The sequence below is a fragment of the Nocardia sp. NPDC006982 genome (assembly GCF_042869435.1).
GTDB lineage: Bacteria > Actinomycetota > Actinomycetes > Mycobacteriales > Mycobacteriaceae > Nocardia.
The window spans coordinates 223794-337314 of record NZ_JBIAFV010000003.1; the positions used below are offsets into that span (position 1 = coordinate 223794).

Genomic DNA, 113521 nt, shown 5'->3' on the forward strand with positions numbered 1-113521 from the left:
TGCCAATTGCTCCGCCATCCCTCGCTCGAACGCAGGCAAATAGTGCTCCGTACCGATCTCGGCGAACGGAGGAAGCTCGTACGGCAGCGCACTTGGCTCGAAGAACGGGTTGCTCGTCATAGGTGAACCCTATGCTCCGATCGCGCTCCCCTGGCAGCGAAATCGCTGGCGAGCAAGACCCACAGCGCGGCGGACGGCGGCCACACGCCGTCCGCCGCGATCGGTAATGTCGAGCGAGTGAGTAGCTGGGTGCGGCGAAAGTTCCACAGAGTCGGACGATTCGATCGGGCGGTCGGCAGCGCGGTCGCCGAATTACCGGCCTCCATGGTCGACAACGGCCTGCTGCAGGTCACCAAGAGCGCCGATTTCAGCGCGCTGTGGCTGGTCTGCGCGGCGCTGCTCGCCACCCGCCAGGGCACACCGCGGCGCGCCGCGCTGCGTGGGGTCGTCTCCGTCGGGGGCGCGAGCCTGGCCGTCAACCTCGGACTCAAGACGCTCATTGCGCGGCGCCGACCAGCCGCCGAACTCTTGCCCGCATACCGGCGGCTGACGCCGGCCCCGAAGTCGTCCTCCTTCCCCTCCGGCCACAGCGCCTGCGCGGCGGCATTCGCCACGGCGGTCGCGCTCGAAAGTCCGCGCACCGCACTGGTTGTCGCCCCGCTGGCGGCCACCGTCGCCTATTCGCGGGTGCACACCGGCGTGCACTGGAGCTCCGATGTGCTGGTCGGGGCGGCCGTAGGTTCCGGTATCGCATTGGCCACCCGACGCTGGTGGCCGGTGCGTGAATCGGACGAGGCACAGGCCAGACTGGTCCGTGAGGCGCCCGCATTGGAGGACGGCAAGGGTCTTTTGGTTTTGGTGAATCCGGTTTCCGGCGATCCGAACTACGATCCCACCGCCGATATCATCGCGGCCCTGCCCGCCGCCACCGTCCTGCGCACCGAAGCCGACCTGGATGCCGCCGAACAACTCGAGCGGGCACTCGTCGAAAACGCCGAGCCAGTGCTGGCGTTGGGCATCGCCGGTGGCGACGGCACCGTGGCGGCCGCGGCCGCGGTGGCGCTGCGGCACGAGTTGCCGCTGGCCGTCATCCCCACCGGCACGCTCAACCATTTCGCGCGTGATCTCGGCGTCTACGATTTGCGCGAGGTGATCGATGCGACCGGTACCGGCGAGGCGGTCGCGGTGGATATCGCACGCGTCGAATACGGTGACGAAACCGGTTCGCACACCAGGCATTTGATCAATACCGCAAGCATCGGCGCCTATCCGGACCTGGTGCGGCTGCGCGAGCAATGGCAAGCGCGCTGGGGCAAGTGGCCCGCCTTCGCGGCCGCGCTGGTGGTCACCCTGCGCCGGGCCGAACCGATCGAGATCTATCTCGACGATCGCTGGCAGCGAGTGTGGTTCCTGTTCATCGGCAACGGCCCCTACCACCCGCACGGCGCCGTACCCGCCTTCCGCGACCGGCTCGACGCCGGACTACTCGACGTCCGCTGGCTGCGCGCCGATCTGCGCTGGTCGCGCACCCGCGCATTGGTGGCTCTACTGCTGGCCGCGATCGGCCACAGCAAGGTCTACGGCGAGCGCCGATTGCCCGAGCTGTATGTGCAATTGCCGAGGCCGGAGGCGCTGGCCACCGATGGTGAGGTGATCGGCAAGGCCACCCGCCTGCACTTCGCGATGGCGGGCCAGCTCGCTGCCTACCGCCGCGACGAATCGAACCCCCGCTGGGCCGACCGGTTCCGCCCGCACCACCGCCGGGCGCCCTGGCTCCGTGATGCCTTCCGCACGAACCGATGAGTTTGCGACGGGAGCGACGTCGATACCGGCATGACGACACACACGCTGGAAACCGCCGGAGCCGACATCGTCTACGACGTGCACGGGCCGCTGCCCACTGATGGAGGACGCCCGCCGCTGGTCATGATCGGGCAGCCCATGGATGCCGGTGGGTTCAGCACGTTGGCCTCGTACTTTCCGGATCGCACGGTGGTCACCTACGATCCGCGCGGACTCGGCCGCAGCACACGCAAGGACGGCCGGGTCGACAACACGCCGACAGTCCAGGCCGCGGACGTGCACGCCGTGATCGAGGCGCTCGGCGCGGGCCCGGTCGAACTGTTCGGGAGCAGCGGCGGCGCGGTCACCGCGCTCGCGCTGGTAGCGGCCTATCCGAACGATGTCAGCACGCTGGTGGCCCATGAGCCGCCGCTCATTCCAGTGCTGCCCGACGCGGCCGCCGCGGAGCGCGCCCGCGCGGGAGTTCGCGAGGCATACGAGGCCAAGGGCTTCGGTGCGGGCATGGCGACCTTCATCGCGATGACCTCGTGGCAGGGCGAATACACCGACGACTACTTCGCCCAGCCCGCCGCCGACCCCGCCATGTTCGGAATGCCGAGCGAGGACGACGGTTCCCGGGACGATCCGCTGCTGTCCGACCGGTCCTGGGCGATCAGCAGCTACCACCCCGATATCGCCGCGCTGTCGGCCGCGCCGACCCGGGTCGTGATCGCCGTCGGCGAGGAGTCCGCGGGTACCTTCACCGCACGCACATCGGTGGCCGCCGCCTCACTGCTCGGCCAGCAGGCAACTGTGTTCCCGAGCCATCACGGCGGCTTCCTCGGCGGCGACTACGGGTATCCGGGTCAGCCCGAAGCCTTCGCACGCACACTGCGCGAAGTCCTGGCCGGACAATAATGACGGAAGTATGACGCGCTGCTCGGCGGGGACTTTCCGGATCGGACCGCGGGTTGTACGTGGGGCCGATATGAGGAGGTCAGGTGGCAAAGGAATACAACCGGAACCCCGCCGCGGTGGACGCGCTGTCGCCCGAGCAGTACCAGGTCACCCAGCAGAACGGGACCGAGCGGGCGTTCACGGGCGAGTACTGGGACAATCACGAGCCGGGTATCTACGTGGATGTGGTCTCCGGTGAACCGTTGTTCGCTTCGGTCGACAAGTTCGACAGCGGTTCGGGATGGCCGAGTTTCACCAAGCCGATCGATAGCGAGAACGTCGTCGAGAAGCGGGATTTCAGTCATCTGATGGTCCGCACCGAGGTGCGTTCGACGCACGGTGACAGCCATCTCGGGCATGTGTTCACCGACGGACCACGCGCGGCGGGCGGTCTGCGGTATTGCATCAACTCGGCGGCCCTGCGGTTCATCCACCTCGATGACCTCGAGGCGGAAGGCTACGGTCGGTACAAGACCCTGTTCAGTAAGGAGGACGCGTGAGCGACACGCGAAAGGCGATTTTGGCCGGCGGATGCTTCTGGGGCATGCAGGACTTGATTCGTAAGCAGCCGGGGGTGATTTCGACGCGCGTCGGCTACTCCGGCGGGCAAAACGATCACCCCACCTACCGCAACCACCCGGGCCATGCCGAGGCCGTCGAGATCATCTACGACCCGGCGCAGACCGACTACCGGGCGCTGCTGGAGTTCTTCTTCCAGATCCACGATCCGACGACGAAGGACCGACAGGGCAACGATATCGGCTCCAGCTACCGTTCGGCGATCTTCTATCTCGACGACGAGCAGAAGCGCATCGCGCAGGAAACCATCGTCGATGTCGATGACTCGGGCCTGTGGCCGGGCAAGGTGGTCACCGAAGTGACCGCGGCGAGTGCGTTCTGGGACGCCGAGCCCGAGCACCAGGACTACCTGCTGCGCTACCCGGACGGCTATACCTGCCACTTCCCGCGACCGGGCTGGAAGCTGCCGAAGCGGCAGACCGCACAGTAGCTTGTGTGCCGCAATTGATTGCGGCACAAGGCATTCGACGCGCCGGGCACCCCTTGACACCACGGGGTGCCCGGCGGACGATCGGCGACTAGAAGAATTGCGCGGCAGCGAATCCCGTCAGCAGGACGCAGAATCCACCGATTTCGCCGACGATCAGCGCGACCAGCACCCAGCGCATGGCGGGCGGCGGGTTGTGCATCTGGTTGTCGGTGTCGCGGCGGATGCCGTGGTTGATGTAGTTGGCGATGGTGATGGCGAACATCAGGACCAGCACGGTTGCGGCAGTCGCGTTGACCGCGGTGGGCCAGCCGGATAATTCGACGAAGATCGCGATCATCGCGGTCGCGAACGAATAGAGCAGGGCCGAGCGGTGGGCGATATCGACGTACGGGTGCGCCCGTCCATCGGGTGCGCCGACCATCGCTATCCATTTCCACACCCCGAGGCCGAGGGCCGCCAGGAAGAGCAGGCCGGCGGCCAGCAATACCAGTGCGGTCAGCGTGCCGATGATCATGCCCGGACACCTTTCACCGACGTTGTCATGTCAAGCGTCGAGTATGTCTGGACGAGCGACCATCTGCCACCGGTGGCAACGATCATGAACTCCCGGTGAGGGATTCGAGTTCATTGCGCAACTCCGCGACCTCGGTGGCCAGCTCGTCGCGCAACTGTTCGCGTTCCCGGAGGCCGGCGCGCAGGTTGTCCACCGTGTCGTTCATCGCCGCCAATTTCCGGTCGGCGCCGGTCAGCCGCCACTCGACGACCGCGCGACGGTCGATCTCCGTGCTGGCGTACATCACCCAGCCCACAACGTAATCCAGCCACTCCGGCTGTTTGGGCATGCACTGATCCGCATCCCACCCGCGCCGCGCCGACGGCTTCGACGACAGCACCCGATCTGCGCTCGGTCCCGTCAGCTGCACGAGGTCGAACTTTCCGGCACTCGTCACCACCGCGGTGAGCCGGAAGCGCCCGGCGAGGTGCATCCGCAACTCCGCAGCACCCCGGCCATCGGTATCCATCGCACCGAGCCACGGCCCCTCCGCCGCATCGATGATCGACCCGAGCACCCCAAGTTGCCCGGCACTTCGACGCCCTCGCGTCACCCGCTCGCGGAGGTCATCGGGCGTTGCGGTCATCTGATCCCAGTGCATGGCGCCTCCCTGTCTCGCGTTCCGACAATCGACAGTTTCACCGCTCGGTGGCGGGTGTGAGGGCGCGGCGCGCCAGGGTCAGCCATCGGAGTTGTCCGGCTCGGGATACGGCGTCGTCGGGCGCGGTGGTCAGCAGCAGAATCACATCGTCGACGGTGATATCCGGATACACCGAACCGTCGCGGTGCGCGGCGGCGACAAGTTGTTCCACCGCGGCGCGGCCACGCTGCTGGATTTCGTGCAGTGCATCCTCGGCCAGTCTGGTGACCGCGAACCTGAGCAGTCGTTCCTGGCGCATATCGATCACGACGGCCCGCAGCAACGCGACGATCTCGTCGATCGCCGAACCGGTGCCGTCGGCGACCCGGGCCAGTGCCGCGTCCAGCGATCGGCCGATCACAGCCGCCAAGTCGGCGACGATGGCGTCGATGAGGTCCTTTTTGGCCGGGAAGTGCCGGTAGAGCGTCCCGACCGCAACACCCGCCGCCGCGGCGATCTCGTCCATGCCGATGCCGGGGCCACGGTCGATCACGAGGTCGCGGGCGGCCGTGCGAATTGCTTCCCGATTGCGCAGCGCATCGGCGCGCCGGGTGGGACGTTCGGTCATCGTTCTCCTTGCCCAGAACATGAACTACTGGTTCACTTTAATGGTGAACGCATCGTTCATGTTAGGAGGAACGCTGATGAGCAGATGGACCGACGCCGAAATTCCCGACCAGAGCGGACGCATCGCCGTGGTCACCGGGGCCAACACCGGACTCGGCTACGAGACGGCCCGGATGCTGGCCGAACACGGTGCCGTCGTCGTCCTGGCCTGCCGCAACACCGACAAGGCCAACGACGCGGCAGATCGGATCCGCACATTGGTACCCGAGGCCACTATCGACGTCACCGAACTCGACTTGGGTGCGTTGAAGTCGGTCCGTGACGCGGGCGCGGCGATCCGCGATCGCTACGACCGCATCGACCTCTTGATCAATAATGCCGGAGTGACCGGCTTGACCGGCACCACGGCGGATGGCTTCGAAATCCAATGGGGCATAAATCATCTCGGCCACTTCGCGTTGACCGGACTGCTGCTCGACCGGATCGCAGCGGCACCGGCCGGACGTATCGTCACGGTCAGCAGCATCGGTCATCGGTTCGGCCGCATCGACGCCGACGACCCGGCCGCGCCGACCGGAAATGCCTATGCCAAATCAAAACTCGCCAATCTGCTGTTCACCTATGAACTCGACCGCCGCCTCACCGATACGCATGCGATAGCCGTGGCCGCGCATCCCGGTGGCTCGAACACCGAGATCTTCCGCTACTCCCCCGCGGGCTTCCGGTTGCCGAATCTCGCCATCGCCCGCCTGCTTGGCCGAACTCCCGCCATGGGTGCGCTGCCTACCCTCCGCGCCGCCACCGACCCGGATGTCAAAGGCGGCGAATATTACGGCCCCTCAGGGCTATTCGAGATTCAGGGCTATCCCGTGCGGGTCGAATCCAGCGCACGGTCGCGCGATGTCCGGCGGCAGCGGCGGCTGTGGGAAGTGTCCGAGGAATTGACCGGTGTCAGCTTCGGATAAGGAACGGGACCGGGTGCCGCGATCCAGTCCCGTCACCACCCGATCAGCCCAGCTGATAGTCCTCGCGCGCGAGCGAGAACCAATGGCCGGTGCGGGTATTCGCGCACTTCATTTCGGACGTCCGGCTCTCGCAGATCACTTCGCCGGACCGGAAAGACTGACCGTAGTCGAGGATCGGCAGACTGCTGTCCCGAATCGTGTCACCGTGGCAGGTGAACCGCGCCGGATCCCCCTGGAACAGCACGATGCGGTCGCCGTACGCCTGATAGCAGTTGCTCGGCTCGACCGGCGTCGCATACGAATGGTCGCCGATCTCGCAGACCGCACCCTTATCGGCAACCACACAGGTCATGTTTCCGGACGGCGACCGAAACCCGTTCGACAGATCGGGCTGCTGCGCCCCCGCCACCCCGAAGGCCAACATCGACCCGGACACCGCCGCCAATGCCGCAATACCCACCCGATTCATCATCCGAACTACCCCCAATTCAGGATCCGTTGCGGCAGGCCACGCCCGCCGATCGACACCGGATCACACAGAGAAGTTCGCGGATCGGCCGAGAAGCGTATCGGTGCCACATGCCACCAGTTCCGCTGGCAGCGGACAACTAGCCCAGCTCAGCTGGTGCCGGAACCCCCGGTCTGACCAGGGGTCGCGCCGGTGCAGGTCAGGATCGTGCGCAAGACCAGCTCGGGGTCGTCGATCATCGGAACGTGCCCGACGCCCGGGAGCACCTCGAAGGTGACACCCGGCAGGCGCTGCCGGGCGATCGCGCCATTGATCGCCACCGGAAAGATGTGGTCGGCCTGCGACCAGGCCACAGTGATCGGACAAGGCAATCGCTCGAAATCCGCGATCGCATCTCGGGTGTTCAGTAGATCATCGGTGACCGTACAGCCGAGCAGATCGGCGACGATGCCCGCGGCCGCCGATGATTCGAGGCGATCGCCGTGTTCGGCGATGACCCGCAAGGCTAAGCGCCGCACCAGCGATGACCGCAGCGTCAGCGGTGCGAGCGGCCGGGTCAGCCGCGCGAAGGTAACGTTGCGCGCGATGGTCGCGGAGGAGTCCGCGTGCCCGGTGCCGCCCGCATCCCAGAATCCGGCCGGTGAAAGCGCACAGACCGTGCGTGCACGACCCCGGCGCGCCAACTCGATGGCAGTCCACCCGCCGAGCGAGTTTCCGACCAGATGTGCCCTCGCCCAACCTTTTTCGTCGAGCAGCCGTTCGACCTCGTCGACAAAGTCGGCAATCCGCGCGGGCCGCCGCGACACCGCCGCTCCACCCCGATGCCCCAGCGCGGTCGGCGCGAGTACCTGGTACCGGGCAGACAGCTGCGGAATCAACGGGTCCCACACCCGCGCCGACATCGTCACACCGTGCAACAACACAAGCGGCTCACCGCTCATCGGGCGCGTCCCGCATTGACGTTCATGGCCTGTCTCCTAGTCGATGTCGCCTCGGTACAGGTCTACATCAACGGGCCTGCGCGCGCCGAACGGCCGTGCGGAATCGCGGATTACATACGATAGCTCCTGGGAGGGTTGCGACGAGCGTTTGTTCCTTCCCTTGGGGCACTCCGTGTTTCAAGTTTGTGGGAGGGACGTGTGGGCATGCTGGGACTGCGCAGGACGAGTTCATCGCCGCCACTCGTGTCGAACTGGGTAACGGGAGTGCGCTCGTTCAATGAGCTCGAGTGACGGTCCGCAGGCGCTGCGACCATCCGATCATTCGCGGTTGGTGTGGGTGACGTGGACGGGGACGTCGTCGGCCCAGGGTTGACGGGTCACCATGTCGGCGACATTTACTGTGCCGCGCTCGAATTCGCCGGTGGCGGCGTCGACCAGGCGATAGGACTGGGTTTGTTTGTGGATGGGCTGGGCGTCCAGGATGACTACGCGGACTTCACCGGGTTCGAAATGGCAGCGCTCTTGCATGGCGGTGATGAGTTGTTCGTTATGCATGTGGCCGTCGCCGAAATTCCAGCCGAGGGCGGTGCTGCAGATGCGTTCGCCGTCGGTGAGGGTGTATTCGTCCTCGTGGCCGGATGGCATGGCTCGATGCACGAGGGTGAACAGGGCGCGGCCGTGGGTGTTCATGGCGCGGAAGGCATATCCCATGTACATCGGGATCTGGGCGCGGTCTTTGCCGTAGAACCGTTCCAGCTGGGCCTGTGGCATGCTGGCGATCGCGACGATGCCGCGCCCGATCTTTTCGGCGGCGGAGGGTTTGATGCACCACATTGTGGTGTCCCAGTTACCGGCGTAGTAGCGCATGCCCGGTAGGAACGAAATCTGATGCGGGAAAAGGTTTCCGGCGATCACGATGCCCGCGATGACCAGGAACAGCAGCACCACCGGCGCCGGGTGGTGCAGATCGGCGAGCCCGAGATCGGCGTGCGCGACGAATAATGCGAGCACACCGAAGATCATGAAGACGTTCCATTCCAGCGGGACACCCATCGGGATGGCGGTCAGGATCGCCAGATGGAAACACACCATCACGAATGCGGCGACCGCCGTCAGCCAGCCACCGTGGGAGAAGAACAGCACCAGCGGAATGCACATCTCGACGGCTGTACCGCCGTGAGCGAAGATGCGGGACAAGCGACCCGGCCGCAGGTCGCCGGGAAAGTCCTCGAAGAACTTGCGCTTCAGCGACTTTCGCCGGAACACGGGACTGTTGGACATCATCGTGGAAACCACGAACGGAAAGTGTTTGTTCAGCTTCGATGTCGCCGCACCCATCCAGATCACGACAAAGACCAGCTTCGCGGCGACGATCATATCGGCGGCGAAAAGGAAGGTGACGGCGAGCGTCGCATAGACCTCGCCGCGCGCCGCCAGGAATATCACCTTGTCGCGCAACCCGATCAACGCAAGCAGGCCGAGGATCACAGCGATCTGCCACACGGGAAGCAGTCCGACCGTCGTATCCAACTCCGGCACCGCTCCGGTTCCATCGGACAGCAAGGCGACAACGGTCATGACCAATAGCGCTGCGTACAGCCCGATATCCACCAGCGAACGGCTGTTCCCCTTGGTCAGCGGTACAACGCCCGGCCATGGCGGCAGCCGAATGGTCTTGGGCCGCAACCAATACAGAATCGACCCCATCGGCGGAAAGAACCTGTTGTTCAACGGACCGAACCCGCACCCGAGCCCGACCACCTCGAACAGCAGCGTGTACAGCACAACCTTTTCGAAGACGATCGGCTCCGACCACCACGCATCGGCATTCGCGAATCCATCGATCCCCTTGGTGGCCAACGCGATCAGCCAGCCACCGAGAATATAAAGACAGACCTTGCCGACATAGAACAAATGCAGCGCGACCGGCGTCCCGAATCCCACCTCGGCCCAGTGCCGCGCCATCGGCCGGATCCGCTCACTGCGGGTGCCCTTGCTCCACTCCGCCATATCGACCACAGGCAGGTCGGGTTCGAGAAACCCCATCAAGCACTCTCCGATTCGCCGACACCGGAGCACCAAGCCGAGTCACGGACCCCGATGTGCTCCGATACGTTGACAGCTCGACCATTTGCTGTCAATAACGGGTCCCGACGAACGAGATGATGGGCGTGGAGGGTTGGCGGGGTAGCTGCTTTGACGGCCGAGGCTATCGTCGTTAGTTTTGTGTCGTGTCTGGTACTCCGCGCTTTCCCGGGCTGAAGTCGGCCGATGCGGATTGGTTGGTGCAAACCGCGCTTGCGGTCGGTGCGGAGCGAGGGTTCCCGCCGCTGGCGGTGGCAGTTGTCGACCTTGCGGGTGAGGTGATCGCGCTGCGGCGAGGCGACGGCGGTATGCCCATGACCAGCCGAATCGCGGTGGCCAAGGCGCGCACCGCGCTGCTTGCACTGCGCCCCTCCGGCCAGATCGAACTGCCCGGCGGGATCGTAGACAGCATCCAGCACCTCTACGGCGGCGACTTCGTCCCATGGGCAGGCGGTGTTCTGATCACCGACGGTGACTTGATCCTCGGCGCCGCAGGCGCATCCGGAGCCCACGCTCTCGAAGACGAAGCAGCTGTGCAAACAGCGGTGCAGCGGTGGCAGGATAACCGTTCCGCTGAATAGGTGGGCGCCCGCGGCTCACACTCGGGTGTCAGCCGAGACAAACGGATGTCCAATTAGTTCTTCCTGAATTACGTTGCAGGGCAATAGATCCCCCTGCTGCACACTTACGTCCGCGTGTCGTCGGATGCGGTTGGCCTGGATTGCCGGACAACATTCGGGCGTGGGCAAGCGCTCACGAAGTCTTGTCGCTCCTCGGCAGGTCCTCCGTGTTGGTCAGTGCTGCCCAGTAGTCATCGCGAAGCGCGTCCCACAGGTCGGCATGCTTGGGAAGTAACTCGCGAGCGGTAACCAGATCGGGATACGGATCGAACACGATCGTTCCGGCTTGCGCTTCCGGAAGTGGCGTCTGTGCGGGCAGGCGATACGCAGTGAACGATTCAAAGGTGAATTGCGCGCGCAGGATGCGCGGAGCGCGTTCCACCAATTGCCACACTGCGGTCTTGCGGCCGTCCTGGGTTCGCGTGGTACGCAACCTATCTCGACGCATCATTCTCCCTCGTAGTTGGTGCGCCCGATGCCGGGGGACGCCACACCCCGGCACCGGGACGACTGAAGGGCTGGTCCGCCCATTCGCGGACCGCACATGCGAACCGTCCGATCACATCGGCCGGGACGCCGGTGTAGCTTGCCAGCGGTCCGACGAACGGATAGCGTTGCGGCAGTTTCGAATTGGTCATGGTTCCGCCCGTCGTGGTGTGGCCGCAACACCCGGTGTCGGGATGCATACAAACCATCGCTCCGGCTCCCGGGAGATTGAAGCCACACGACCGCTACGGAACCTCTACGCTGCGAGTACGGACCGACGATTACGGGTGGGCGAATCGCGATGATCGTGACCAGATGGACAGGGGTCGAGGTTAAAGCCATGCGGCTGGCGGCCCTGCGTATGACGCAAAAGGAGTTCGCCGAGAAAATCGGGTGCACCGAAGCGGTCATACGAAAATGGGAAAGCAGGGGTGCGACCATAACTCTGGCCGGAGAGTATGCGGCAGCGATGGATACGCTCCTGGGGCGCCTAGATGGACACCAGCGTGAGCGGTTCGAGGCGAGCATGCCGGATTTCCCCGGCAAGCCGACGGCTCCCCCAACCCCGCTTCAATCAGTCGACGCCGACGGCTTCGACACCGGCCTCGAGATTGCCGCACGAATACAGCGACTCGGAGACCTCCACGCCGATGACGACATAGCTGCGGTTTTGGCGCTCACCGTCGATGATCTGGTCGACCGTTACGAGTTCGAAGGCCCGCGTGTTCTCGCGCCGGAGGCGGTCGCGGCGCGCCGACGAGTTGACGAGTTGCTGCAGCAGCGGCGCCACCCGGCGCAGATCGCGCACCTCTACCGGCTTGCGGGACGGTTGTCCGGCATCCTCGGGTATATGGCGGTCAACCGAGGGATGTTCGGCCGCGCCAAGATGTATTGCCGAGAGGCATCTGCCATCGCGACACGTACGGAGGACCGCGATCTGCAAGCTTGGGTGCTCGGCACCGAGAGCTTCTGCGCCTATTACCAAGGACGCTTCATGGACTCGGTTGTGCTTGCACGCGAAGGGATCCGACTGTCGGGCCAGAGTCCTCAATCAATTCGTCTGTACTCGAATGGTCTTGCCCGTGCGCTCGGCAAGCTGGGTGACGCGACTGGAGTCGCGGAGGCGATCGACCGCGCGACCGACATAGCGACCCGGCACAAAACCGGGCTGGGGCTGACACCAGCCCTGACGTTTGCCCCATACGGCGAGGCTCGACTCATGGCCAACGCGGCGACTGCCTATCTGTCGGCTGGTGACTACGAGCAGGCGTTGCAGTTCGGTCAATATGTCGAAGATCGCGTCGACGAATCCGACTCGGTCTGGAGTCGGTCACTGGTCCGTCTGGATCTTGCGACCGCGCTCATTCAGCGACAGTCTGTAGATGTCGAGCAGGCTGCGCAGCTGGGGATGGAGGCGCTGGCTGCATCGAACGACCGGCCGATTCGGTCGGTATGGCAGCGTGCTCACGAATTGGGCGACGTAATCGGGGCGCTATCGACTTCGGCGTCGAGGGACTACTTGGAAGCTCTGCACGCTTGGTCTTCGTCTGCGCGATACTTCGCCGCGCCGGAGGGTAGCTAGCGGGCGAACGGGATGATCGCGTGGTCGCGCCAGACGTACTGTCTGCCATCACGTCGCAGTTCCACAAGGTGCACATCATCGACCCGAACCTTCACCGGTGCGAGGTCCCGCAACTGTTCGACGGCGTCGACGAGACCGTTGGCCGCCTGTTGTTCGTTGATGTAGGCGATTCCGAGATGTGGTCGGAATTCTGATGTTTCAGTCAATTGACTGCTCGGACGAACCGCGGCGGTGCATTCCCTGAGTGACCGGTGGAGCTCGAGCAAAGGATCCCATGGTGCAACCGAAAACCTGATGGCACTGCGAGATCCGGCGAGAGGCCCCACGCTCAGGTCGAATGAGTTGACCCCAGCAAGCCGCTGACGAGCGAGTTCGGTCAATCGCGTGAGCTCGGTATCGGATACCTGATCGGTGTTGCCGATGCTCAGCACGGTGACGTGCAAGCTGTCCAGGGGCACGTGGTCGAGGGTGTCGGTTCCGAGTTGAACCTGGCACTTCGAGGCCAGATCGGCCAGTGTCGGATCACTGAACGTCAGGTACCAGTAGAAGCCGGATCGGCCAGGTACCCACCCTTTCAACGTCCAGTGGTCATGGAGTTCGGCCAGCTGACGGAACGCCGACCAGTCGTTGCTTCGGATGACGCCGGGCTCTGACGTCGACGTCGGACGCAACGGGGGAAACGGGAGTTTCGATGTGCCGGTCACGGCCTCTCAGCCGATCCAATCGGCAAGCAGCTGATTGCTTCTGCCGGTGCGGATTTCGGATTCGAGCCAGGTGTTGACGACGGTGTTGAAGAGGGTGTCGCCCTTGGGCAGGAGGTAGGCCTTGGGGGCGGAGTCGAAGGGGGTGTCGGGGTGTAGGACCTGGAGGGTGGGGTGGGTGCGCTGGCGGTAGCGGCCCTCGACCGAGTCGGTGACGAAGACGTCGGCGTTGTGTTGTTCGAGCTGGTCGTAGATGGTGAGGTTATCGGGCCAGATGGTGAGTTGGGCTTCGGGGAAATTGGTGCGGGCGAAGGCTTCGTTGGTGCCGCCGCGGTTGACGATTACGCGGACCTCGGGGCGGTTGATCTGGTCGACGGTGGCGTAGTCGGCGGCGTCGGTACGGCGGACGACGGGGGTCTTGCCGTCGATGGAGGTGGGGATGGAGAAATCAGCGACGACGCGGCGGGCGGGGGTGTCGGAGATGCCGCCGACGGCGATATCGCAGCGTGCAAGGAAGTCGTCGGTCAGGGTGGACCAGGTGGTCGGAATCCATTGCGGGACAACATGCAAAGTGGCGGCGAGGTCGGTAGCGAGAGTGATGTCGACGCCGCGGTAGGTGCCGTCGTCTTCGCGCAGGGTGTAAGGCGGGTAGTCGCCGGTGGTGCAGACGCGCAGCACACCCGACTGCTGCACGGTGATCAAGTGCGATGCCTCCTGGGCGGTCGCGACCGGCCCGGTGGCGAGCAGCCAGGTCATGGTCGACAGGACGGCCAGCGGCAGATATCGGAGCGGTCGGCGCATCGGGACAGGCTAACCGACCTGATAGTCGGCTGAGAACCCGACGAACGGGACACTTCCCAGCCGGTGCCGACCGTTGATACTGATATTGGCCACCCACGAAGGAGTGCGACATGACCCTTATCGGCACCTTGCTCGGGTTAGCCCTGACGGTATTCATCCTGCTGCTACTCGCCCGGCTGGTACTCGATTGGGTAGGCGTGCTCGCCGACGGCAGGCACCCCCAGTGGGTGAACCGCGCTCGCGACCTGAGCCATTCCGCGACCGAACCGGTGATCGCCCCGGTGCGCCGGTACCTGCAGCCGGTACGGCTGGGCGGACTCTCCATCGATCTGGCGTTCACCGTGGTCTTCATCGTCGCATTGGTCCTGCGTCAGATCTTCTTCAGCCTGTAGGCGATGGAACCCATCGCCTACGGCCCGCACCGCGACCAAGTGGCCGACCTACACCTGCCCACCACGGACGGTCCGGCACCGCTCATCGTGGTGCTGCACGGCGGATTCTGGCGCGCGCGGTTCGACCGCGAGCATGCCCGGCCGGAGGCGCAGGCGCTGGCCGCCTTGGGTTATGCGGTTGCGAACCTCGAGTATCGCCGGGTCGGTGACGGCGGCGGTTGGCCGACAACCTTCGACGATGTCGCGCGGGCACTCGATGTTCTGCCCGGATTGATCGAAGATGCACGGCCGGGCCGCATCGACCACAAGCGCGTCCTCTACATCGGACATTCCGCAGGCGGGCATCTGGCGTTGTGGGCGGCACTACGGCATCGGCTGCCGAACGAAAGTGCTTGGCGCACTGCGGTTGCGCCGCGAGTGGCCGGTGTCGTGGCCTTGGCACCCGCAGCGAATCTGGTCGATGCCTATCACCGCGGCAATGGTCAGGGCGCGGTCGCCGAATTGCTCGGCGGCGGACCCCAAGAATTTCCCGAGCGCTACGCCGCCATCGACCCATCGGCACTCGGCACCGCCGACATCCCCATCGTTGTCGTACACGGCGATCGGGACGAACGCCTGCCGATCGAAATGGCGCGCGAGTACTGCGCGAAATCCGGCGCCGAACTCGTCGAACTGCCCGGCATCGGACATTTCGAACTCATCGATCCCGATTCCACCGCATGGCCTTTCGTCGTGCAGGCTCTGCATCGGTGCCTCCCCTGACCCGGTGCGCCGATAAGCGTGCCTGGGTAGTGCGCGGACGCGTCGCGCGGTAGAGGTCAGATCCTGCGGGCCACACCGTAAGCACCGGATTCCTCGGGCGCGGTACCGCCCATATTCTCGATCGCCCCCCACACCGGCGAAATCGCCGCCATCGTCTACCGGACGTCCCCACCACGCGCGCCGCCGAAGGTACTGGATCTGCCGGCGCGACCCTGGGTCAGAACTCGTCGAGCAGCGGCTTGCGGTCGAAATCGACGCGGTTGACGGTTATCGCGCCCGGCGTAGCACAGCAGCTGAATTCACTGCCCGATCGCGCATGTTCCGCGTCGCATGAGTAACACCGAAACCAGCGGTCACGCCGTACAAGTGTGAGTCGAAGACGCCCCGGAACGGCGGTGTCTCCCAACATCATCGGTCCGGAGAGCGCTGTAGGATCAGGTCTCATGGGTTGGGAAGCCGGGCCCGGTTCAGGAGACGGCTCGCGCGGCGAACTGACCGGACGCTGGACTGCCGCGCTGACAGGTGGGGCGCGTGATCATGTGGTACCGATGAGTGCGGGTGAGGCACGCATGCTGCTGACGCGGCTGGCTATGGAGTTCGAAACAGCAACGCAGACAACCGAATCCGCCGATCGGGTGGCCGAGTTGGGTGCGGAGTTGGCGCGGTCGCATTTCGTCGGCGACGAGGTGCTCGGGTGCAGCATCGCGGCGCTCAGCGCGCATTTCACCGAAGCGGGCACCATCGCGACGGATCGACTGCCCGAATTGCTGGCTGCCTTCACAAACGGGTATATCCGCGCATTCCGGGCGTGGCTGCTGGCCGAGCAGGAGAGTGTCCGCGCCGCGGAAATCGCCGCCCGCCGCGCCGTCGCCGAACAGTTGCGCACGAGTGAGGCGCGGCTGCGATACCGCGCCCACCACGATCATCTGACCGGCCTGCCGAATCGGACGAAATTCATCGACACGCTCGCCGCCGCCTTCGCCGATCCGAGCGCCGACTTCGGCCTCTGCTATATCGATCTCGACCATTTCAAACTCGTCAACGACACCTTCGGGCACACATTCGGCGACCAACTGCTCATCCAGGCCGCCACCCGCCTGCGCACCTGTGCCCGACCCGGCCAATTGGTGGCCCGCATGGGCGGCGACGAATTCGTCATCCTGGTCCCGCAATCCCGGGAAACCGTGGCCGTGGTCGCGAAGCAACTGCTCGACGCATTCACCAAACCCTTCGACATCGACGGCCACCACCTCACCGTCACCGCCAGCATCGGCGTCATGGAGGGACGCACCGAACACACCACCGCCGATGAACTGCTTCAGGCCGCCGACACCACCATGTACTGGGCCAAGGCCGCGGGTCGCGGCCGCTACGCGGTCTTCGATGCCGATCGCGGCCGCCGCGAACACACCCGCGCCGAACTCTCGGCGGCAATGCCCGCGGCCCTGCTCCGCGACGAACTGTTCCTGGACTACCAGCCCATTGTCGCGCTCGCCGACCAGCGGATCGTCGCGGTGGAGGCCCTCGTGCGCTGGCGGCATCCGCACCTCGGCGTGCTCGCCCCGGCGCAATTCGTGGATCTCGCCGAGGACAACGGCCATATCGGCGCATTGGGCGCGCAGGTGCTCGAACGGGCGTGTCGCGACAGCCGGGACTGGCACGACCGGTTTCCGGGCCGGACGCCGATCGTGAGCGTCAACGTTTCCGCCGCCGAGGTCGCCGACCCGACCTGGCTGGATCGGGTTCAGGACGTCATCGCCGAAACCGGCATCCCACCGGACCGGCTACAGCTCGAACTGACCGAGCGGGTGTTCATGCACACCACCGGTCGCCCGCTCCAGGCATTGCGCACGTTGTCCGAGGCCGGGGTTCACATCGCCATCGACGATTTCGGCACCGGCTACTCCAATCTCGCCTACTTGGGCCAACTTCCGCTCGATGTCGTCAAACTCGCGGGACCGTTCATCCGCTGCATCCGCACCCCGGAATCCCCCGGTGCCACCGATCTGCTGGTGCTCGAATCCATTATCGAACTCACCCATGCCCTCGGCTTCACCCTCACCGCCGAATGCGTCGAAACGCAATATCAGGCCGACCGGCTGGAATCGCTCGGCTGCGACAGCGCGCAGGGATGGCTTTTCCACCGCCCCATGCCCGTCGAACAGATTACCGAAATGCTGACCATGTGATTTCATCAGATTCGTTGTGTCGCATGAGCATTGACGAGTGCGAGCAGGAATTCCGTTGGCACGTCGGGCCATTCGGGATGCCAGCGTCCGGCGAGCTGATCTTCGTGCACGGCCGCGAGTGTGGCGACGACGTGTGGTCCCCCGTCCAGCAAATAGCGGACCGATCCGAGTTCGGCGCACTGGGCGGTTACCGTGGCCAGCAAGGTCTTTGCCGCATCGGTGCGGCCTGCGGCCGCGAGGCAGGCGATCAACATTCGGCGTGCTTTCAGCAATTCCCTCGGCCGCTTGACGGATTCGAGCAGATCAACCCATTCCTGGGCCCATGCGCAGGCGAGTTCGGTCTTCTCCGGTACTTCCGCAGCGAGCAGCAGCCGGATCGCGGTGAATTCCTCGTACAGAACGGTGAATTCATCGATCGCATCGATCGGCTCGCGACGGTTTCCGTATTCGACAACGGGCAGCGGACCGAATTCAGGATGCGGCGGCAATCCCAGTCGCAGCCGCTCGTTCTCGACCTCGGCGCCCAGCCGCGGCAATGACATCGAACGCGCGACGCGCGCACCCTCGTTCAATCGGCGAATAGCGGCCGCGCGATCGCCGCGCAGTGCTTTGATACGGGCTCCGACGACATAGCGCGCCAATTTGAAATCGACGACACCTGCCTCGGGACCGAGCTTGTAGCCCTCGTCGAGCAGTCGCTCCGCATCCGCGACTTCCCCACGCTCATAAAGCAATTCGCCCAGCAGGGATCCGGCCAACCGCGCGCCGTAGGAATGGCTGCCACCGGATTGCTTGGCCACCTTCATCGCCTTGCGGAAATACTGCTCGGCACTGGCGATATCGAGTTGCAGGCTCGCGGCCAGCCCGAGAAAGCACAGGCCGTGAATGTTGTTGTAGAAGCCCTTGTTCTGGCGCATATACGGTGCCGACCACTCCTGGATGCGCAGCGCCTCGTCGAAGTCGTAGCGATAACCCGCGGTGAAGGTCGCAACATTCGCGCCGATCGCGACCACATACGGTGACAGTTCCTCGGCCCGGAAAAAGCAGGGCGCAAGCATGTCGTCGACTCCGGCCAGCACATCCGCGCGCACCGCGACCACCGCATGCACCACACCTGCTTCGGCCCGCAGTAACGCGGCGCCGCCTTCGTCGAGTTCACCGTTGTCCAGCGTCGATTCCGCAAGGCGCAGTGCGCGTTCGGCCGGTGCGGCCCGGTGCAGCAGGATATTCGCCCAGGCCAGATCCAGTTGCAGCCGTGGATGCGTTTCGATGATGGTGGCGGGCAGCTTGTTGACCAGACCGATGAGACTGGCGAACTGCCCGTATTCCAGCAACGACATCCCGTCTCGCTCGACGATCTCGATGGCCCGCTGCTCATCCCCGGCCAGCAAGGCGTGATCGACCGCCTCGCTGACATGCCGATGCTCGGCCAACCACCGTGAAGCCAACCGGTGCAATTCGGTGATCCGTTCGGGCCGATCGCGTTCCAGCCGTTGCTGTAGGAAATCCTGGAACAGGTGGTGATAGCGGAACCAATTGCCGTCATCGAGCTTGCGCAGGAACAGATCCTGCAGTTCGATCTGCTCCAGCATCGCCTGCCCGTCCGGTACGCCGGTGAGCGCCGAGGCGAGTTCACCGCAGATCCGCGGCGTGATCGATGTCGCCACCATGAAGTCGAGTGTTCCTGGTTCGAGGGTGTCCAGGACGTTCTCGACCAGGAACTCGCTGATTGCGTGGTGGCGACCGGTCAGATGGCTGATCAGCTCGCCGGGATCGTCGCTGCCGCGCAATGACAGTGCCGCCAGTTGCAGTGCCGCGACCCAGCCTTCGGTGGATTCGGTGAGATCCTCGACATCGGCGCGATCCAGATCCAATCCGCCCAGCTCGACCAAGAAGGCATACGCCTCCGCGATGTCGAAACGCAATGCGGTGGGTCCGATTTCGACCAGTTCGTCGCGGGCCCGCATGGAACTCATCGGCAGTCCGGTCTGACTGCGGCTGGTGATCACCAGATGCAATGTGGGACTGCAGCCTTCGAGCAGAAAGCGCAGTGCGCGGGTGGTGGCGGGATCGGTGGCCCAGTGCCAGTCGTCGATGACGACCACGAGTTCCTCACCGCGCCGGTCGATATCGTTGATAAGCGATGTCAGCACAAAGCGTTCGGATTCGTCGCCGTGCTCCTCGAGCAGTTCGCCGAGTTCGCGCGCCAGCGAGGGCCGAGCGGCGCGAATGGCTTCGATCAGATGCGAGAGGAACCAGACGACGTTGTTGTCGTCGTGATCGACGGTCAGCCAGGCCACCGCAACGCCCTCAGCGGTCAGCGCCTCACACCATTGAGCTGCGAGGGTGGTTTTGCCGAATCCGGTAGGGCCGTGGATGACCGCAAGCCTGCGATTTCGTCCGACCCGCAGCAGTGCGATCAGGCGCTGACGATCGACCAGCGGACGGTTGGCCACCGGCGGCCGCAAGCGGGTGGCGGGTACGGGTGGGGTGATGGTCGATGACGTCGCCGAGGTGCGGCGGCGGCCGGAGGTCGGTGTCGGTGACGGCCGATGTCCGACGGGTTCGGCGGCGGGCAGCGGGACCGCCATATCGTCGGGCGGTAGGCCGTGCCGCTCCTGGATCTCGCGCAATTGTGCACCGAATTCGGCTGCGCTGGAGGGCCGTTCCGCGCGCTCGCGCGACATCGCGCCTTCGATCGCGGCGGTCACGTCCGGGGGCAGGCCCGCCTCACCGAGATCCGGTATCGGCTGTTTGGTGATGCGCAGGAACTGGGCGACCAACTGTTCGCCGTTGCGTCGCTCGAAGACCGCGTGACCGGTGCTGGCGCAGAACAGGGTCGAGGCCAGGCTGTAGATATCGGAGGTCACATCCGGCACATGGCCCTGCAGTACCTCGGGTGCGGTGAAGGCGGGTGAACCGGTGATCGTGCCCGCGGTCGTCTCGAAGCCGCCGACCAGCCGGGCGATACCGAAATCGGCCAGCTGCGGTTCACCGTATTCGGTGAGCAGGATATTGCCGGGTTTCACATCCCGGTGCAGCAGGCCGCGTCGGTGCGCGGTCTCCAGCGCGCCCGCGATTTTCACCCCGATATGCAGTGCGTCCTGCCAGCCGATCGGACCGTGCTCCTGGATGCGGGTGTCCAGTGAGCCATGCGGGTGGTACGGCATCACGATGTAGGGCCGTCCGGTCGCGGTGGAGCCGACCTCGAAAACGCTGACGATATTGGGATGACCCGACAGCTTGCCCATGGCGAGCTGTTCGCGGACAAAACGTTCGAGATTCTCCGATTCCAGATCGGCGGTGAGCACCTTGATCGCCACCATGCGTTCGAGGGCGGGCTGGGCACACCGATAGACAACACCGAATCCGCCACGTCCGATCTCGGCGGCATCGGTGAACCCGGCGGCGGCCAGCTCTGCCGCGAACCCTGAGGTGAGGTCGCGTTGCGTGGAAAGCGGATCGATATGCGACACGACGACCCCGATTACAACTACCAGCCAGCTACTTCGAGCATATTCCCGTCGCGACGATTCCGCGCGCGCTCGGTAGGATGCCGCCGCAATTGCCTGCGGGGCAGGCGATCCTGGTCGCCGAATGTCGGGCCACCGAAACTATTCGCGGCCCGCACACCGGAAGGCTACCGGTTGGCGAACTGTGTCACGCCCCGTCCTCGGTGAGCCAGAAGCCGGTTCGCTCGCGCCAGCGGTCGAGCAGTGCATGGTCGCCACTGATTTCGAGTGTGCCGAGCGCCGGGCGCTGGTAGACGAACCGCAGCAGATCCGCGACTCGGATCGGCATTCTCGACGAGTGATGCGAGCGGGCGAGTCTGCCTTGGGATTTCGGCACAGCGCCGGATAGCGGCCCAGACCGCGCGTGAGATCGTCGAGTGCATGGCGATCGAATGACCTGCCGTGCAGGACCTTGCCACCGATGGCCGACATATCGGCAAGGAACGCCCAGTACAACAGGAAGTCGTCGGCGAGGTGCGGCGGGAACGGGACGGCCATCGGCTCGACCTGATGCCCGAAGCGTTCGAGCAGCTTGGCCGCGAATTCGACCGCGCCGCGCGTCTCGGCATCGGGTTCGGCGCCGGTTCCGGCGGTGGTCAGCAATCCGATACGCAGGCGGCGGTCGGCCGGGCCGTGCACTTCGCCGATCGGCACGAGATCGGGATTTCGCCAATAACGTTCGGCGGCAGCGGTATACGCGGCGGTATCGCGCACCGTCCTGGTCAATACGCCCTCGGAGATGAGCCTTATCGGCAGATGCTTGTCGAGAACGTTGTCCAGGTGCCGATATCGACTCGGCTTCAATGCGACCAGTCCCGCGCATGCGGCCGGGATCCGCAACGATCCCCCGCCGTCATTGCCATGGGCGACCGGCACGACACCGGCCGCGACCATGGCGGCCGAACCTCCGGAGGATCCCCCCACCGAATACTCCGGATTCCACGGATTCCTGGTCGGCTCGGCGGCTTGGAATTCGGTCGTCGGGTTCAGACCGAACTCCGGCATCCGCGATTTGCCGAGTACCGTCACCCCGATGCTGAGGAACTGCGCGGTGTAGGCGTCGTCGCGGGCGGACGGACGGGCCACGAATGCGGCGCTGCCCTGGTTGGTCGGCATGCCCGCGACATCGGCATTGTCCTTGACGAAGGTCGGAACGCCATACCAGGCACCGGCACGCCCCGACGCGTATCGCGGCTGCTCGACACTCGAGTACGCGATGGCATTGAGCTGCGGCTCCACCAGCGCCGCGCGGTCGATCGCCGCCCGCGCCAATTCCTTCGGACTCACCGCCCCCGACCGGACCATGGCCGCCAAGGCGACGGCATCGTGGTCGGCCAGGACGTCATCGGAGAATGCGTGTATTCGATCGGCCATAACATCGCCCACAGCTGCGAATCACGGGTCCGGTCACGCAGAACCCTGCCTAATAGACATTCGTCCAGCTAGGGAAATTGTACGCGCCCGATCTCTGGCGAATCAGAAGTATCGACCTCCTCGTCGCCGCGCACGGATGCTATTCCGTTGCGGCTCCATCGACGGGTTCCCGCTCCACCGCAGCTACGACACCCGAGAGTGCGTCAGAAGACTTGCAGCGGAGGGGATTTGGGGAATGTGACGGGGAGGGCGACCACGGCACGGTGGAATGGCCCCGGTCGCCATTCCAGTTCTTCGACGGGGATGGCCAGCGTCATTTCCGGTAAGGCGTCCAGCAGTTGATCGATCGCGTCCTGTGCGATCAGGGTCGCGATCGAGCGGGCGGGGCAGGCGTGCGGGCCGACACTCCAGGCCAGGTGGGAGCTGTTGTCGGTATACGCGCCGGTGGTGATCGCGGGATCGTTATTGCTGCCGGTCATGCTGATGACGACCGGCTGGTGCGCAGGCAGCCACGAGCCCTCGATCAGGATCGGCTGCTTCGGGAAGGTAATGCAGTAGTTCGATAGCGGCGGATCGGTGAACAGCACCTCATCCAACGCGTCGCGCGTGGACATGGTGCCGCCGAGTATGCCGCCGCCGAACCGGTCGTCGGTCAGCATCAATCGCAGCGTATTGACGATCAAATTCTGAGTCGGTTCCATACCCGCGCCGAACAGGCTGAGCACCTGGTGGATCATCTCCGGATCATCGAGCTTCGCCGGGTGGGCGAGCAATCCGGAGACGATATCGTCGCCTGGCTGGTCGCGCTTGAGCTGGATCAGCTCGAACATCGCGTCCATGACCATCTTGTTGCCCTCGACGGCGGCGTCCCCGCCTTCCATCAATGCGGCCATACCGGCCGCAGCACGCTGGCTGATCTCCTGCGGGCAGCCGAGCATTGCGTTGATCACCGTGAATGCCAACGGCAATGCGTACTGCCCGACCAGATCCGCCGTGCCTTCCTGGCAGAAGGTGTTGATCAGCGGAATGGCGATCTGCTCGACGGTGGTATGTAGAGCGAACAGGTCGATCACACCGAGGCCGGCGACGGTCGCCTCCCGGTAGCGGGTGTGCTCGAGGCCGGCGGAACGAATTGCCGCCGGGCGCCATTCGAGCATCGGCCGCACCGGGCAGTCCTCGGGAACACCCTGCTGCCAAGTTCGTGAATCGTGCGGAAAATGGTCGGGATCATTGAGGATCTGCAGCGCGGTGTAGTAGCCGATCACTAGGGTCGCGGGTACACCGGGAGCCAACTCCACCGGTACCAGCGAACCGTATCTCTTCCGCATCTCGCGGTACGCCTCGTGCGGGTTCGCGGCGAATTCCGCTGAGTAGAGCGAGATTCGGGGGCCGTTGGTATCGATCGGCGATCCGTGCGCGACCGGGAACGGGCGGGTGGTGGTGGTTGCCGACTCTGGCGTGGTCAAGAGACGTGACTCCAGTCGTTGTGCAGAAGCGATGAGCATGGTGCGCGACCGCAGGCGCATCCGTGCCGCCTGCGCAGAGCGGAGTCAGCCTACGTCGGCTGCCCGGACCGCGCGTACCGAGCGCCCCACCGTTGGCCATACGACATGTGACCGGCATTACAGTAGGTGGGGACGACACGAAGGACAGCGATTGAGCACAGCAGCGCACGGCAACCCCTGGGTGGCCGTTCGACCGGAGGACGACCTCGCGCAATTGGCGCGACAGGTGTCCTGTGCGCACCGCTGCTTCATCGATGGCGACGAGCAGTTGCCGATCGATCCGGTGCGCCCGGTCGTGCTGGATTCCTGGCGGCGCAGCCGCAGCAACGGCGTCGATCCGGACCGCTTCGGCGCCGGTGTCGGCCTCGATGGTCTTGAACTGCAACGGTATCGGGCCACGCATCCGACCGCGCTGATCCGACCGGTGGTGCGCAAACTGCTGGTCGAGGATGCCGCCGAGGCCGGACTGCTGGTCGCGATCAGCGATGCCGAGGGCCGATTGCTGTGGGTGGAGGGCGATTCGAAGGTCAAGGACCGGGCGCTGGCCATGAATTTCGTCGAGGGTGCGGACTGGAGTGAGGAACGGGTCGGCACCAATGCACCCGGCACCGCACTCGCCCTCGATCACCATGTGCAGATCTTCGGGGCCGAACACTTCAGTCGCGTGGTGCACGAATGGAGTTGTTCGGCTGCGCCTGTGCATGATCCGCGCAGCGGCCGGATCATCGGCGCCATCGATATCACCGGCGGACCCCGCGTCGCGGCGCCGGAGGTATTGTCGCTGATCCGCGCGACGGTATCGGCCGCGGAATCCGAACTGCGGCTGCTCATGTTGGACGCACCGAAACCGCTCGCGTCGACGACGGCACGCCTCGAGACGCTCGGCCCGGCCCGGCCGACCCTGATCCGCGATGGTGAGCGTATCCGTCTGTCACAGCGCCACGCCGAAATCCTATTGCTGCTGGCCAATTACCCGGAGGGGCTGAGCGCCGACCATCTCGCCATGCTGCTCGACGAATCCGAGCTGGATCCGGTCACGGTACGCGCAGAGATGTCGCGGGTGCGAAAGATGTTGGGCGCCAATGGTCTCGGCTCCCGGCCGTATCGGCTGCTGATGGATCTGGATACCGATGTCGACGAGGTTCGCCGTGCACTCGCGCGCGGCGATACGTCGGCGGCCTTGCGCGCCTATCCCGGCCCGATCCTGCCCCGATCGCTCGCACCGGGCATCGCTGAATTGCGCGTCGAATTGCGCGGACGCCTGCGCGCGGCCCTGTTGACGGCCGGTGATCGCCGCCTGCTCGCCCGCTGGACCGGTTCGGCAGACGGGCGCGAGGACGTTGCGGCGTGGACCGCCTACCTCTCTTCGCTGGACCGTCAGTCCTCGCTGTATGCCCAGGTGAAGACACAATTGCGACTACTCGACCGCAAATTGGGCATCTGACCAGTCTCTTGCAACTGTCGTGCAACATGAACACTCTTAGTGTTCCGGATCACACCTGATGTGAAAAGTCAGCAGATCGAGGAGCATTCGATGACCGTCTTCGCCCGCCCAGGCACACCCGGCGCCGCCATGTCGTTCCAGACCCGATACGACAACTGGATCGGCGGCGAATGGGTCGCGCCCGTCAAGGGCCAGTACTTCGAAAACCCAACTCCCGTAACGGGTCAGCCGTTCTGCGAGGTCGCGCGCGGCACCGCCGAAGACATCGAACTCGCCCTCGATGCCGCGCACGCCGCCGCACCCGCCTGGGGCAAGACCTCGGTCGCCGAGCGCGCCCTCATCCTCAACAAGATCGCCGACCGCATCGAAGAGAACCTCGACGCGCTCGCCCTCGCGGAGGCCTGGGACAACGGCAAGCCGATCCGGGAAACCCTCGCCGCCGATATCCCGCTGGCCATCGACCACTTCCGCTACTTCGCCGGTGCCATTCGCGCACAAGAGGGTTCGCTGTCGCAGATCGATGCCGACACCGTCGCCTACCACTTCCACGAGCCGCTCGGTGTGGTCGGCCAGATCATTCCGTGGAACTTCCCGATCCTGATGGCCACCTGGAAGCTCGCGCCCGCGCTCGCCGCCGGCAATGCGGTCGTGCTCAAGCCCGCTGAGCAGACCCCGGCCTCGATCATGTTCCTGATCGGTCTCATCGGTGATCTGCTGCCGCCCGGTGTGGTCAATATCGTCAACGGCTTCGGTGTCGAGGCCGGTAAGCCGCTGGCCTCCAGCCCACGGATCAAGAAGATCGCCTTCACCGGTGAAACCACCACCGGCCGCCTGATCATGCAGTACGCGTCGCAGAATCTGATCCCGGTCACGCTGGAACTCGGTGGTAAGAGCCCGAATATCTTCTTCAGCGATGTCCTCGCCGCCAATGACGACTTCCAGGACAAGGCACTCGAGGGCTTCACCATGTTCGCGCTGAACCAGGGTGAGGTCTGCACCTGCCCGTCGCGCGCGCTCATCCAGGCCGATATCTACGACGAATTCCTGGCCGCGGCCGTGGTGCGCACCAAGGCGGTGCGGCAGGGCGATCCGCTCGATACCGAGACCATGATCGGCGCGCAGGCCAGCAACGATCAGCTCGAAAAGATCCTGTCCTACCTCGAAATCGGCAAGGGCGAAGGCGCGACGTTGCTGACCGGTGGTGAGCGCGCCGACCTCGGCGGCGATCTGTCCGGCGGATACTACGTGCAGCCAACGGTTTTCGCGGGCAGCAATTCGATGCGGATCTTCCAGGAGGAGATCTTCGGACCCGTTGTCTCGGTGACCTCGTTCGCGGATTACGACGAAGCCATCAAGATCGCCAACGACACCCTGTACGGACTCGGCGCGGGCGTATGGTCGCGCGACGGTTCGGTGGCCTACCGGGCCGGGCGCGATATCCAGGCCGGACGGGTGTGGACCAACACTTATCACCAGTACCCGGCGCATGCGGCCTTCGGCGGCTACAAGCAGTCCGGCATCGGCCGCGAGAACCATCGCATGATGCTCGACCACTATCAGCAGACGAAGAACCTCCTGGTCGGCTACGCATCGAAGGCGCAAGGCTTCTTCTGATGGCCGCAGTCCCACGGCGCGTGCGCGCCACCGCGGCGGCGATGGATCTGCTCCGTCGCCTCCGCGGGCTGCACGGCCCGCTGATGCTGCACCAGTCCGGTGGTTGCTGCGATGGATCGGCCCCGATGTGTTATCCCGCAGGCGAATTCATCATCGGCGATCACGATGTGCTGCTCGGATTGCTCGATCTGCGGTTGCGGGTCGACGAGTTGCCGGCAACCGCACCGGAGCCGGACGAACTCACTCCGGTGTGGATCTCGGGACCGCAGTTCGCCGCTTGGCAGCACACCCAGCTCGTCCTCGATGTCGTACCGGGTCGTGGTTCGGGTTTCAGCCTGGAATCGCCGGAAGGGTTTCGATTCCTCAGTCGCGGACGGGTTTTCGATGACGGCGAGCTGGCCGTTCTGGCCGCGACCGAACCGGTGACGGGCGCGGGCTGGGAGCGAGGAGAACGTCCTGTGGTCTCGCGCGAACCACAGGTTGTCGCCGAGGCAGCCGATGCATGCCCGGTCCCTGGTAGCGGCACGCGGCCGTCGCCTTGACAGCTAACTTTTACTGGGGCCCCGCCGTTTCCGGCTCAGACTCCGGTTCGCGGCTCGATCGCCACCAGGTCGAGCACCAGGTCCTGGAGCACCCGGCGCGTGGTGTGCGCCTGCGCGATCAACGGTTCGGATGATTCCGTCTCGGCTAGCTCTACCAGCTTGTTGACTACGTGGCAGACCGCAACGAGTCGTCGGATCGCTTGACGTCGCTCGGCGAGATTCATGGTGTCGGTGGCCATATTCACCAGATCGCCGCAACACCCTCGACCGTTTCGCTCGAGTTTGCTGGATCATCATGTGGCACTTCCGGCAATCGTGACGCAACCATCGATCATCCGGCGGACCGAAGGGCGGCGCGGGCGGCGGCGCGGGCGCTGTCCGGGTCGGAGGTCGACAGGACGGCGGCCGCGGCGCGGTGGCAGTCTTCGAGGGTGACGGCGGAGAGGGCGGCTCCGACGCCGGGTACCGCGACACCGGCGGCGGAGAGCGAACTGATGCCGAATCCGGTTAGGACGCAGGCCAATAGGGGGTCGGCGGCGGCTTCGCCGCAGACGCCGACGGGCTTGTGCGCGGTCGCGCCGGCAGCCGCGGCGCGGGCGACCAGCGCTAGGACGGCGGGTTGCCAGGGGTCGGTGAGTGCGGCGAGGTCGGCGGACATGCGATCGGCGGCCATGGTGTATTGGGCGAGGTCGTTGGTGCCGATCGAGAGGAAGTCGACGTGCTCCAGGATGGCCTCGGCCAGGAGGGCGGCCGCGGGGACCTCGATCATGACGCCGGGGACCAGTCCGCGCGCTCGCACCTTGGCGGCGAACGATTTGGCTTCGGCCGCAGTGGAAATCATCGGGGCCATGACCCACGGTGTGGGCGTGCGGTCGGTGGCGGCCTGGGCGATCGCGTCGAGTTGGCGGTCCAGGATTCCGCTGTCGCGGGCGGCGATGCGGATGCCGCGCACACCGAGCGCGGGGTTCGCTTCGTCGGCATGGTCGGCGAAGCGCAGTGGTTTATCCGAACCGGCGTCGAGGGTACGGATCACCACCTTCGATCCGGCATAGGCGTCGAAGACCTCGCGATAGATGCCCGCCTGTTCGGCGATGCCAGGCTCGGATTCGCGGTCCAGGAAACATAATTCGGTGCGGAACAGACCGATGCCCTCGGCCGGTTGGGAGAGTGTCGCGTGGGCTCCGGCCGCGTCTTGGACGTTGGCGAGAATCTCGACCCGGTGCCCATCCGCGGTCGCGCCCGGACCGGTCCAGGCCGCCGTGCGCGATTCCTGCGCGCGGTATTCGGCCACGGCGCGGGCGGTGGTTTCCGGGTCCGGGCCGACGGCGACCTGTCCGGCCGCCCCATCGATCAGCACCTGTACTCCGGCTGGCACATTGTCGAGTCCAGCGATCGCGACCACGCACGGGATGCCGAGCTGGCGGGCGATGATCGCGGTGTGGCTGGTTGGGCCGCCGCGCGAAGTGGCAAGGCCGACAATGAGATTCGGATCCAGTCCGGCGGTATCGGCCGGGGCCAGGTCGTCGGCGAGCAGGATTGACGGCCTGGCGGGCGTGGGAATTCCCGGCTCAGGCACACCGGCCAGCTCGGCGACCACCCGGTCGCAGACATCGCGAAGGTCGGTGACGCGCTCGGCCATCAGCCCACCTAGTTTGGTGAACACCTCTGCGAACTGATCGGTGGCCGCGGTGGCCGCGACGGCGGCGGGACTGCCTGCGGCGATCAATTTCTCGGCGGCATTGAGCCAGCCACGATCGGCCGCCATCGCGGCATTCGCGACGAGCACCTCGGCGGCCGCACCGCTCGCGCGGTTGGCGCGCTCGCGCAAGCGCCGCGCAACCACCGATGTCGCGGCAAGGAAGGCTTCGTGTTGTGATGCCCGATCGGACTCGGCGACCGGTTCGGCACGAAGGTCCACGCGAATCCGCGGCGCCGGACGCACGGTTGGCGCGGCGGCGATTCCGGGCACCGCCGGGGTGCCGCGCAATGTCATGGCGCTGCGCGCAACCTTCGCGGTGCCTGTGGCCTGCGGTGATCCGGACATTCGATTCCTCCTCCACGCCGATGTCGAGTGAGTGCGACCGATTACTCAGCTCGGCTCGTTGTGATCCAGACTACTCAAATCTCTTGACAAAGCAACACAGACGGGCATAAAACAACATAAACACACATTGCCAATCGGAGGACCGGATGTACGCAGAGGAGCGCCAGCAGGCCATCGCCGCCCTGGTCGGGCAACGCGGGCGCGTATCGGTCGCCGATCTGTCCGAGCAGTACGGAGTCACCACCGAAACTGTGCGCCGAGATCTGGCGGTCCTCGATCGGATGGGGCTGATCCGCAGGGTGCACGGGGGTGCGGTGCCCGCGGCGGCGCTCACCGCGATCGAACTCGGCACAACCGAGCGCGAACACACACACGCCGCCGAGAAGGACCGCATCGCCAAGGCGGCCCTCGACTATTTGCCGCCGACCGGCGGCAGCGTGCTGTTCGATGCCGGGACCACCACCGCGCGGGTGGCCGCCGCCCTGCCCGCGGACCGGGAGCTCGTCGCCGTGACGAACTCGGTGCCCATCGCGGCCCGGCTCAGTGGATTCGCCGGGGTGCGGCTGCATCTGATCGGCGGCCGAGTGCGGGGTGTCACGCAGGCCGCGGTCGGCGCGGAGGCCTTGCGAGTGCTCGGCGAGCTGCGGGTCGATGTGGCTTTCATCGGCACCAATGCCCTGACCATCGGCCACGGACTGTCCACCCCCGATCCCGACGAAGCGGCGGTGAAGCGCGCCATGATCGCCAGCGCCCACCGGGTCGTGGTGGTCGCCGACGCCACGAAGGTCGGGCGCGAGGATCTGCTGAGCTTCGGTTCGGTCGAGGATTTCGACGTGCTGGTCACCGACACCGGGCTGCTGCCTTCGGTACACAACGAACTCACCGAGTACGGCATCGAGGTGGTCACGGCATGATTGTCACGCTCACCGCGAATCCCAGTATCGACCGCACCGTCAGCCTGCGGGAACCGTTGCGGCGCGGTGCCGTACTCCGGGCCGAGACCGTGCTGTCACAGCCCGGCGGCAAGGGGGTCAACGTTTCCCGGGTGATCGCCGCCGCCGGGTGCCAGACCATTGCGGTGCTGCCCGGCAATGGCGGTGATCCGTTGCTGCGCATGCTCACCGATGCCGATATCGAGCACCGCGCGGTCCAGTGCGCTACCCCGGCGCGCACCAATCTCACCATCGCCGAACGCGACGGCACCACCACGAAGATCAATGAACCCGGATCATCGCTGTCCGCCGAATGCCTTGCCGCACTGGCGAATCAGCTCGACGAACTCGCCGATACGGCGAGCTGGGTCGTGCTGTCCGGATCCCTCCCGCCCGCCGTCCCCACCGACTGGTACGCGTATCTGCTGCACCGGCTGCGCGGCGTCCGGATCGCGGTCGATACCTCCGACGCTCCCCTGCTCGCACTGGCCGCCGAACTGGAATCGGCTGCGCCGCAACTACTCAAGCCGAATGCCGACGAACTGGCCCAGCTCACCCACGGCGACCCCGCCGAGTTGGAGGATCCGGTCGCCGCCGCGCGTGCGGCGAGCACACTGGTCGCTCGCGGCGTCGGTGCCGTGCTCGCGACGCTCGGCGCGGCCGGAGCCGTACTCGTCACCGCGGACGGTGCATGGCATGCCGCCGCACCCGCCATTACCCCGCGCAGCACCGTGGGAGCAGGCGATTCCGCGCTGGCCGGATACCTGCTCGCCGATCTCGACGGGCTGGACGCACCGGACCGGCTGCGCCGCGCCGTCGCCTACGGCAGCGCCGCCGCCGCGCTGCCGGGGACCGGGCTGCCCGGACCACACCACACCGACCCCCGCGCCGTGGCCGTCACGACGTTGGAATCCCTGCACAGTCGCTGAAGGACACTGCGATGGCCCACTCCCCTGATTCGATCATCACCACCGAGCTGATCAGCCTCGATACCGACCTCGGCACCGCCAAGGAAACGGTGATCGCGACACTCGCCCAGCGGCTCACCGACAATGGGCGGGCCACCTCCGCCGAGGCACTACGTGATGCGACGCTGGCGCGCGAATCACAGTCCGCGACAGGGCTTCCCGGCGGCATTGCGATTCCGCATTGCCGGAATGCCGCGGTGACCAGTGCGTCGCTCGGGTTCGCCCGGCTGGCGCCCGCGGTGGATTTCGGTGCTGCTGACGGGCCTGCGGATCTGGTGTTCCTCATTGCCGCGCCAGAGGGTGCCGGTGCGGAGCATATGAAGTTGTTGTCGAGTCTGGCTCGGGCGCTTGTTCGGCCGGAGTTCGTGGGGTCGTTGCGGGAGGCCGCGAACGCTGACGAGGTAGTTGCGCTGGTGACGGATGTTCTTGCGCAGAAGCCTGCGATGACGCCTAAAAAGGCTGCGGCCGAGTCTGTTTCGAGTGCCGCGGGTGCGTCTCCAGCTGCTTCGAACGGTACAGCTGTGACCGCGTCCGGCGGCGCACCCGCAGCCAAGGCGGCTTCGAACGGTACAGCTGCGTCCGGCGGCGTATCGGCGGCCCAGGCGGCTCCGAACGGTACGGCTGCATCCGGCGGCGTATCGGCAGCCCAGGCGGCTCCGAACGGTGCAGCCGCACCTGCTGTCACCGACGGTGTATCCGCGTCCGGGGCGACTTCGAACACCACTTCCGCGCCAGCAGCCGCTTCGATCGGCGCAACCACTGCGGCTGGAGTCAGCGCATCGCAGAGTGCGACCGACGGCGTGTCGGCTGACGAGTCGAGCGCGGTCGTCGGGCGAACAATCGTCGCGGTCACGGCTTGTCCGACCGGCATCGCCCACACCTACATGGCCGCCGACTCGCTCGTCGCCGCCGGTGACCGCGCAGGCGTCACAGTGCACGTCGAGACCCAGGGATCCAGCGGCAGCACGCCGCTGAGCGCCGAAACCATCGCGGCCGCAAGCGCGGTCATCTTCGCCACCGACGTCGGAGTGCGCGGCCGGGAACGGTTTGCGGGCAAGCCGGTTGTCGAGTCCGGGGTCAAGCGCGCGATCAACGAGCCCGACACCATGGTCGCCGACGCATTGCGCGCCGCCCTCGACCCCACAGCGGCAACGGTCGCCGGATCCGCACGCCCCGAAGGTGATTCGGCACCGGCAGCACTCGGCTGGGGCACTCGGCTGCGCCAGATCCTGCTCACCGGCGTCAGCTATATGATCCCGTTCGTCGCCGCGGGCGGCCTGCTCATCGCGCTCGGATTCCTGTTCGGCGGCTACGAAATCGCCGACCACGCCAAGAAGATCGTGCTCGACAACTCGCTGACCGCACTGCCCGACGGCGGCCTACCGACCTATCTCGGCGCGGTGCTGTTCCAACTGGGTTCGCTCGCATTCAGCTTCCTGGTACCGGCCCTGGCCGGATATATCGCCTTCGCCATCGCCGACCGGCCTGGCCTGGCACCGGGATTCACCGCTGGCGCGGTGGCCGTCTTCGTCGGCGCGGGGTTCCTCGGCGGTCTCGTCGGTGGTCTGATCGCCGGGTTCGCGGCCCTGTGGGTCGCGAAACTGCCTGCCCCGCAATGGGCGCGCGGACTTATGCCGGTGGTGGTCATCCCGCTGTTCGCCTCGCTGATCGTCGGCGCGCTGATGTTCATCTTCCTCGGCAAACCACTCGCCGCGATCACCAGCGGACTCACCAACTGGCTCAACAGCCTGACCGGCACCTCCGCGCTCGCCCTAGGCGCCATCCTCGGCCTCATGATGTGCTTCGATCTCGGCGGCCCGGTCAACAAGGCCGCGTATTCCTTCGCCGTAGCCGGACTATCGGTCACCGATCCCGCCTCGCTGCGCGTCATGGCGGCCGTCATGGCCGCCGGCATGGTCCCGCCGCTGGCCATGGCGTTGGCCACGGTTCTGCGGGCCCGGCTGTTCACCACGGCCGAACGTGAAAATGGCAAGGCCGCATGGCTTCTCGGTGCCTCCTTCATCTCCGAAGGCGCGATCCCCTTCGCCGCGGCCGACCCGCTGCGCGTGATCCCCTCGATGATGGCCGGTGGCGCGGTCACCGGTGCGCTGATCATGGCCACCGGAACCACCCTCAGCGCACCACACGGCGGCATCTTCGTCTTCTTCGCCGTCGGCCACATCGTCTGGTTCCTCGCCGCCCTCGTCGCGGGCACCGCCGTCGCCGCCCTGTGCGTCACCGCCGCAAAGGAATTCATCAAGCCACGCACCCCCGCCCTCGCAACCGCCTGAACCCCCTCTCACGCAAGGAGAATCAACCATGGCCAGCACCACTGTCACCGTCGCCTCCGCCATCGGCCTGCATGCCCGCCCCGCCAACATCATCGCCGAAACCGTCACCGACGCCGGCGCCGAAGTCACCCTTTCCCTCGTAGACGGCGAGCCTGTAGACGCGGGCTCCGCGCTAATGATCATGACTCTTGGCGCCGCCTACGGCACCGACGTAGTCGTCACCAGCGACGACCCCAACGCACTCGAGCTCGTAGCCAAACTCGTAGCCACCGACCTCGACGCCTGATGGGACCAGGGGTGTTCATTCCCGATCCCTTTGTCGGCTCGAATGGGCGGATCCGGCTGGTCGGCGTCCGTTCTCTCGTCGCCGGGTCCGGGCCACGCCATCGCGACCGCCGTTAGCGCGTCCAGAATCCGGCGGACCGCGGTTTCGGCGGCTGTTCCCAGGCCGTGGATCAGGAGCCGGGATTCCATTGGCAATGCGACGCGGTGGGGCCGGTCCAGCCATCGAGGAACTGAATGCGGTAGCTGGCCGCGTGGGCGCTCAGCGCTACATATTCAGTCGAGGACTGCGGTGGCTTCGATCTCGACCAGATGCTCGGGGACGTCCAGCGCCGCGACACCGATCAGCGTGGCCGGCGGCACCGGAGTGACCCCCAGCTTCGCGGTCGCCCGGGAGATTCCCTCCAGGAGCGCGGGCATCTTGTCGGCAGTCCAGTCGACGACATAGAAGCTCAGTTTCGCTACGTCGCCAAAAGAACCGCCGGCCTCGCCCAGCGCGGTGGCGATGTTGAGATAGCACTGCTCAACCTGCGCGGCGAGGTCGCCCTCGCCCACCGTGACCCCTTCCGCGTCCCAGGCGACCTGCCCGGCGATGAAGACCAGCTTCGAACCCGAGGCGATCGCCACCTGCCGGTAGACATCGATTTTCGGCAGGCTATCGGAGTTCTTCAGGGTGATGGCCATGCTGTCCGCCTCCTTGTCCGGGCTGCTGTAAGCCCGTGTTCGTCAAACGACCTTTGGTCCTGTTGTAGTTACTCAGACACTGCTAGGTACCGGTTCACGCTCCGAGATCGGCGGTGGCGCGGAAATCGCTGGGGCGGATACCTCGACGGCGCTTGAACGCCGCACTGAAACCGAAGGCGTCCGCATAACCGACAGCCTTCGCCACCTGCGCCACGGTGAGACTCCGGTCGGCCAATAGTTCCTCCGCCTCATCCATCCGGCATTCGGTGAGATACGCCAGGGGCGACTGCGCCATGACCTCGGAGAACCGCCGGGCGAACAGCGCCCGCGATACCCCCGCCTCGGCGGCCAGCGACGCGACCGTCCAACCGGCGGCCGGCCTTCCGTGCATGGCCTCCAATGCCGGCCCGACCACTGGATCGGCCGGCCCGCGATACCAACCCGGCGCGTCAGCGTCCAGCTCGTCGAACCAGTTGCGCAGCGTGCACACCAACGCCCAGTCGAGCAGCCGGTCCATCATCGCCTGCGCTCCGGCCGGACGCCGGGCCGCATCCGCGGCCATCGACTCCATCCACGCGCACACCTCCACATCGTCGGTCACGACCAGGACGGGCGGTAAAGCACGCAGCAGCCGTTCGTGGCGCCGGCTGGAGGCCCGATAGGCGCCGACGATTAGAGCGGTCTCACCGGCGGGGTCGTTCCCCCAGCGACCGCCGTCCAGCGCGGGATCGCATTTCGCGTCCGCCGCGAAGCAGGCGACCTCGTATTCCTCGTGCGGCAAGCCGACAGTCTCCGCGCGGTCGAGGAGGACGAACGTTTCCGGGCCGCGCACGATCGCGGTGTCTCCCACCGTGATCCGATGCTCGAGACCGCCGGGCAGCAGCAATGTTCCCCCACCGCGCAGCACGGTGACCATGGTCAGCGGTGCTTCGTCGGCGAACCGGATGCTCCACGGTGCTTCCAAGACCGCGTTGGTGAGCACAGCTCCCTCGGCCCGGATACCGCTCAGCAGTTTGCTCAATGGATCCACACCATCGACGGTAGACGAACTCCTATCGAATGTAGATCCTTACCCATAGATCGTCCATTGTCCGGGGTGTGGAATGAAATCCAGACCGCACAACCGATCGTCTGGAACTCCGGACCCACAGAGGAGGCCCCGTGCAGCACAACTCGACCGTGGACACCGCGACCACCCGCACCGCGCTGGTCGTCGTCGCTCATCCCCGGCCCGATTCGCTGACCGCCCATATCGCCGAACTGGCTACCCGGCCGTTCGCCGCGCTCGGCTACCGGATCGATCTGCTGGACCTGCACGCCGAGAACTTCGATCCCCGGATGACCGCGGCCGACCTCCCGGAATGGGGCAACCGGGAGAAGGCATACTCCCCCGAAGTCGAGAACCATATGCGGCGCATCCTCGCCGCCGACGTGATCGTCGCGGTGTTCCCGGTGTACTGGATGCAGGTCCCAGCGATTCTGAAGGGCTGGATCGATCGGGTGTGGAACTACGGATTCGCCTACGGCCGCAGCAAACTCCGGCTCGCGGGCAAGCGGATGCTGTGGCTGGGCCTGGCGGGCGTGGCAGACGACGACGCTGTCGTCGACCTCATGCACGATGCGCTGAGCGCGCAACTCAACGACGGTATCGCCTACTACTGCGGCCTCACACAGTCGTCGGTGGGGTTGTTGCCCGGCGCGGAAGAAAAGCGGCAGCGCCTGGATGCCGCGGGCAATCTCCTGCTCGATGAGGCCCTCACCGGCGCGGTCCGCGAAGCCCACTATGCGGGCTTGGAAGAGCGGGCGCTGGGCTTCGTCGACGATTTCCTTGCCGCCGAAAGGGTTCCGGCCTGACCACTGAAGGCCTCGCGTCAGCGGGGAGTTGCCCGGCGGCGAGTAGTTGTTCGACCAGGGCGCTCGGGTCTTCCACCTCGTAATGCAGGGCTGCGGCCCAGAAGTCGGCGAGGGCGGGCGCGTTCCTGGTGTCGATGACCAGTTTCCAGTTCAAAACCAGAAGCGGAACCTACCGCAACACCGGGCGCACATCCCGCGCATACAACTGGGACCGGCTGTCCACATCATGGCACCGCCCGCGAGATCATGCGAAGCACTGCGATCGGGCGGACGTTTCCGGGACGATGAACGTCATGGCAAGGACACTCGATCAACTCCGCGAGGATCTGCAAGAGTATGCGCGCCTGGCCGAGGCTCGCTACGACTCCACGATCGTGGATCCGGTACTGGAAACCCTCGCTGACCTGTGGACCAACTCCGTCGTCGGTGTGCGCACCACCACGCATCCGGTGGGTGAGCGCGAGGTCAACGCCCGAGTGATGCACCCGGGCGAGCCGACCGCGCTCATCGAGAAGTTGCGTGCCGCAGGACTTCTCACCTACACCGGCCATCCGATGGAGAAGTTGCTGGCCGAGATCGCGGCCGAGGTGCCGGTCAATTCGGGCGTCGATCTCGCACTTGCCGGTGGGGTACAGAAGATCTGGCTGGTCTTTCCCGAATTGCTCAGCGTGGAACGGGTTCTCGGCTTCGCCGGAATTCCCGAGTCGGCACGCGCGCACGCCGACCATCTATCCCGCTACGGCGGCCGAATCGGGATTCTCGCAGTAGATTTCGATGCCCGAACGATGAACCTCTATTCGAACGTCTTCGAGCCCGGCCATTTCGCGCCCGCGGATATCACCCGAATCCTGACCGAACTCGACTTCACCACACCCACCGACACCGAACTCGCCTTACTCGCCCGCACCTTCAACCTCTACCGCACCTTCTCTTGGACCTCATCGCACATGGAGCGAGTCTGCTTCCCGGTGCGCTGCGAACCGTCCAGCTTCCCAACCCACCTTGACCCGGTTCTGAACCGTTTCGTCGCCGAAGCACCATTCGCCGATCCCGAAACCCGCGGCTTCGTCTTCTACGCCGCCTATGGCCCAACCAACCGCTACTACAAGGTCCAGGCCGAGTACGCGGGTGTCCGCGTAGCCACCTTTCCAGGCGGAACCGCACCACGTACGACGTAAGCCGATCGTCAACTCGCGATCTCGGTGATCTCCCGGTGCGGGTGCAGGCTGCGGAACTTGCTGCCGTGGAAGATCAGTGGTTCGGCGTCGGTGCGGGCGGCGAGGCGGTTGATCCGCAGGATGACCACCGTATGGTCGCCCGCGGGGATGCGGGCTTCGACCACGCCCTCGATCCACGCCGTCGCACCGTCGATGAAGATCGCATCGGCCGCGCCGCGGTGCACGTCCACATTGTGGAAGCGGTTGCCGTTGCGGTTGCTCAGTGCCCGAGCCGCGTGCTCCTGGTCGGTGCCGAGCAGGCTCAGGCCGAGGTGCGTGGCGGTATCCAGTTTCGGCCAGGTCGCCGAGCTGTTCTGCACGCAGAACGACACCAGCGGCGGGTCCAGCGAGACCGGAACGAAGGTGCTCACCGCCAAACCGTGTGGCGTACCTTCGATTTCGGCGCATACCGCGACGACACCACTGGGAAAGCTGGCGAAGACACGCCGTAGGCCGGAGCCGTCGGACGGAAATTCGAAGAGCTCATGCATGATCGGCCACTTTCGAGGCGAGAGCCGCGGCGACCGGGCGCCAGCGTTCGGTGTAGCGCTCGATGGCGCCGTCTTCGGAAAATGTGCTGTCCGACAGGTAGAGGCCGGGCAGCGCCGCCGTCGCGCCGAGTTCGACCAGCACCGGCTTGAGCAGCAGATCCGGGGCGAGTGCGTGCGCAGGGCCCGCGCCGAGCATGAGCGGGACGGTTACCACATCGGCCAGTCCGGTGCCGCCGTCGAACTGTTCGAGGAACAGCTTCAACAGACCGGTGTAGGTGGCCTTGAAGGTGGGACTGGCGAAGACCACCAGCTCCGAATCAGCCACTGTGCGAACGGCGGCCGCGACCTCGGGATCACCCCAGGACAGCAGGCGCGCGCCGAAGGAGACCAGATCGATCACCTCCGGTTCCACGTCCGGACGTAACCCCGCGGCGACCAGTGTCGCCGCAGTCAGAGTACGAGAGGCTGGCTTCGGATTCCCGACGACGACCGTAACTGTCACTTCCGTATCCTCTTCTCGCTCGATCAGATCACGCCGTGCAACGGTGGCGCGGTGTCGTGCAGTAACGCCCGGCCGATGTGCTGATATTTCCACCGGATCGGGTCGTGCAACGTGTGGGTTCGGGCATTGCGCCAGAAGTGGTGCAGGTTCAGATCCGCTGCGGCACTGCGTGTTCCGCCGACCTCGAACAATGCGGCCGAAACCTCGTTGGCCGCACGATCGGCCAGCACCTTGGCGGTGGCCACGGCAAGCGATGCGGGAGCGACGGATTCGGCGTCACGAATTGCGGCGTCGACGGCCACACCGGCGGCGGTTAGCGTGGCCTCGGCGGAAGTCACGGCTACCGACAGCTCACCGAAACGCTGGATCAGCAGCGGATCATCGACAGCCCTTTCGACACCGGCTTCGAACCACGGCCGACTCGAGGTGCGCACGAATTCCGTTGCCGCACCGAGTGCACCACGAGCAATGCCGGTGTCGATCGCGGCATGCAGCAGTTGGGCGTAGGCGCCGTATCCCGTGGGCGCGTGCACTGCCGCCGAGCGGGCGATCAATTGATCTGGTTCGACGAGCACCTCGGCGAATTCGATGGTTCCGCTGCCGGTGGTGCGCTGGCCGATGCCGTCCCAGTCGTCGATGATTCGCACGCCCGGAGTGTCGGCCGGTAGATACGCGATGTATTCCCCCGCAGGCAGTCCACTGCGTCCCTCCGGATCGTCGAGCCGGGTGAGCACCGCCAGCAGATCCGCGAAAAGTGAACCCGTACAGTAGAACTTGACGCCATCGATGCGGAAGCGATCTCCCACCGGACGCACCGTAGTCGCGATATCGGCGACAGTTGCGGTGCCGCGTTCGGACTGGGCATTGGCAATGCGAGCGCCCGCGAGAACTTGCCCGAAATACCGCGCCTGCTGATCCGCGGTCCCCGCCAGGCGCAACAGGTTCAGGTACACGAAGTGGCTGTGTGGAATCTGCGCGATATTCGGATCGGCGGCCGCCAGAATCCGCACCACCTCCGCCACCGCGCTCGGCGGCAGATCCGCGCCTCCGAATTCCGCGGGCGCGGTGATCGCGAGCAACCCACTCGCCGCGAGTCGATCCACCTCGGCGAAGGGCAGCTCGCGGCCGAGATCACGCGCCGCCGCCCCGACGGCGAACTCCGAAGCGAGCTGTGCCGCAACAGAATACGCGTGTGCTGCGGATTCGATCCGGTCGGCGACGACGGCGGTCATCAGTGCCCCACAGTGGCGGGTGTGCGTGCGGCCTCCAGTTCGCGGACCAGCGGCAGCACCTTCGCGCCGAAGTACTCGACCTCCTCCTGGAAGTGCAGGAAACCGGCCAGAATCAGGTCGACACCGAGTTCCTTGTAGGCGACGATGCGCTCGGCGACCTGTTCGGGTGTGCCGATCAGCTTGGTGCGGAATCCGTCGTTGTACTGCACGAGATCGTCGAACGTCGAATCCGCCCACATCCCCTTGCGGTCCTTCGTGGACGCACCGGCCTGTTGCACCGCGTCCCGGAAGCCTTCCACCGCAGGCTTATTCGCCTTCTCGATGATTTCGCGCAGGGTATCGTGCGCTTCCTTCTCGGTATCGCGGGCAATGATGAAGCCGTTCAGACCGAATTTGACCTCGCGCTGGTTCGCTTGGGCGATAGTGCGCAGTTCATCCAATTGTTCGGTGACACCGTCGAAATCCTTGCCGTTGGAGAAGTACCAGTCGGCGTAGCGACCACCATTGCGGCGCGCCGCCGTCGAGTTCCCACCCTGGAACAGTTCGGGATTCGGCCGTTCCGGAGTGTTCAGCGGCTTGGGCTTCAGCGTGAAATCGCGGATACGGTAGAAGTCACCGCCGTAGTTGACATCATCCTCTGTCCAGATCTTGCGGATCACCTCGAGGAATTCGGCGCTGCGCCGGTACCGTTCGTCGTGCTCGAGCCATGGCTCGCCGAGTGCGGTGAATTCCCCTGCGAACCAACCGGATACGACGTTGATGGCGAAGCGGCCATTGGAGAGGTGATCGGCGGTGGCGCCGAATTTGGCCAGCACGGCCGGATGCCAGAGTCCGGGATGGATCGCGGCGATCACCTTCAGCCGCTCGGTCGCGCCGAGCAGCGCGAGGCTGAACGATGTCGACTCGTGCTGGTATTCCGCACCGTAGGAGGCGGTGTAGCGGACCTGGGACAATGCGTAATCGAAACCGTTGTTCTCCGCGGTTTGCGCCAACTTCTTGTTGTATTCGAAGTCCCAACTGGTGCGCTGTTCGATATCGCTGGTGACCAGCCCCCCACTGACATTCGGCACCCAGTACGCGAACCGGATCTGATCGGCGATGTGCTCTGTGGTCATACTTACTCCATTGCGTCGGGGAACCGTCTATCGCCAGGAAGGGGCGCACCATGCGCCCCTTCCACTCCAGCACCGCAAGCCCACGGGCAGGAGGGTTTGAATCTGTGCGATCGGATGGGTGTAGCGATCAGACGTTGGCGAGGCGGTAACCGGATCGGCTGAACTGACCGGCCGGCGCGAATCGTTCGAGCAGTGCCGCCGCATCCTCGCCGGTGACCCGAGTGATGAATTCGGCGGCCGCGTCGAGCGAATCGACACCGAGGAACGGCTGCGGGCGGTGCAGCAGCCCGACGAGCGCACTCGCGAAGCGCGGTTCGACCGCGGCGGCGGCGAAGAGCTGATTGCCGATATCCGCCAATTCCGGATCGCCGAGGAACAATCGGGTGACCTTATTCGCCGCATCACCACGTGCGGCCAGGAATGCCGCGTACTGCGCGCTGATCCAGTCCGCGTCGAACGGACCTTCGTGCACGGCTGCGGCCGCGACGAGTCGCTGCGCCTGGATCAGCCCGCTCTGCGCACCCTGCCCCGCGATCGGGTCATAGGCCGCCGAGGTGTCGCCGAGCGAGGCAACCACATGGCCACTGGCGGTGCGCCCGATACCCGATCGGACTACCGGTCGGACCGCACCCTTGAGCCAAGAATGCGGATCCTCAGCGATCACCTGGGTTTCGAGTACCTCGGGCAGATCCCAATCGATGAAATCGCGGTACAGGTCCTGCACGATCCGATGGGCCGATTCGGCCGAATCGGCTGCGGCGAAACGACTTTCCCATTCGCTGCCCGGCCGCGCCCAGCCGAGGAACGCCCAGCTCGGGCCCGCGTCCTTGTGCAGATACGGTCCCCACCAGCCCTCGCCCTGTTCGGCGAAGATGGAGAAGCCGCTGTGCGCGCCACCGGCTCGGCTGCGGTGCGCGAAAACGCTTTCGTCGTGGCCGATTCCGGTCACGGTGACGGTGAGCAGCGACCGCTGCGGTGCGTCGTAGGGAGTGCGCGCCTGGTCGATCGCGAACAGGTCGGACAGGCCGCCGCGTCCGGTGGCGACCAGCGTGAGATCGGCAGCCGCGGCAATGGCGTCGAGTTTGTCGGGGGTGACCTGCTCGACGACGAATCGTCCGCCGCGTTCCAGGAATGCGGTCAGCCGTTCGTCGGCCTTCAAACGGGTATCGACCGCAACCCCGACATATCCGTCGAAATGACCGTCGAATTGGATCAATTCCTCGCGCTCGGGTCCGGCGATGCGCACACTGAGCCCGGTATGCCGGGGCGCGCGACCGGTGTAGGTGTCCAGACCGAGTGCGGATTCGGCTTGTTGGGTCTCCCCGAATTCGAGTGCGGTACCGGTGGCCGGTACATCGTCGCGCAAAGCACGCTGATCGCGGTCGCTGTGGAGCGTGACGTCGAATCCGGCGTCGAGTAATCCTAGTGCCGCAGTGACGCCGGTTTGACCGGCGCCGATTACCGCGGCCGAACGTGTAGAGCGGGAATTCTGCGATGTCATGCCAATCATGGTCCGTCCAGAACCGCGCTGATCGCAGTGTTGCGATCATCGAGAATCAATGGGGTGACCTGGAATTCGCGATCGCGGGGCGCGCCACCGGTCGTGGCCGTTCTAGGATTCAGCCATGTCGTTCACTGTTTCCGAACTGACCGGTGACCGGTCCGAACAGTACCGTCAGCTCGTCGTGCAGGCCGAGGCGCTGGTCGCGGGCGAGACCGACCGGATCGCGAATGCCGCGAATCTGGCCGCGCTCGTCTTCCACGCGCTCACCGAGGTGAATTGGGTCGGATTCTATTTCTACGACGGACAGGAATTGGTCGTCGGACCTTTCCAGGGCAAACCGGCCTGCGTGCGCATCGCCATCGGCAAGGGTGTCTGCGGTACCGCCGCCGACACCCGGGAAACGCAACTGGTGCCCGACGTGCACGCATTCCCAGGCCATATAGCCTGCGATGCCGATACCCGCTCGGAAATCGTAGTTCCGCTGGTGCGTGACGATATCCTCGTCGGTGTCTTCGATCTCGACAGTCCGCAACCGAACCGCTTCGACGATATCGACAGGAAAGGCCTGGAGTCCATCGCCCAGGCCTTCCTGAATTCGCTCGATTAGGTGGCTGTGACGGTGGCGCCCGGCCGCGATACAGCATCGGGCAGCGCCGTCGACAATGACCCGCCGACGCGATACCGTGCACCGCGGTGCTCTTGCGGCAACCGATCTCCTCTGTCGAACAAGGCGTTTCGCAGAGTGCCCGGTGTGTATTCCGTGACGTAGGCGCCGCGTTCGGTGAGCACCGGAACCACATGGCGGACAATATCTTCGAAACTGCCCGGGGTGATGGCGTAGGCCAGGTTGAAGCCGTCCAGGTCGGTTCCCGCGACCCAGTCCTGCAGTTGGTCGGCCACCGTGACACCCGAGCCGACGAAAACCGGTCCCATACCGCCGATCCCGGCCCAGCGGCCGATATCGCGGACGGTCCATTCCCGGCCGTCGTCGTCGAATTCCTGGAAGGCGGCCACGGCGGACTGAATGGCATTGCTCTGCACCTGGCCGATGGGGTCGTCTAAGTCGTAGCTCGACAGATCGATGCCCATCCAGCCGGACATGCAGACCAGCCCGCCCTCGACGCTCGCGTAGGACAGGTATTCCTCGTGTTTGGCGTGCGCCGCCTCGTCGGTGGTGTCGGTGATGATCGTGGCCAGTGCGTAGACTCGGGCCGAATACCGATCCCGGCCCGCCGCCTCGAGTGCATCCCGGATGCGGGAAACAGTCTGTGCCAGAATCCGTTTCGAAGGCCCCGCGACGAATATCGCCTCCGCGTTCTCGGCGGCGAAGCGCACACCGCGCGGCGACGCACCGGCCTGGTAGATCACCGGCGTCCGCTGCGGCGACGGCTCCGAGAGATGGATGCCCGGCACCTGATAGTGCCTACCCCGATGCCCGATGTGATGCACCTTCGCCGGGTCGACGTAGATGCCTTGCGCGGCATCGCGAACCACCGCGCCGTCCTCCCAGGAGCCCTCCCACAGCTTGTACAGGACCTCCAGGTATTCGTCGGCCTGGTTGTAGCGCTCATCGTGGTCGAGCTGGTCGTCTGCCCCGAAATTCCGTGCGGCCGAAGGCAAATAACCGGTGACCACATTCCAGCCGATGCGCCCGTTGGTGAGGTGATCGAGGGTGGAGAGCCGACGCGCGAACGGATAGGGGTGCTCGAAACCGGTTCCGGTGGTGATGCCGAAGCCGAGATGTTCGGTCACCGCCGCCATTGCCGAGACCAGCAGCAGCGGATCGGCCACCGGAATCTGGGCGCCCTGACGCAGCGCGGCAATATCGTTGCCGCCGAATACGTCATAGGTGCCGAGCACGTCGGCGATGAAAATGCCGTCGAAACGCCCCTGCTCCAACAGCTTTGCCAATTCGGTCCAGTAACTCAGTTCCTTGTACCGATGCGATTGATCGTCGGGATGTCGCCACAGACCGGGTGATTGGTGGGCGACGCAGTTCATGTCGAAGGCATTGAAGCGAATGCGGCGCGTCACTGCTGGTCTCCCGTCGCCGGCTTGCGCTCACCCGCGCTCCACGCGAACGGCAGCTGCGTGCCGTTCAGCAGATAGTCACCGATCGCCCTCGCCTTTTGGATGGCCGGATTGTGCACCGAGATGGTGCGGGCGTTGCGCCAGTGCCGGTCCAGCCGCAGCTGCTCGGAGACGATCGATGCGCCGCCGACCTCGAACAGCAGTGTGGTGGCCGGCAATACGAGATCGATAACCGCGAGCTGCGCCTGTGCGGCGGCGAGTTCGGCTGCCACGATGGAATCTTCGTCCTGCGTACCGCCCGCCAGCACCTCATCGAGCACATCGGCGACAGCGAGCACGGCGGCCTCGGCGGCGAACGCGGCGGCGGAAAGTCGTCCGATCACCTGCTGCACCAACGGATCCTGGCGTGGCAGATCGGCGGCCGAATGAGTGTAGCCGCGGGTGCGTGCCGCCACCCACTCGCGGGCATCGCGCTCAGCTCGCTTCGCTATGCCTGCGAGCACTGACAGCTGCACCAGCTGCAGGTAAGAGGTAGCGTAAGTCGGTCCCGGCGCGCCGTAACCGGGCCCGAGAATGCGCTCCGGCTCGACCGCGACATCGGCGAATTCCGTTGTACCGCTTGCGGTCAGCCGCTGACCGAAGCCGTCCCAATCGTCGTGCTGGCGGACCCCGTCGGCATTCGCGTCGACCAGTACGCCCACCCGCTCACCGTCGCGATCGGCCGCCGCGAGGATGTAGTCCGCGTAGAGCGAGCCGGTGCTGTAGTACTTGGTGCCGTTGAGCAGCCACCGATCACCGTCCTTGGTCAACCGCGTGCGGTAGTGGTCGACCGCGCCGACGCCCGGCTCGGTGATCGCATTGCCGACCAGCGTGCCCCCGGCCGCGGCGCGCAGCCAATGCGCACGATGCTCCCCCGGTTCGGCGAGCAACTGGTCCTCGACAAAGGAGAAGTGCACCCGCAGCGCCTGCGGCAGATTCGATTCGGCGGCGGCCAATTCGATGAGCAGCCGGAACAGCTGTCGCACCGTGACGCCGTAGCCGCCGAATTCGACCGGGACCCGCAGCGCACCGAATTTGGCCTCGCGCAGCCAGCCCACCTCCTCGAAGGGCAGCCGACGATCGATCTCGCGCTCGACCGCGCCCTGCGCAATGCGTTCGAAGATCGGACCGAAGATCGCATCCAGGTCGGAGTCTGTGGTGGATTTCGCGTCGATGGATGTCATCACCCCACGATCGCGCGGACCTACCGTCAGCTCACCAGTTATCCGCACTGCGATCGAAACACGCTGGTAGGGGTAAGAACCACGCAGATTTCAACCGGTGACAGCACTCGGCGACGCTGGCAGCATCGCGGTCATCCGTGCCTGAAAACGGCATCCGAACCGGCGAGGAGCAGTTGTCGATGTCACTGTCGTTCCATTGGTTTCTGCCCACCTACGGCGATTCGCGTGGCCTGATCGCCGGTGGTCACGGCACGTCGATGTCCGGTGACCGGCCGGCCTCGCTGCGCTACCTCAACCAAATCGGCGCGGCCGCCGAGGACAACGGTTTCGAGGCGGTCCTCACCCCGACCGGCGCGTGGTGCGAGGATGCCTGGCTGACCACCGCCATGCTCGTCGAAACCACCGAGACACTGAAGTTCCTGGTGGCGTTTCGCCCCGGCCTGGTCAGCCCGACGCTGGCCGCGCAGATGGCCGGGACCTACCAGCGCCACTCCCGCGGCCGCCTGCTACTGAATGTGGTGACCGGCGGCGAACCACACGAACAACAGGCCTACGGCGATTTCCTCGATAAGGAACAGCGTTACGCCCGCACCGCCGAATTCCTGCACGTGGTGCGCGAACTGTGGGAGTCTCGCGAGCCGATCAGCTTCGAGGGCACCCACATTCAGATCCGCGACGCCCTGCTCAACAACCATCCGGACCCGATCCCACCCGTCTTCTTCGGCGGCTCGTCCGGACCCGCCGGCCCCGTGGCGGCCCGCTATGCCGACACCTACCTCACCTGGGGCGAACCACCCGCCGCGGTGGGCAAGAAACTCGATTGGATCCGTGGTCTCGCCGCCGCCGAAGGCCGAGAGCTCGGCTACGGCCTACGCATTCACGTCATCAGCCGCGATACCTCCGAAGAGGCCTGGTCCGTCGCCGATCGACTGCTGTCCGGTCTCGACCCCGCCGAAATCGCCCGCGTGCAAACCAGTCTCGCGCGCAGCGAATCCGAAGGCCAGCGCCGAATGCTGGATCTGCACGGCGGCCGCACCGATCGTCTGGAGATCGCGCCGAACCTGTGGGCGGGCGTCGGTCTGGTCCGCGGCGGGGCCGGCACCGCGCTGGTCGGCTCACACGAAGAGGTCGCCGACCGCCTGATCGAGTACGCCGACCTCGGTATCACCCACTTCATCCTCTCCGGCTACCCGCACATAGAAGAGGCCTACTGGTTCGGCGAGGGGGTACTGCCCATCCTGGAACGTCGCGGCCAATGGACGCACCCCCACCGCACCGAATCCGCCCCTGTAGCAACCCCTTTCGCAACCGCGACGCACTAATCGCCATTTCGCGATGCGTCCCTGAACTATTCGGGCAAGATCGCGCGGGTAATTGTGGTGAGGGCATCTTGCAGGGCTCCTCCTGGTGGGGCTGGATTTCTCCGCACAAGTCTGCGAGATCGCCATCTCACCGGAGTCTCAGCACTGATCCGAACTCACCGGCGCGGAGGGCATTCGCTCGGAGCGGGCTCGCCGCGCAAACGTCCATCGATCCACCCGATCTCCCCGGGAAAGCCGGTGACCAGGGCGATGACGTGCTCGCCGGGTTCGGTGCGGTGTACCGCGGGGACGCCGCGCGTGCATTGGTTGCGGTAGAGATCGTCGCCGTTTTGCTGCGGGATCCAGATGTCGCTGGCGGCGTGATAGATGTAGAGCGGCGCACCCGATTTACGGTCGGACAGACTGAGCCGCCCGAAGATCCGATCAGCGATATCGCTGGTCAGCGGGTTACTGATATTGGCAGCGGCATCGATGGGAACGCCGACAACGCCGAGCGGGCCATTGCTGTCACCGCAGGTGTCCTTGATGGGTGAGGTCGCCAACCACTGCGCCAGATGATTCATATAGCCGAGAATCGCCGGATGCTCCCGGCCCATCGCCAGCGCCACTATCAGCAGAATGCCGGATGCGGAGTTGCCGTTGAAGCGGCTGGCGACCATGCGATAGTCGGTCACGAGTCCACCCATGGCCGCCCCGACCACCGCACCGGACAGTTCCGGCGCGTACTCGTCGAGCAGCATCGCGGCCCCATACGACGCGATCGCGCCACCGGAATACCCGGTTATCGCGAAGCGGCTGCCCGTGAACTCCGTCGGCACCACATTGCGCACCGCGCGAATGGAATCCAGCACCAGGTGCCCGGCGACCTTCGGTTCGGCGTAGGCCATCCACGGCCCCTCGTGATCGGGAATCAGCACCGCATAGCCGCGGCTGAGGCCCCACGCTGTGTTCGGCGGAAACAGATCACCCGCATTGAACTTGCTGTGCAATCCGTGCGCCATCGCGTAGCTCGGCGTGCAGCTGAGCCCGAGCGAATTGATCGGCACTGCGTTCACCAACACCGGCCGATCCCCCGGACCCGTCCATGCGGCGGCGGGAATCACCAAGGTCGCGGTGCCGAAGGATGGCACACCGGAGGCGTCCGTCGTGCGGAACTTCAGCAGGATGGCCCGCTGAATCGGCACGATCGCCAGCAGCGCGGAAGTCGCTGTCACATCTCGCGCCTCGACGATATCGCCGGGAGCGAGACGATCGAGCCCATCCGGCCACTCGTCGAACATCCGATCCCCCGACGGCGCGGACCGTACCGCTTGCCACAGCGCCGCCAAGTCCGCGGGCAACACACCCGACGGCGGTGACGCGGCGGGCGGGAACGATGGCGCGGGGATATGGGCATCGATCCACCGCTGCAGGTCGGACGGACCGGGCGACACCGGCGCGACCGGGGCTTCGGTCGGGTCGGCATGCGCGGGCACCGGCCCCACCAGCAGCGAGCAACCCAGCATGCTCGCGACGACGACAGCTCGCAGACTCGACATCTGCCACCTCCCGAATTCGACACCGCCCGACGAAGGCCAGACTATGTCGCAGCGGAACAACACCTCGGATCTGTTTGGACTTGTCACGACTGCGCCGGCCCGACACGCTGGCCGCACCCAAATTTCCGAAAATCACTGGCGCACAGGCAACCTCGAACGAACACCGGCCCTGCGGCCGCATCTGGTCCCCGGCTGTTCTCACAAACGCGGGTCAGCCGCGTATCGTTCTTGGTGGAGTGGTCCGCGATGACCTATGCCCCGGCACTAGGAAGCTCATGGACATCGTAAGAGCGCCGCAGCCGCAATACCGGCAGGCACGCTTCGCCGATATCGAAGATATCGCGGCCATCGAGGCCGAGGTATTCGCCGAGCCGTATCTGTTTCTGATGCTGCGACAGCTGTACGACCTGCACGGATCCGACTGGCTGGTCGCCGAGCTGGACGGCAGGGTGATCGGCTACGCGCTGACACTCCACAAGGCGGGCCGGGCCCTCCTGTTCACATTCGCGGTGCTCCAGCAGTACCAGGGCAAAGGATACGGTCGCGCCCTGCTCGACCACGTGCTGCAGCAGTGTCGGGCGGATGGGGCCGACGTGGTCTACCTGACGGTGCGCCCCGACAACCAGCCCGCGGCGGCCTTGTTCAAGCAGGCCGGGTTCGAATTCGTCGAACATGACGACCAGTATTTCGGACCAGGTGAACCACGAGGCATATTCGAGTACCGGTTGCGGAGCCGACACCTGGACTCCTGAGCCGCGGAATCAGCTGTCGAGCCATTGTTCGGCGGCACTTCCGATGCCATCGGTGCTGTGCTCGAACTTCGTTGCACTCCAATGCCATTGAGCCAGCAATACGTCGGTGGAAATACTCCGTCCCGGTTTGACACATCAACATCAGAATTTGCTCAAATCTCAACTAGAACCTGTTACAGTCTGCCGACTCGAGGCACTCTCCTACGCCTCACATCGGAAGGTTTCGCTCATGTACGACCGACGCCCCTCGGCCAACACCGGCGTTCGCCAAGGGATGAATCGCCGGAAATTCTTGGCGGGCACCGCAATTGCGGCCGGGGCCATGACGCTCAGCCCAGCCGCGTGGACCGCCAAGGCCTCGGCGGCCCCCATCGGCAACGGGGATCACGTGCCGAATCTGATCATCGGCAGCGGCTACGGCGGCGCGGTCGCCGCGCTGCGCTTGTGTCAGGCGGGCAAGCAGGTCGCGATGATCGAGATGGGCCAGAACTGGACCACACCCGGTTCGGACGGAAAAGTCTTCTGCACCATGCTCGATCCGGACGAGCGCTCGTATTGGTTCCGGACCAGGACCGAGCAGCCGGTCAACCATTTCGTCGGGGCCGATATCAACCGAGACATCAGCCCGAGCGACGCCGGTGTGCTCGATTCGGAGCATTTCGCGGCGACGCGGGTGTATCAGGGCCGCGGGGTGGGCGGCGGCTCACTGGTCAACGGCGGTATGGCTCCACTGCCGAAACAGGACTACTTCCAACAGATTCTGCCATCGGTCGACGCGACGACGATGTACTCCACGTACTTTCCCCGGGCGCAGGCCGCACTCGGGGTCAACAATGTCGACTCGGCCTGGTTCGAATCCGCGGAATGCTACAAATACGCGCGGGTCAGTCGCACAACCGCCAATAACGCAGGCTACACAACGACATTCGTGCCCAATGTCTACGACTTCAGCTATATGCAGAAGGAGCAGGCGAATACCGTCACCCGCTCGGCGCTTGGCGGTGAGGTGATCTATGGAAACAACTACGGAAAGCGCTCACTCGACAAGACCTATCTGGCGGTGGCCGCCGCAACCGGCAACCTGAGCATCTCCCCACTGCACAAGGTCACCAGCGTGGCACCGGCCGCGAGCGGCTACACGGTGGTCATCACGCAGATCGACGTGCTCGGCAATACGGTGGCGACCAAGACCGTCACCGCGGACAAGGTCTTCTTCGCGGCGGGCAGCGTCGGCACCAGCAAGCTGCTCGTCACGTTGAAGGCGCTGGGCAAGCTGCCCAACCTCGCCGATTCGGTCGGCGCCGGCTGGGGCAATAACGGCAATGTGATGGTCGGCCGGGCCGGACTGGATCTGACCGGCGCGGTCCAATCCGCGATTCCCTGCATGGGCATCGACAACTGGGCCGACGCGAACGGTCCGGTATTCGCCGAAATCGCCCCGTTCCCAACGAGTACCGAGAACGGCGTGAACCTCTATCTGGCGATCACCAAGAACCCCAACCGCGCCAAGTTCACCTACAACTCGTCCACCGGCGGGGTGGATCTATCCTGGCAGGCGTCGTACACCCAACCCTCGATCGATGCGGCGAAACGCGTCTTCGATGCCATCAATTCCAAGGCGGGCACGATTTACCGGACCGATCTGTTCGGCGTCTACAAGGTCTGGGGCGACGACTTCGTCTACCACCCCCTCGGCGGCTGCGTACTTGGACAGGCCACCGATAACTACGGCCGCCTCAACGGATACTCCGGGCTCTACGTCATCGACGGATCGCTGATTCCGGGCAACACCGGCGTCAATCCCTTCCTGACGATTACCGGCCTCGCGGAACGCAATATCGAAAAGATCATCGCCACCGACCTGGCATGACACTCGGCCGGTCCGTGCGGGGTCGGTCAGCGTTCTTCCCTGTCCGGATCGGTCCATGCGTCATCGATCGGCCAGCCCGCCGCCTGCAAATGCGCTCGGACGCGGGCGATATCGGATTCCAGTGGCATCTCATTGGTCAGTTTGGTGATGAGCACGCCGACATCGACCCGATCGGCCGGTATGGCGCCCTGCTCGATCAGGGCGTCCGCGACCTGCCGCACATCCGCTTCGGGCAGGCGCCGCGAGAGCAGGGCCAGCAACGGCACATAGTCCGGATCCGGCACGCCGTGCGGATATCCGGCGCGCAGCCACGCGACGATTCTGGTGAGGAGATCGGATAGAGCCATAGGAGGTATCAGGCGTCGGAGGGGTGTGCCAGCGGCCACCCCACGGCGGCGAGCCGGGCCGCGACCCGATTCACATCATCCTCGCCCGGCTTCTCGTGCGCGAGTTTTCCGATTGCGTCCTGGACCTGCCCACGGTCGATCACGCCATCGGTATCCGCTGCGATCAACTGTTCGACAACCTCACCGACCTCGTCCTCGGTCAGCTTGCGGTGCAACACGGCGAACAATGCGACGTAGTCCTCGGGCGGGACGCCGTGCGGATACCCGGCACGCAGCCAGTTCAGAACCGATCCGAGGATGGATGCTTTGGATGTCATGAGTTCATTTCTTGGGAGGTTTGGCGCCGAACAGCTGGATGTCGAAGGTGTGGCTGATGAAATCCTTTGCGATATAAAGAATTCCGAGCACCACCGCAACGATGACAATCGCGAAGCAGAGGTACGCGACGACTTGCGCGACTTGGTTGCGCGCACCGGCGCCATCAGCGGTGGCGGGCTCCAACGACCAGAGCCGAATCCCGGTCGCGAAGATCACCGGTAATCCGGTCCCCAGCAGAACGGCGATCAGAGTCACCTCGCCCAGCGACTTGGCGATAGCGGTGAACGTATCCATGAATCCAACCTCCTCAGACCGACGCGCCGGCCTTGGCCTCGACGTTGGACGCAGGCGTGAGCCCACCCTCCCATTCGTCATTGACATTGCTGGTGTCGACCGGATCGCGCCGCGACCGCAGGTACATGTAGGCCGACATCGCGATCAGAATCGCGAAGTCGATGAGCACCCCGCCCAGGCCGCCGACCAGATCGGCGATCCACCAGCACACCGCGCCGACCAGACCCGCGAGCGGGAGCGTGAACAACCACGCGACAACCATCCGGCCCATAACACCCCAGCGCACCCCCGCGCCCGGCTTGCCGAGCCCGGTACCCAGGATCGAACCGGTCGCGGTCTGCGTCGTCGAGAGCGGAAGTCCGAACTGCGCCGACGTGAGAATAATCGCAGCCGAGGATGATTCAGCCGCGAATCCCTGCGGCGGATCGAGCTCGACCAAACCCTTGCCCAGGGTGCGGATAATGCGCCAGCCGCCCAGGTAGGTGCCCGCGGCGATCGCCACCGCACAACAGATCTTGACCCACAACGGAATCGAGTCGCTATTGGTGAACGTGCCGTGCGCGACGAGCGCCATGAAGATGACGCCCATCGTCTTCTGCGCGTCATTCGTACCGTGCGCGAGCGAGACGAGCGCGGCGGATCCGATCTGCCCCCAACGGAACCCGTCGTTGACCTTCTTCTCGACCGATCGACGCGTCAGCCGGTAGACCAGGAACGTGCCGAGCCCGGCCACGAGTGCGGCAACGAACGGCGCCAACAGCGCGGGCACCAGGATCTTGCTGATCAGACCCGTCTTCTCATTCCCGGTCCAGATCACGCCACTGGTGCCGAGCGCAGCCACCGCCGCACCGATGAGACCGCCGAACAGCGCATGCGAGGAACTCGACGGAATGCCGAACAGCCAGGTGAACAGATTCCAGAGAATCCCACCGACCAGACCGGCGAACACAATGTGCAGCAACTCCATGTGGTGCACATTGCCGATATTCAGCAGCCCACCCGACACCGTCTTGGCAACCTCGACCGACAGGAAGGCTCCGACCAGGTTGAGCACGGCCGACATACCGACCGCTACCCGCGGGCTGAGCGCACCGGTAGCGATCGAAGTCGCCATAGCATTGGCGGTATCGTGAAACCCGTTGGTGAAATCGAAGGCCAACGCGGTCACTATCACGATCAAAAGCACGATCAGTTCAGCGCTCACCCAGCCATTTTCATGCGCGCGCAGCCCACCTGCTACAACAGGGCGATCTGTTCACCCACTATTTAGCCGACCACAAGAAGCCGGACAGGTGCCACCACCGATCGGGCCGTCCGCGGGTGCGCGATAACGACGACGGGTTCACCTGCCTCGGCGTGCCGGACGGCAGGTGCCATGCGCCATCCTCGAAGCCACCGCTGTGCCGCTGCCCGAACAGGACTTGGCTGCGGCGGAGGGGCTGTCGTATACGACGCGGATCACGTTGCGGTGCGGACCTTTTGGACGGCGGAGTCGAAGAGGCTTTCGAAGGTTTCGTTGTCCGACTTTCCGGTCAGGTTCTCCGCGTGCATGGCGATCGTCATGTCACCGATGACGGCGTAGGCGGTGTAGGAGCTGGTCGTGACCGGGTTACCGATGACATCGGAACGGGAGGTCGTGTGGTAGGCGATGGCGCCGATTCCGTTGAGTTCACCTGGCAGCGGCAGAGTTTCGATGGTCACCGTGGTGTTGGTGAGCTGTTTGCCCACTACCGAGGTGGTCAGGGTCATCTGCTGGCATCGGTTGGTGATATCGGCGATCTTGCCGAGGTCGGCGGTGGTGTCGGAAATGAGGCCGAACGGAGCGCGCACATGCGGCTATCGTGTGACGTCGCCCCAGATCAGTTTGGCGAGTTGGTCGCGGTCGGCGGCGTCGAGTTTGGTGCAGGCCCGGTAGATGTGGCCTTCGACGGTGCGTACCGAGACGAACAGCCGCTCGGCGATCTGGCGATTGGACAGCCCGCGCGCGATGAGGGCGGTGATCTCGCGTTCGCGGTCGGTGATCGGCAAGGGGTGGGCCGCGGACGCGATGGCGGGGGTGGTCGCTCCGTCGCACCGGGCGGCGAGGTCAAGGGCGCGGGCCGCGGCTTGGGCGCTGAGCCGACGTTGGCCTGCGTGGTCATGAATCGGTACCGCTTGCGCGGCGGCGTCGGCGGCTGCCAGTAGCAGTCCGGCGCTTTCGAATTCGACACTTACCGCGGAAAGCGCGTGTGTGTCGGAGTTTTCGAAGGCGGCGGCGTGGCGGGCGTAGATCGCCACTACCGGCCCTTGCACGCGGTCGGCCAGGGCGGCCAGTCGTGCCGCGAGGGTTCGGTCGCCGAATCGGGTGGCGTGGTGCAGGGCTTCGGCTTCCAATGCGTACTGGCCCGCGGTGTGGGCGATGGCTGCTGCCTGGCGAGCGAGTTCGACCGCGGAATGCTGACTGCCGGAGCCCGCCGCCAGCCATGCGCGGGCGATCATGCGTTGCGGTTCATGCAGGGCCAGGTGCGGTCCGGTGTATTCTTCGGCCTCGCCGAGGACCCGTTCGGCTTGTTGGGAGTCGCCCAGCGCGGCATAGGCGCGGGCCAGAATCAGCTGCGCAGGCAGTTTCCAGGGTAGTGAGGTTTCGGCGTTGAGTGCGGCGAGGGCTTGTTCGAATGAGGTGATCGCCTCGCGGAAGCGGCCACGGTAGGTGGCTACGACACCGCCCGCGATTTTGGCGATTGCCCAACCGAGAAACTGTGCGGAGGAGGAGAACTCGCTGTATTCGGTGGCCCGCTGATCGGCGAGGTCGAGTTCGCCGATGATTGTCAGTGACAGTACGTCGCCGTAGCGCACCATGACCCGGATCATGCCGTCGGTGTTTTTCTGCTGTGCCCGGCTGCGGGCGGCAATCGGTGCGAAGTCGGCGCCGCGACCGGCGACCGGCATCGCCAGGCCGAGGGCGAACGCGGCCCAGTCGACAGCTTGTTTCGGGGAACTCGCATCGGCGAGAACAGATTCGGCGCCCTCGATGCCGACAGCGATCTTGTTCTCGTGTATCGCCATGGTCGCGTTCACGGCATCGATGATGAGGCGCAGCGCGGGATGCTCGACTCGGTCGCCGAGCAGATCCATAATTTCATGGCCGCGTTCGACATCACCCACACACCAGAACAGCAGACTGGCCCGCGGAACACCCCATTGGACGAGTTGAAGTTGATCGAGGCGGTCGGGATCGAAGTCGGCGAGGATCTTGTCGGCTTCCTGTGGTCGGCCCTGCCACAGCAGCGCGCGGGAGAGTACTTCGGCCGCGGGCAGCCCGCCGCCGCGCTCGCATGCGGCGGCCGCGAGTCGTTCGCCCAGCGGCAGATTGGACAGGGCGACAGCGTCTTTGGCGGCGGTGATCAACAGGTCGTTGTCGATGGGCTGGGCGCTGTCGATACACAGTTGTGCCAGTCTGATGCGATGGGCAGCGGTACTCAGATCCTGCTCGCGCAACCGCTCGACGATGCGGCCCCGCCGCTTGCGTGCAGCGGCGGTGCCGATTCGGCGGCGCACCACGTCACCGAGCAGCGGGTGGCTGAAGCAGGCGCTGACAGACCAGCCGTCGCGGCTGGTGCGTATCAGGCCGGAGATCTCGGCGGCATCCACGGCGTCCTCGCCCACGAGGTCGGTGAGGATGTCGATGTCGAGTGGCTCATAGAGGGCCAGCATCTTCAAGGTCTCCAGGACCGGCTCGCCCACGCGGGCGAGCCTGCCGTCGAGCAGATCCACCAGCCCGGCGGGCACCGCGGCGGGTCCGCGTAGTTGCCAGACCCCGTTGACTTCGGTCAGGGTGCCCGCCTCGACGGCACCTTCGACCATATTGCGCAGGAAGAGCGGGTTTCCGCCCGATGACTCCCACATGACGTCGGCGCTGAGGCCTTCCAGCGTGCCACTCAGGACGGTCTCGACGAGAGCGACGCACTGCCGTTTGGTCAGTGGTTCCAGCTCGACGCGTTCGAGGTAGCCGTCCTTCCACAGGGAAGTGACCGCATCGGGTACGGGTTCGCCGGAGCGGACGGTGGCCACGATAGGAGCGGCGCGGTCGACGGCGATCTGGTGCAGCAGGGTCGCGGAGAGCTGGTCGAGCAGGTACGCGTCGTCGACGCCGATCACGGTGTTTTGTTGGACGAGTAGGTTTTCCCTGGCCGAGCTGAGCAGCGCGATGGGATCGCGAGACGCGGTCGGGGCGACCCACGGCGCGAATACACCCAGGGGGATAGCTTGGGAAGACTCGGTACAAGCCGCCCACCGGACCGGAGTGCCCAGTGCCGAGGTCACGAGCCGGGCCAGGGTGGTCTTGCCGACCCCGGCGGCGCCGACGAGTACAACACCGCCGACATCGCCGCTCGTCAACGCCGTGCGAACGGCCTCGTATTCGACGGGACGATCGAGTAGTTGCCAGCGCTCCCCCATGAGCAACAATTCTAGATCTTGCCCGCCGGTGCTGCGACGGGTTTTCGCTGGCGAGCGCACTGCCTCGGTACCCGCCCGGACTCCTGCCGCCGATGGCGCGGGCGGCGCGGTGGTCATTGCGGAAGCTGGTCGGGGGTGGGTTCGAGGCGGGGGGCGTTGTTGACGTTGTGACGGTAGTTGCTGGATGCTTCGTACACGCGCTGCTTGAGCCGGTTGATCGATCCCAGTGGCCGGTGGGCATCCAGACCACGCCAGGAATTGAACGACAACACGTCGTCACCGAAGGCGCGCCGTTGCGGGGTATAGGGGTCCTGGCGGTCGAAGCGGATGGTCGCTACCGTCCGGTGTGGCGATTCGGCTTCGGGCCATTCGACGGTGGCGTCCTCGATCGGCATGGTATCGAGGTCGGTGCACAACTGCACGCGCAGCTCGTATTCGGCGCCGTGGCAGGCGAAGAAGTCGACGACCATCTCCTGGTGGGCGTTGATTCCGGCGTCGTGGCCCACCGGTTGACCCGTCAGGGCGCTGACTTCCGGCGAAACCGGGGTGTAGAGGATCTTGGCGATGTAGTCGCCGTAGCGCAGGGGCGCCGAGGAATAGAACGTTTCGCCCAGGATGTGGGTGTTGGGCCGGACGAACACGCCCAGGTTGGGTGGCAGGGGACGTCCGATACGTCGCAACACGTGCGCGTCGAGCGCGGAAAGGACGGTACTGCCCGTGTGCAGGACCGGATCGGGCAACCGGGCCAGCACCCACGCGGTGGGCATGCCCTGGGTGTAGTAGGCGTGGGCGTCGGCGAACAGGAATTCACGGTGGGTGACCATGATGAAGTCCTGGGTGGTGGCCTGGTCGCCGGGCAGTGCGCGCGGCCCGTTCACCCCGAGTACCTTGATTCCCAGCCCGCGCACGCCGCGCAACTGGTCGCTGCGGATTACGCCGGAGGTACTCGACAGCCGGGCAACGACCGGATAGGTGGCCGGAGTGGCGAACAAGCCCTGGGCCAGTTCGGGTGGCAGGCCGGGGTGAACGGTGAGTTCACCGCGCAGGATGCCGTGACTCTTGGCGTGCGCGTCGCGCAGTCCGTGCTTGTGCACGCGATAGGCGCGTTCGTTGTTGCTGCGCAGCACCGCGATGATCCGATCGATGTCGCGCTCTTCGTCGGGTCGCGGCCGTTCGAGGTCGTCGCGGTAGCGAAGATAGGAGCGGGTGGTCGTGGGTGGTGCGGTCAGGTCGGTCATCGCGGTCGTTTCCTTTCCTGCTCACGCAGCGGGGGCGATGCTGCGCCACGGAGCGAACGGGTTGGCGACACCGTCGAGCGCGGGCGCCAAAGTGGGAAAGTGACGCAGCAGGACGCTGCGCATGGTGTTGTCGCGTACCCACGCCATGCCTGCCTCGGTGTAGATCTCGGGACGGAAGTCGGTGGTGAAGAACCGGTCACCCGACAACCGCCGCGAGGCCATCAGTACGAACACGCGGAATGCGGTGTCGCTGAAACCGAATCCGGGTGGTTTGGGCTCGGCGTAGAGACCGACCATGAGATCGACATCTTCCACATCGCCGTAGACCTGCTCGAGTTCACGCGCCCATACCGCGTTGTCGGTCAACTCGTCGAACGAGGTGGCAGGTGGCAGGCGCAGTTGGCGGCGGAACTCGTTGTATCGCGGTACTCCTCGTTCTCGGACCCGCAGGATGTCCACGGTCGCGAGATCCATCAGCGGATGGCCCGGGCGGGCGAGCTTCTGCAGGTGGACCGGATAGTTGTGCAGGGTCAGCGCACCGGGGTTCGCGCGGCCGAACGAGTAGAACAATGCATCCATCGGTGTCTCGGCCAGACGCTCGCGGATGTGGGCGACCCCCAGATCGGGTAGCTGATGCTCGGCGACGACACTGTCGTCGGCCAGGCTGCGGACCACGAAGTCGTCGGGGATCAGGGGATGCATCCGGTACACGGCGACGAACTCCTCGGTCAGCGAATACGGGACGCCGTGGTCGTCGGTGGCGGATCCGGGTATGCCGCACAACACTTCGTTGCCGCTGATGCGACCGAACCGGCGAGCGATCCGCTCCCCGAGGACGCCGAACCAATTGGCGCGCATGGCGGCGACGGTGGTCGGGTGGGCGATGATGGCCGGTGTCCAGTCGATGGTGTGGATCTTGGCGATCAATGCCGAGTTGACCAGACGGGCGGTGTCATAAAGCTGCTCGTCGCTCATATCGGGGTAACGGCGGGCCAGGCGCTCGCAGATCGCGTTGTGTTCGCGCATGAACAGTGAATGCAACAGAGCGAGTCCGACCCAGGCGTTGGCCGCTGGGCCGGACAGATCCAGCAGACCTTCCACATCCAGCGGCGGTAGTCCCAATTCGTCGACCTGGAGTCGCCCCTTCTCCCTGGTCCGTAGCGCTGCGGCGAATTTCGGTGTGCTGCCGTAGATCTGGGAGGCATCCCACCAGTGGGATTCCTGGGTCGTGTAAGTCGGGGGGCCGCCGGATTCGGGGCTCGGGACCGTGGGGGTGCGCGGGATCGTCATGGGCGGCACCGGCCACGGATCCAGGTCGGTCAGCGGAATCGTCCAGGGCTCGGTATCGCTGTCGCCGTGGCTGAGCCAATCGTGGACCTCGAACTGAATCCAGGCCGCCGCCAGCAGATTCAACGTGGTCGCCAGCTGAAATCGGTCGCGGGTCAACAGATCTCGACTGATGAGCCGCGGGTTGGGTTCCATTATCCGGTCGGAATCTTCTGGGTAGGTGTACTCCAGCGGGATGTTGCGACCGAACCGGCAGCCGACCGACCCCGTGCGGGGCTCGGCGAGAGTGTTGTAGGTCCCGTCGACGGTTCGTGCGCGCAGGTGCTCGCCGACAGCAGACCCGTCGGCCGGCAACGGTCCGTCCGGATGAGGACCGGTATCGAAGAGATTCTGGGCGCGCAGGCGGCTGCGCAAGCCGACGAGGACGGCCAACCCCAGCGGCGTGGGCAATCTGAACCAGCCCACGCCGCGATCGAGCGCCTCGGCGGCCGCGACCAACAGCCGGGTGACGGGCGGCAGGCGACGCGACGACGGTGGATTGGTCACCGGCGGTGGAATTGTCGACTTTTCGCTGACCATGACGAACCTCCGCGTAGCTGGCGCGAGCTGCGACGCGCCAAGATCGAATTCGAATGCCAGTCTTCGGGGCGACCGGACACCAGTCGCGAGTAGTCGACTACGCCAAACCCGATCGCCGCAGCAGAAGTGCCGATCCTTCATGACCGCGACACTTTTCTGTAGCTACGCCTACCGCCGGGCGAGCCGTTCGGTTCCGAGCAATCCGGGCTCTTACTCCCCCGTACGCCGCCGACATCGCGCGGCAGCGAATGCCGACGCACGCAATCGGGTAGCGCGGTACGCGCGCCGACCGGCCCCGGTTGGACAACGCTGTCTTCGATGGTGCTGCCGGACAGCGGGAGGATCCGCGGCAACTGCGAGAAAGGGGCGCTCGAGTGATCACTCCGATCGAAATCAAGGTCAACCTCGACGGCGACGTCGCGGAGGCACTGAGCCGGCTGGAGTGCACGGGCCGGTCGGCGATCGAGCGTCGCATCTGGTTCGCCGAGCCCCGTCCCAACGGCTTCCACACTGCGCCGACACTGCTGTCGAGCCGAATCGTCATCCGGCTACGCAGCGGCGAGACCGACGACCTGACCGTCAAACTGCGTCCCTGCTTGCCATCGCAATTGGTCGGCAGATGGACCACCTCCTTCACCGACGATGCACTGCGGTACCGCATCGAAGAAGACTGGAACGCGCAACGCCGCGTCCTGTCCGCCTCGGCAGTCAGTGACCGACCGGCCGGATCACTGCGCGAAGCGACAGTGCTCGGCGCCGACGTCAACACCGTCCTGGACACCGCCCAGCGCCAACTCCTGGTGAGCTGCACACCTCCGGGGGTAGCAGTCGACTGCCTCCTGGCCATGGGCCCCATCGCGTCGACCAAATGGACGAAGGTGCGCGTGGGCGATCTGCACGTCGATGCCGAACGCTGGACCATCGCCGACCTCGACCTGCTCGAGCTGTCTCTGAGAGTCACTCCCGAACACGGTGAGTCACACGCCGAGGTGCGAAACCGGGCCCTTCACCGGCAACGCAAATTCGAGGCCGCAGTACGTCGATGTGGTCTGCACATCGCGACCGGCGAAACCAAGACCCAGCAGGTGCTCGCCGCATTGACAGCGCGATCGATCCGCCGGTGATCCCTTGGTCGGACAAACCTATCGGAGCCACCGCCACGTCCGCCGGGCTGTGGAACTGCGGCGGATCGAACTGGCGAAATAGGCTGCCCCAGTCCTCTGGGAGAACTGCGGTGTCCCAGCCTTGCCACTGGTGAGCTTCGGGAACAGGAATTCGGCGCACCGGCGCGATACCGGAACGTCGGCCGGACCCTGCTGAATCCGCTGTGCGAGTTGGAATAAAATTCGCGGGGATGGAGTAGCTGAATACCCTAGCCCGACATTGCAACTCAGCGGACGATGGCTTTGCGCAGGAACAGATTCACACTCACATAACGAAGCCCGACGGCGATCGGGCACCTTCCGGGAATTCGATGTGGCATTCCCATAATGTTCCGTGACCACGACAACGACGACGTGGCTGCTCCACTCCGCCCAACGCCCTTACCCACAGAATCCACACGACCGCGGTCTGCACCCGGCCGGACCGCCCAGCATCGACAATTGCGTATCGACTGCCGGAATTTTCGATACGAGTTCACGAGAGCGCTTTCGTCCTCTGCATAAACGCATCAGAGGCTCAACTGGGTCGAAGAAGATTTCCGCTCTGCGAACTGGAATGGGGGGCGGTCCGTCGAGTACCGCTTGGTGTGCCGATCCGTCAGCACGTGGCGGGTGCGGGCTCGCCGAGAATCCGGGCGTTCAGCCAGGCCAGCACCCCGGGGGCACCGATCACCGCGGCCGACAGATGCTCGAACGCGGGCACTTGCAGCGTCTGCACATGCACCCCGGCCGCGCACCAGCGGCTGTCGACATGGTCGATCGCTTCGATCGGAATCAGGGGATCGGTCGGCGAATGCCATTCGAACACCGGTATTTCCGGCACCCGATCGTAGAATTCCAGACTGTTCTCCCGCAGCACCGTTCGAGCTTCAGGGAGGGCAGCAGTCGGGGTGCTGGCGAGGTATTCGCGGGCGCTGCCGCCGACCCCGGTGACGAGGATCTGGTTGGTGCAACTGTTGGCCATGGCGTCCCGGACTGCCAACCCGCGCTTGTTGAGATACCTGCTGACCGGCATCCGCTGCGGGTACTCCCGCTCCAGGCCGATCGCCGCCGCCATGGCCAGGCCGAAGGCCGGATGCGTCTCCATGCCCACCGCCTCCGCCATTATCTCCATGTTCATCGGAGCGCCGCCGATGGCCGCGCCCGCAAGCTCCAGTTCCGGGGCGTACGACGGCTGCAGCGCAGCTGCCCATCCGGTGGCCATGCCGCCGCCGGAGTAACCGGCCAGCACCACCCGGCTGTGCTGCACAGCGAGTTCGGGCAGCCGTTTCACCGCGCGGACACCGTCCAATACGATCTGGCCGCCCAAACGCGCAGCGCCGAAAGCGAAGTTCGGGCCGAGATGATCCGGCAGCGCGACACTCCAGCCCTGCGCCAGCGCCGCGTTCAAAATCGATGCCGTCGCCACCAGATTCGGATCGCCGGTGTACAGCTGGTGCGATACCGCGCAGGCCGTGCCGAGCGCATTGATGAAGTGCTGATACGACAGCAGCGGCCCGTCGGGCTGATGGCCGAAGGGGGTAAGGATCGTGGTGGTCGCCGCGATCGGCGCGCCCTGAGAGTTGGTGGACCGGAATGAGACCAGCGTGACGGTGGCGCCGGGGAAGAGGATCACGGGCGGCAGCGTCCGCACGTCGAGTACATCACCAGGCCGGTGCGCCGCCAGATCCGCCGGTGCTGCGAAGAACGGGTCAGGATCGGGCTGCGGATACAACGGTTCTGCGGTTGCCGTCGTCGCCAGCAGCAGCCCGAGTGCCACGCTGCCGAGCGCACTCAGGATTCGTAGTGAACCACTGTGCCTGCTGCGGAGAAAGCGAAGAAACCGACGAGTCACGACCATGACCTCCATGGGTAGTTCACGGCATTCGTTTGACCAGCAAGTCCGAGCTCACATGCGACCTTATCGGCAAACTTTCAGCGATACGCTGAAAATAGCCGATGCGCTGGGAAAATAGCATCGTGAACTCGATGTAGGCAAACATCAGCGTCGATGCAGCGCACACGTCGGGATCGTGGACCACGACAGCCATTCGGGCAGCCGGGACCTTTCCGCTCGGTCCATCGCCGCCGGCACACGCCGGAAGTCGGGGAATCGCCGGGCTGACGGCTCGGGTGCGATGGTGGTCGAGGATTAGTTGAGAACACAAGCGCGCCAACGCAATTCTGCGCCGTGCTCACCGAACTCGGTGTCCGGACCGCGTTCACCATCGGTGGGAAGGGTCGGGAAATGGTCCTCAACGAGTATTGGAATACCGCCTAACCAAGAAAATCAACTGCTCGGAATTTGCGTGAACCGATGATCTGCCACCCCGTACCGCGGTCGACCATGCACACCGATGCCAACACATCCCCGGGAGGTGCAATGAGCGCCGGAGCATCCTACGAGCCGGACGTGCACCTCCGAATCAACCTGCGCGGAGTGATCTTGGACTTCATAGCGCGGGCCAGCGCCGCCGAGCAGTTCATCGAGGACCACAAGACCCACCACTATGTCGACGCTGTTTCGGTAGTCCCGGGCGACGCGCGCGGCCTCCCACGGCTCCCCAACGAGGAGTTATATGTCGGGCCGTAGTACCGGCTGGCCCGCGGGCTCCTGTTCGGTATGGTTGCCGGACCGACCTGATCGATCGCACGTCGGCCCCGGGGGTCAGCAAGGAGTTCGTCGTGGTTACGCCACATCAACCCGAATCGTTTCCACCGCAAGGGAATTACCCCAATCCGCAAGGGTACCCGTATCCGCAGCAGCGGCCGCAGTATCCGCCGCCCGGGTTCGGTGCACCGCCGCGGGCGGGCGCCTCACCGCTGGACTGGGTCACCGCGGGGCTGCTCGTACTGTCCGCGATTCTGACGGGAATCTGGGAATTCACCAACGACTACCTCGATTTCGGTGACCATATCCCGTTCCTGCTCACCGCAGCGATCGCCGTGGTGGCGGCCATTATCCTAGTGACCGGTGCCGGTGCCAAGAACGGCGCTTTCCGTGCACTCGCCGCCGTCGCCGCGGGTGCGCTCTTCGCCCCAGCTCTCTCGTTCGTGGTCAGCATGGCGCAGCACTCGGAGTACGCCGAGGCCAAAGATTTCGCCCTCGGCATCCCGGCCGCGCTCCTCGCCCTGGGCGCGTCGGTGACGGCAATCGTCGCGTCGGCCCGATCGTCTGCGCCGCGCACCCCGACCCCGCCGCAGTGGCAGCAACCACCCGCCCAACAACCACCCGGCCAATACCCGCAGCACCAGTACCCACCGCACTCTTCCTGGCCGCCGAGGTAGTCCAATACCCCGCGCGCACATGCGGATTCAGCCCGTACCGTCTTTGCCACGTCATGGCAGTACGCCGCGTGGGGGTTGGTGGGCTCCGCCGCCAACAGCGGTGTTGTTTTCCTGGAGGCCAGCCGCCGCGCGAAAGGATGGCCGTGGGTTCCGTCCTCGCGGACCGGGTGGCGGGGTTTATCTGGTGTCGATACTCATCCAGCTCGCTGTAGCCACGGCGACTACCGCGGCTCTCGCGACCACATTGATCGTGTCGAGCGGCATGGTCGCCTTCGGAGTCGGTGCGGGTGCGCCGGTTGTGGTGAAAAAGCTTGCGGCATACGCGGAGTCGTTATTGCCCGGACGGGACGAAGGAGGATCGAAGTGACGGTCTTGCGCGGCAACAGGGTGGGCCGACGGCTCCTTGCCGCGTTGTCCGGCTCCACCCCCGCTTTCACCCGTGAGGGTCGTAACAGGCAGTCGACGCGATAGCGGCCGCCGTGTGCTGTCGACGTTGGCTGGTTCCTCCACCGCGTTCACCGCGGAACCTCTCGACGAGATTCGGCGCTAACCGATCGGTAGCGCGGTCAGGATCGGGTCGTAGGCCCAGTTCAGCATGCGCTCGGCATCGTTCTTCGCGACGACACCACTGCCGGGCGAGCTGTGCAGGACCACACCGATCAGCGGTATTCCCGCCCGCACCGACTCGAACAGCAGGCAGGCTCCCGCGGCGTCGGTGGATCCGGTTTTGATGCCGATAGTGCCTGGATAGTCGCGCAGCAGCAGGTTCGTGGTCTGCCAGAAGTGATCGCGATTGCCCGGGCCGGCGGGCAGGTGATAGCTCCGCGCCCCGGCCACCTCGCGGAACACCGGCAGGTTCATCGCGCGCAGACCAACGGCCACCAAGTCCGCAGGCGTGGAGTATGTGGAGTCGTCGGTAGGGGCGGGCAGCCCGCTGGGGTCGGTGAATTGCGTACCCACCAGGCCCATTTGACGCGCGGTGTCGTTCATTTTGGCGATGAAGCCGTCTTGGCCGGGCCCGTAGGCCTCGGCAAGGGTATAGGCGGCGTCACAGCCTGACGGAAGCATCATCGCGTACAGGAGCTGTCGCGTGGCGAGCACCTCGCCGGGGACCAGGCCTGCGCTACTTCCGTCGTACCTGGTGCAGTAGGCAATGCTTTCTTGCGGCACGGTAGTGGTCCGGTCGAGGTCACCGGCATTGATCACGACCAGCGCCGTCATCACCTTCGCGATGCTTGCAATCGGGACCGGCGTGTTCGGCTGTCGCGACCACAGCATCGTGCCGGTGATTCCGTCTGCCAGTGCTGCGCCCGAGGCCTGCACTCCGTCCGGCTCGGAAGTCAGCCAGGGCAACTGAATATGAGCGTCGCTCGCGGCGGGCGCGACAGCGACGCTATGACCGGCTGCCACGACCAGCGCCACGGCGACGGCATTCTGCAACAATCGGGCAAATTTTGGCATGGCCACATTCTGCCGTTCAACCCCGTCGACCAGTGGGATTTCACCGACCGGATTACCCGCGCCTCCAGCGACAGCGTACAACCGGCTAATCCGCGACGATTCCGGGATCCAACCGATCCGACATCGGCGTCCATCCGAACAGCTCCCGCAGCAACCGCTGCGTCTCGAGACGATCGGCCGGCGACCGCGCCGAATACAGGAACTCCAATTCCGCGACCGGACAGGTCGCTATCACTCCAGCGGCCAACCTCGGCGATGGATTTCCCTGACGCCTCGTGGGGTAAGTCACGCTGACATTGTCACCGTCAGGTCATACGTCGCAGAGCGAGCCGCGTCCTACGTGGCGGGACGGAGTTGGACGCAGCATTCGCCGGCTTTCGGCGCCAGCTCCGCGGTGACCGTGTCGGCCTGCAGACCGGTGAGCACACCGGCGATATAGGCGTGGTTGAGTCCGCAGACCAGTTCGGGCGCCTGCGCGGCCAACGGGTGGAATGGGCAGTTGCGCAGCCGTATGCAGTCCGGCATGGCGCGGGCGGGTTCGAATCCGTGCTCGGCGAGCAACGCGTGGAGCAGGGTGAGCGCGCGTTCGGCACCGAGCCGCCCGGGCCGCAAGCGCTCCCGCATGGCCGCTCCGATGCCCACACCACGCTCGGCGGCGACCCGTTGCGCGGCGACTCGAGCGGTCTCGTCGGAAGTCTCGGTGAGTACCGCGCCGATCAGGATGTCGGCCAGCACCTCATGGCGGCGTTCGGGGATATTCACCCGGACTTCGGTATCGGTGGGCTCGTACACCTTCGGCGCCCGCCCGACCCGCCGGATCCCACCGACCTGTTCGTAACGGGCTTGCAGCAGTCCGGCGTCGACAAGCTTATCGAGGTGGAATGCGGCCAGCTTCCGTGAGATTCCGACCTCCTCGGCCGCTTCGTCGCGGGTGACCGGGCGCCCGGCAGCGCGGATGAACCAGTACATGCCGCGACGCAGCTCATCCTCCAGCGCGGCCACCGCGCCGATCGCCAATTCACTGGTCACACGACCACAATAACGCCGACTGTGTTGGATGAAACGCGTTGGTTACCCGCTCAGCGAGGCGACTTGACCGACCCAAGCAATAACACCAATAATCTTTGGTGTAACTATCGGGAGGATGCCATGACCAGTGACATGCAGCAAGCCAAACAGCCGGTCAGTGTCGCGCTGGCTGGACCGTACGGGCATCCGTTCCACCCGATCCTGGTCACCGTGCCGATCGGCGCTTGGGTGGCAAGCATCGTGTTCGATATCGCCTCTCATGTCGTCGACGACCCGGCCTTTCCTGCCCACGCAGCGGAATGGCTGATCGCTATCGGTGTCCTCGGGGCGCTGGCCGCAGCCATGGTCGGCTTCCTGGACCTGTTCGCCATCCCGACCGGCACCCCGGCATTCCGGACTGGACTGGTGCACATGAGCCTCAACCTGGCCGTCACCATTGCCTACGCACTCAACTTCTGGTGGCGCAGCTCCGGCAACGGCCCGCGTGGCGTCGTCCCCGCCGGGCCCTTGGCGCTGTCGATCCTGACCTTGGCCGCACTGGCGGTGTCGGGCTACCTCGGCGGCAAACTCGCCTACCGCTACGGCGTGCGGGTCGCCGACGAAAAAACCCAAGCCACCGGCTACCGACGCTGAACCCTTATCACCCGTCAGGAGACATCATGGGTATCGCAGCATTGATCCTCTGGCTGCTCACCGCCGTAGGTGGGTTCGTCCTGCTCGGCACCTGGATCGCCAAAGGCGGTACACGCCAACCGGGTGCAAGCCACCTGCCCGTACCGGTCCTATTCGGACATTTCGCGCTCGCCGTCACCGGGCTGGTCGTGTGGATCGCCTACCTCGCCCTCGACAACGACGCCCTTGCCTGGGTCGCATTCGCACTGCTGATTCCAGTGGCACTGCTGGGATTCGTCATGCTGCTGCGGTGGCTGCCCGTCTACCGAGCACGCACCGAAACCGCGGCTACCACAAACCCCGAACCGGCCGAGAAACACTTCCCGGTGGCCGTCGTCGGCGGCCACGGCGTCCTTGCCGTCGCCACCGTGATCCTCGTATTACTGACCGCCCTCGGCGTCGGCGGGAACTGAGCATCGTGTCCCAGCCCGCGCTACGAGTAGTCCACGACCCCGCCAACACCGTCGACCTGGCCGCCGCCGAGCTCGCCGCCCGGGACTTCCTGACCGCGCTCGGCGTCGGCCTCGACGACGCACACCTACACGCCACCCCCGGACGGATGGCCCGCGCCTACGCCGAACTGTTCACCCCACGCCCGTTCGATCTGACCACCTTCCCCAACGACGAAGGCTACGACGAACTCGTACTCGCCCGCCGCATCCCGCTGCGATCGGTCTGCGAACATCACCTGCTACCTTTCGTCGGCGTCGCCCACGTCGGCTACCTACCCGGTGACCGCATCCTCGGACTGTCCAAACTCGCCCGCATCGTCGAGCATTTCTCCCGCCGCCCCCAAGTCCAGGAACGACTCACTAAACAGATCGCCGACTGGCTCGCCGAACAGTTGCAACCCAAAGGCGTCGGCGTGGTCATCGAAGCCGAACACACCTGCATGACACTGCGCGGCGTCCAAGCAGCCGGAACCACCACCGTCACGTCCACCCTCCTGGGCTCCCTCCGCGAAGACGCCCGCTCCCGCCAGGAATTCCTCTCCCTCACCGGCATCACCCCGTGACCGGACTCGTTAGCCAAAACACGTAGTTAACTGATACATATCTCATATATGAGGAACTAGTCAGGGTCATGTGAAGGTGTACGCGTTTCCAGCGGCATTCGTCCGCCGCTGCCCGAGAATGCCAGGCCATCACGACCGGCGCACGGCAGTGATGTGCACCTGCGAATCTGGCTGGGCGGCAAGGTCTTCGACTACGCGGCCACCACGGTCGCGGCAGGCAACGTGATCCGCGACTGGGGACGAAGGCGTTGGTTCACAATCGATTTGATTCAAAATGCGGTCGAGGAAGGTCTGCTGCTGCCACGGCTACCGTACGAACGAATTGGTTCTCGGGCCATGGGCCGCCCAGCCAACCTCGACGAAATCGCTGCATAGCGACCCGGCGCCTATGCTGAAAGTTGGGGCCGCCGGGTTCGGCGGTGGCACCAACCAGCTAGTGGAGGTTCCGCCATGCCCATGTCACCGACCGTGCACACGTGCCTGAGCGATGCGGGCGTCGAGTATGAACTCGTGCGGCATCCGCACAGCCACAGCAGCACCGAGACCGCCCAAGTTGCGGCTATCCCGGGCGACCAACTCGCCAAGACGATCCTGCTCGAAGACGAACAGGGCTACATCGGCGCCGTGCTGCCATCCACTCATCACCTACGGTTGCCGAAACTGTGGGACCAAACCGGACGGCGCCTGTCATTCGCCGATGAGTCGGACATCCGCCAAGTCTTCAAAGACTGCGAACTGGGCGCCATCCCTCCCGTATGCACCGCTTACGGCATGAAGACACTGATGGACGAAAGCCTGACCACACAGCCCGACATTTACTTCGAGGCCGGAGACCACGAGACGCTCATCCACATGCGTACCGAGCAGTTCATGCGCTTGATGGAACACGCAGAAAAAGGACACTTCTCCAACTAGGACTGCCGCCAGGTCACCGTCCGCGTGCGCGCCGTGACGACCACGCGTTCACGCCCTTGGAACGGCGGCTGTTCATGCCCGCGAGCTTGGACGACACCGCTCTCCCACACGGCCCGGAATGCGGCGGTCATCGCGGCGCGTCGCGCCATGTGTGCCATTCCCCACGCCGAGCATCAACGCCGCAAATGGGAGCAGGCCCTGGAAATAATCGACGAATTCCTCGAATGGGCCCCGTCGCGGTCGCTGAGGCGTGCTACGGCGACGCCGCCGACTTCCGCGACCTTCCCGCCAGCCGCGGCATTGCCAGCCCGGCCGCGAGGATCGGAATTGATGGCCAGCGCGTAGGCGCAGCCGATGGCGCGCCACTGTGCACGGCCTGTTCTTGCGGACCGGCGTCGCGCCGCCGGAACCGGGTATCCCGCATGCGGCCAAGTAGTGATCTCTGAAGCGAAAGGCAACCCATGGTAGGCAATCCACCGATTCTCACGGCAGTGGACGGCTCGGCCAGCTCCTATCATGCTGTCGCTTGGGCAGCGGTAGAAGCCGCGCTGCATCGAAGCCCGTTGCACATCCTGACCTCGATGGCGATCCCGACCAGCTTCGGTCCGGGCATCTCGATCGGGGAAGCGGACCTGGAGTCACTGCGCCGCGACGGCGAGCGGATCCTGACCGAAGCGATCCGTGTGGCCCGCACGGCCGCCACCGGCACGGAGCCGGACACCACCGGCGAGGTGACGTTCGACTCGATCATTCCCACGCTGATCGATCGAAGCGAACACACCGGAATGCTCGTCGTCGGTAGCCGCGGCCTGGGCGCATTCCGGAGCGGGCTGCTCGGCTCGGTCAGCACAGCCACCACCCACCACGCCCGTTGCCCGGTGGCGGTGATCCACAGCACGCCCGCAATCGACGCGGTGTCGGCGACCAAACCGATCCTGGTCGGCGTGGACGGCACCGACAACAGCGTTCCCGCCGTCGAACTGGCCTTCGAGGAGGCTTCACTGCGCGGCGTCGGCGTTGTCGCTCTACATGCTTGGAGCGACGTCACCGGCCTTGACCTCCCGATTGGTGACTGGGAGGACTTACATCGGCAGGAACAGGTCGTACTCGCCGAAAGTCTGGCAGGCTACACCGCCAAATACCCCGACGTCCCGGTACGTCGGATCGTCGTCGTCGATCGGCCCGGCCGCTGTCTCGTCGAAGAATCCGCCAACGCCCAACTCGTGGTCGCCGGCAGCCATGGCCGCGGGGGCTTCGCCACCATGATCCTCGGCTCCACCAGCAGCGCCCTGCTGCACTCAGCGGAAATCCCGATAATCATCGTGCGCTCCAAATAGGCGAACGCGACACAGCCGTGCCCAGCTTGCGATGTGTTTGCTGTCCCCTCCCAGGGGTAAGGCCGCAGCAGCGCAATTCGCGCTGTCCGTACTAGTTGTCCAAGGAGGCGATCGTGGAAGCAACGTCGATCAACACCACCGATGATGTCGTCACGTTCCTGATCGAGCAACACATGCGCATCCGCGAACTGTTCGCCGAGGTCGCGCAGGCCCCAACGGCGGAACAGCGGGAGCAGAAGTTCTACGAACTGCGCCGCCTGCTGGCGGTCCACGAAACCGCCGAGGAAGAAATCATCCATCCACGCTTCCGGCGAGAAGTCCATGACGGCGCCGACATCATCGAGGCGCGTCTCGAGGAAGAGAACAAGGCCAAGCGCCAGCTCGCCGATATCGAAGCGGTCGACATCGATTCTCCCGAGTTCGACGCCAAACTCGCGGCCCTGCGCGAGGGGGTGCTCGCACACGCCGACCACGAGGAGCACGAGGAGTTCAATCGGTTACGTTCCGAGCTGGAACCCGACGAGATGGCGCGCCTACGCAACGCGGTGAAATTCGCCGAAGCCATGGCGCCGACCCGTCCGCACCCCGGCGTCGAGTCCGCGAGCGCGAATCTGCTCGTCGGACCATTCGCGGCCATGATGGACCGCGCCAAAGACGCCATCAGCAAACCCCGCACAAAATAACCACCGTTCCCTCACTTGCGGTGCGGGCAGACAACTAGAGTTCGGCGCTCAGGTATCGAGGGAAGCGTCGGCGTCCGGCTGGGTCGCGAATCGGTAGACGGCCACGAGTCCGAGCTGGTAGCCGGGCGTGGTGTCCACGGTCAGCCTAGGCAGTTCAGGCGGTCGAAGTCTTCGGATGTGCTGCCCGACTCCAAACGCTGTCGCTTTCGGGAGTCCAGTAGCGAAACATCCGTGTCCGTCTCGAACCCGTCGTCGTCGATATCTCTCGGGTACCACCACCCACAGTCTCGCTGCGTCACGGCGGGCACGTCCGGGGCGCGGTCCGTCGCAGTGGGGACGCGCTGCTCCGGTGGTGACGCGCTGTGGACCCGCAGGCGGTTCAGCGCGTGGTTCAGCATCTGCCGTTGCCGAGGTGATGTGAAACCCGTTGTGCCAGGCGATTTTCCGGAACGGCTGGCGTTCCGCGAAGTCAGTTGGCCGACATCCGCGTGACGCTCTGGCTGCGGTCGAGGCGCTCGAGCTGAGTCCGGACCCCGAGCGCGCGGTCTACTGTGGGCGGGTATGGCGACCAAGGAGGTCACCGTAACGGTGACCATGGACGACACCGAGTGGGCCCAGCTGTGTGATGCGGCCGAGTGCGCGGGCATGAGCGTCCCCGACTACCTGGCCCACAGCGCACGATTGGTCGCGCTTCACCCCCGCATGGCGCGCCCGCTGCGAGTACCTCGTGATCTCCCGCAGCGCGGCGCATCGCAAGACGACGACAGCGAAACGGCGGCCTGGACCGAGAGCTTCTCTCAGCGTCTGCACCATCGGACCGACGTATTCCGCAACGACTAGACCGACACGAGCCGGACGCAGTCTGTCCGGGGCTGCCAATTCGCGGTGCCGTATGCGATGGGGCTTGAATGAGTATCCGGACCGCACCAGCGCACGGGTCTAGTGCACGCGATGTGCCTGTAGGACCGCATCGCGGTCACATCCGCGACACACGCTGTTGTATACACCGACCTCGAACAAACCGACGCCGGGATTGATGCCGCCTCCCGGGGTGGAGAGCGTGCAAGCTAGGCGAGCAGGTATGCAGCGGTCACCGCGCCTCGGCTGCCGTCGTTACCTGGATCATCCTGTGCGGAGGCGATATTGCTGACGCCGCCCAAGCAACCGACATCTATTGCGCTCTGTGCTGTCTCTGTGGCGTTGACATTGGTTATGCCAACGCCACGCGGTCGGTATCGACGACATCGAGGCCCCAGGCCCACCAGTTGGTCAGTCCAGCACCGGCCCTTGATCATGAGGAGGACAATGGTTCGGTGGTCACACAGTCGATAGTGGGCCCCGTGGAGCAGCTGGACTGCCTCGTGGACCTCACCTGGCCCGCCGGCCGGGGCGTGTGGTGGAGCGTGTATCACATCGGCAGCGGCGCGCAGGTCGCCTCCGCACTCGATGAGCTGGCCCGCCGCATCGACATCGACCATTGGACCCGTGTCCTGTCCTTACTGGAGCGGCCCCTGATCGGCTGCGACCTCACGGTATGCCGCGCGGATGCCACCGTAATCGATCAAGCCTCGACCGCTGTCGTTGTCGACACGCTGCCCGCCGTGCTGCACAGCCACGCTGCGATCATCCGCGCTCACATGCGCTGAGAATCAATATCCCGCAACATGATCACGTCCGTGCTGCGCTCTAGCGACGCACAATAGAAGTACTCGTGCACACATCTGCACCAATATTGTCGCGAATCCGCGACCGATTCCCCGCTCGCGCATTACTCCGGAACTGTTCAAGCCCGAAAACCACGACATCCTCGGCCCCGCCCTGACCGGCTCCGTGGTCGCAGGCGTGCTCTCCTAAATCTCGGTCAAATTCCTCATCTCCTACTTCGAGACCAAAACCCTGACCCCGTTCGCGATCTACTGCCTGGCGGTTGGCATCGGCAGCGCAGCATTCTTCACTCTGCGAGGCTGATCCGGTCGACGACTCCCCCCAGGCTCCGCCACCGCCGCGGAATTATGGGCAAGACATTCAGTCACGGACTACGGAGCCAAACGCTGCCCACAACTTCGTGTACATGAAACTGCAAGGGGCGTGAGCCAGCTGATTTTCTGACTACGAGATGCACCATTCCGCCGTGTACCGAGTCGATCGTCCGGTCGACACGTAGACTTCGCGCACTAACCGAACTATCCGGCCCGCGCCACAGCGCGGCAGGCTACCAGCAACACAATTGGTGCGCTTTCTTATCACAGGAGCTGGGATGGGACTGCGGATTCTTCTACTGTGCAGCACGGACAACGGGCTGTGCCGTCGCGCGCGGCTCGTCCTGCAACACAGCGGGAACACAGTGCGCACCGCGACGGTCGCTGACAGCGACGACATCGGAAAAGTCGTCGCGAGAACCGACTTCGACCTCATCATCTGCCCGTACCTGACCGCACGCATACCCGACTGGGTAACTCGCCGCTGGTGGCCGAAAGTGGTCGTCATCCATCCGGGACCGGTCGGCGACCGAGGCCCCAGCAGCCTGGACTGGGCCATCACTGACCAGGAACCCATGTGGGGCGTGATCGCGGTGACAGCCACCGATGTCATGGACGCTGGGCCACTCTGGGCCACACGAACTGTCGCGCTCCCACAAGGCCAGAGAAAGTCCGACATCTATCGCTCGATCATCTCGGATGCCGCTGTTCAATGCATCGTGGAGGTCGCCGACAAAGCCGCCGACCCCACGTACCGGCCCACCGACCAAGCTGACGCGCATCGCCCGATCGCGCACGCACGAACCCGGCCGAGGATGCGTCAGTCCGACCGCGCGTTCGATTGGCGAGACGATTCCGAGCTGATTCGGCGACGCATCCTCGCCGCCGACGGATCTCCCGGAGTGCGTTCACACATCGCCGACCGCTCGGTATATCTCTACGACGCACATCCAGGACACAGGGACGTCCTCGCATCGGCGGGAACGGTGGTCGGACGACGACATCACGCCCTGGAAATCGCATGCGGCGACGGCAAGAGTATCTGGATAGGGCACCTGCGAGTCGACCTCGGCGACCGCTGGTCGTGTAAAGCACCCGCTGTCTCGGTCCTGGACCGAGCCGGGGTCCCGGCCCGCTCATTTTCGCCCATTGCGGGACAGGCTCCGGCGTCAGCCACATCAGAAGTATTCGAAGACATCGCCTACCGATCGATCGACGAACAGGTCGGTGAGCTCACCTTCCGCACTTACAACGGCGCAATGTCCACAGATCTGTGTCGACGGCTGGCACGTGCGATCCGCGCCGTGTCGCTGCGCGACAGCCGCGTACTGGTGGTGCGCGGTGAGACCGGGAAGACGTTCAGCAACGGACTGCACCTCGGCGCCATCGAGTGCGCCGATGACCCCGCCGATGCGGCTTGGCAAAACATCGTCGCCCTCAATGAAGTGTGCAAGGAACTTCTGCTGTGCCCCAAGCTGACCCTCGTCGCCATCACCGGATCCTGCGGTGCGGGCGGTGCAGTGATGACGCAAGCCGGCGACGTCGTGGTCGCGATCGGTCGTGCCGTCCTCGACGTGCATTACGCCACGATGGGATTGCGCGGTTCCGAACTGCAATCACTCACGTTGCCACGACGAGTGGGAGCGGCCACAGCACACCGCCTGCTCACCGAATGCGAGCCCGTCGACACGACACAGGCGCTAGATATCGGTCTGGTCGACCACGTTGGCCCCGATATCGAGTTCGACCTCTGGCTCAACGAGCTGGCCCACGAATACGCGCTGCCGGAACTGTGGGAGAAGACCATCCGCCGCAAGCACGCACACCTTGCCCGCGATCTCGGACACCGACCACTGGAGGTCTACGAGTGTCGGGAACTGGCGGAGATGGCGGCTAACCTGTTCGACGACTCGCTCGGCTTCGCCGCGAAGAGGCGGGCATTCATGCAGAAAGCCGCCCCGCGACCCTCGACAGGGCAAGGCGCGCTCGGCATGAGGAAGACCTCATGAACTCCCGTCGCCATTGACCGGCGCTGCCGCGGTTCAGGGTTGAGCAGGTCACTCGGCGGCACGGACGCCGATCGCCACAGGCCGACCGTCGAGTGGCACATCGGCCACGCACCGCTGGTGATATCCGCGCAGCAGACACGATTCCGACGTTTGTCTCACGGATCGCTTCATTCCTACTGCCATCGTTGACCACCGCCCAGCGGTCCAACCATTGCGGTGCAGCGATGCTCGTGTTTGCACCGTGGTCCGCGGTAGGCGGCGACGGTGGGACGGGTGCCGTTGGCGACGGTAACGGGCTCCCCAAACCAGCATCCGGGATTTTATAGGACTAGACTTAGAGAAAAGTTCGTTCGTTCCTGGGAGCTCGATATGGGAACACGCGGATACCTTGGCCCCATCCTGGCCGCCACCTTGATCGCCTTGGGACCGAACGCAGTTGCGCCCGGCACAGCCGCAGCCGCCGGTCCGCAACCGGAGGCGACCTTCGCCGAGATGATCGCCCGCGAAGCCTGGTTCGTGACGTCCGGGCAGGACCCCGCGCAATCGCCGCCTGGGGTGAACGTGCCGTGCACACCGTCGGCGACCCATCCGCGGCCGGTGGTGCTCGTGCACGGCTTCCCCGCCAATCAGTACAACGGGTTCGCGCACATCGGGCCGAAACTGGCGAATGCCGGGTACTGCGTGTACTCCCTGAATTACGGCGGGACCAACGCCTTCGACGGCGGCATCGCCGGGGTGTCGGTGTCGGTGCCGCAGGTATCCGCCTTCATCGACAGGGTGCGTGCCGCGACCGGCGCCGCCGAGGTCGACCTCGTCGGGCATTCCGGTGGCGCGTTCGTCTCGCTCTACCTCGCCAAGACCGACCCCGCGGCGGCTGAGGAGATCGGCGCGGTCGTCGCCTTGGCACCACCCACGAACGGAATCACCGGAGGACTGGTCGCCGACGCGACGCGGCTCGGGCTACGCGGGCTGGTCGCGGGGATATGCGGGATCTGCGAGGACGTCTCACCCGGCTCGGCCGCGATGGCCCGGCTACACGACGGCCCGATCGCCCGGACCGGCATTCGCTACACCACCATCGTGTCGGCGCACGACTCAATGGTGTCCCCGCCCTCCACCGCAGCCATAGGCGAGCCCAGCGTCACCGACATCGTCGTCCAGGACCAGTGCCCGGACGACCTGGTCGGGCACAGCGGCATGGCGTACGACCCCAGCGTGGACTCGATAATCCTGAACGCGCTCGATCCGGGGCAGCCGGTGCCGGTGGAGTGTGGGAGCGGGCCGCAGTTCTGAGATACCGATGTTCGTCATCCAATTCGAGGGTTCGAGACCCTGGTCTGGAAGCCCACGATCGCGGCCGGTGGCATTCGGCAAGGATCGAGTGCACGCGCGATGACAGATGCCTGCTGCGCTCCGACCACGCGGCGCTGACCAAAATGGCAACAGCGAGTGGATCATTCGGGTTGACAGCACTCTCGATCGGACGACCGAGCGCTCGTCTGCGGCAGAGCATGTCAGGCGACTTCGCGGCGGCTGTCCGTTCCGAGCGCTTGCTCCCGCAGCGTCTGCAGAGTCTTGGTGAGAATGCGGGAAACCTGCATCTGGGACACGCCGAGGCGCACGGCGATCTGGCTTTGAGTCTTGGATTCGAAGAAACGCATGATCAGCACCCGACGCTGGGCGTCGGGAAGCGCAGCGATCAACGGACGCACCGACATCGCGTCTTCCAACAATCGGTAGCACGGCTCAACGGCGCCCAGAGTGTCGATGACCGAGAGGCGAGTGCCTTCGTCGTTATCGCCCACACCGATGTCGAGCGAGTTGGTCTGGTAGGCATTGGCCGCGACCAGCGCCTGAGTGACCTCCCCGAGTTCGAGATCGAGCTCAGCGGCGATCTCCCGCGCGGTCGGCATTCGGCTGAGCCGCTGCGCCAGCGACTCCACGGTCGGCCGAATCAGCGCCTGTAGTTCTTTGGCCCGGCGCGGGACACGCAGCGCCCAGGTGTGGTCGCGGAAGTGGCGACGCACCTCGCCCATGACGGTCGGCACCGCGAACGACAGGAACGAACAGCCTCGCGTGACGTCGAAGCGATCCACCGCCTGCACCAGTCCTAGCCGAGCGATCTGCTGCAAATCGTCGAATTCCGTACCGCGGCCCGCGAACTTGCGAGCGATGTGGTCGGCCAAGGGCAGACACCGACGCACGATCTCCTCACGCACGACCTGCCGATGAGCGTCCCCAGGCTCCAACGCAGCCAGCTTCTCGAACCATGGCTCGATGTCGTCGTAGCTGTCTCCGGCACTGGCCGCCGGTCGGGCTCCTTCGCTTGGAAATGTCGTTCTACTCATCCGAGTCTCCCTCCACTTCATATGAAGTTAGATGCCAGTCGGGTACCCCGGTTGTCGTAATCGAAACGTGACCAAAGGGCGCCAACCGCCGCAACACGCAGTAGCCGAACATCACGATGAGCTGTTCGCGTCGCACCGTCCATACGAGCCGACCCCGTGCGACCATGGCTTCGTGGTTGACGGTGGGGCACACCATGATTCCGCGTGCGACGATGACGTCGACGAGGTCGTGCCAGCGATCTTGATCGACACGATCGAGAACGGTTTTGTCCCGGTACTGCGGTAGTCCTCGTCGAAATCCATTGCGGCGAAAGAGAGTGTGCACTCGCGCGGCGTGTAGTCGCCCATCAGCGCCTTCATCCTGAAGCGCATATTCCAGTCGGCCTCGTCGCGCGGTCCGCGCGTATCGCAATGCCGAACTATAAATTCGGAGGCAGGTGGTTACCTACATTGCGGGTAGCTGGTCCCCTTGTACGACTTCGATGTCGAGGTCGAGTTTGACGGTGGTGCCGACGGCGGCCACTCCCGCGCGCACGACCGCGTTGTAATCGATCGCGAAATCGTTGCGGTGCAATAGTGTTTCGGCGTGGAACGCGGCACGCACACCACCCCACGGATCCGCTCCGAACCCACCGTAGGTCACGTCGAGATCGACCGGGCGACGCTGCCCATGCAGGGTCAGCTCCCCCGGCATCACCCAGGTGTCAGGACCGGTGCGACGCAACCCGCTGCCGGTGAAAGTGATCAGCGGATAGGTGTCGACGTCCAAGAAATCCGGGGAACGCAGGTGATTGTCACGCATCGAGGTACCGGTATCGATGCTCGCCGCCTTGATCTCCGCGTGCCCGGTGGACCGCTCGAACGGCTCAGCGATATCGAGTCGCCCACTGACCTCCGCGAATCGGGCTTTGATGCTTGCGATACCCAGATGACGCACGGTTGCGATCACCGTCGAATGCACCGGATCGATCGTCCAGGGTCCCGGCGGCGGCGACGCCATCGCCCCCACCACCGGCACCAACATCACCTCGCCGAGCACACCTGTCCCCACCGGGGAGATCTGCACGGTCCGCGCCACCGGTTCGAACCCGACAGCGGTGAGCACCGCGGTATGAACTCCCGCGGGCAACAGCTCGGTGCTCACCGCCCCGGTCTCGTCGGCGACGGCACGGGTGATCTGGCGCCCCCGCATATCCGTCACCGTCAACACCGCATCCGGTACCGGCCATCCCTGTGCGGTGCACACACGACCGGACAGCCCACTCATCAGCGATCCTCGGGCTCGTAGCCGAGCCGCACATCGTAGGCGACCTCACCACCGGACACAGTGACCTGCCCGGTCACCGGCGGATAGCCACGCGCAACGACCGTGTACTGCCCTTCGAGCAGATCGGTCACGACATAGCGGCCGTTCTCGTCGGTGCGTGCCGTCGCGGTCACCTCCCCCGCCGCGTCGAGCACACTGACCAGCACATCGGGCACCGCCCGGCCGCCGTCGGTCGACGCGGATCCGGCAAGTACCGCCATCGCGGCCAGCTCGATGTCATGGCGCAACACACCGCTGTCCGGCACCGTCAATGTGGTGGCGCTGGGACGCATATGCTCGGCGACCGCGACCAAGGTATAGACACCGGACACCACACCGTGACACACGTAGCTGCCGTCGCCGCCTGTGACAGCCGCTCCGACCACCTCACCACGCACATCGGTCAACGTGACGGTCGCACCCGACAACGGCACACCGTGGCCGGCGGAACGGACCACACCTGACAACTCACCCGAACCCACCAAGGTCACATCCAGGCGCTGGGGTCGCTGACCGACCGACACATTGACCGCGGCCGGCTGGTGCCCCATCGCCGACACGATCAACACATAGCCACCGGTCTCCGGCGCGGTGATCGCATACCCGCCATCAGCGGCACTGCTCGCACGCGCGACCTGACGGCCACCGTGATCGATCAACGTCAACACCGCACCCGACACCGGACGACCGTCCTCACGATGGACACGACCACCCAACGCCCCACCGGCCAAGTCCGACTCGGACGAGCCGCCGGTCGACAGACCGGTCTGTGACGACGCAAGGACCCGGTACACACGACCGTTCTGTTCTACCGGCGCATGCCCGGTGACCGACGCGGCCGGCACCGGTTCGGACTCGGGCAACTCCCGCTCGGCACCTTCCCAGGGTTGGGTTTCGTCCCAGCTCGACTCCGCGAATGCCTCGAGTTCGGCATCCAGTGCCGCCATGTCGTCCGCGGTGGTTGGATCGTCTTGCGACGCAGACTTTTTCGTGGTCGGGTCGAGGGTCGGATCGATATCGATCGTGCGGCGCAGGGGACGGTTCGGCAGCAGGATGGTCGCGATGAGGGCGACGGCCGTCGCAGCCGCGGCGATCAGGAAGATCCGGCCGGTCGCATCACCGTAGGAAGCGCGCACGATCGTGGCTATCGGTGCCGGCAAGGCATCGAGATTCAGATTGCTGCCGCCGGAGGACCCAGTATTCACCCCGAGCCTGGCGAAACCCTGCGCCGAGAGCTCGCTCACTCGGGTTGCCAGTACCGAACCCAGGACCGAGACGCCGATCGCGCCGCCGAAGGTGCGGAAGAAGGCGACGCTGCTCGATGCCGCGCCGATATTGTGCACGCTCACGGTGTTCTGCACGGCCAGCACCAGGTTCTGCATCATCATGCCGACCCCGAGCCCGACCACGGCGATGTAGACCCCGACCAGCCACAGGTTGGTCGCGTGGTCGATCGTGGACAGCAACCCGAACCCGACCACCAGCAGCGCACCGCCGCTGACCACGAAGCCCTTCCACTTACCGAACCGGGTGATCAGCTGGCCGGAGCCGACCGACGCGGTCAGCATGCCCGCTACCAGCGGGATGGTCAGCACACCCGCGACGGTCGGGGAGTAGCCGCGCGCGGTCTGGAAGTACTGACCGAGAAAAGTGGTCGCGCCGAACATACCGACACCGACCGCGATCGAGGCGATGATCGCCAGACCCGTGGTGCGTTCGGTGACGATGGGCAGCGGGATGATCGGCGACTTGGCGCGGGACTCGACCCACACCGTCGCGATCAGCAGCAGCACACCCGCACCGACATAGAGCGCCGACTCCGCGGAGATCCAGGGATAGTAGTTCGCCTTCCCGGCGAAGGACACCCAGATCAGCAGCACCGAAACACCGGCGGTCAACAGCCCCGCACCGAGCCAGTCGATCGACACCCCCGCCTTACGCTCGGTGGGCAGCCGCAGCGTCCGCTGCAACAGCACCAGCGCGATCACCGCGATGGGCACGCACACGAAAAAACACCACCGCCAGCCCAGCGGACTGTCGACGATGACGCCACCGAGGATCGGCCCACCCGACATCGACACCGCCATCACCGCACCCATATAGCCCGAGTACCGGCCGCGTTCGCGCGGCGCGACGATGGAACCGATGATCGCCACGACCAGCGCGGTCAACCCGCCCATGCCGATGCCCTGGATCACGCGCGCGACCAACAGCAGCGCCACATTGTGGGCGAGTCCGGCGATGATCGAGCCGGCGACGAAGATGACGATCGCCGATTGGACCAGCAGCTTCTTATTGAACAGATCGGCGAACTTACCCCAGATCGGGGTGGACGCGGCATTGGCCAGCAGCGCCGTGGTGATGACCCAGGCGTACGCGGTCTGCGATCCCTGCAGATCACCGATGATCGTCGGCAGCGCCGTCGAGACGATCGTGGTACTGAGCAGCGCCGTGAACAACGCGGCCAGCAACCCGGTCAGGGCTTCCAGGATTTGACGATGGGTCATCGCGTCCGGATCGCGGCGCGTCTGCGCATCGACTGAATTAGACATCCACTTCCTGACTCTCCGTCGAAACCGGCTCGCGCTCGCCCATCACGGTGTGGTGCGCAACCGCGGCCAGTGAATTCCTGAGCTTCTGAACAACCATGGCGGCCTGCTCGGCCTCGGCCTCGCTCCAATCGGCCAGAGCAGCCTGCAATCCCCGCGCCCGCGACACTCGGATGCGCCGCAGCAGATCGCGTCCCTGGTCGGTGATCTGGATGAGGGTGGCCCGGCCGTCGCTGGGATCGGCATGGCGGGCAATGTCGCCGGAGCTCACCAGCTCGGCGACATGCCTGCTCAGCGTCGATGGGGTGATGCACAAGTCCACGGCCAAATCCACCTGTCGGCACGCCCCCTTGGCTTCGAGGGAGCCCAGCACTCCGACTCCCCCTGGCAGCAGGTGCCCTTCTTCGGGGTGCGAGAGGGCGGCGCGGATCGCCCGGCCCATGAAATAGAGCTCCTTTATCAGGCTCTGAGCCGTATCGGGTGACACTGCCATGCCCACTCCCAGCACGAGATTAATTGCTTGTGCTACGCAACTATACATAGTTTACTTGCGCTAAGCAATTAGCTGGGCGACTCGTCGCGTCGGCAACGGCAACACGCCCGGACTGACCGCACGAAGGAAGACACCGCAACCGCTCTCTCATCCCACGAGAAGCCCTCACGATCATCGACTCCCCCGGCGAATACCATCCAGCGGCCATATGCCTTGTGGGCGACGACATTTGACGCCTGGCGTCAGGGGATCGCGACCGCGGCCTGCACTCGGTGCCGCGGTTGCTGCAGTCGACAAGGCAGCGGAAATACCCGCTCGTGGCGGCGATAGCCATGGAAACGCTGGTCTTGGATTGTCGGAAGCCAGGTGGTGCGCGGCGCTCCGCGGTGTTGTGTTGCTGGGTGCCGCGACAGCACTGTCTCAGTCGACGGGGACCTCCGCAACACTGTTCACAAACCTGGCAGTTCACCATGAGCACTGCCAGGCAACGGCTCGTGGCAGGCTAGGCCTGCGAAGTTTCGACGCCGCATTCCGCCAGGGTGCAGCGCTGGATCTCGACGCTGCGACCGGATACGCCTTAGGAGAACGGCACGCGGCTAGTGCGCTCAAACCACGCCCCTGCGGAGCTGACCGCACGGGAGCGGGAGGTGGCCGACCTTGGCGCCGACGGCCTGACACAGATTCTAGTTTTCTGGATGGGTCTCAATATTGCACGCCACGCACCTGGGCCGGGCGATACCGCCGGAGCTGCTCGCGTCGGCGGTCGACATGATCGTGGGCGGCATCGCGCAGTCATGATGTGGCGCTGCGGTTCACGTCGTGGGCGCGACGCTAGGCGGTGCAGGATGACCGCGAAGCAGCTTACTCGCGGGCAACGAGCGACAGCCGACCACCGGAGATCTGCACCCGCAGGCCGGCGGATCGGGCGAGAACGAGACCGACGAGTGCCGCCGCCGCTGCGGAGACCGCCCCACAGGCGAAAAATCCGAACCGGGGGCCGAACCGTTCGGTGACCCAGCCCACGATCGGGCCGCCGATCGGGGTGCCTCCGGTGAACACCATCATGTACAGCGACATCACCCGGCCCCGCATGGCCGGGTCCGTCTCGAGCTGCACCATCGAGTTGCCCGAAGTGTTGAAGGTGAGCCCGAGTAGACCGACCACCGTGAGCATGGCCGTGAAAAGCCAGTAGTCCGGGGCGAAGGCGGTGACCGCCTCCAGCACTCCGAAACCGATCGCGGTGGCGACCAACATCCGCAACCGCACCCGCCCGCGGCGGCTCGCCAGGAGCGCACCGACGAGCGATCCCGCGGCCAGCGCGGTGTTGAGCAGGCCGTATTTTCCGGCGTCGACATCGAATACGTGGTAGGCGTAACCCGACAGTACGGTGGGAAAGTTGTAGCCGAAGGTTCCGATGAAGCCCACCAACACGATCGGCCAGAGCAATTGCGGATGCGCGCGCACGTAGCGAAGGCCTTCGCGCAGCTGGCCTTTCCGTCTCGGCAAACGCGGCACCGGCGTCAACTCTGTTCGTCGCATCGCCAGTAGACCCCCGATAACGGCCGCGAAGGAGCAGGCGTTGATCACGAAGGCCCAGCCGGATCCGACCGCGGCGATCAGGGCTCCGGCAACCGCCGGCCCGATCAGCCGAGCGGCCTGGAAGTTGGCGGAATTCAGGCTGACGGCGTTGCGCAGCCGCTGGCGGCCGACGATTTCCGGGACGAACGACTGCCGCGTCGGGTTGTCGACCACGGTCACCATGCCCAGAAGCAGAGCCAGCAGGTACACGTGCCAGACCTCGACCGCGCCGGTCAGCGTCAGAACGGCGAGTATCGCCGCGAGCAGTCCCATGATGGCTTGAGTGATGACCAGCAGGCCCCGCTTGGGGAAGCGGTCGGCGATGACGCCGCCGTAGAGTCCGAACAGCAGCATCGGCAGAAACTGCATGGCAGTGGTGATGCCGACGGCGAACGAGCTGCCGGTGAGACCGAGTACCAGCCAGTCCTGGGCGATCCGCTGCATCCAGGTGCCGGTATTCGAAACCACTTGGCCGGCAAAGTAATAGCGGTAATTGGGGACGGTGAGGGAAGCGAACATTCCGCCCATGCGATCTGGCTGCTCCGATGCCGGGTCCGGCAGATCGGGGCGGACTGAATCGGTGAAGGTGGTGATCTCGTAGTCGCCGGTGCGGGTCGCGGTCAAGACTGCCTTCCTGTTGTCCAGCTCCTATTTCGGTGGAGAAGCAACGTTCGGTTGCTACGGATGGGCCTGGGGAGCGGATGTGACGCGGCACCCGTGTAAACGACAGTGCGCGGCGAGCCCAGCGACGAACTCTGTAGTAATCACACGGACCAGCAGGGTTCCGGTCTGCCGCGCCACACTGCTTAGCCTATCTAATTAATTATAGGCGCTGGCACCCAGCGAGCTCGGTGATCTTGTCGACTGATCGGAGATCCACTGAGCATGCCTGAAGGTCTCCGAGACAGGGCGGGTGCTACCGAGCCACAGGGTCAGCTCATGCTGGCGCCGTTGGAAGACAAAGGCGTACATGAAGTCCATCATGTTCGAACTCGACGCCAAAATCCGCCTCGAAGCTGTCGTTGTCACTGCCCGCGCACCCGCAGCACTCAGTCCGACCATCAACCACCTCCAGGCGAGTCGCCGACCGATAGCCCTCGCTCGCCCACGGGATCACTGTCAGCTGATCGGACCTCACAGTGCCTGCCCGCCCGACGGTGGGCGCGCGCGGTCTAGCAGGATGTCTGCGAGCAAACCGAATACTGAGGAGAGATCGAAAATGGAACGCATCGGCGTGATCGGCGGCGGCACCATGGGTGCCGGTATCGCCGAGGTAGCCGCCCGCGCAGGCGGGTCGGTCCTGGTCCTCGAACGCGACACCGAAGCGGCCGATGCCGCCGTCGGGCGAATCGAGAAGTCCCTGGCCCGCGCGGTGAAATCCGGCCGCCTCGAACAAGCCACCGCCGACGCGGCGCGCGCCAACATCACGCTCACCACAGCCATCGACGATTTCGCCGACCGCGAGCTCGTCATCGAGGCCGCGCCGGAGATCGAATCGCTCAAGGCCGACTTCTTCACCAAGCTCGATGCCATCGTCTCCCCCGAGACCATCCTTGCCACCAATACCTCCTCGATCCCGGTCATCCGGCTGGCCAACGCCACCGCCAACCCGGGCCGGGTGGTGGGTGTGCACTTCTTCAACCCGGTCCCGGTACTGCCGCTGGTCGAGATCGTCGTAACACTCAAAACCGAGCGCGCAATCGTCGACAAGGTGAGCGCCTACGCCCGCGACGTGCTGGGCAAGCGCACCATCGAATCCAAAGACCAGGCCGGCTTCATCGTCAACGCCCTGCTGATCCCCTACCTGTGCAACGCGATCCGCATGTTCGAGACCGGCTTCGCCAGCGCCGAGGACATCGACGAAGGCATGGTCAGCGGCTGCGCCCACCCCATGGGTCCGCTGCGCCTGACAGACACCGTCGGCCTGGATGTCACCCTCGCCGTTGCCGAGTCCCTCTACGCCGAGTTCGGCGAACCCCAGTACGCACCCCCCGTGCTGCTGCGCCGCATGGTCGACGCCGGATACCTGGGCCGCAAAACCGGCCGCGGCTTCTACACCTACTGATCGGTCATGGAATCGGCCGCCCGCGACGGGTACGGGCGGCCACCACCGAGACAATCTGCTGCTCGATGGCGAGAAGTCAACGGCTGTCATCGATTTCGATAGCTGCGAGATTCGGTGACCCGCCTGCGACATGATCCTCGTTCGGACAATGCTCTCCGGACAAAGCCGCGAAGCCTTCAGCCCTCCGACATCATGTTTGCCCTCAGCACCGCCACCGGTCCGGTCAGCGTATGTGCGGAAACCGCCCTCACGATCAACCGTGCACCGTGCCCGCCGTGCCGGGACGCGCCACCGCCGCCCCGTGAGATCCCGCGTCGAGTCCCATATCTGCACGATCGTTCTGACCTACCCCTCCAGCCGGATCGGCGGCCTCCAACTCCGCTTCGCTTGCACCACGCCAACAAATCCCAGGCACGTGAGCACTTGGTAGAGACAGCTGCGGCTCGGTTCTACCCCGAGGGCATCCACGCTGTCGGGGTGGACCGGCTGGTTACGGCAGAACCACTCATGCCCGCCGAGCTGGCCGATCTCGGGGCCGCATCCGTGACATGGCACGCCGATCACCGCGGCAGCACCGCCACGTGAACGACGCGGGTTGCTGCCCGGGCGGAACACGACGGGTGATCGACGAGATCGACTGTGCTCGCAAGCGGTTGCCGCCAGTTCAGGCCAGGGAGAGGAAGAGCTTTTCCATCTTCTTGGTGTCGACGCCGTCGGGGCCACCGGTGGTGAGGCACTGCTGAAGTCCAGTGGCGACAAGCGCGTAGCCGCTGCGGCTGAGGGCCTTGTTGACGGCCGCGAGCTGGGTGATGACGTCCTCGCATTCCGCGCCTTCTTCCAGCATGCGAATGACGCTGGCCAGGTGTCCGTGGGCTCGCTTCATGCGGAGGGTCACCGCCTTCACGGCCTCGGGTTCCAGCTGCATCGCGGTTCTCCTTCAGTAGTGCCGATCGGCTGCGCCTGGCGTGCGCACCGATCCAACCCGCCGCGGTCGGCGGCTTTCGTCACTCGCCAGTATACATCCCCCCGGGGGGATGCTATCGTCGGTCGAAACATCCCCCAGGGGGGATATGAAGGAAGGCGGTGAGACGTGGTACAGACGGTGCAGAAGACCCGTGGTGCAACGCCCGTGTCGGCAGGCCGCTTCGGTCCGCTGGGACGGCTCGGAACATGGGTGATCGACCATCGGAGGCTGGTCACGGCGGCATGGGTGCTGCTGGTGATCAGCTTGGGCGCCTTCGCGCCTATGGTGGAGAAGAGCCTGTCGGGCGCAGGTTGGCAGGCCGATGGCTCGCAATCGGTCGCCGTACGGCAGTTGGCGCAGGACCATTTCGGCGGCAACGCCAGTCACGCGATCCAGGTGGTGGTGCACAGCAGCGCCGGTCCGCTCGACAGCGGTGACGGCCCGGCGGTAATCGCCGAGGTCATGCGGGTGGTCCAAACCGATTCGCGGATCGCGCAGGTGATTGCTCCGACGCCCGGCACCAGCCTGTCGCCGGACCATCGCACGGCAGTGGTGCTCGCCGGCGCGGGCGCTGACACCAACGAAATGGTGCGCGCCGCAACTGATCTGAAGGGCCGGTTGCAGGCGTTGTCGACCGACACGGTGCAGGTGAATCCGACCGGATCGTCACTGTTGTGGTCGGACTTCAACGCGGCCAACCTCGACGCGATGATGAAATCCGAAATGTTCTCCTGGCCGGTCACTTTGGCGATCCTGGTGCTCGCGTTCGGGGCGCTGGTCGCCGCCGGTCTCCCCCTGCTGCTGACCCTCGCCGGGCTGATAGCCTCGGCCGGCTCACTCGTGCTGATCAACCACTTCGTGCCGGTATCCATCTGGGCGATGAACTTCGCGATGATGTTTTCACTCGCGCTCGGTATCGACTACGCGCTCTTCCTGGTGGTCCGGTTCCGTGCGGCGCTGATGGGCCGGCACGAATCGCCACGCGAAGCGGTCGCGGAAACGATGGAGACCGCCGGCAAGGCGATCCTGCTGTCCGGCGCCACCGTCCTGGTGTCGCTGTCGGCGGTGATGCTCGTACCCTCGCCGTCGTTCCGGTCGATGGCCGGCGGCATCATGCTCTCGGTCGTCTTCGTCCTCGCCGCGACCCTGACCCTGCTGCCGGTCGTGCTGTTCAAGCTGGCAGATCGGATCAACAAGCTATCGCTGCCCTGGGTGCATACCGGTGAGCACCGGTCGCCCGCCTTCGCCCGCTGGGGCGAACGGCTGTGGCGCCGACCGGTCGTGTGGGGCCTGGGATCGTTGATCGTGCTGGTGGCGCTGGCCGCGCCGGCCGTCGGGTTGAAGACGGCGATGCCGTCGATCAAGGTGCTGCCCGAGAACGCGAGCGCCCGAGTCGGGTACTCGCTGGTACAGCAGGCCTTCGGACCCGGTTCGCCGGGCATGCTGCAGGTGGTGACCAGCTCACAGGATGCCGAGGCCGCGAACCGAATTCTGGCGGCCGACCAAGGTATCGGTGCCGTGATGCCGATTGTGCCCTCTGCCGACGGCAGCGACCACCGCATGATCGAGGCGGTCCCGACGGTCGACCCGTCCGACCCGACGCTCACCGCCACCGTGGCTCGCCTGCGGGCCGAGCTACCGACATCCGCACAGGTCGGCGGGGCGGCGGTGGAGAACATCGACCTGAAGCAGCAACTGGATCGCTACACCCCGATCGTGATCGGCGTCGTGCTCGTCCTAGGCTTCGCGCTGCTGCTGTTCGCATTGCAGGCACCGCTGATCTCGCTGCTCGGTACCTTGACCAGCCTGCTCTCAACTGCCGCCGCCTTCGGCGTCGCCCGGCTGGTGTTCCAGGACGGGATCGGTTCCGGCATGCTCGGCTTCGAGCACCAGGGCTTCCTGGACGCCTGGGCGCCGGTGTTCTTCTTCGCGATGATCTTCGCGATCGCCATGGACTACACCGTGTTCCTGCTCGCCTCGGCCAAAGAGCACTGGGAACGCTCAGGCGATCCCCGAGAGGCCATGGTCGGCGCTGTCGCACACTCGGGGCGGGTCATCTTCGCCGCCGGAGGCGTCATGGTCGCGGTGTTCTTCACCTTCGCACTGTCCGGCCCGCTGCCGCCCAAGGAGATGGGCGTGATCCTCGGCGTCGCTGTCCTGCTCGACGCCTTCCTGGTCCGGCTGGTCCTGCTGCCGGTGATGCTGCGACTGGCCGGGCGCACCGCTTGGGCCACGCCGACCTGGCTGCGCCGAATCCTGCCCACCATCCACTTCTCGCACGGCTGAATTCGAAAGGAATCCGAATGACAACGACCGAACACGCCAGCAGCCACGGCAAACAGGTGCTCCGCGAACTGACTCCACTGCACCGCGACCTGCGCAAGGCCATCCCCGACGTGTACCAAGGCTTCGGCGAACTGAGCAAGGCCGCGTTCGCCCCCGGCGCGCTCGACCGCAAAACCAAGGAACTCATCGCCTTCGCGATCGGCGTCGTCGAAGGCTGCGACGGGTGCATCGCCTCGCACGGCCAAGCCGCGGCACGCGCCGGGGCGACCCCACAGGAGGCCGCCGAAGCCATCGGCGTCACCTTCCTGATGCACGGCGGACCCGCGACCATTCACGGCGCCCGCGCCTACGAGGCCTTCTCCGAATTCGCCGCGGCCATCGACGCCGGCGAGTACCCCGCCTGATTCAAGGGAAGAGAATCCAACCGTGTGCCAACCGATCCGCTGCAAAACCTGCGCCAAAACCACCTGGTCCGGCTGTGGACAACACATCGCCCAGGTCAAGGCCACTGTCCCCGCCGATCAATGGTGTCCAGGCCATCCGGATGCCGAACGAAGCAGCTGGCTGCACCGAATCCTCGGAAAGTAGGTGAACCCATGCCCCACATGAACATCGACCGCGCTGTGCTCACCCTCGCAGGCACCATCACCCTGCTCGGCCTGACACTCGCGGTGCTGATCTCGCCCTGGTTCCTCCTGCTGACCGCGTTCGCGGGAGCCAACCAACTCCAGGCGAGCGTCACCGGATTCTGCCCTGCCGCAGCACTTCTGCGGAAACTCGGGCTCCCAGCCGGCCGCGCGTTCAGCTAGCCGAGCACGCTACAGCAGACGGGACAGCGGCGAAAACCTCCGGATGAAGGGCAGCCACCGAAAGGTACGTTTATCCGGAGTTCGTCGTAGTGATCTGGCGCCGGGCGCACAGATAAATTGGCGGCAGCCCCGGGGTCCTGGGCGGTGGGTGCACTCATATCTCTCCGAATCCGCCAATGGAGGACGTGATAAGTGGCTCAACGCCCTCGATAAGAAGTCGGCGCTGTCGATGGATACCGGTGTGCTCAGGACTCTACTTTCCTGAACCTCTCGATGACGGGCGCTGAATCGGCGGCGTTGGTGATGAGGTCGACGTGGCCGCCACCGTGCAGGTGGACGGTCGAGTGCGGGAGCAGTCGGTGCATGATGCGGGCGTTGGCGGTCGGGATGATCGGATCGTCGGTGCCCGCGATGATCAGCGTGGGCTGACGGATGAGCGGCAGTGCGAAGATGCTCGTCCACACCGATCCGGCCAGCAGTTGGTGCAGATAGCCGACCCGGGACCCGGCCATCAGCTGTCGATCGAACAGCCGCTCGATAATCGACGGATCGGCGCGGACGGATCCGCCGTAGAGCTCACCGGCGATGGAGGCGGCGTAGCCATGGTCCAGAAATCGCCGTGGTGTCAGCATTTTCAGCAGCGCGGTCGGTCGTCCCGGCACCATGATCACACCGGTGCCGGTGGACACCAAGATCAGCGTGCGGCAGCGCCGCGGATACTGGAAGGCGAACTGCTGGGCCAGCGCACCGCCCCAAGACAGTCCGAGGATATCGACGCACCCGCGGATGCCGAGTTTGCGCAATAGCTGCCCGAGTACCGCGGCCAGATACGGAAATCCGTATGGCAGTGGTGAATCCGGCGACGCACCGGTGCCCGGCACGTCGAACCGGACCACGGTAGTCGCGGGATTCAGCTGTGCGACAAGTGGATCGAGTACCTCGAGACTTGCGCCGATACCGTTGCACAGCACCAGCGGCACACCGGTTCCCCAGCGCACATGTACCCGGATCTGCTGGCCGAGCACAGCGATGAGGCGCTGTTCGACATAGGTGACCGGCTGCGGCGCACTCATCGCAGCCGCGCTTCGAAAAGCTTTGTCATGACGATCTTTCAGTGTTCGAGCACGTAAGTTCCCGGCGCCGAATCCACTGGTGGCAGATCGGGCGTTCCCAGTGATTGCGGCGCGTCCCGCTCCGGACCGCTTCGTTCGGCGAGCCATTCGACGAAATTCGGCCACCAGGAGCCCGAATTCTTGGCGGTACCGTCGAGCCACTCCCCCGGATCGGCCTCGTCGACTTCACCGATCCGGTAGGAGGCCTTGGGATTTCCCGGCGGGTTGACCAGCGCGGCGATATGTCCGCTGGTGGAGAGCACGAACCGCAGATCCTTGCTGCCGAGCAGCCGGGCGCTGCGGTAGCACGCCTGCCAGGGTGAGATATGGTCGGCGATCCCGGCCACCACGTAGGTATCGACGGCGACCTGGGACAGGTCGACCGGAGTGCCGAGCATGCTCACCTGATCCGGTGCGGTCAGCGAATTGTGCACGCCCATCAAGACCATGTCGCGGTGCAGCGCGGCCGGCATCCGAGTGGTGTCGGCATTCCAGAACAGCACGTCGAAGGGTGCGGGCGCGCGGCCCTGCAGGTAGTTGTTGACCCAGTACCGCCACACCAGATCATTCGGCCGCAGCCAGGCGAACACCTCTGCCAGCCCGCGCCCGTCGAGGTAGCCCTTCTTGGCCGAGAGTGCGATCGCGATATTCGCGGTCTCCTCGTCTATCGCGGCCGCGGCGAAGCCCGCATGACTCTGATCGAGCACGGTCACCATGAGTGTCAGACTGGCCAGCCGATGGTCCTGGTCGATCGCGGTCAGATGGGCCGCGGTCATCGCGGCGATGATGCCACCCGAACACGAGGCTTGCAGATGGGTGCTCTCGGAGCCGGTGATCCGCTCAACCGCGCCGAGCGCGTCGATGATCGCCTGCCCGTACTCGTCGAAACCCCAATCCCGTTGGCGGGCAGTCGGATTGCGCCAGGATATAGCGAACACCTGCTGGCCTTGGCGGACGAAGTACTCGACCATGCTGCGGTCCGGTGCGATATCCATGATGTAGAACTTGTTGATCACCGGCGGCACCATCAGCAGCGGTACCGTGCGCACGTGTTCGGTCTGCGGCGCGTACTGGATCAGCTCGAACATCTCGGTGCGCAGCACCACCGAACCCGGTGTGGTCGCGACGGTTTCGCCGAGGGTGAAGGCATCCGAATCGACCATCGACGGCACCCGCGGGGCGGCGGAAATATCGGAGAGGAAATGCCGCAATCCGCGCACCGCGCTCGCGCCGCCGCTGTCCAGCAACGCTTTCCATGCGACCGGGCTCAGCAGCGGGTTATTGCTCGGCGAGACGCCATCCATCACATTATCCAGGACGAAGCGCATCCATTCGGCATCGCGCCAATCCAGGTGCGCGTCGGTGAACAGCGCGTCGACGGTGGCGGTGGCGGCCAGATATGCCTGCATGGACCGCTTGAACAGCGGATTGCCCCGCCATGCCGGATCGTCGAAGCGCCGGTCGCCCTTCGCCGGTACCCGATCCGAGTGCCCGCGGGCGATCCTCACCAACTCCTGGCCGAACGCACCGACCCGATCCGCGACCGTCTTCGGCTGTTTGCCCAGGCTCAATGCCAGCCTGGTCCAGGACGTATTCGGCAGCATGCGTCGGCCGACGCCGATGGCCGAACTGGTCAGCAGCAGATCCAGCGGGGCCGCGAGTTCGTCGGCGGCATCGATGGTCGTTGTCATCAGTGGAACTCCTTGAAAGAGGGTCGGCTGGCCTCGGTGACGGGCCGGTGCGCGGACGGGCGCGGCGTCCTCGACGCGCGGTACGGCCTTCGATGCCGCTGACCACGCTGTCCATCGGCATGGGATCGTCGGTGTAGCGCCCGCTCCGTTGCTCATGCGCCGCATCGTCGTTTGATGGGAGAACGATAGAACCGATCGGCGGGCGCGCCATTGTCCCGAAGGAACGAAGTCTGCGCGCGGGTTTGTCGCCGCGGTCAGTCAGAATTCGGCCGCAATACCGCCGCGCCGTACCAGTGGCAGATCAGCAGCGCCAGCTCGACGTCCAACCGGTCGTCGGTGATCGGCCGCCCGCGCCGCGAAACCGCCCGACCGACACGGTATTTCACCGAGTTGAAATGTAGATCGAGCTCCGCGGCAGCCGCCTTGTAGCTGGAACCGGTGCGCAGGAACACCCGCAGCGTCTCGCGCAGCCGGGCATCGTTGTCGTTGTCGGCGGCCAATTCGCCGAGCACCTCGCCCACCCATTCGCCGACCTCCGCACGGCCGCCGCCGAGCAACGCCGCGGCCGACAGCCCCTCATCGCTGGCCGCGATGATCCTCGGTTCTACGTCCCCACGGATCAGCGCGACCGAGCGTGCGCGCAGCGCATACCGATGCGATCGGCGGAAGCCGGATACCCCTCGGCCCATGATGCCGATCGCCAGCCGCGGTGCCTCCGGCCGCTTGCTCGCGAAATCACGGACCGCGGCCACCGCATCGGAGGGCTCGGACCGATATGGCAGCCACGCCCATGCGCTCGTCCGGTCGGCGGCCCCGATCAGCGGCGCGGCATGCGCGCCGACCGCCTGCGGCGGGCCACCGAACCGCACGGCGCGGCGGCCTCGGTCCATCGCGGCAATGTCGGCTCCGCCGCAGACTGCCGCCGCACCATCGCCGAAGTGATCGAAACCCATGGCCGCCTCGATATTTTGGTGAACAACGCCGGAATCACCATGGACCGCACCGTCGCCGAGATGACCGAGGAACAGTGGTCCACCGTCCTCGCGGTCAACCTCTCCGGCGCCTTCTTCCTTTCCCAGGCCGCATTGGCACACATGGTGGAGCGCGGCACCGGGCGCATCGTCAACGTGTCCTCGGTCGTCGGCGAGACCGGCAATATCGGTCAAGCAAACTACGCCGCGTCGAAGTCCGGACTGTTCGGACTGACCAAGACCCTTGCCAAGGAAGCCGCCTACCAGCTCGCGAAATCCGGCAAACGCTCCGACGACAGCATCGGCGTCACCGTCAATACGGTGACGCCCGGGCTGATCAGCACTGAGATGACCGCGGCCATCCCCGACAAGGTCATGGCCAGACTCACCGCCCAGATCCCGGTCGGCCGGGCGGGTCGTCCGGACGAGATCGCCCGAGTCGTCCATTTCCTGGCCGCCGACGCCTCCTCCTACATCACCGGCCAGGTGTGGAGCGTCAACGGCGGCATGGATATGTAGCGATTGTCATTTGGGATGACCGCGATGCCGGACGTGGCCGCGTGCAGCGGCCCAGACAACCGGCGTGGGGCAAAACTTCTTGTGGCACAACGGCAGAGCGAATGGCGTGAGCGAAGCGCAGGCCCGAGCCAACCGTGTGGGACGGGGGGGTTATGGCGGACACTCCTGACTAATCGGTGTTGAACAGCTTCTCCACTCGCCTGGCGAACAGTACGTCACCCTTGACACGCAGCTTGCCCGAAAGCATTGATTTCGTTCCCGACGCCTGACCGGACAGCAATCGCAGGAACAGCACATCGCCCAGTGTCAACGACACTGTCGGTTTGACACCCGCCGTCGCCTTCGTCACGGTGCACGCGCCGTCGCGAATCGTCACCAACCACTCGTCGGGAGTCTGTCCTACTCGCCACAGCACGGTGGCATCGACATCGCGTGCCTCATCGACACTCAATCGGTCCGGCATGCGCGTGAAAACGGTGTCGAGCATGGTGCTTCGCAACTTCGGGTCGGCCAGCGCTGCGCGCAACTGTTCATCGGAGGTACTGGTGATGAGGTTCTTGAACTCACCCGGCGAGACTTGCTCGGGGTCGATCTCGGTGATGTCTTCCATCGGATTCCCTCCATCGGACGCCGAATGGCTTCGGCGCGTTCGAGTCACGGTGTTCTCGGGGTGTCGAGCTAGCTGCGCGGATCGGCGACATGGACGGGTCGGTTGACGTCGCTGACCGTCACATCGAGCACGGATTGCGATGCGGGGTCCCCCTGACCGATCACCAGCCTGGTCGCGACCGGCTCATGTCGACCACCCACCTTGAACCACACCGTCAATGTGCCGTCCGTGGTGACGTTCGGGACCACCTGCGCGATGCCGTGGGCCGCAACGACTCCGGTAACGCGGAACGCATCGACGTTGCCGACCGTTTCTCTGGCCTCGGTCTGCACCGATGACATCGATGACAGTAGGTTCGCGACTCCTCGGTGCGGGTCGATCAGTGTGGTGGGCAACGGATTGGCCGACCCGTTCTGCTGTGGCGGCGCGGGCGCGAATCGTCCGGAAGCGTCGCGGGTGTAGATGGTCGAGTCGATCTCGACGAAATCGAGGCGGGTGTCACCGAACACCGACGGCACCACGAGCTGACCTTTCGCTCGCGCGTCACCGTCACGGACCACATCGGCCGACATGGCCCGCACACTCACTCCGCTCAGGGGTGCGCCGCTGAGTTGCAAGGTGACGTGCGCGCTTGTCGTCGCACGCGCCGCAGCGGCGGCGTTGCGCAGCAACTGGGCCGGTCGCGGCAGACCGCCATCCGCGGTGCAGCCGGTGCCGCCGATCAGCAACAGCAGGGCGGCCACGGCGATGCCGATACCGGCGCGTCGGCCGATCATCGGATCAGGTGGGCGGAGTTGGTTCGGCGCACCTTGCCCGACGGAGTCTTCGGTATAGACCCCGGACCGACAACGGCAACCGAGCGTGGTGTCGCCCCCACGCTGTCGCGGACGACGCGGGTCACCTCCCGTTGGATGCGTGCGACGTGCTCGTCGTCGTTCCACTCGGCGGACTCGACGGCGACGGCGAAACCCTCACGGATTTCCCCGGGTTCGAGTCGCACGGCGACGGTGTTGCCGCGTCGGACACCCGCCACCGTCGCGGCGGCGCGCTCGATATCGGTGGGGAAAATATTGCGGCCACCGACGATGATGGTGTCCTTCTTGCGCCCACAGACGACGATCTCCCCGGATTCGGTCAGGTAGCCGAGATCGCCGGTCGGCAACCACCCGGCGTCGTTTCGTGCTGAGCTGTAACCATTTTCGGTGAAGTAACCATCGGTGACCGCGGCACCGGCGATGAAGATCTCGCCGACCGTGCGCGGCGCGACGGATGCTCCGGTGTCGTCCAGCACTCGTGCCTCGACACCGGGCACCGGTGGCCCGAGCGTCACGAACATCCGGGCGTCCGCATCCTCGGTCGGCTGCGCGTAACCCGCCGTCTCGATGGAGTCGGCCCGCACGGCATCGGTTCGCACACCGAGACCGACCGGACTGAACGACACCGCGAGCGTGGCCTCCGCCATACCGTACGCGGGCACCACCGCACCGGGGGACAGGCCGAAACGTGCTCCGGCCTCGATGAATCGCGCGACCGCGGTCGCATCGATCGGTTCGGCGCCGTTCAACGCGAACCGCATACTCGACAGGTCGAACGCCCCATCCGCAGCCAATTCCATTCGCCGGGCCGCGATCTCGTAGGCGAAGTTCGGCGCGGCGGTCATCGTGCCGCGATATCGAGTGATGAGATCCATCCATACCAGCGGTGCACGCAGGAAATGCGTCGGACTCACGCACACAACCTCGATCCCGAACTGCAACGGCGTCGCCACGAACCCGACCATGCCCATGTCATGGAACAGCGGAAGCCAGCTCACCCCGATATCTCCGGCCGGATCGATATCGGCGCTCCGCGCGATGGCGTGGCCGCTGGCGTACAGGTTGGCGTGGGTGATGGCGACGGCTTTCGGGGTGCCGGTGGACCCCGACGTCAGCTGAAGTAGCGCCAGGGTGTCATCCGGAACATCGGCGGGCTCCAACGGTGTCGACGCACCGAGCCGCGCGATCGACACACTCGGCACATCGTGCTCGGCGAGGATGGTCGCCGCGCTGTCGAAGGGGGTTCCGATCAACACCAGTTTGGCGTCGATGACATCGAGGGATCTGAGGGTGTCACGGGCCCAGACGGTCAGATCGGTTCGGTGCGTCGGTTGATGCAGCATGGTGGCCGAGGCACCGAGCAACCAGCAGGCCAGGACCGATACCACGACGTCCTCGGGTTCACCGGCGAGGATGGCGACCCGCGAACCCATGGACGCACCATGCTCGGTCAGCGACTGCGCGGCACATCGACTGTGCCGCAACAACTCCGCCCACGTCTTACGGCGCAGCGCGTCGGGCTCGCCGTAGGAGAAGCCCCGGTCGGAGGTGCTGTTGGACAGTACGTCATCGATAAAGCGCGACATCTAAGCTCCTCGTGGTTGATCGACCGCGGGCAATAGCGTCGGTGGCGCGAGGCGCTCACGTAACCGGCGTCGCCATTGCTCATAACCGGGCTCGCCCGTACTGACCGGTTGGGTGCTCGTCTCGTCGACGACCGCGACGACCGCATCGACATCGCGACCACAGAGCACTCGTGCCGCGGACACCGAGCATTCCGGTACGTACCCGGCATGTGCTCTGGCCTTGATCGCGAACGCGGCACCCTGCGCCATGTCCGCGGCGGCGAGCCCGGCACGTCGCTGCGCCGTGCGTACCTCGGACTCCGCGACTCCGCCGAGATAGGCGATGGCGGCGGCGATACCGCTCCACAGGTCGGCTCGGCGGTGTGGATCCATGCGGTCGATCCGGTCGGCGATCGCCGCCAGGTCCGCGTCGTGGACGAAGTAAAACGCTCGTCCGACGCCCTGGTCGACGGCGCGCAGGAAGTAGGAACTGTCCCCCTCCCATGAGTACGGCTTGGGCCGCCACTGCCTGTCGATCCATCGCCGCGTCCGGAAAAACGCTCCGTCGAAACCGAATCCGTCGGCCGCCAGCCAGGTCAGCTGTGACAACACCGCATCGTCGCCGAGGTTCGGCGTGCACCGTCGCCACAGGAACCTCGGCAGGCGCGGCATCAGTAGCCCGTAGCCGACATACGCCATATAGGCGTGTGGCGCACCTGGACCCTCGACGAATTGCCGGGCCAGGTGCCGCCGCCGAAAGCCGATGAGGTCGCGGGTGACGAGCGCGGTCACCGCCCCTTCGTAGGCGAGGCTGCGATAGAACGGGTCGATATGGTCGAGAGCCGATGCGAGGTCATCGATGTCGGCAATGTCTGCGCCCATCTCGAAGCCCCGGATCACCTGTACCCCAACCTGTTCGAGCGTGCTGGTTATCGCCGCCGAGGTCGGGAACCCACGGCGTGCGAACAGCGCGTCGGCGCGGGTGGGCACGGGCAGTATTCGGCGAAGAACGCGAAGTGCTGTCACGTGGAAGCTCCTGCTGCGATCGGATGGTGATTACGAACTGCGTCGGCGTAGCGTTACCGCGCCGGTGAGCAAGGAGGCCGCGGCGAACCCTGCCACGACAGCCAGGTCGATCCACATCGTGGTGGTCGGGTGTGGGTATGTGCCGATTTCCGTGAGCCCCTGCGCGGCGTAGCGCAACGGCACGACGTTGCTCAACCCCTGCAAGAAACCGCTCATCTGCTCCCGTGGCCAGACCAGACCGCAGAGCAGCAGCTGCGGGATCACCAAGGCCGGCATGAACTGCATTGCCTGGAACTCCGACTGCGCGAACGCACTGGTCAGCAGGCCGGTCGATGAGCCGAGCACGGCCGTCGCGATGACGATCAGCAGCACTGCCGCGATGGACCCCTGCGATTCGAGCCCCAGGAACTGGTAGGCGACCGTGGCCGCCACCGCGGCCTGCACCACGGCGACCACCGCGAAGGCCAGTCCGTAGCCGAGTAGTAGATCCATCTTCGACAGTGGCGTGCTCATGAGTCGTTCCAACGTGCCGGTAGTGCGTTCACGCAGCATGGCGACGCTGGTGACCATGAACATCGACACGTACGGGAAGATGCCGAGCAGCATCAATCCCAATTGGTCGAAGATGTCGGGGCGACCGTTGAAGACGAAGCGCAGCAAGGTGAGCAGCACGCTCGGCACCACGAGCAGTAGACCGACCGTGCGGCGGTCGTGGCGAATCTGGGTGAGCACACGCGCGGTGGTGTGCAACAGCATGTGGACATTCACAACGAAACCTCCGGCCGGGCTTCTTCGGAAACCTGGTGAGTCGAGAGGTGACTCACGGTGGCGGACGACCGTGCTCCGTCGCCGGACTCGATCAGCCGAAGGAAAGCGTCCTCCAACGTCTCGGCTCCGGTTCGCCGCAGCAAGCCCGCGGGGTCGGAATCGGCGAGCACGCTGCCCTCCCGCATGAGCAGCAGGCGATCACAGCGTTCGGCCTCGTCCATCACGTGGCTGGACACCAACAACGTTGTGCCGCTATCGGCCAGGCTGTGAAAGGAGGCCCACAGGTCACGGCGCAGCACCGGGTCGAGGCCGACGGTCGGCTCGTCGAGCACCAGCAGCTTGGGCACAGCGATCAGTGCGCAGGCCAGCGACACCCGGGCACGCTGTCCGCCGGAAAGCTTGGCGGCCAGCGTATCTCGGTAGGTGAGCAGCCCGACGTCCTCGATGGCCCGATCCACCGACTCGGCCTTCTTCCCGTACATCACCCCGAAGTAGCGGACATTCTGCCGAACGGTCAGATCGTCGTAGATCGACGGCGACTGGGTCACGTAGCCGACGTCACGGCGCAGCCGCCGATGCCCGGCCGGCTGACCGAGCACGGTGATCGTGCCCGACGAGAACTTCTGCACGCCGACGACGGTGCGCATCAGTGTTGTCTTGCCGCAGCCGCTCGGTCCGAGCAAACCCGTCACCGAGCCTTGGCCGACGGTGAACGAGATGTTGTCGAGGATCGTTTTCCGCTTCCGGCGCACAGTCACCGACCGGACGTCGATCGCACGTGACGACGAGTTGGCATCCGATGAATTCATCGGACCGATCACCTCACTTTCAGACAGAGGAAGGATGTGACACTGTGCGGGGCGGTCAGTTCGGGTCAGGTGATCCGGTAGAAGCGGTATTGCAGACCGAAGCCTTCGGTGAATCGGCCCTCACCGACGAAAAGCGTCTGGTTGACCCATTCGTAGTCGGGATCACCGGTCTCCAGGCGCGGCAGCACCCGGAAGTATTGGTCCTCGAATGCGGTGGGCACCCCGTCCGCGAACGCTGTCTGCACGGCGTCGGTCATCTCGATCAGCCCATCGAATTGCGCGTAGATGATCGCACCGTCGTCGGTCTCGAATTGCACGCGCACATCGGCGCGCGCCCACTGGTCGGTGCCGATCAGCACCCAGTCACCGCCGCCGGGAAGCACCCGCCCGTTGATGCGCTCACCCTCCAGCTTTCCCTCACCGACCTCGATGAACATGCGAATGCCGTGCGGGGTATTGCCCACCATGCGAGGAGGATGCAATGACGCGGTGACTTCACCTTCGAACTTCAATTCCATGGACTACTCCTCCGTGCGGTAAGGGTCGTTACGGCGCAGGACCAATGACGAGTTGTGGCCGCCGAATGCGAAGGAATTCGTCAGCACGGCAGCGACGTCGGACTCGGTAGATGCCGAGACGAAGGACGCGCCCGCGCAGTCCTCGGCCACCTGGTCCAGATTGACCGACGGCGGGATCATCGATGTCTTGACGGCCAGGGCGGCGATGGCAGCCTCCAACGCGCCGCCCGCGCCGAGGAGGTGGCCGGTCATGGATTTGGTAGAAGCCACAATGGTTTTCGCGAGATCGGCACCGAAAACGGTACGCAACGCAGCCATTTCCGCGCGGTCGTTGAGTATCGTGCCCGTGCCGTGTGCGTTGATGTAGTCCACATCGGTTGTCGCGATGCCCGCGTCGCGCAGCGCGATGCGAATCGCCCGGGCGGCATTGGAACCATCAGCCCGCGGTGCGGTCAGATGGTGGCTGTCGTTGGTTTGACCGTAGCCCGCGATCTCGGCGTATACGGTCGCTCCCCGCGCGAGAGCGCGATCCATGTCCTCCAGAATCAGCACCGCCGCGCCCTCGCCCAACACGAATCCGTCGCGGTCGGCGTCGAACGGACGCGCGGCCCGCTCGGGACTGTCGTTGCGCCGCGACAATGCCCGCATGCTGGCGAAACCCGCCATGATTACGGGATTGACACAGGCTTCGGATCCGCCGACAACACACGCGTCGGCGTATCCGTCCCTGATCATCCGCATGCCCTGGCCGACGGCATCGGCCGAGGACGCACACGCGCTGCTCGGCGAGTAGCTCGGCCCGGCGAAATCGTGGCGTTGAGCCACCACCGAGGCGGCGACATTGGACATCGACACGGGGATGAAGGTCGGTGGGATCCGTTCACCGTTCGGATCGTTGCCGACGGTGGCGCGAATGGTGTCGGCCCCGCCGAGTGCGCTGGCGATGATGACCGCAACGTCGGACGGATCGGCACTGAGCTCACCGGCGTCTTTGAGTGCCAGATCGGAGGCTGCCATCGCGAGCTGACAGAAACGATCGAACCGGATGGCATCCCTGCGCTCCATCCAGTCCGTCGCCGCGAAATCATCGACCGCCGCGGCGATCCGAACCCGTTTGGCCGAGACGTCGAACGTGGTGATGGGCCCGACGCCCGAACGACCTTCGAGCAGGTTGTCCCACAGCACGCCGGGGTAGTTCCCCACCGGCGACACCACACCGATCCCGGTGACGGCGACCTTGCGCCGCGCGGTCACCGCGCGCGGCAGGCTCGGCGCGCTCATGACGATGTCGCATTCGGTTCGAGATCGAATAGGCGCTCCATCTTCATCGCGAGCTGCACGTTGCCCGCCACCCGAAGGTCACCCCGCGACATCAATTCGACACCGCGCGCCGCACCGCAGGCCAGCGCGACGAACGCCGATGCGGGCGCGGTAAGGGTCGCCGCCGGTTGCGAGGCGAAGGCACCCTTTTCCCCGACCGTGCAGCTGTCGGGGGTCAACTCGACGTCGCGTTCGAGTTTGCCGTGCGAGCGCCGGGTCACAGCCCAGCGGATCACCGCGCGCTCAGCCAGACCGCCGCGATAGAACGTCGGCATCAAATCGAATGCCGCGACCAAACCCTCTGTGCCGGTATCGGTCTCGAGATGGTCCGCGAGCCGCTGTGCGGAGATACTCTCGATCGCGCGCCTGACCCGAGCCCGGTCATTGCTGAGCAGATCCGCCGCGAGCTGCGGGTCCACCCCGGAAGTGTCGTCCTGGGAAATGTCGGTCATGAGATCACCGCTTTCTCGCCGAGTATCGAGTTGAGATATCGGGCCAATTCGCCGTGCGGATCCGCACCTGGCAATATCGCGCCGATGTGGCCGTCAGGACGCACGACGACCGCCGCGGCGTCGGACAAACCGAAGACCCCGATGGCGTCGTCGCGGAAATCGTGTAAGGCGTCCGGACGCGGTACCGGGGATACCGGCCATACCCGCAGCGGTATGTCGCCGAGCACCGACGCCCACGCACCGAACGAGTCCCGCCATTCGGGCGCGCCTTCGACGGAAGTCAGCAGCGCGAAGGTCCCGTTGGTCAGATCCGCGACGGCCGTGCGTCGGCCATCCTCTTCCAGCCACAGATGTGGTGCGACGGCACCGACCACCACTGCGGGGTGATACTCGACCACGTCCGCGACCACCGGGCGGTCTTCGCCGGTGGAGTAGACGAATCCCCTTGCCTGACCGTAGAAATCGAAATGCGGCCGTTGTCGTTCGATGCCGTCCGCGAGTGCGGCGGCATCGCTGATCTCGGTCCCCGGTCCGATCAGCGACCGCGCCGATGTGAAGAACTCGTCCATGGCAACGGCGTTGTGCACGCTGCGCTCGGCGTTGAAGTCCGCGACGGGGCGACGCTCGGTTTCGTAGGTGCTCAGCAGCCGCGGACTCGACCAGCCACGCAGCACACCGTGCAGCTTCCACGCGAGGTTGTGCGCGTCCTGGATGCCGGTATTCATGCCGAAGCCACCGGTCGGCGGGAAACTGTGCGCGGCGTCGCCTGCCACGAATACCCGTTGGTGGACATCACTCCACCCGTCGACGGTCGTCGTACCCATCGTCCACGTCCGGACCGACTCGATCGTGATGTCGATATCGGCGGCACCGACGGCCGTTCGGACCAGGTGCTCGCATTCGCTCTTGTCGGGCTTCGCGGACGAGTCGACGTCGATGCCGGTCAGCTCGAGTAGCCAGGTACCGCGCTGCGGCGAGACGGTGATGAGCACCCCCTGTATGTCATCGTTGATGACCCAGTACAAGGCACTCTCCTTATCTCCGACGGCCGAGCCGAGATCGGCGGTGAAATGGATGTCCAACATCGTTCCGAGCGGTGCGGAGGTCTCGACCGTAATGCCGACACGCTCACGCAATCGACCGTGAATTCCCTCGGCGAGGACCACGTAGGACGCGCCTAGCGCGGAACCGTCGGCTCGCATAGCGCCCACCCCGTCGGGGTCGGCGAGCAGATCGGTGATCTCCACACCCGACTCGACGCTGACGGAGGGGTAGTTGGATAACTCACGCAGCAACAGCGTCTGCAACTCGTTCTGCGGACAGATCAGCGGCAGCACCGGACTCGCCGATACCGTCCGCATGAGTTTCTCGGCGTCCCCCACCATGTCGATCTCGCCGAGCTCGGCACCGACCAGGGTGGTGTGGAAACTGACCCGACCGGACGCCTCCAGGCTGGTGCCGACCCCCTGCGCCGGACCGAGCAACTCGAGCTCTCGGAGTATTTCCGCGGTACGAACATTGACCATCGTGGCCCGCGGATGTTCGGACGCACTCGATCGACTCTCCACCAGGTGGGTGCGAATCCCCTTGCGGCCCAATAGATGTGCGGCGATCAGGCCGGTCGGCCCGCCACCGACGATCAATACCTCGCAGTTGTCGACGGTCATGGTCGCACCTCGCGGCTGCGCCGGACCGGCACAGCGTCGTCGGCGACCGCGTACAGCGCGCGGTCGAGATAGCTCGTCATGGCGGCATCCACGCGCCGCCGGAAGGCGATGCGCAGCACCGTGGCCACCGGCAGGCCGAGTGCGATCCCCGTACCCAGCGCACCCACGAAAACGGCCAGTGCCGTCTTCTCGCCGAGACCACCCGGCTCGGTGTACCGGCGGATCAGTCGTGACGCGAACCGAAAGGCCGTGCCCGCCAACAGATCCGGACCGATCACCGCGGCATTCTCACGGGCGGATTCGGCCTGTGCCAACACCTCGGGCAGCACCGCGGTGAGCTGCTCGCCGGTATTCGCGCCCGCTTCGACCAATTGCCGTCCGAGGCTGCGCAGCCGCTGATGCTCGGCATCGGGCACACCAGCGGCACGCAGACCCAACGATGCCTCCCGCCGCCCCAACAGTAGCCACCGCAGGGTGGTGAACAGCGACACGAGTTGGTTAGCGGTATCGGTCACCGCGATCACGCCGACCGGGCGAGCGCCCGCGGCGGTCAGCATGCTGCGCATACTGACCGCCGCGGACACCCACATATTGCGGCAGGCGATGAACTGCACAACCGGCAGACCAGTCACCCGCTCGGGGTAGTTCCGCACCAGTGATCGCATCGGGATCGACGGGTTCAGATACCACACCTGGTGCGCTACCAGCACCAGGTCCACGTCATCGCCGACTTGCCCACCGCCGTCTCCGACGGAGATGTCCGCGGTCGACTCGGCATCGGCGGCCTGCGCGAATACACCGAAGAAGCGACCGAGTGACCACGGAAACGGAAAGTCACCGGAGGTGGTGACTTCGATCCACCGGACCTCGCAGCCCGCGGCAACGAGCGGCTCGAGAAAATGTTCGAGACACTCTCGCAGTTGCCCGGTCTGCGAGTACCAGTACACCGCGATGACAGCGGGTTCGGCGCCGACCTCCCGCACGGGTAGATCCGCTGGCGCGGTACTCATGCGCTCGTGCCGCCGTCCACTGCCGTGAGGTGCATGTATGAAATCGCGAAACGGCCCGATTCCGGAACCATGCAGAGCATGGTGTCGCCCGGCGTGACGAGCTCTTCGCGCAACATCTCGTCGAGGATCACGAAAATGCTTGCGCTACCGATGTTCCCGACGCGGGTGAGGTTGCTGTACCACACCTCCGGGCCAGGCCGTGGCACGTCGCGCCGCGACAATTCGCCCAGCACCATCGACTTCATGCGCTCACTCGAATAGTGGGCCGGAAGCCACGTCAGGGTGGTCGGGTCGAATTTGCCCGCGTTCAGCAGCCGCTCGTACTCATCGATGCCGACCTTGACCAGATGCGGCAGCAGCGAAAGACGCTGCCGGGCAACCAGAGTGCCCGCTTCCGCGGCCGCTGTCGCGTCGGCGTAGTCCATCCAGGTCTTCTCGGCATCGTTGGACTCGCTGCCGAAATACATACATGCCTGCTCGGTATTGGCATACGAGGTCAGCGAAATCCAGTCGATGCGCAGGCTCACCCCCTTCGACCTCGGCTTGTCCTGGACGACCGCCGCTCCCGCGCCGTCGGAGAGCATATACCGCAGAAACGCGGTCTCCATGGGCAGCGAACCGTCCTCCGTCCGGCTCTCGAGTGCCTTGTATCGGCTGCTCTTGAAGCCACGAGAAGCAAACTCGCTGGCGACCGCGACGGCGGCCGACTTCTCGCCGATCGCGACCTGCAGATAGGCGTTCTTCAGCGCCATCATTCCCGAGCTGCAGATGCCGTGCGCGGTGACGATCTCGACGGGCGGATAGGCGAGGCGGCCGTGGACCATGCTCGCGTGACCCGGTCCCATCAGGTCCGGCAATGTCGTAGCGGCGGCGAGTAACTGCAGATCCTCGGCAGCGATCTCCGATCGTTCGACGGCGTCCTCCACCGCCCGAGCGGCCAGTTCGGTATTCGAGAACACGGTTTGCTGAGCCCGATCCAGGGCGTAATAGCGTGTCTTGATACCACTATTGGCGAGGATCGTGTCCCGAAGAGCGGAACTCGCGTTCCCCGCTTTGCCGATAAAGTCTTCGATTTCGTCGTTTGTTACCGGATCGCCTGGTAGAAATCGGCCAGTGCTGGTGATATATGCGGTCACCGGAACTCCAATGCTATTGAATGTGTCACTCGGTCCGTTATAGGGACTTCGCGCTGGATTCCTCCGAGCGTGACCGCACGGCATCGACGAGTTCTCCGAACGTCTTGATGCTTGCGATGCGCTCGTCATTCAGCGCAATCGTGTACTTGCGTTCCAGGATCTCCGCAATGCCGAGCAGCCCAAGCGAATCCAGGCCCAATTCCTCGAATGTCGCGGAGGGGTCCACCTTGTCGACCTCGATGCTGTAGTGATTTTCCAGGTAGTCGGCGATATCGCCGTACACGTCCGTTTCGAGGCTCATCTGGATCTCCCCTTCACTGTGCAGAGCGGCCCTATCGGGCCGGTTATTTGCAATGCACGTAGCGACAGCATTGTCGAACGCGGCGACAGCAATGTCGCGCTCTAGTCGACTTTCTTCAGGCGCAGCAATCCCCGCCGCATGGTCACCGCGTGTACACCCCAAAGCGCTTCAAGATCCCCATCACCGGGTCCCGCCCGGCGTTGCGCAAGTCGACTTGCGTACGACCATAATCGGGTGCACCCGACTGCGCAACTCGAGTTTCTGTAACTATAGACATCTTTAGTCAGACTGCACGTCGGTGCACGCTCATGGGATCGAACGCTGGTGGCAGCGAAGCGGATCCGCCGGGTAGGGCGCGTGATGCCGCACATCGCTCAGCCTGCAGTGCGCGCCTCAGCCTGCCGTGCGCGCGCTTACGGACGCTACGAGTGCCTACCGAGAGCGTGCCGGTCGTCGACTGCCGAGTGCCATCCGGTGCCGAGTACCAGTCGACCGAAGGATAGGCAGAGCATCGAACGCGCCATGACAAGTTCGGCGACCACTTCCTCCAATGCGTCCGGATCGACTTGCCCCGCAGTCGAATTCGAGGCCATGTTTTTCCGAACCCGTCCGGCTCGATGTACCCGTCAGCTCCGGCCCATTGTGTGCAATCTCCATTGAATGCCAGCGACGGGAACAATGCGCTGGCGCCGTTATACTGCGAAAATGCCTGACAAGTTCAGCGTGCCCCAGGTCACCGACACACCGGACATCGTTACTTCTGTGCGCAACGCGGTGCTATCGGAAATCATGAACGGCACCCCGGTCCACGCTGTGTCCGTCGCGGCCGTCGCACGGCTGGCCGGCATACACGAGACATCGGTCTACCGACGCTGGAAGACGCGCGAACGCATGATCCTCGACGCGCTGACGACGCGAAGCCAGGCGTCGCTGGTCGTACCCGACCACGGCTCGCTGCGGGAAGATCTGACCGATCTCATGAAACAGGCCTGTGATTACCTCGGCAGCCCCGTCGGGCGTTCTCTTTTGCAAATGAGCGTCGCCTCGGCGGACAACCCCGCGGCGAGCGAGGCGCGACGGCTGTATTTCGAGAGCCGGCTTCGGGCGATGGAGCCTGTCGTCGAGCGCGCGATCACCCGCGGTGAGGTGCACTCCGGAATCGCCGCCATTGATGTACTCGAGCCATTATTCGCCACCATCCAGATGCGTGTAATCCTGACGGGCAGGCCGATAACGCCGGACCTTCCCGAAAAGCTGGTCAACGTCGTGGTCGACGGAGTCCTGTCCGAAAGTTAGCCATGCCGCCGCACCCGCGAGCGCCGCCGCTGTTTCGCCACGAAACAGCACTTCCTTCCTGGCGAACGCCCGCGGCCGGGCTGGGAGACCATCGGTGTGTGCGCCGGGGACATCCTCAGGACGGTCAACGCTGGCAGTCCCGCCTTCCGGCTCTACCTCGCCGTCCGCGGCGGATTCGCTGTCCCTGAGGTGTTCGGATCAACCGCGACCTCGTTGATCGCGGGCATCGGCGGACTCGAAGGCCGGGCGCTGGTGCGCGGTGACCTCCTGTCGATCCCCGATCGGGGCCCGTTCGCCAGGCATCGGCTGCCCGAGTCGATGCGCCCGCGTTTCACCGCCGAATGGGAGGTCGAGATCATCCAGGGCCCCATGCCAGCCCCGACTTCCTGACCGAGGACGACTGGAGGGACCTGATCGGCCGGGAACGGCGGGTCGACCTGAACTCCGACCGGGTCAGCACCCGCCGCAACCCGCACCGGTTCACGTGGGCACGCCCCGACGGCGGCATCGCAGGCGGGCATCCCTCCAACGTGCTCGACGACGCATATCCGGTCGGCGGCGTGCTCGCCAACGGCGACGTGCTCACCATCCTGGGCATCGAATGCTTCAGGGGCACAGTGGACTATTCAGCTCCGATGCCGACGAGTTGTCGGGACGCGTATGCGAGCTGCCGACCGATCAGCTCATGGCGGTAGCGGTGTGCGTCACCAGACATATCCCAAAGATCAGGAGTCGGGTGTGCTGTAACGCCACAGAATCTTCGCCTCGAGTCGCGCCGGTCACTCACCCTGTAAAGAATTCTGGTGAGTACGAAAGTGATTGTCCGCCTGGGGATAACGACCCATATGAAGCGAACGGGCGGGATGACCGGAGAGAAGGCGCGGTGGTACTGCTGTGGGTGGTGATCGTGGCTATCGTGGCGGTTCTGCTCAGCGGTGCGGCCGCAGCCATGGCGTGGGATCCGAACTCCCGCCGTGAAGCCCGGGCAGCCGACGACGGTGCCGCGATGCCATTGTCGAGTGTGCGATCCCCCCACGACAATTGGCCCCGCCGATCTTGAGGCGTCGCCCGCCAGATACCGACGTTGCGAGATGCGTACCACGCTCGGGACGCGTACGCCCAGCTCCGCGCCGCCGCCGGCTGTTACCAGCCCCTCGACCAGCCGCACTGCAGGCTCAGGTGAAGACCGATAAGGCCAGAGTCATTGCGAGGCCGACGACGCTGACCAGGGTCTGCACTACGGTGTGGGTTTTGGTGGCGTCGTTCAGCGACATTCCGAACGACTCTTTGACCAGCCAGAATCCGGCGTGGTTCACCCAGTTCAAGCCGATGGAGCCGGCGCCGATGGCGACCACCAGCAGCGAGGCCTGCAGGCCCCCGTGGGTTCCCACGAGTGGGGCGACAATGCCTGTGGCGGAGACGATTCCGACGGTGGCCGACCCGGTCGCCAGTGACAGCAGCAGTGCGAGCAGCCAGCCGAGCAGGATCGGGCTCAATGACATGCCCCCGGCGGCGGTCACGATGGCCTTGCCGATGCCGGAGTCCTTGAGCACCTGCGCGAACGCGCCACCGCCGCCAATGATCAGCAGGATCCCGGCGATCGACTTCAGGCTGTCGGTGAGGGTTTCGCGGATGTCCTCGGTGGTGCCAGAAGATCGGGGAATGGTGACGGCGAGTGCGACGACGAATCCGGCGAGCATGGCCATGACGGGTTCACCGAGGAACGTCAGGAAGGTTCGAACGGAATTGCCCTCGGAGAGGGCGATTTCGGCGAGCGCGCGCAGCAGCATGAGCGCGACCGGTACCAGCGCCGGGACGACGGCGAACCGGGTCGACATCCGCGGGCCAGCCAGCGTGCCCGGACCGTCACCGTGGGCCGAGCCGGTGAACTGTGCGAGCACGGTGGGATCCGGGTGGACACCGGGCAGCCGCGGGGCGATCCAGCGGGCGTAGACCGGACCGGCGATGACGATTGCCGGTATGGCACAGACGAATCCGACGACGATGGTGAGGCCGAGGTTCGCGTGCAGACCCGCCATCGAGGTCAGCGGCCCCGGATGCGGCGGCACCATGCCGTGCAGGGTCGCGAGCGCCGCGATGGCGGGCAGGCCGACGAGCAGGTAGGGCGAGCCCTGGCCGTCGTTTTCGTCCTCGAGCCTGCGGGCCACGCTGAAGATCAACGGCAGCAGCACGATGAGACCGACCTCGAAGAACATCGGGATGCCGATCACGAAGGCGGCGGCGGTGACCGCCCACGGCAGCATCCGGCGGCCGGCCCGGTCGATAATCGACTGGGCGATGGCGTCGGTCGCGCCGGATGCGCTGAGCAGCCGCCCGAGCATGGCCCCGAACGCCAGCGTCACGCCGACGTCACCGAGCTGGCCCCCGGCGCCATGCTCGATCGAATCGGCGATCTTGCCCAGCGGTTCCCCGGCGACCAGCGCCGCCAGCACGGAGACGATGATGAGCGCGACGAACGGATGCAGCCGCAGCCGGGAGTTGATGAGGAAGATCAGCAGTCCGATCGCTGCGGCGAGGTCGAACAGCAGGATCCAGGTGTGACCAGTCACGACAGTCTTTCCTTGGGGGAGATTGGTTTCGCGGTCTCGTCGGGGACATCGGGCAGCCCGCGTTCACGGGTTTCGGGTAGGCAGTAGGCGGCGGCAGCGGCCAGGGTGTAGGCCAGCCCCGCGAAGACGGCGATGCTGAGCGCCAGGCCCAGCCGGTCGGAGAGGTAGCCGACCAGTGCGGGGAATGCGGCGCTGACGAGGCGACCAGCGTTGTAGCAGAAGCCTTCTCCGGTGCCGCGGACCTCGGTGGGGTACAGCTCGGCGAACAGAGCCCCGAGCCCGCCGGGAATGCCCGCGGTGAAGAAACCGAGCGGCGCACCGGCGATGAGGGTGGCGGCGGGACCGAGGTCGATGAGCAGATAGGGCGGCAAGGTCAGCAGACAGCAGAGCGCGAAGAACACGATGTTGCGGCGCCGGCCGATTCGGTCCGACAACCAGCCGGAGGTGAGATATCCGAAAAACGACGCGGTGATCAGCACGGCCAGATAGCCGTTGCTGGCCAGCACCGTCAGCCCACGGTTGCTGCGCAGAAAAGTCGGGAGAAATGTGGTCAGCGCGTAGTATCCGCCGTGACTGCCGAGCCCGAGCAACGCTCCGAAGATGGTGGCGCGCAACAGGTTCGGGCGGAACAACGCCAACGGGGAACCGCTGCCTCGATGTCCGGCGCGAACGGGCGCGTCGGTGACACCGCGCCGGATCGCCACCACCAGTAGCGCGGGCAGCACACCCAGCCAGAACTGCACCCGCCATACCCATGGTGACGGCAGCGCCACGACCAGCAGCGAGTACACGATCAGCGAGATACCCCAGCCGACAGCCCAGCCGCTCTGCACCGTACCGAGGACCCGACCCCGGTACCGGGTGCGGACGAATTCGCTGACCAGGACCGCACCCGCGGCCCATTCCCCGCCGAAGCCGATGCCCTGCAGGCTGCGGAAGATCAGCAGTGAGGTGAATCCGTTCGCGAAACCGACTGCCGCGGTGGCGATCGCGTACCACATGATGGTGATCCGTAGGACGCGGGCGCGTCCCCAGCGGTCGGAGGCGGCCCCGGCCAGCCAGCCGCCGAACGCGGTGCTGATCAGGGTGACCGAGGAGATGAGCCCGGCGTCTCCTTTCGACAGGCCCCACAGGCTGATCAGGGTCGGCAGGACCAGGCCGTAGATCTGGGCGTCCGCCGCCTCCAGCGCCCAGCCGCCGAAAGCCGCCCAGAACGCGCGCCGACCGGCCGGTGGGGTGTCGCGATACCACTTCATGACGCGCGCCCTATTTGATTTCGATGCGGTACCGGAAGTCGCCGGCCCGGCCGCGGGAACGCCGCCATTCGACGGAGGTGCCGTCATGGGCGCGGGCGGTTCGCTCGATCACCACCAGCGGCTCGTCGCGGCGGCATCGCAGCAGCAGCGCGTCGCCCGCGCTCGCGGTGTCGACGATGAGGATCTCCTCCGCCGCGGCGATGACGACGTCGCAATGTCGTTCGTAGGCCGGGTAGAGCAGATCGCCGAGGTTGTCCGCGCCGACGTCGACGAGTGCGGCGAACCGCGGCAGCGGCAGCCAGATCTCCTCGATCAGGAACGGAACCTCGTCCCGCAATCGCAGGCGGTGCAGCCACAGCGCCGCGGCTCCGGTGACGAGGCCGAGCGCGGCGGCAGGTCCCGGGGGTACGACACTTTCCCGGAAGTTCAGGATCCGGCTGGATGGAATGCCTTCCTGCGGTTGCCCGTAGCGGAAGAACCGGAACAGGGAGGAGTCCAGGCTGGCGCGGCGCACAAACGTTCCCGCGCCTTGCTGCCGCTCGAGCAATCCTTCATCGACAAGTTCCCCGAGGACTCTGCGCATGGTGCCCAGCGCGACCCCGTAATAAGCAGCGAGGGCGCTCTCGGCGGGCAACGCGGTGCTGGGATTCCATTCGCCGGCTTGGATGCGGGTGGTCAGCACATCGCGCAGGCGGGCGTGCAGCGGCAGCCGCGAATCGCCACTGTCCAACTCGGCACGGCCCGGTGTGACGCGCGTCTCTCGGTGAGGCATGGCGGAAACTATGTCACATAATCCTCTATAGGTCTATAGCTCTAAAGGAATCGCGTCGAAAGGGGCGTCCGTGCACGCAAAGGGATGGATCGACACCCACGCCCATGTCTTCCTCTGCTCTCTGCCCGCCGTCCGGCACCCGCGATATTTCCCGGACTATGACGCAACGCCGGACCGCTACTTGGCGCTGCTCGACGAGCACGGAATCGCCACGGCCTTCCTGATCCAGCCGAGTTTTCTCGGCTCGCGCAACGAATTCCTGCTCGACTGTCTCACCAGCCGGACGGACCGGTTCCACGGTGTGGTCGTGCTCGACCACCCTGGGGATATCGGGTCACTTGACCGTGTGGGCGTGATCGGTGCCCGGATCAATGCGATCGGTGGCGAGGTCCCTGACCTGACCGGCCGCGCATGGCGGCAGCTGGGGCGCGAACTCGCCCGGCGCGGCCAGCATCTCGAGGTGCAGGCATCTACTATCCAATGGCTGGAACTCGTCCCGGCACTTGCCGATTGGCCCTCTGCCGTGGTCATCGACCATCTAGGGCTGCCGGGGACACCGGCCGATGAGCTGATACTGCGACTGAGCCGTCGCCAGCATGTCTGGGTCAAGGTCTCGGCACCATACCGCTCCCTCACCGGAGCTGCCGAGGCGATGCTGAAACGACTGCTCGACGAGTGCGGACCACAGCGGTTACTGTGGGGCAGCGACTGGCCGTGGACCCAGCACGAGAGCGGCCGCACCTACGCCGACTGCGTGCAGTGGTTGTCCAGGCTCGTCGAATCCCCCGTACTGCACGACATCATGGCCACGAATCCCGCCCGGCTGATCGGAGATCGGACCGATGGCCGACTGTGAACCGCATCTATCGGAGCCGGCGATAAGCACCGGCTACCAGGGACGTACCGGAACCGCTGGTCGAACCCGAAATTCGGACCGCAGCAGGTGAGCCTCGCTCGGCAGATGTACGACGAACTCGACGAGACCGGTGAGCGCCGCTACACCGTCGCGCAGATCGCCGTCGAGTTCGGTGTCACCCGCCCCACCATCTACCGGCATTTGTCGGCTGCCACCGCGAAGACGCTGTCGTGACGGTGCCCGGGGTGACCAGTTGGACGGACACCGAAGGCGATGAGCCGGCGCAAGGTGCTGTGGTCCATCTGCACGACGGTGTGCGCCCATGACCTGCGCCGCCGCGGATGCCTACATCCCGTTGCGGACCGTGCAGCCATGGCTGCGCTGCTACCAGGCAAAGGGGCTGGCACGCCCCGGGACATGGTGGTGTGGCCCCGGCGGCGCACCGATCTGCAGCTGGCGCAGCTGATCGAGGCCATGAGCACCCACACCTGCGCCGCTCAGGCTCTGGCCAAAATCCAACGGCACGCGATCCTCACCGCATTCGCGAAAAGGATTCGCCGCATTCACGTCGGCGAACCGAAACGGCACTGGAACAACGTGATTCGCGAAACGCTCCCCGTGACCGAGCTCGACCTAGTGGAGTGACCCTCAAAAACGCGCGTCGGTCGTGGCCGCGGCGGCGGCGAGGCCCAACTCGAGGATCTCCTCC

The 113521-nt window shown here is 65.3% G+C and carries 116 protein-coding genes and 1 pseudogene (1 of these 117 running past the window's edge); 50 read left to right on the forward strand and 67 right to left on the reverse strand.

All coding sequences use genetic code 11. From position 1 onward, the window contains the following. Window positions 1–120, reverse strand: the 5' end (the start) of a protein-coding gene (locus ACFYOW_RS14360; protein WP_387287913.1) for a M3 family metallopeptidase. Its footprint begins 1905 nt before the window's first position; 120 of the gene's 2025 nt are visible here — the first part of the coding sequence; it begins with the start codon at window positions 118–120; the stop codon falls past the left edge of the window. Window positions 121–237: 117 nt separating this feature from the next. On the opposite strand from ACFYOW_RS14360, the gene ACFYOW_RS14365 reads away from it, so the two are divergent. From ACFYOW_RS14365 to msrA, 4 genes are all read left to right on the forward strand, one after another. Continuing rightward, window positions 238–1803, forward strand: coding sequence for a bifunctional phosphatase PAP2/diacylglycerol kinase family protein (locus ACFYOW_RS14365; protein WP_387287915.1), 1566 nt, complete (start codon window positions 238–240; stop codon window positions 1801–1803). 30 nt (window positions 1804–1833) lie between these two features. Beyond that, complete coding sequence (locus tag ACFYOW_RS14370; RefSeq protein WP_387287917.1) at window positions 1834–2700, forward strand: alpha/beta fold hydrolase; 867 nt, start codon at window positions 1834–1836, stop codon at window positions 2698–2700. Window positions 2701–2783: 83 nt separating this feature from the next. Then, window positions 2784–3239, forward strand: coding sequence for a peptide-methionine (R)-S-oxide reductase MsrB (gene msrB / locus ACFYOW_RS14375; RefSeq protein WP_387287919.1), 456 nt, complete (start codon window positions 2784–2786; stop codon window positions 3237–3239). Beyond that, entirely contained in the window at window positions 3236–3748 is a 513-nt protein-coding gene (gene msrA / locus ACFYOW_RS14380) for a peptide-methionine (S)-S-oxide reductase MsrA (RefSeq protein WP_387287920.1), read from the forward strand. Before msrB ends, msrA begins: the two co-directional genes overlap by 4 nt. 88 nt (window positions 3749–3836) lie before the next feature. On the opposite strand, the gene ACFYOW_RS14385 is transcribed toward msrA, so the two are convergent. The 3 genes from ACFYOW_RS14385 to ACFYOW_RS14395 form a co-directional block, all read right to left on the reverse strand. Next, entirely contained in the window at window positions 3837–4262 is a 426-nt protein-coding gene (locus ACFYOW_RS14385; RefSeq protein WP_387287922.1) for a hypothetical protein, read from the reverse strand. Window positions 4263–4344: 82 nt separating this feature from the next. Then, on the reverse strand, window positions 4345–4902 hold the full coding sequence (locus ACFYOW_RS14390; protein ID WP_387287924.1) for a hypothetical protein: 558 nt from the start codon (window positions 4900–4902) through the stop codon (window positions 4345–4347). Between the two features lie 37 nt (window positions 4903–4939). After that, window positions 4940–5509, reverse strand: a complete 570-nt coding sequence (locus tag ACFYOW_RS14395; RefSeq protein WP_387287926.1) for a TetR/AcrR family transcriptional regulator — start codon at window positions 5507–5509, stop codon at window positions 4940–4942. A gap of 76 nt (window positions 5510–5585) precedes the next feature. Here ACFYOW_RS14395 and ACFYOW_RS14400 point away from each other — a divergent pair, with 76 nt between their 5' ends. After that, window positions 5586–6473 carry an oxidoreductase gene (locus ACFYOW_RS14400; RefSeq protein WP_387287927.1) on the forward strand — a complete coding sequence of 296 codons (888 nt, stop codon included), beginning with the start codon at window positions 5586–5588 and terminating at the stop codon, window positions 6471–6473. Window positions 6474–6516: 43 nt separating this feature from the next. Here the strand turns inward: ACFYOW_RS14400 and ACFYOW_RS14405 are convergent, their stop codons facing one another. The 3 genes from ACFYOW_RS14405 to ACFYOW_RS14415 form a co-directional block, all read right to left on the reverse strand. After that, window positions 6517–6945: a DUF6636 domain-containing protein gene (locus ACFYOW_RS14405; RefSeq protein WP_387287929.1), complete on the reverse strand. Its 429-nt coding sequence runs from the start codon at window positions 6943–6945 to the stop codon at window positions 6517–6519. A 146-nt stretch (window positions 6946–7091) separates the two neighbouring features. Continuing rightward, the gene (locus ACFYOW_RS14410) at window positions 7092–7883 is read right to left on the reverse strand and encodes an alpha/beta fold hydrolase (RefSeq protein ID WP_387287930.1); all 792 of its coding nucleotides are present in this window, start codon (window positions 7881–7883) and stop codon (window positions 7092–7094) included. A 318-nt stretch (window positions 7884–8201) separates the two neighbouring features. Continuing rightward, entirely contained in the window at window positions 8202–9929 is a 1728-nt protein-coding gene (locus tag ACFYOW_RS14415) for a DUF3556 domain-containing protein (RefSeq protein WP_387287932.1), read from the reverse strand. Between the two features lie 185 nt (window positions 9930–10114). Between ACFYOW_RS14415 and ACFYOW_RS14420 the strand changes: the two genes are divergently transcribed. Then, window positions 10115–10549 (forward strand): heme-binding protein, encoded by a 435-nt coding sequence (locus ACFYOW_RS14420; protein WP_387287934.1) that lies wholly within the window; start codon window positions 10115–10117, stop codon window positions 10547–10549. 172 nt (window positions 10550–10721) lie between these two features. On the opposite strand, the gene ACFYOW_RS14425 is transcribed toward ACFYOW_RS14420, so the two are convergent. Both ACFYOW_RS14425 and ACFYOW_RS14430 read right to left on the reverse strand, forming a co-directional pair. After that, window positions 10722–11021: a hypothetical protein gene (locus tag ACFYOW_RS14425; RefSeq protein WP_387287936.1), complete on the reverse strand. Its 300-nt coding sequence runs from the start codon at window positions 11019–11021 to the stop codon at window positions 10722–10724. Window position 11022: 1 nt separating this feature from the next. Continuing rightward, a complete protein-coding gene (locus tag ACFYOW_RS14430; RefSeq protein ID WP_387287938.1) occupies window positions 11023–11226 on the reverse strand; it encodes a hypothetical protein in 204 nt (67 codons plus the stop codon). A 188-nt stretch (window positions 11227–11414) separates the two neighbouring features. Between ACFYOW_RS14430 and ACFYOW_RS14435 the strand changes: the two genes are divergently transcribed. Further along, window positions 11415–12656 carry a hypothetical protein gene (locus tag ACFYOW_RS14435; protein WP_387287940.1) on the forward strand — a complete coding sequence of 414 codons (1242 nt, stop codon included), beginning with the start codon at window positions 11415–11417 and terminating at the stop codon, window positions 12654–12656. Here the strand turns inward: ACFYOW_RS14435 and ACFYOW_RS14440 are convergent. Beyond that, entirely contained in the window at window positions 12653–13360 is a 708-nt protein-coding gene (locus ACFYOW_RS14440) for a 2'-5' RNA ligase family protein (protein WP_387287942.1), read from the reverse strand. The two genes, ACFYOW_RS14435 and ACFYOW_RS14440, sit on opposite strands and share 4 nt — an antisense overlap. A gap of 6 nt (window positions 13361–13366) precedes the next feature. Further along, window positions 13367–14158, reverse strand: a complete 792-nt coding sequence (locus tag ACFYOW_RS14445; RefSeq protein WP_387287944.1) for a transporter substrate-binding domain-containing protein — start codon at window positions 14156–14158, stop codon at window positions 13367–13369. 110 nt (window positions 14159–14268) lie between these two features. Here ACFYOW_RS14445 and ACFYOW_RS14450 point away from each other — a divergent pair, with 110 nt between their 5' ends. The 3 genes from ACFYOW_RS14450 to ACFYOW_RS14460 all read left to right on the forward strand — a co-directional run bounded on the left by ACFYOW_RS14450 (window position 14269) and on the right by ACFYOW_RS14460 (window position 17501). After that, the gene (locus tag ACFYOW_RS14450) at window positions 14269–14550 is read left to right on the forward strand and encodes a YggT family protein (protein WP_327097804.1); all 282 of its coding nucleotides are present in this window, start codon (window positions 14269–14271) and stop codon (window positions 14548–14550) included. 3 nt (window positions 14551–14553) lie between these two features. Further along, on the forward strand, window positions 14554–15312 hold the full coding sequence (locus ACFYOW_RS14455; RefSeq protein WP_387287946.1) for an alpha/beta hydrolase family protein: 759 nt from the start codon (window positions 14554–14556) through the stop codon (window positions 15310–15312). Between the two features lie 443 nt (window positions 15313–15755). Then, entirely contained in the window at window positions 15756–17501 is a 1746-nt protein-coding gene (locus ACFYOW_RS14460) for a putative bifunctional diguanylate cyclase/phosphodiesterase (RefSeq protein WP_387287948.1), read from the forward strand. Between the two features lie 5 nt (window positions 17502–17506). Here the strand turns inward: ACFYOW_RS14460 and ACFYOW_RS14465 are convergent, their stop codons facing one another. The 3 genes from ACFYOW_RS14465 to ACFYOW_RS14475 form a co-directional block, all read right to left on the reverse strand. Next, window positions 17507–20977 carry a protein kinase gene (locus ACFYOW_RS14465; protein ID WP_387287950.1) on the reverse strand — a complete coding sequence of 1157 codons (3471 nt, stop codon included), beginning with the start codon at window positions 20975–20977 and terminating at the stop codon, window positions 17507–17509. 138 nt (window positions 20978–21115) lie between these two features. After that, on the reverse strand, window positions 21116–22387 hold the full coding sequence (locus ACFYOW_RS14470) for an amidase (RefSeq protein WP_387287952.1): 1272 nt from the start codon (window positions 22385–22387) through the stop codon (window positions 21116–21118). Window positions 22388–22590: 203 nt separating this feature from the next. Further along, complete coding sequence (locus ACFYOW_RS14475; RefSeq protein WP_387287954.1) at window positions 22591–23853, reverse strand: cytochrome P450; 1263 nt, start codon at window positions 23851–23853, stop codon at window positions 22591–22593. 190 nt (window positions 23854–24043) lie between these two features. Here ACFYOW_RS14475 and ACFYOW_RS14480 point away from each other — a divergent pair, with 190 nt between their 5' ends. The 3 genes from ACFYOW_RS14480 to ACFYOW_RS14490 all read left to right on the forward strand — a co-directional run bounded on the left by ACFYOW_RS14480 (window position 24044) and on the right by ACFYOW_RS14490 (window position 27492). Then, complete coding sequence (locus ACFYOW_RS14480; RefSeq protein WP_387287955.1) at window positions 24044–25336, forward strand: transcriptional regulator; 1293 nt, start codon at window positions 24044–24046, stop codon at window positions 25334–25336. A 90-nt stretch (window positions 25337–25426) separates the two neighbouring features. After that, window positions 25427–26950: an aldehyde dehydrogenase gene (adh, locus tag ACFYOW_RS14485; RefSeq protein WP_063038272.1), complete on the forward strand. Its 1524-nt coding sequence runs from the start codon at window positions 25427–25429 to the stop codon at window positions 26948–26950. Further along, entirely contained in the window at window positions 26950–27492 is a 543-nt protein-coding gene (locus ACFYOW_RS14490; protein ID WP_387287957.1) for a DUF779 domain-containing protein, read from the forward strand. The genes adh and ACFYOW_RS14490 overlap by 1 nt, the downstream gene beginning before the upstream one ends. A gap of 35 nt (window positions 27493–27527) precedes the next feature. Here ACFYOW_RS14490 and ACFYOW_RS14495 read toward each other — a convergent pair whose 3' ends face one another. Both ACFYOW_RS14495 and ACFYOW_RS14500 read right to left on the reverse strand, forming a co-directional pair. Continuing rightward, window positions 27528–27737, reverse strand: coding sequence for a hypothetical protein (locus tag ACFYOW_RS14495; RefSeq protein ID WP_387287959.1), 210 nt, complete (start codon window positions 27735–27737; stop codon window positions 27528–27530). A gap of 86 nt (window positions 27738–27823) precedes the next feature. After that, entirely contained in the window at window positions 27824–29536 is a 1713-nt protein-coding gene (locus tag ACFYOW_RS14500) for a putative PEP-binding protein (protein ID WP_387287961.1), read from the reverse strand. A gap of 146 nt (window positions 29537–29682) precedes the next feature. Here ACFYOW_RS14500 and ACFYOW_RS14505 point away from each other — a divergent pair, with 146 nt between their 5' ends. The 4 genes from ACFYOW_RS14505 to ACFYOW_RS14520 are packed head-to-tail and all read left to right on the forward strand — an operon-like array spanning window position 29683 to window position 34013. After that, window positions 29683–30450, forward strand: a complete 768-nt coding sequence (locus ACFYOW_RS14505; RefSeq protein WP_387287963.1) for a DeoR/GlpR family DNA-binding transcription regulator — start codon at window positions 29683–29685, stop codon at window positions 30448–30450. After that, window positions 30447–31397 carry a 1-phosphofructokinase family hexose kinase gene (locus ACFYOW_RS14510; RefSeq protein WP_387287965.1) on the forward strand — a complete coding sequence of 317 codons (951 nt, stop codon included), beginning with the start codon at window positions 30447–30449 and terminating at the stop codon, window positions 31395–31397. The genes ACFYOW_RS14505 and ACFYOW_RS14510 overlap by 4 nt, the downstream gene beginning before the upstream one ends. Before the next feature lie 11 nt (window positions 31398–31408). Next, complete coding sequence (locus ACFYOW_RS14515; RefSeq protein WP_387287967.1) at window positions 31409–33727, forward strand: fructose-specific PTS transporter subunit EIIC; 2319 nt, start codon at window positions 31409–31411, stop codon at window positions 33725–33727. Window positions 33728–33755: 28 nt separating this feature from the next. After that, window positions 33756–34013 (forward strand): HPr family phosphocarrier protein, encoded by a 258-nt coding sequence (locus ACFYOW_RS14520; RefSeq protein ID WP_387287969.1) that lies wholly within the window; start codon window positions 33756–33758, stop codon window positions 34011–34013. A gap of 272 nt (window positions 34014–34285) precedes the next feature. Here ACFYOW_RS14520 and ACFYOW_RS14525 read toward each other — a convergent pair whose 3' ends face one another. Both ACFYOW_RS14525 and ACFYOW_RS14530 read right to left on the reverse strand, forming a co-directional pair. Further along, window positions 34286–34693 (reverse strand): RidA family protein, encoded by a 408-nt coding sequence (locus ACFYOW_RS14525; RefSeq protein WP_387287971.1) that lies wholly within the window; start codon window positions 34691–34693, stop codon window positions 34286–34288. 94 nt (window positions 34694–34787) lie between these two features. After that, window positions 34788–35723 (reverse strand): AraC family transcriptional regulator, encoded by a 936-nt coding sequence (locus tag ACFYOW_RS14530; protein ID WP_387287973.1) that lies wholly within the window; start codon window positions 35721–35723, stop codon window positions 34788–34790. A gap of 131 nt (window positions 35724–35854) precedes the next feature. Between ACFYOW_RS14530 and ACFYOW_RS14535 the strand changes: the two genes are divergently transcribed. Then, window positions 35855–36547 carry an NAD(P)H oxidoreductase gene (locus ACFYOW_RS14535; protein WP_387287975.1) on the forward strand — a complete coding sequence of 231 codons (693 nt, stop codon included), beginning with the start codon at window positions 35855–35857 and terminating at the stop codon, window positions 36545–36547. On the opposite strand, the gene ACFYOW_RS14540 is transcribed toward ACFYOW_RS14535, so the two are convergent. Beyond that, a complete protein-coding gene (locus ACFYOW_RS14540; protein WP_387287977.1) occupies window positions 36450–36701 on the reverse strand; it encodes a VOC family protein in 252 nt (83 codons plus the stop codon). The genes ACFYOW_RS14535 and ACFYOW_RS14540 overlap by 98 nt on opposite strands. A gap of 139 nt (window positions 36702–36840) precedes the next feature. On the opposite strand from ACFYOW_RS14540, the gene ACFYOW_RS14545 reads away from it, so the two are divergent. Next, entirely contained in the window at window positions 36841–37725 is an 885-nt protein-coding gene (locus tag ACFYOW_RS14545; RefSeq protein ID WP_387287978.1) for an aromatic prenyltransferase, read from the forward strand. An 8-nt stretch (window positions 37726–37733) separates the two neighbouring features. On the opposite strand, the gene ACFYOW_RS14550 is transcribed toward ACFYOW_RS14545, so the two are convergent. The 5 genes from ACFYOW_RS14550 to ACFYOW_RS14570 all read right to left on the reverse strand — a co-directional run bounded on the left by ACFYOW_RS14550 (window position 37734) and on the right by ACFYOW_RS14570 (window position 42605). Next, the gene (locus ACFYOW_RS14550; RefSeq protein ID WP_387287979.1) at window positions 37734–38255 is read right to left on the reverse strand and encodes a flavin reductase family protein; all 522 of its coding nucleotides are present in this window, start codon (window positions 38253–38255) and stop codon (window positions 37734–37736) included. Beyond that, window positions 38248–38757: an NADPH-dependent FMN reductase gene (locus ACFYOW_RS14555; protein ID WP_387287981.1), complete on the reverse strand. Its 510-nt coding sequence runs from the start codon at window positions 38755–38757 to the stop codon at window positions 38248–38250. Before ACFYOW_RS14555 ends, ACFYOW_RS14550 begins: the two co-directional genes overlap by 8 nt. A gap of 23 nt (window positions 38758–38780) precedes the next feature. Next, window positions 38781–39989: an SfnB family sulfur acquisition oxidoreductase gene (locus tag ACFYOW_RS14560; RefSeq protein WP_387287983.1), complete on the reverse strand. Its 1209-nt coding sequence runs from the start codon at window positions 39987–39989 to the stop codon at window positions 38781–38783. Next, window positions 39989–41104, reverse strand: a complete 1116-nt coding sequence (gene sfnG / locus ACFYOW_RS14565) for a dimethylsulfone monooxygenase SfnG (RefSeq protein ID WP_387287985.1) — start codon at window positions 41102–41104, stop codon at window positions 39989–39991. The genes ACFYOW_RS14560 and sfnG overlap by 1 nt, the downstream gene beginning before the upstream one ends. A 127-nt stretch (window positions 41105–41231) precedes the next feature. Further along, window positions 41232–42605, reverse strand: coding sequence for a styrene monooxygenase/indole monooxygenase family protein (locus ACFYOW_RS14570; protein WP_387287987.1), 1374 nt, complete (start codon window positions 42603–42605; stop codon window positions 41232–41234). Window positions 42606–42729: 124 nt separating this feature from the next. On the opposite strand from ACFYOW_RS14570, the gene ACFYOW_RS14575 reads away from it, so the two are divergent. Then, the gene (locus ACFYOW_RS14575; RefSeq protein ID WP_387287988.1) at window positions 42730–43215 is read left to right on the forward strand and encodes a GAF domain-containing protein; all 486 of its coding nucleotides are present in this window, start codon (window positions 42730–42732) and stop codon (window positions 43213–43215) included. On the opposite strand, the gene ACFYOW_RS14580 is transcribed toward ACFYOW_RS14575, so the two are convergent. Together ACFYOW_RS14580 and ACFYOW_RS14585 are read right to left on the reverse strand one after the other, a co-directional pair. Then, entirely contained in the window at window positions 43212–44642 is a 1431-nt protein-coding gene (locus tag ACFYOW_RS14580) for an LLM class flavin-dependent oxidoreductase (protein ID WP_387287990.1), read from the reverse strand. The two genes, ACFYOW_RS14575 and ACFYOW_RS14580, sit on opposite strands and share 4 nt — an antisense overlap. Beyond that, the gene (locus tag ACFYOW_RS14585) at window positions 44639–45862 is read right to left on the reverse strand and encodes an acyl-CoA dehydrogenase family protein (protein ID WP_387287992.1); all 1224 of its coding nucleotides are present in this window, start codon (window positions 45860–45862) and stop codon (window positions 44639–44641) included. The genes ACFYOW_RS14580 and ACFYOW_RS14585 overlap by 4 nt, the downstream gene beginning before the upstream one ends. Window positions 45863–46041: 179 nt before the next feature. Here ACFYOW_RS14585 and ACFYOW_RS14590 point away from each other — a divergent pair, with 179 nt between their 5' ends. Then, window positions 46042–47184, forward strand: coding sequence for an LLM class flavin-dependent oxidoreductase (locus ACFYOW_RS14590; RefSeq protein ID WP_387287993.1), 1143 nt, complete (start codon window positions 46042–46044; stop codon window positions 47182–47184). A 155-nt stretch (window positions 47185–47339) separates the two neighbouring features. Here ACFYOW_RS14590 and ACFYOW_RS14595 read toward each other — a convergent pair whose 3' ends face one another. Further along, complete coding sequence (locus ACFYOW_RS14595; RefSeq protein WP_387287995.1) at window positions 47340–48722, reverse strand: lipase family protein; 1383 nt, start codon at window positions 48720–48722, stop codon at window positions 47340–47342. Window positions 48723–48997: 275 nt separating this feature from the next. Between ACFYOW_RS14595 and ACFYOW_RS14600 the strand changes: the two genes are divergently transcribed. Next, window positions 48998–49474: a GNAT family N-acetyltransferase gene (locus ACFYOW_RS14600; RefSeq protein WP_387287997.1), complete on the forward strand. Its 477-nt coding sequence runs from the start codon at window positions 48998–49000 to the stop codon at window positions 49472–49474. Window positions 49475–49703: 229 nt separating this feature from the next. Further along, window positions 49704–51344 carry a GMC oxidoreductase gene (locus ACFYOW_RS14605; RefSeq protein WP_387287999.1) on the forward strand — a complete coding sequence of 547 codons (1641 nt, stop codon included), beginning with the start codon at window positions 49704–49706 and terminating at the stop codon, window positions 51342–51344. 26 nt (window positions 51345–51370) lie between these two features. On the opposite strand, the gene ACFYOW_RS14610 is transcribed toward ACFYOW_RS14605, so the two are convergent. The 8 genes from ACFYOW_RS14610 to ACFYOW_RS14645 form a co-directional block, all read right to left on the reverse strand. Further along, the gene (locus ACFYOW_RS14610; protein ID WP_387288000.1) at window positions 51371–51691 is read right to left on the reverse strand and encodes a DUF3349 domain-containing protein; all 321 of its coding nucleotides are present in this window, start codon (window positions 51689–51691) and stop codon (window positions 51371–51373) included. 8 nt (window positions 51692–51699) lie between these two features. Then, window positions 51700–52008, reverse strand: a complete 309-nt coding sequence (locus tag ACFYOW_RS14615) for a DUF3349 domain-containing protein (protein WP_040700866.1) — start codon at window positions 52006–52008, stop codon at window positions 51700–51702. A 4-nt stretch (window positions 52009–52012) separates the two neighbouring features. Next, window positions 52013–52303 carry a hypothetical protein gene (locus ACFYOW_RS14620; protein WP_387288002.1) on the reverse strand — a complete coding sequence of 97 codons (291 nt, stop codon included), beginning with the start codon at window positions 52301–52303 and terminating at the stop codon, window positions 52013–52015. Between the two features lie 13 nt (window positions 52304–52316). Further along, on the reverse strand, window positions 52317–53507 hold the full coding sequence (locus ACFYOW_RS14625) for an anion permease (protein WP_387288004.1): 1191 nt from the start codon (window positions 53505–53507) through the stop codon (window positions 52317–52319). A 254-nt stretch (window positions 53508–53761) separates the two neighbouring features. Further along, window positions 53762–54133 carry a hypothetical protein gene (locus tag ACFYOW_RS14630; RefSeq protein WP_387288006.1) on the reverse strand — a complete coding sequence of 124 codons (372 nt, stop codon included), beginning with the start codon at window positions 54131–54133 and terminating at the stop codon, window positions 53762–53764. Between the two features lie 6 nt (window positions 54134–54139). After that, window positions 54140–56740, reverse strand: a complete 2601-nt coding sequence (locus tag ACFYOW_RS14635; RefSeq protein WP_387288007.1) for a LuxR C-terminal-related transcriptional regulator — start codon at window positions 56738–56740, stop codon at window positions 54140–54142. 113 nt (window positions 56741–56853) lie between these two features. Continuing rightward, entirely contained in the window at window positions 56854–57978 is a 1125-nt protein-coding gene (locus tag ACFYOW_RS14640) for a catalase family protein (protein WP_387288008.1), read from the reverse strand. A gap of 21 nt (window positions 57979–57999) precedes the next feature. Continuing rightward, complete coding sequence (locus ACFYOW_RS14645) at window positions 58000–59844, reverse strand: peroxidase family protein (protein ID WP_387288010.1); 1845 nt, start codon at window positions 59842–59844, stop codon at window positions 58000–58002. A 374-nt stretch (window positions 59845–60218) separates the two neighbouring features. Here ACFYOW_RS14645 and ACFYOW_RS14650 point away from each other — a divergent pair, with 374 nt between their 5' ends. Next, window positions 60219–60968: a hypothetical protein gene (locus ACFYOW_RS14650; RefSeq protein WP_387288011.1), complete on the forward strand. Its 750-nt coding sequence runs from the start codon at window positions 60219–60221 to the stop codon at window positions 60966–60968. 637 nt (window positions 60969–61605) lie between these two features. Here the strand turns inward: ACFYOW_RS14650 and ACFYOW_RS14655 are convergent. Continuing rightward, window positions 61606–62847: a lipase family protein gene (locus tag ACFYOW_RS14655; protein ID WP_387288013.1), complete on the reverse strand. Its 1242-nt coding sequence runs from the start codon at window positions 62845–62847 to the stop codon at window positions 61606–61608. Between the two features lie 16 nt (window positions 62848–62863). After that, on the reverse strand, window positions 62864–63037 hold the full coding sequence (locus ACFYOW_RS14660) for a hypothetical protein (protein WP_387288015.1): 174 nt from the start codon (window positions 63035–63037) through the stop codon (window positions 62864–62866). 332 nt (window positions 63038–63369) lie between these two features. Between ACFYOW_RS14660 and ACFYOW_RS14665 the strand changes: the two genes are divergently transcribed. The 3 genes from ACFYOW_RS14665 to ACFYOW_RS14675 all read left to right on the forward strand — a co-directional run bounded on the left by ACFYOW_RS14665 (window position 63370) and on the right by ACFYOW_RS14675 (window position 64641). Beyond that, window positions 63370–63579: a hypothetical protein gene (locus ACFYOW_RS14665; RefSeq protein ID WP_387288017.1), complete on the forward strand. Its 210-nt coding sequence runs from the start codon at window positions 63370–63372 to the stop codon at window positions 63577–63579. 92 nt (window positions 63580–63671) lie between these two features. Next, entirely contained in the window at window positions 63672–64274 is a 603-nt protein-coding gene (locus tag ACFYOW_RS14670) for a hypothetical protein (protein WP_387288019.1), read from the forward strand. 184 nt (window positions 64275–64458) lie between these two features. After that, window positions 64459–64641 (forward strand): hypothetical protein, encoded by a 183-nt coding sequence (locus ACFYOW_RS14675; RefSeq protein WP_387288021.1) that lies wholly within the window; start codon window positions 64459–64461, stop codon window positions 64639–64641. A gap of 179 nt (window positions 64642–64820) precedes the next feature. Here the strand turns inward: ACFYOW_RS14675 and ACFYOW_RS14680 are convergent, their stop codons facing one another. The 3 genes from ACFYOW_RS14680 to ACFYOW_RS14690 form a co-directional block, all read right to left on the reverse strand. After that, complete coding sequence (locus ACFYOW_RS14680; protein WP_387288023.1) at window positions 64821–65735, reverse strand: D-alanyl-D-alanine carboxypeptidase family protein; 915 nt, start codon at window positions 65733–65735, stop codon at window positions 64821–64823. Between the two features lie 85 nt (window positions 65736–65820). Beyond that, complete coding sequence (locus ACFYOW_RS14685; RefSeq protein WP_387288025.1) at window positions 65821–66024, reverse strand: hypothetical protein; 204 nt, start codon at window positions 66022–66024, stop codon at window positions 65821–65823. Between the two features lie 47 nt (window positions 66025–66071). Beyond that, a complete protein-coding gene (locus ACFYOW_RS14690; protein ID WP_387288027.1) occupies window positions 66072–66764 on the reverse strand; it encodes a helix-turn-helix transcriptional regulator in 693 nt (230 codons plus the stop codon). A gap of 120 nt (window positions 66765–66884) precedes the next feature. Between ACFYOW_RS14690 and ACFYOW_RS14695 the strand changes: the two genes are divergently transcribed. From ACFYOW_RS14695 to ACFYOW_RS14715, 5 genes are all read left to right on the forward strand, one after another. Continuing rightward, complete coding sequence (locus ACFYOW_RS14695; RefSeq protein ID WP_387288029.1) at window positions 66885–67397, forward strand: DUF2231 domain-containing protein; 513 nt, start codon at window positions 66885–66887, stop codon at window positions 67395–67397. 26 nt (window positions 67398–67423) lie between these two features. Continuing rightward, window positions 67424–67849 (forward strand): hypothetical protein, encoded by a 426-nt coding sequence (locus ACFYOW_RS14700; RefSeq protein WP_387288031.1) that lies wholly within the window; start codon window positions 67424–67426, stop codon window positions 67847–67849. A gap of 5 nt (window positions 67850–67854) precedes the next feature. After that, on the forward strand, window positions 67855–68451 hold the full coding sequence (folE, locus tag ACFYOW_RS14705; RefSeq protein ID WP_387288032.1) for a GTP cyclohydrolase I FolE: 597 nt from the start codon (window positions 67855–67857) through the stop codon (window positions 68449–68451). A 153-nt stretch (window positions 68452–68604) separates the two neighbouring features. Continuing rightward, complete coding sequence (locus tag ACFYOW_RS14710) at window positions 68605–68826, forward strand: hypothetical protein (protein WP_387288034.1); 222 nt, start codon at window positions 68605–68607, stop codon at window positions 68824–68826. A 75-nt stretch (window positions 68827–68901) separates the two neighbouring features. After that, window positions 68902–69366, forward strand: coding sequence for an aminoacyl-tRNA deacylase (locus ACFYOW_RS14715; RefSeq protein WP_387288036.1), 465 nt, complete (start codon window positions 68902–68904; stop codon window positions 69364–69366). Here the strand turns inward: ACFYOW_RS14715 and ACFYOW_RS14720 are convergent. Further along, window positions 69363–69515, reverse strand: a complete 153-nt coding sequence (locus tag ACFYOW_RS14720; protein WP_387288037.1) for a hypothetical protein — start codon at window positions 69513–69515, stop codon at window positions 69363–69365. The genes ACFYOW_RS14715 and ACFYOW_RS14720 overlap by 4 nt on opposite strands. Before the next feature lie 312 nt (window positions 69516–69827). Here ACFYOW_RS14720 and ACFYOW_RS14725 point away from each other — a divergent pair, with 312 nt between their 5' ends. The 6 genes from ACFYOW_RS14725 to ACFYOW_RS14750 all read left to right on the forward strand — a co-directional run bounded on the left by ACFYOW_RS14725 (window position 69828) and on the right by ACFYOW_RS14750 (window position 76667). Next, complete coding sequence (locus ACFYOW_RS14725) at window positions 69828–70703, forward strand: universal stress protein (RefSeq protein ID WP_387288039.1); 876 nt, start codon at window positions 69828–69830, stop codon at window positions 70701–70703. A gap of 113 nt (window positions 70704–70816) precedes the next feature. After that, window positions 70817–71386, forward strand: coding sequence for a hemerythrin domain-containing protein (locus tag ACFYOW_RS14730; protein WP_387288041.1), 570 nt, complete (start codon window positions 70817–70819; stop codon window positions 71384–71386). Between the two features lie 561 nt (window positions 71387–71947). After that, complete coding sequence (locus tag ACFYOW_RS14735) at window positions 71948–72226, forward strand: hypothetical protein (RefSeq protein ID WP_387288042.1); 279 nt, start codon at window positions 71948–71950, stop codon at window positions 72224–72226. A 500-nt stretch (window positions 72227–72726) separates the two neighbouring features. Further along, a complete protein-coding gene (locus ACFYOW_RS14740) occupies window positions 72727–73032 on the forward strand; it encodes a hypothetical protein (RefSeq protein ID WP_387288044.1) in 306 nt (101 codons plus the stop codon). A 611-nt stretch (window positions 73033–73643) separates the two neighbouring features. Then, window positions 73644–75374, forward strand: coding sequence for an enoyl-CoA hydratase-related protein (locus ACFYOW_RS14745; RefSeq protein WP_387288046.1), 1731 nt, complete (start codon window positions 73644–73646; stop codon window positions 75372–75374). A gap of 369 nt (window positions 75375–75743) precedes the next feature. Beyond that, the gene (locus ACFYOW_RS14750; protein ID WP_387288047.1) at window positions 75744–76667 is read left to right on the forward strand and encodes an esterase/lipase family protein; all 924 of its coding nucleotides are present in this window, start codon (window positions 75744–75746) and stop codon (window positions 76665–76667) included. Window positions 76668–76888: 221 nt separating this feature from the next. Here ACFYOW_RS14750 and ACFYOW_RS14755 read toward each other — a convergent pair whose 3' ends face one another. The 6 genes and pseudogenes from ACFYOW_RS14755 to ACFYOW_RS14780 all read right to left on the reverse strand — a co-directional run bounded on the left by ACFYOW_RS14755 (window position 76889) and on the right by ACFYOW_RS14780 (window position 84272). Next, entirely contained in the window at window positions 76889–77722 is an 834-nt protein-coding gene (locus ACFYOW_RS14755; RefSeq protein WP_387288048.1) for an RNA polymerase sigma factor SigF, read from the reverse strand. 445 nt (window positions 77723–78167) lie between these two features. Beyond that, window positions 78168–78989 carry a YceI family protein gene (locus ACFYOW_RS14760; protein ID WP_387288050.1) on the reverse strand — a complete coding sequence of 274 codons (822 nt, stop codon included), beginning with the start codon at window positions 78987–78989 and terminating at the stop codon, window positions 78168–78170. Then, on the reverse strand, window positions 78989–79975 hold the full coding sequence (locus ACFYOW_RS14765; RefSeq protein WP_387288816.1) for a collagen binding domain-containing protein: 987 nt from the start codon (window positions 79973–79975) through the stop codon (window positions 78989–78991). The genes ACFYOW_RS14760 and ACFYOW_RS14765 overlap by 1 nt, the downstream gene beginning before the upstream one ends. Window positions 79976–80023: 48 nt before the next feature. Further along, window positions 80024–81535, reverse strand: a pseudogene (locus tag ACFYOW_RS14770) (MDR family MFS transporter); the annotation flags it as partial. A gap of 37 nt (window positions 81536–81572) precedes the next feature. Further along, on the reverse strand, window positions 81573–82070 hold the full coding sequence (locus tag ACFYOW_RS14775) for a MarR family winged helix-turn-helix transcriptional regulator (protein WP_387288051.1): 498 nt from the start codon (window positions 82068–82070) through the stop codon (window positions 81573–81575). An 861-nt stretch (window positions 82071–82931) separates the two neighbouring features. Further along, entirely contained in the window at window positions 82932–84272 is a 1341-nt protein-coding gene (locus tag ACFYOW_RS14780; protein ID WP_387288052.1) for an MFS transporter, read from the reverse strand. Between the two features lie 595 nt (window positions 84273–84867). On the opposite strand from ACFYOW_RS14780, the gene ACFYOW_RS14785 reads away from it, so the two are divergent. Together ACFYOW_RS14785 and ACFYOW_RS14790 are read left to right on the forward strand one after the other, a co-directional pair. Continuing rightward, the gene (locus ACFYOW_RS14785; RefSeq protein ID WP_387288054.1) at window positions 84868–85713 is read left to right on the forward strand and encodes a 3-hydroxybutyryl-CoA dehydrogenase; all 846 of its coding nucleotides are present in this window, start codon (window positions 84868–84870) and stop codon (window positions 85711–85713) included. A 423-nt stretch (window positions 85714–86136) separates the two neighbouring features. Then, entirely contained in the window at window positions 86137–86298 is a 162-nt protein-coding gene (locus ACFYOW_RS14790; RefSeq protein WP_387288056.1) for a hypothetical protein, read from the forward strand. 79 nt (window positions 86299–86377) lie between these two features. Here ACFYOW_RS14790 and ACFYOW_RS14795 read toward each other — a convergent pair whose 3' ends face one another. After that, on the reverse strand, window positions 86378–86638 hold the full coding sequence (locus ACFYOW_RS14795) for a metal-sensitive transcriptional regulator (RefSeq protein WP_387288058.1): 261 nt from the start codon (window positions 86636–86638) through the stop codon (window positions 86378–86380). 204 nt (window positions 86639–86842) lie between these two features. On the opposite strand from ACFYOW_RS14795, the gene ACFYOW_RS14800 reads away from it, so the two are divergent. The 3 genes from ACFYOW_RS14800 to ACFYOW_RS14810 all read left to right on the forward strand — a co-directional run bounded on the left by ACFYOW_RS14800 (window position 86843) and on the right by ACFYOW_RS14810 (window position 89772). Next, window positions 86843–88963 carry an MMPL family transporter gene (locus tag ACFYOW_RS14800; RefSeq protein ID WP_387288060.1) on the forward strand — a complete coding sequence of 707 codons (2121 nt, stop codon included), beginning with the start codon at window positions 86843–86845 and terminating at the stop codon, window positions 88961–88963. A 17-nt stretch (window positions 88964–88980) separates the two neighbouring features. Continuing rightward, entirely contained in the window at window positions 88981–89367 is a 387-nt protein-coding gene (locus ACFYOW_RS14805) for a carboxymuconolactone decarboxylase family protein (RefSeq protein ID WP_387288062.1), read from the forward strand. A 192-nt stretch (window positions 89368–89559) separates the two neighbouring features. After that, window positions 89560–89772 (forward strand): DUF2892 domain-containing protein, encoded by a 213-nt coding sequence (locus tag ACFYOW_RS14810; protein WP_387288064.1) that lies wholly within the window; start codon window positions 89560–89562, stop codon window positions 89770–89772. A gap of 245 nt (window positions 89773–90017) precedes the next feature. On the opposite strand, the gene ACFYOW_RS14815 is transcribed toward ACFYOW_RS14810, so the two are convergent. The 3 genes from ACFYOW_RS14815 to ACFYOW_RS14825 form a co-directional block, all read right to left on the reverse strand. Further along, the gene (locus ACFYOW_RS14815) at window positions 90018–90845 is read right to left on the reverse strand and encodes an alpha/beta fold hydrolase (protein WP_387288066.1); all 828 of its coding nucleotides are present in this window, start codon (window positions 90843–90845) and stop codon (window positions 90018–90020) included. 38 nt (window positions 90846–90883) lie between these two features. Then, window positions 90884–92575 carry a PHA/PHB synthase family protein gene (locus tag ACFYOW_RS14820; RefSeq protein ID WP_387288068.1) on the reverse strand — a complete coding sequence of 564 codons (1692 nt, stop codon included), beginning with the start codon at window positions 92573–92575 and terminating at the stop codon, window positions 90884–90886. 254 nt (window positions 92576–92829) lie between these two features. Continuing rightward, window positions 92830–93528: a PucR family transcriptional regulator gene (locus ACFYOW_RS14825; RefSeq protein ID WP_387288070.1), complete on the reverse strand. Its 699-nt coding sequence runs from the start codon at window positions 93526–93528 to the stop codon at window positions 92830–92832. Between ACFYOW_RS14825 and ACFYOW_RS14830 the strand changes: the two genes are divergently transcribed. Continuing rightward, on the forward strand, window positions 93421–94065 hold the full coding sequence (locus ACFYOW_RS14830; protein ID WP_387288818.1) for an SDR family oxidoreductase: 645 nt from the start codon (window positions 93421–93423) through the stop codon (window positions 94063–94065). The two genes, ACFYOW_RS14825 and ACFYOW_RS14830, sit on opposite strands and share 108 nt — an antisense overlap. Before the next feature lie 169 nt (window positions 94066–94234). Here the strand turns inward: ACFYOW_RS14830 and ACFYOW_RS14835 are convergent, their stop codons facing one another. From ACFYOW_RS14835 to ACFYOW_RS14895, 13 genes are all read right to left on the reverse strand, one after another. Beyond that, window positions 94235–94675, reverse strand: coding sequence for an SCP2 sterol-binding domain-containing protein (locus tag ACFYOW_RS14835; protein ID WP_387288072.1), 441 nt, complete (start codon window positions 94673–94675; stop codon window positions 94235–94237). Between the two features lie 68 nt (window positions 94676–94743). Continuing rightward, window positions 94744–95451 (reverse strand): LppX_LprAFG lipoprotein, encoded by a 708-nt coding sequence (locus tag ACFYOW_RS14840; RefSeq protein WP_387288074.1) that lies wholly within the window; start codon window positions 95449–95451, stop codon window positions 94744–94746. Then, a complete protein-coding gene (locus tag ACFYOW_RS14845; protein WP_387288076.1) occupies window positions 95448–97076 on the reverse strand; it encodes a fatty acyl-AMP ligase in 1629 nt (542 codons plus the stop codon). The genes ACFYOW_RS14840 and ACFYOW_RS14845 overlap by 4 nt, the downstream gene beginning before the upstream one ends. After that, on the reverse strand, window positions 97077–98081 hold the full coding sequence (locus tag ACFYOW_RS14850; RefSeq protein WP_387288078.1) for a DUF1702 family protein: 1005 nt from the start codon (window positions 98079–98081) through the stop codon (window positions 97077–97079). It lies immediately after the preceding gene. Between the two features lie 30 nt (window positions 98082–98111). Further along, window positions 98112–98849 (reverse strand): ABC transporter permease, encoded by a 738-nt coding sequence (locus ACFYOW_RS14855; RefSeq protein WP_387288079.1) that lies wholly within the window; start codon window positions 98847–98849, stop codon window positions 98112–98114. Beyond that, window positions 98846–99658: an ABC transporter ATP-binding protein gene (locus tag ACFYOW_RS14860; protein WP_387288081.1), complete on the reverse strand. Its 813-nt coding sequence runs from the start codon at window positions 99656–99658 to the stop codon at window positions 98846–98848. The genes ACFYOW_RS14855 and ACFYOW_RS14860 overlap by 4 nt, the downstream gene beginning before the upstream one ends. Window positions 99659–99723: 65 nt before the next feature. Next, window positions 99724–100176 carry a DUF3237 domain-containing protein gene (locus tag ACFYOW_RS14865; RefSeq protein WP_387288082.1) on the reverse strand — a complete coding sequence of 151 codons (453 nt, stop codon included), beginning with the start codon at window positions 100174–100176 and terminating at the stop codon, window positions 99724–99726. A gap of 3 nt (window positions 100177–100179) precedes the next feature. Next, window positions 100180–101457 (reverse strand): beta-ketoacyl-[acyl-carrier-protein] synthase family protein, encoded by a 1278-nt coding sequence (locus ACFYOW_RS14870; protein ID WP_387288084.1) that lies wholly within the window; start codon window positions 101455–101457, stop codon window positions 100180–100182. After that, window positions 101454–101948: an SCP2 sterol-binding domain-containing protein gene (locus ACFYOW_RS14875; RefSeq protein ID WP_387288086.1), complete on the reverse strand. Its 495-nt coding sequence runs from the start codon at window positions 101946–101948 to the stop codon at window positions 101454–101456. Before ACFYOW_RS14875 ends, ACFYOW_RS14870 begins: the two co-directional genes overlap by 4 nt. After that, window positions 101945–103615, reverse strand: a complete 1671-nt coding sequence (locus ACFYOW_RS14880) for an FAD-dependent monooxygenase (RefSeq protein ID WP_387288089.1) — start codon at window positions 103613–103615, stop codon at window positions 101945–101947. Before ACFYOW_RS14880 ends, ACFYOW_RS14875 begins: the two co-directional genes overlap by 4 nt. Beyond that, complete coding sequence (locus ACFYOW_RS14885) at window positions 103612–104625, reverse strand: hypothetical protein (RefSeq protein ID WP_387288091.1); 1014 nt, start codon at window positions 104623–104625, stop codon at window positions 103612–103614. The genes ACFYOW_RS14880 and ACFYOW_RS14885 overlap by 4 nt, the downstream gene beginning before the upstream one ends. Next, entirely contained in the window at window positions 104622–105761 is a 1140-nt protein-coding gene (locus ACFYOW_RS14890; RefSeq protein WP_387288093.1) for a 3-oxoacyl-ACP synthase, read from the reverse strand. The genes ACFYOW_RS14885 and ACFYOW_RS14890 overlap by 4 nt, the downstream gene beginning before the upstream one ends. A gap of 37 nt (window positions 105762–105798) precedes the next feature. Then, window positions 105799–106062 (reverse strand): phosphopantetheine-binding protein, encoded by a 264-nt coding sequence (locus ACFYOW_RS14895; RefSeq protein ID WP_387288094.1) that lies wholly within the window; start codon window positions 106060–106062, stop codon window positions 105799–105801. 762 nt (window positions 106063–106824) lie between these two features. Here ACFYOW_RS14895 and ACFYOW_RS14900 point away from each other — a divergent pair. The 3 genes from ACFYOW_RS14900 (at window position 106825) to ACFYOW_RS14910 (ending at window position 108053) form a co-directional block, all read left to right on the forward strand. After that, on the forward strand, window positions 106825–107358 hold the full coding sequence (locus ACFYOW_RS14900; protein WP_387288096.1) for a TetR-like C-terminal domain-containing protein: 534 nt from the start codon (window positions 106825–106827) through the stop codon (window positions 107356–107358). Window positions 107359–107454: 96 nt separating this feature from the next. Then, window positions 107455–107748 carry a hypothetical protein gene (locus ACFYOW_RS14905; protein ID WP_387288098.1) on the forward strand — a complete coding sequence of 98 codons (294 nt, stop codon included), beginning with the start codon at window positions 107455–107457 and terminating at the stop codon, window positions 107746–107748. Beyond that, window positions 107700–108053 (forward strand): hypothetical protein, encoded by a 354-nt coding sequence (locus tag ACFYOW_RS14910; RefSeq protein ID WP_387288099.1) that lies wholly within the window; start codon window positions 107700–107702, stop codon window positions 108051–108053. The genes ACFYOW_RS14905 and ACFYOW_RS14910 overlap by 49 nt, the downstream gene beginning before the upstream one ends. A 480-nt stretch (window positions 108054–108533) precedes the next feature. Here ACFYOW_RS14910 and ACFYOW_RS14915 read toward each other — a convergent pair whose 3' ends face one another. From ACFYOW_RS14915 to ACFYOW_RS14925, 3 genes are read right to left on the reverse strand one after another with little or no spacing between them, the layout of a single operon-like run. Beyond that, window positions 108534–109928, reverse strand: a complete 1395-nt coding sequence (locus tag ACFYOW_RS14915) for a GntP family permease (protein WP_387288101.1) — start codon at window positions 109926–109928, stop codon at window positions 108534–108536. Then, window positions 109925–111184, reverse strand: a complete 1260-nt coding sequence (locus ACFYOW_RS14920; RefSeq protein ID WP_387288102.1) for an MFS transporter — start codon at window positions 111182–111184, stop codon at window positions 109925–109927. Before ACFYOW_RS14920 ends, ACFYOW_RS14915 begins: the two co-directional genes overlap by 4 nt. 10 nt (window positions 111185–111194) lie before the next feature. Beyond that, the gene (locus ACFYOW_RS14925) at window positions 111195–111956 is read right to left on the reverse strand and encodes a GntR family transcriptional regulator (RefSeq protein WP_387288104.1); all 762 of its coding nucleotides are present in this window, start codon (window positions 111954–111956) and stop codon (window positions 111195–111197) included. A gap of 70 nt (window positions 111957–112026) precedes the next feature. Between ACFYOW_RS14925 and ACFYOW_RS14930 the strand changes: the two genes are divergently transcribed. The 3 genes from ACFYOW_RS14930 to ACFYOW_RS14940 all read left to right on the forward strand — a co-directional run bounded on the left by ACFYOW_RS14930 (window position 112027) and on the right by ACFYOW_RS14940 (window position 113457). Further along, on the forward strand, window positions 112027–112812 hold the full coding sequence (locus ACFYOW_RS14930; RefSeq protein ID WP_387288106.1) for an amidohydrolase family protein: 786 nt from the start codon (window positions 112027–112029) through the stop codon (window positions 112810–112812). An 87-nt stretch (window positions 112813–112899) separates the two neighbouring features. After that, window positions 112900–113046 carry a helix-turn-helix domain-containing protein gene (locus tag ACFYOW_RS14935; protein ID WP_387288107.1) on the forward strand — a complete coding sequence of 49 codons (147 nt, stop codon included), beginning with the start codon at window positions 112900–112902 and terminating at the stop codon, window positions 113044–113046. Window positions 113047–113085: 39 nt separating this feature from the next. After that, entirely contained in the window at window positions 113086–113457 is a 372-nt protein-coding gene (locus ACFYOW_RS14940; protein WP_387288109.1) for a hypothetical protein, read from the forward strand. Window positions 113458–113521: the final 64 nt, after the last annotated feature.

Bases quoted from the DNA above. Each gene is read 5' to 3' on its own strand.
- ACFYOW_RS14585 (WP_387287992.1), bottom strand. From the start codon at position 45,862: ATGACATCCATCGACGCGAAATCCACCACAGACTCCGACCTGGATGCG.
- ACFYOW_RS14665 (WP_387288017.1), top strand. From the start codon at position 63,370: ATGAGCGCCGGAGCATCCTACGAGCCGGACGTGCACCTCCGAATCAAC.
- ACFYOW_RS14810 (WP_387288064.1), top strand. From the start codon at position 89,560: ATGCCCCACATGAACATCGACCGCGCTGTGCTCACCCTCGCAGGCACC.
- ACFYOW_RS14680 (WP_387288023.1), bottom strand. From the start codon at position 65,735: ATGCCAAAATTTGCCCGATTGTTGCAGAATGCCGTCGCCGTGGCGCTG.
- ACFYOW_RS14430 (WP_387287938.1), bottom strand. From the start codon at position 11,226: ATGACCAATTCGAAACTGCCGCAACGCTATCCGTTCGTCGGACCGCTG.
- ACFYOW_RS14405 (WP_387287929.1), bottom strand. From the start codon at position 6,945: ATGATGAATCGGGTGGGTATTGCGGCATTGGCGGCGGTGTCCGGGTCG.
- ACFYOW_RS14940 (WP_387288109.1), top strand. From the start codon at position 113,086: ATGAGCCGGCGCAAGGTGCTGTGGTCCATCTGCACGACGGTGTGCGCC.
- ACFYOW_RS14600 (WP_387287997.1), top strand. From the start codon at position 48,998: ATGGACATCGTAAGAGCGCCGCAGCCGCAATACCGGCAGGCACGCTTC.
- ACFYOW_RS14910 (WP_387288099.1), top strand. From the start codon at position 107,700: ATGGGAGGTCGAGATCATCCAGGGCCCCATGCCAGCCCCGACTTCCTG.
- ACFYOW_RS14445 (WP_387287944.1), bottom strand. From the start codon at position 14,158: ATGCGCCGACCGCTCCGATATCTGCCGCTGGCCGTCCTGTCGACCATG.
- ACFYOW_RS14415 (WP_387287932.1), bottom strand. From the start codon at position 9,929: ATGGGGTTTCTCGAACCCGACCTGCCTGTGGTCGATATGGCGGAGTGG.
- ACFYOW_RS14645 (WP_387288010.1), bottom strand. From the start codon at position 59,844: ATGGTCAGCGAAAAGTCGACAATTCCACCGCCGGTGACCAATCCACCG.
- ACFYOW_RS14870 (WP_387288084.1), bottom strand. From the start codon at position 101,457: ATGAGCGCGCCGAGCCTGCCGCGCGCGGTGACCGCGCGGCGCAAGGTC.
- ACFYOW_RS14525 (WP_387287971.1), bottom strand. From the start codon at position 34,693: ATGGCCATCACCCTGAAGAACTCCGATAGCCTGCCGAAAATCGATGTC.
- ACFYOW_RS14395 (WP_387287926.1), bottom strand. From the start codon at position 5,509: ATGACCGAACGTCCCACCCGGCGCGCCGATGCGCTGCGCAATCGGGAA.
- ACFYOW_RS14505 (WP_387287963.1), top strand. From the start codon at position 29,683: ATGTACGCAGAGGAGCGCCAGCAGGCCATCGCCGCCCTGGTCGGGCAA.
- ACFYOW_RS14775 (WP_387288051.1), bottom strand. From the start codon at position 82,070: ATGGCAGTGTCACCCGATACGGCTCAGAGCCTGATAAAGGAGCTCTAT.
- ACFYOW_RS14785 (WP_387288054.1), top strand. From the start codon at position 84,868: ATGGAACGCATCGGCGTGATCGGCGGCGGCACCATGGGTGCCGGTATC.
- ACFYOW_RS14925 (WP_387288104.1), bottom strand. From the start codon at position 111,956: ATGCCTCACCGAGAGACGCGCGTCACACCGGGCCGTGCCGAGTTGGAC.
- ACFYOW_RS14840 (WP_387288074.1), bottom strand. From the start codon at position 95,451: ATGATCGGCCGACGCGCCGGTATCGGCATCGCCGTGGCCGCCCTGCTG.
- ACFYOW_RS14370 (WP_387287917.1), top strand. From the start codon at position 1,834: ATGACGACACACACGCTGGAAACCGCCGGAGCCGACATCGTCTACGAC.
- ACFYOW_RS14635 (WP_387288007.1), bottom strand. From the start codon at position 56,740: ATGGGGGAGCGCTGGCAACTACTCGATCGTCCCGTCGAATACGAGGCC.
- ACFYOW_RS14860 (WP_387288081.1), bottom strand. From the start codon at position 99,658: ATGAATTCATCGGATGCCAACTCGTCGTCACGTGCGATCGACGTCCGG.
- ACFYOW_RS14490 (WP_387287957.1), top strand. From the start codon at position 26,950: ATGGCCGCAGTCCCACGGCGCGTGCGCGCCACCGCGGCGGCGATGGAT.
- ACFYOW_RS14825 (WP_387288070.1), bottom strand. From the start codon at position 93,528: ATGGGTTTCGATCACTTCGGCGATGGTGCGGCGGCAGTCTGCGGCGGA.
- ACFYOW_RS14435 (WP_387287940.1), top strand. From the start codon at position 11,415: ATGCGGCTGGCGGCCCTGCGTATGACGCAAAAGGAGTTCGCCGAGAAA.
- ACFYOW_RS14735 (WP_387288042.1), top strand. From the start codon at position 71,948: ATGGCGACCAAGGAGGTCACCGTAACGGTGACCATGGACGACACCGAG.
- ACFYOW_RS14520 (WP_387287969.1), top strand. From the start codon at position 33,756: ATGGCCAGCACCACTGTCACCGTCGCCTCCGCCATCGGCCTGCATGCC.
- ACFYOW_RS14545 (WP_387287978.1), top strand. From the start codon at position 36,841: ATGGCAAGGACACTCGATCAACTCCGCGAGGATCTGCAAGAGTATGCG.
- sfnG (WP_387287985.1), bottom strand. From the start codon at position 41,104: ATGACCACAGAGCACATCGCCGATCAGATCCGGTTCGCGTACTGGGTG.
- ACFYOW_RS14750 (WP_387288047.1), top strand. From the start codon at position 75,744: ATGGGAACACGCGGATACCTTGGCCCCATCCTGGCCGCCACCTTGATC.
- ACFYOW_RS14820 (WP_387288068.1), bottom strand. From the start codon at position 92,575: ATGACAACGACCATCGATGCCGCCGACGAACTCGCGGCCCCGCTGGAT.
- ACFYOW_RS14500 (WP_387287961.1), bottom strand. From the start codon at position 29,536: ATGTCCGGATCACCGCAGGCCACAGGCACCGCGAAGGTTGCGCGCAGC.
- ACFYOW_RS14815 (WP_387288066.1), bottom strand. From the start codon at position 90,845: ATGAGTGCGCCGCAGCCGGTCACCTATGTCGAACAGCGCCTCATCGCT.
- ACFYOW_RS14875 (WP_387288086.1), bottom strand. From the start codon at position 101,948: ATGACCGACATTTCCCAGGACGACACTTCCGGGGTGGACCCGCAGCTC.
- ACFYOW_RS14845 (WP_387288076.1), bottom strand. From the start codon at position 97,076: ATGTCGCGCTTTATCGATGACGTACTGTCCAACAGCACCTCCGACCGG.
- ACFYOW_RS14835 (WP_387288072.1), bottom strand. From the start codon at position 94,675: ATGGAAGACATCACCGAGATCGACCCCGAGCAAGTCTCGCCGGGTGAG.
- ACFYOW_RS14660 (WP_387288015.1), bottom strand. From the start codon at position 63,037: ATGGCTGTCGTGGTCCACGATCCCGACGTGTGCGCTGCATCGACGCTG.
- ACFYOW_RS14410 (WP_387287930.1), bottom strand. From the start codon at position 7,883: ATGAGCGGTGAGCCGCTTGTGTTGTTGCACGGTGTGACGATGTCGGCG.
- ACFYOW_RS14795 (WP_387288058.1), bottom strand. From the start codon at position 86,638: ATGCAGCTGGAACCCGAGGCCGTGAAGGCGGTGACCCTCCGCATGAAG.
- ACFYOW_RS14640 (WP_387288008.1), bottom strand. From the start codon at position 57,978: ATGACCGACCTGACCGCACCACCCACGACCACCCGCTCCTATCTTCGC.
- ACFYOW_RS14765 (WP_387288816.1), bottom strand. From the start codon at position 79,975: ATGGCGGCACTGGATGCCGAACTCGAGGCATTCGCGGAGTCGAGCTGG.
- adh (WP_063038272.1), top strand. From the start codon at position 25,427: ATGACCGTCTTCGCCCGCCCAGGCACACCCGGCGCCGCCATGTCGTTC.
- ACFYOW_RS14455 (WP_387287946.1), top strand. From the start codon at position 14,554: ATGGAACCCATCGCCTACGGCCCGCACCGCGACCAAGTGGCCGACCTA.
- ACFYOW_RS14895 (WP_387288094.1), bottom strand. From the start codon at position 106,062: ATGAGCCTCGAAACGGACGTGTACGGCGATATCGCCGACTACCTGGAA.
- ACFYOW_RS14755 (WP_387288048.1), bottom strand. From the start codon at position 77,722: ATGAGTAGAACGACATTTCCAAGCGAAGGAGCCCGACCGGCGGCCAGT.
- ACFYOW_RS14510 (WP_387287965.1), top strand. From the start codon at position 30,447: ATGATTGTCACGCTCACCGCGAATCCCAGTATCGACCGCACCGTCAGC.
- ACFYOW_RS14805 (WP_387288062.1), top strand. From the start codon at position 88,981: ATGACAACGACCGAACACGCCAGCAGCCACGGCAAACAGGTGCTCCGC.
- ACFYOW_RS14920 (WP_387288102.1), bottom strand. From the start codon at position 111,184: ATGAAGTGGTATCGCGACACCCCACCGGCCGGTCGGCGCGCGTTCTGG.
- ACFYOW_RS14560 (WP_387287983.1), bottom strand. From the start codon at position 39,989: ATGACCGCCGTCGTCGCCGACCGGATCGAATCCGCAGCACACGCGTAT.
- ACFYOW_RS14620 (WP_387288002.1), bottom strand. From the start codon at position 52,303: ATGGATACGTTCACCGCTATCGCCAAGTCGCTGGGCGAGGTGACTCTG.
- ACFYOW_RS14725 (WP_387288039.1), top strand. From the start codon at position 69,828: ATGGTAGGCAATCCACCGATTCTCACGGCAGTGGACGGCTCGGCCAGC.
- ACFYOW_RS14460 (WP_387287948.1), top strand. From the start codon at position 15,756: ATGGGTTGGGAAGCCGGGCCCGGTTCAGGAGACGGCTCGCGCGGCGAA.
- ACFYOW_RS14570 (WP_387287987.1), bottom strand. From the start codon at position 42,605: ATGACATCGCAGAATTCCCGCTCTACACGTTCGGCCGCGGTAATCGGC.
- ACFYOW_RS14400 (WP_387287927.1), top strand. From the start codon at position 5,586: ATGAGCAGATGGACCGACGCCGAAATTCCCGACCAGAGCGGACGCATC.
- ACFYOW_RS14880 (WP_387288089.1), bottom strand. From the start codon at position 103,615: ATGACCGTCGACAACTGCGAGGTATTGATCGTCGGTGGCGGGCCGACC.
- ACFYOW_RS14865 (WP_387288082.1), bottom strand. From the start codon at position 100,176: ATGGAATTGAAGTTCGAAGGTGAAGTCACCGCGTCATTGCATCCTCCT.
- ACFYOW_RS14390 (WP_387287924.1), bottom strand. From the start codon at position 4,902: ATGCACTGGGATCAGATGACCGCAACGCCCGATGACCTCCGCGAGCGG.
- ACFYOW_RS14655 (WP_387288013.1), bottom strand. From the start codon at position 62,847: ATGGTCGTGACTCGTCGGTTTCTTCGCTTTCTCCGCAGCAGGCACAGT.
- ACFYOW_RS14515 (WP_387287967.1), top strand. From the start codon at position 31,409: ATGGCCCACTCCCCTGATTCGATCATCACCACCGAGCTGATCAGCCTC.
- ACFYOW_RS14550 (WP_387287979.1), bottom strand. From the start codon at position 38,255: ATGCATGAGCTCTTCGAATTTCCGTCCGACGGCTCCGGCCTACGGCGT.
- ACFYOW_RS14595 (WP_387287995.1), bottom strand. From the start codon at position 48,722: ATGTCGAGTCTGCGAGCTGTCGTCGTCGCGAGCATGCTGGGTTGCTCG.
- ACFYOW_RS14700 (WP_387288031.1), top strand. From the start codon at position 67,424: ATGGGTATCGCAGCATTGATCCTCTGGCTGCTCACCGCCGTAGGTGGG.
- ACFYOW_RS14715 (WP_387288036.1), top strand. From the start codon at position 68,902: ATGCCCATGTCACCGACCGTGCACACGTGCCTGAGCGATGCGGGCGTC.
- ACFYOW_RS14590 (WP_387287993.1), top strand. From the start codon at position 46,042: ATGTCACTGTCGTTCCATTGGTTTCTGCCCACCTACGGCGATTCGCGT.
- ACFYOW_RS14695 (WP_387288029.1), top strand. From the start codon at position 66,885: ATGACCAGTGACATGCAGCAAGCCAAACAGCCGGTCAGTGTCGCGCTG.
- ACFYOW_RS14575 (WP_387287988.1), top strand. From the start codon at position 42,730: ATGTCGTTCACTGTTTCCGAACTGACCGGTGACCGGTCCGAACAGTAC.
- ACFYOW_RS14745 (WP_387288046.1), top strand. From the start codon at position 73,644: ATGGGACTGCGGATTCTTCTACTGTGCAGCACGGACAACGGGCTGTGC.
- ACFYOW_RS14760 (WP_387288050.1), bottom strand. From the start codon at position 78,989: ATGAGTGGGCTGTCCGGTCGTGTGTGCACCGCACAGGGATGGCCGGTA.
- ACFYOW_RS14470 (WP_387287952.1), bottom strand. From the start codon at position 22,387: ATGGCCGATCGAATACACGCATTCTCCGATGACGTCCTGGCCGACCAC.
- ACFYOW_RS14450 (WP_327097804.1), top strand. From the start codon at position 14,269: ATGACCCTTATCGGCACCTTGCTCGGGTTAGCCCTGACGGTATTCATC.
- ACFYOW_RS14385 (WP_387287922.1), bottom strand. From the start codon at position 4,262: ATGATCATCGGCACGCTGACCGCACTGGTATTGCTGGCCGCCGGCCTG.
- ACFYOW_RS14605 (WP_387287999.1), top strand. From the start codon at position 49,704: ATGTACGACCGACGCCCCTCGGCCAACACCGGCGTTCGCCAAGGGATG.
- ACFYOW_RS14610 (WP_387288000.1), bottom strand. From the start codon at position 51,691: ATGGCTCTATCCGATCTCCTCACCAGAATCGTCGCGTGGCTGCGCGCC.
- ACFYOW_RS14615 (WP_040700866.1), bottom strand. From the start codon at position 52,008: ATGACATCCAAAGCATCCATCCTCGGATCGGTTCTGAACTGGCTGCGT.
- ACFYOW_RS14885 (WP_387288091.1), bottom strand. From the start codon at position 104,625: ATGAGTACCGCGCCAGCGGATCTACCCGTGCGGGAGGTCGGCGCCGAA.
- ACFYOW_RS14720 (WP_387288037.1), bottom strand. From the start codon at position 69,515: ATGGCGCGACGCGCCGCGATGACCGCCGCATTCCGGGCCGTGTGGGAG.